This is a genomic window from Enterobacter sp. FW301-JW81 (assembly GCF_058788735.1).
The window spans coordinates 1-115,343 of the sequence record NZ_JBYTBA010000004.1 but is presented as its reverse complement, the minus strand read 5'-3'; the positions used below and the strand labels follow the sequence as shown (position 1 = coordinate 115,343).

The 115,343-nt window shown below is 54.9% G+C and carries 102 protein-coding genes and 1 rRNA gene (1 of these 103 running past the window's edge); 54 read left to right on the top strand and 49 right to left on the bottom strand.

From position 1 onward, the window contains the following. Together secA and mutT are read left to right on the top strand one after the other, a co-directional pair. Positions 1-2,541, top strand: the 3' portion of a protein-coding gene (secA, locus tag AC3WOK_RS13985; protein WP_059310634.1) for a preprotein translocase subunit SecA. It extends 165 nt beyond the left edge of the window; the window shows 2,541 of its 2,706 coding nt (coding positions 166-2,706); the start codon falls outside the window, past its left edge; the stop codon is at positions 2,539-2,541. Between the two features lie 57 nt (positions 2,542-2,598). After that, positions 2,599-2,991, top strand: coding sequence for an 8-oxo-dGTP diphosphatase MutT (mutT, locus tag AC3WOK_RS13980; RefSeq protein ID WP_023310403.1), 393 nt, complete (start codon positions 2,599-2,601; stop codon positions 2,989-2,991). Between the two features lie 34 nt (positions 2,992-3,025). On the opposite strand, the gene yacG is transcribed toward mutT, so the two are convergent. Genes yacG through coaE form a run of 3 tightly spaced genes read right to left on the bottom strand, consistent with a single transcriptional unit; the run spans position 3,026 to position 4,593 of the window. Further along, positions 3,026-3,220 carry a DNA gyrase inhibitor YacG gene (gene yacG / locus AC3WOK_RS13975; RefSeq protein WP_028015516.1) on the bottom strand — a complete coding sequence of 65 codons (195 nt, stop codon included), beginning with the start codon at positions 3,218-3,220 and terminating at the stop codon, positions 3,026-3,028. Positions 3,221-3,229: 9 nt separating this feature from the next. Beyond that, a complete protein-coding gene (gene zapD, locus AC3WOK_RS13970; RefSeq protein WP_063957480.1) occupies positions 3,230-3,973 on the bottom strand; it encodes a cell division protein ZapD in 744 nt (247 codons plus the stop codon). Then, positions 3,973-4,593 carry a dephospho-CoA kinase gene (gene coaE, locus AC3WOK_RS13965; RefSeq protein ID WP_063430915.1) on the bottom strand — a complete coding sequence of 207 codons (621 nt, stop codon included), beginning with the start codon at positions 4,591-4,593 and terminating at the stop codon, positions 3,973-3,975. Before coaE ends, zapD begins: the two co-directional genes overlap by 1 nt. Positions 4,594-4,821: 228 nt before the next feature. On the opposite strand from coaE, the gene AC3WOK_RS13960 reads away from it, so the two are divergent. Continuing rightward, on the top strand, positions 4,822-5,865 hold the full coding sequence (locus AC3WOK_RS13960) for a GMP reductase (protein ID WP_047346358.1): 1,044 nt from the start codon (positions 4,822-4,824) through the stop codon (positions 5,863-5,865). A gap of 52 nt (positions 5,866-5,917) precedes the next feature. Here AC3WOK_RS13960 and hofC read toward each other — a convergent pair whose 3' ends face one another. The 4 genes from hofC to nadC form a co-directional block, all read right to left on the bottom strand. Continuing rightward, entirely contained in the window at positions 5,918-7,102 is a 1,185-nt protein-coding gene (hofC, locus tag AC3WOK_RS13955) for a protein transport protein HofC (RefSeq protein ID WP_492354689.1), read from the bottom strand. Then, positions 7,092-8,474: a type II secretion system protein GspE gene (gene gspE, locus AC3WOK_RS13950; protein WP_492354688.1), complete on the bottom strand. Its 1,383-nt coding sequence runs from the start codon at positions 8,472-8,474 to the stop codon at positions 7,092-7,094. Before gspE ends, hofC begins: the two co-directional genes overlap by 11 nt. Before the next feature lie 10 nt (positions 8,475-8,484). Then, a complete protein-coding gene (gene ppdD, locus AC3WOK_RS13945) occupies positions 8,485-8,922 on the bottom strand; it encodes a prepilin peptidase-dependent pilin (RefSeq protein ID WP_063430920.1) in 438 nt (145 codons plus the stop codon). Positions 8,923-9,096: 174 nt separating this feature from the next. Further along, entirely contained in the window at positions 9,097-9,990 is an 894-nt protein-coding gene (gene nadC, locus AC3WOK_RS13940) for a carboxylating nicotinate-nucleotide diphosphorylase (protein ID WP_063430922.1), read from the bottom strand. An 87-nt stretch (positions 9,991-10,077) separates the two neighbouring features. On the opposite strand from nadC, the gene ampD reads away from it, so the two are divergent. Beyond that, positions 10,078-10,641 carry a 1,6-anhydro-N-acetylmuramyl-L-alanine amidase AmpD gene (gene ampD / locus AC3WOK_RS13935; protein ID WP_059310641.1) on the top strand — a complete coding sequence of 188 codons (564 nt, stop codon included), beginning with the start codon at positions 10,078-10,080 and terminating at the stop codon, positions 10,639-10,641. Continuing rightward, the gene (gene ampE / locus AC3WOK_RS13930) at positions 10,638-11,492 is read left to right on the top strand and encodes a beta-lactamase regulator AmpE (RefSeq protein WP_492354687.1); all 855 of its coding nucleotides are present in this window, start codon (positions 10,638-10,640) and stop codon (positions 11,490-11,492) included. Before ampD ends, ampE begins: the two co-directional genes overlap by 4 nt. 18 nt (positions 11,493-11,510) lie before the next feature. On the opposite strand, the gene AC3WOK_RS13925 is transcribed toward ampE, so the two are convergent. The 3 genes from AC3WOK_RS13925 to aroP form a co-directional block, all read right to left on the bottom strand. Further along, positions 11,511-12,461 carry a glycoside hydrolase family 43 protein gene (locus AC3WOK_RS13925; protein WP_492354686.1) on the bottom strand — a complete coding sequence of 317 codons (951 nt, stop codon included), beginning with the start codon at positions 12,459-12,461 and terminating at the stop codon, positions 11,511-11,513. Positions 12,462-12,471: 10 nt separating this feature from the next. Beyond that, positions 12,472-13,869: a glycoside-pentoside-hexuronide (GPH):cation symporter gene (locus AC3WOK_RS13920; protein WP_492354685.1), complete on the bottom strand. Its 1,398-nt coding sequence runs from the start codon at positions 13,867-13,869 to the stop codon at positions 12,472-12,474. A gap of 164 nt (positions 13,870-14,033) precedes the next feature. Continuing rightward, positions 14,034-15,404 carry an aromatic amino acid transporter AroP gene (gene aroP / locus AC3WOK_RS13915; protein ID WP_047346367.1) on the bottom strand — a complete coding sequence of 457 codons (1,371 nt, stop codon included), beginning with the start codon at positions 15,402-15,404 and terminating at the stop codon, positions 14,034-14,036. 537 nt (positions 15,405-15,941) lie between these two features. Here aroP and pdhR point away from each other — a divergent pair. From pdhR to traT, 5 genes are all read left to right on the top strand, one after another. Next, the gene (gene pdhR / locus AC3WOK_RS13910; RefSeq protein WP_008501960.1) at positions 15,942-16,706 is read left to right on the top strand and encodes a pyruvate dehydrogenase complex transcriptional repressor PdhR; all 765 of its coding nucleotides are present in this window, start codon (positions 15,942-15,944) and stop codon (positions 16,704-16,706) included. A 123-nt stretch (positions 16,707-16,829) separates the two neighbouring features. Then, a complete protein-coding gene (gene aceE, locus AC3WOK_RS13905; RefSeq protein WP_059310644.1) occupies positions 16,830-19,493 on the top strand; it encodes a pyruvate dehydrogenase (acetyl-transferring), homodimeric type in 2,664 nt (887 codons plus the stop codon). Between the two features lie 14 nt (positions 19,494-19,507). Continuing rightward, on the top strand, positions 19,508-21,409 hold the full coding sequence (aceF, locus tag AC3WOK_RS13900) for a pyruvate dehydrogenase complex dihydrolipoyllysine-residue acetyltransferase (protein ID WP_063957487.1): 1,902 nt from the start codon (positions 19,508-19,510) through the stop codon (positions 21,407-21,409). 175 nt (positions 21,410-21,584) lie between these two features. Further along, complete coding sequence (lpdA, locus tag AC3WOK_RS13895) at positions 21,585-23,009, top strand: dihydrolipoyl dehydrogenase (protein ID WP_014068924.1); 1,425 nt, start codon at positions 21,585-21,587, stop codon at positions 23,007-23,009. A 194-nt stretch (positions 23,010-23,203) separates the two neighbouring features. Further along, positions 23,204-23,935, top strand: a complete 732-nt coding sequence (gene traT, locus AC3WOK_RS13890) for a conjugal transfer complement resistance protein TraT (protein ID WP_063430932.1) — start codon at positions 23,204-23,206, stop codon at positions 23,933-23,935. Between the two features lie 63 nt (positions 23,936-23,998). On the opposite strand, the gene AC3WOK_RS13885 is transcribed toward traT, so the two are convergent. Both AC3WOK_RS13885 and AC3WOK_RS13880 read right to left on the bottom strand, forming a co-directional pair. Continuing rightward, positions 23,999-24,790: a DUF2950 family protein gene (locus tag AC3WOK_RS13885; RefSeq protein ID WP_492354684.1), complete on the bottom strand. Its 792-nt coding sequence runs from the start codon at positions 24,788-24,790 to the stop codon at positions 23,999-24,001. A gap of 10 nt (positions 24,791-24,800) precedes the next feature. Beyond that, entirely contained in the window at positions 24,801-26,351 is a 1,551-nt protein-coding gene (locus AC3WOK_RS13880) for a DUF3300 domain-containing protein (protein ID WP_492354683.1), read from the bottom strand. A gap of 399 nt (positions 26,352-26,750) precedes the next feature. Between AC3WOK_RS13880 and acnB the strand changes: the two genes are divergently transcribed. Together acnB and yacL are read left to right on the top strand one after the other, a co-directional pair. After that, the gene (acnB, locus tag AC3WOK_RS13875) at positions 26,751-29,348 is read left to right on the top strand and encodes a bifunctional aconitate hydratase 2/2-methylisocitrate dehydratase (RefSeq protein WP_059310648.1); all 2,598 of its coding nucleotides are present in this window, start codon (positions 26,751-26,753) and stop codon (positions 29,346-29,348) included. Positions 29,349-29,537: 189 nt separating this feature from the next. Continuing rightward, a complete protein-coding gene (yacL, locus tag AC3WOK_RS13870; RefSeq protein WP_047346374.1) occupies positions 29,538-29,900 on the top strand; it encodes a protein YacL in 363 nt (120 codons plus the stop codon). Between the two features lie 31 nt (positions 29,901-29,931). Here yacL and speD read toward each other — a convergent pair whose 3' ends face one another. The 3 genes from speD to AC3WOK_RS13855 form a co-directional block, all read right to left on the bottom strand. Then, positions 29,932-30,726, bottom strand: a complete 795-nt coding sequence (gene speD, locus AC3WOK_RS13865; RefSeq protein ID WP_023334531.1) for an adenosylmethionine decarboxylase — start codon at positions 30,724-30,726, stop codon at positions 29,932-29,934. After that, positions 30,727-31,596, bottom strand: coding sequence for a polyamine aminopropyltransferase (gene speE, locus AC3WOK_RS13860; RefSeq protein WP_047346375.1), 870 nt, complete (start codon positions 31,594-31,596; stop codon positions 30,727-30,729). Positions 31,597-31,711: 115 nt separating this feature from the next. Further along, positions 31,712-32,059 (bottom strand): YacC family pilotin-like protein, encoded by a 348-nt coding sequence (locus AC3WOK_RS13855; RefSeq protein ID WP_014882582.1) that lies wholly within the window; start codon positions 32,057-32,059, stop codon positions 31,712-31,714. 145 nt (positions 32,060-32,204) lie between these two features. On the opposite strand from AC3WOK_RS13855, the gene cueO reads away from it, so the two are divergent. Then, positions 32,205-33,773 (top strand): multicopper oxidase CueO, encoded by a 1,569-nt coding sequence (gene cueO, locus AC3WOK_RS13850; protein ID WP_492354682.1) that lies wholly within the window; start codon positions 32,205-32,207, stop codon positions 33,771-33,773. Between the two features lie 136 nt (positions 33,774-33,909). Here the strand turns inward: cueO and AC3WOK_RS13845 are convergent, their stop codons facing one another. Beyond that, on the bottom strand, positions 33,910-36,300 hold the full coding sequence (locus tag AC3WOK_RS13845; RefSeq protein ID WP_063957491.1) for a glucose/quinate/shikimate family membrane-bound PQQ-dependent dehydrogenase: 2,391 nt from the start codon (positions 36,298-36,300) through the stop codon (positions 33,910-33,912). 208 nt (positions 36,301-36,508) lie between these two features. On the opposite strand from AC3WOK_RS13845, the gene hpt reads away from it, so the two are divergent. Continuing rightward, the gene (hpt, locus tag AC3WOK_RS13840; protein ID WP_008501948.1) at positions 36,509-37,045 is read left to right on the top strand and encodes a hypoxanthine phosphoribosyltransferase; all 537 of its coding nucleotides are present in this window, start codon (positions 36,509-36,511) and stop codon (positions 37,043-37,045) included. A 59-nt stretch (positions 37,046-37,104) separates the two neighbouring features. On the opposite strand, the gene can is transcribed toward hpt, so the two are convergent. Further along, positions 37,105-37,767, bottom strand: a complete 663-nt coding sequence (can, locus tag AC3WOK_RS13835) for a carbonate dehydratase (protein WP_013095615.1) — start codon at positions 37,765-37,767, stop codon at positions 37,105-37,107. A 107-nt stretch (positions 37,768-37,874) separates the two neighbouring features. Between can and AC3WOK_RS13830 the strand changes: the two genes are divergently transcribed. From AC3WOK_RS13830 to AC3WOK_RS13815, 4 genes are all read left to right on the top strand, one after another. Then, on the top strand, positions 37,875-38,801 hold the full coding sequence (locus AC3WOK_RS13830) for an ABC transporter ATP-binding protein (protein ID WP_047346378.1): 927 nt from the start codon (positions 37,875-37,877) through the stop codon (positions 38,799-38,801). Then, entirely contained in the window at positions 38,798-39,568 is a 771-nt protein-coding gene (locus tag AC3WOK_RS13825; protein WP_023334536.1) for an ABC transporter permease, read from the top strand. Before AC3WOK_RS13830 ends, AC3WOK_RS13825 begins: the two co-directional genes overlap by 4 nt. Before the next feature lie 105 nt (positions 39,569-39,673). After that, a complete protein-coding gene (locus AC3WOK_RS13820; RefSeq protein WP_047346379.1) occupies positions 39,674-40,114 on the top strand; it encodes a PTS sugar transporter subunit IIA in 441 nt (146 codons plus the stop codon). A gap of 61 nt (positions 40,115-40,175) precedes the next feature. Continuing rightward, a complete protein-coding gene (locus tag AC3WOK_RS13815; RefSeq protein ID WP_059310651.1) occupies positions 40,176-41,423 on the top strand; it encodes a polysaccharide deacetylase family protein in 1,248 nt (415 codons plus the stop codon). 1 nt (position 41,424) lies between these two features. On the opposite strand, the gene AC3WOK_RS13810 is transcribed toward AC3WOK_RS13815, so the two are convergent. From AC3WOK_RS13810 to thpR, 16 genes are all read right to left on the bottom strand, one after another. Beyond that, positions 41,425-42,498, bottom strand: coding sequence for a fimbrial protein StkG (locus tag AC3WOK_RS13810; protein ID WP_492354681.1), 1,074 nt, complete (start codon positions 42,496-42,498; stop codon positions 41,425-41,427). Positions 42,499-42,522: 24 nt separating this feature from the next. Beyond that, on the bottom strand, positions 42,523-43,128 hold the full coding sequence (locus AC3WOK_RS13805) for a fimbrial-like protein (protein ID WP_492354680.1): 606 nt from the start codon (positions 43,126-43,128) through the stop codon (positions 42,523-42,525). 29 nt (positions 43,129-43,157) lie between these two features. After that, positions 43,158-43,715, bottom strand: a complete 558-nt coding sequence (locus AC3WOK_RS13800; RefSeq protein WP_059310653.1) for a fimbrial protein — start codon at positions 43,713-43,715, stop codon at positions 43,158-43,160. A 24-nt stretch (positions 43,716-43,739) separates the two neighbouring features. Further along, a complete protein-coding gene (locus AC3WOK_RS13795; protein WP_059310654.1) occupies positions 43,740-44,318 on the bottom strand; it encodes a fimbrial protein in 579 nt (192 codons plus the stop codon). A gap of 13 nt (positions 44,319-44,331) precedes the next feature. Then, the gene (locus AC3WOK_RS13790; RefSeq protein WP_492354679.1) at positions 44,332-46,902 is read right to left on the bottom strand and encodes an outer membrane usher protein; all 2,571 of its coding nucleotides are present in this window, start codon (positions 46,900-46,902) and stop codon (positions 44,332-44,334) included. Between the two features lie 65 nt (positions 46,903-46,967). Then, on the bottom strand, positions 46,968-47,705 hold the full coding sequence (locus tag AC3WOK_RS13785; RefSeq protein ID WP_059310656.1) for a fimbrial chaperone: 738 nt from the start codon (positions 47,703-47,705) through the stop codon (positions 46,968-46,970). Between the two features lie 62 nt (positions 47,706-47,767). Further along, the gene (locus AC3WOK_RS13780; protein WP_059310657.1) at positions 47,768-48,355 is read right to left on the bottom strand and encodes a fimbrial protein; all 588 of its coding nucleotides are present in this window, start codon (positions 48,353-48,355) and stop codon (positions 47,768-47,770) included. Between the two features lie 396 nt (positions 48,356-48,751). Further along, the gene (gene panD, locus AC3WOK_RS13775; RefSeq protein WP_006810068.1) at positions 48,752-49,132 is read right to left on the bottom strand and encodes an aspartate 1-decarboxylase; all 381 of its coding nucleotides are present in this window, start codon (positions 49,130-49,132) and stop codon (positions 48,752-48,754) included. A gap of 31 nt (positions 49,133-49,163) precedes the next feature. Then, a complete protein-coding gene (gene panC / locus AC3WOK_RS13770) occupies positions 49,164-50,015 on the bottom strand; it encodes a pantoate--beta-alanine ligase (protein WP_492354678.1) in 852 nt (283 codons plus the stop codon). 11 nt (positions 50,016-50,026) lie between these two features. Then, on the bottom strand, positions 50,027-50,818 hold the full coding sequence (gene panB / locus AC3WOK_RS13765; RefSeq protein WP_492354677.1) for a 3-methyl-2-oxobutanoate hydroxymethyltransferase: 792 nt from the start codon (positions 50,816-50,818) through the stop codon (positions 50,027-50,029). A 123-nt stretch (positions 50,819-50,941) separates the two neighbouring features. Further along, a complete protein-coding gene (gene folK / locus AC3WOK_RS13760) occupies positions 50,942-51,421 on the bottom strand; it encodes a 2-amino-4-hydroxy-6-hydroxymethyldihydropteridine diphosphokinase (RefSeq protein WP_059311949.1) in 480 nt (159 codons plus the stop codon). Beyond that, positions 51,418-52,815 (bottom strand): polynucleotide adenylyltransferase PcnB, encoded by a 1,398-nt coding sequence (gene pcnB / locus AC3WOK_RS13755; protein WP_072250697.1) that lies wholly within the window; start codon positions 52,813-52,815, stop codon positions 51,418-51,420. The genes folK and pcnB overlap by 4 nt, the downstream gene beginning before the upstream one ends. A gap of 42 nt (positions 52,816-52,857) precedes the next feature. Further along, the gene (gluQRS, locus tag AC3WOK_RS13750; RefSeq protein WP_063957493.1) at positions 52,858-53,748 is read right to left on the bottom strand and encodes a tRNA glutamyl-Q(34) synthetase GluQRS; all 891 of its coding nucleotides are present in this window, start codon (positions 53,746-53,748) and stop codon (positions 52,858-52,860) included. Between the two features lie 59 nt (positions 53,749-53,807). After that, positions 53,808-54,263 (bottom strand): RNA polymerase-binding protein DksA, encoded by a 456-nt coding sequence (dksA, locus tag AC3WOK_RS13745; RefSeq protein ID WP_003829221.1) that lies wholly within the window; start codon positions 54,261-54,263, stop codon positions 53,808-53,810. Positions 54,264-54,439: 176 nt separating this feature from the next. Continuing rightward, on the bottom strand, positions 54,440-55,144 hold the full coding sequence (gene sfsA, locus AC3WOK_RS13740; RefSeq protein ID WP_447855118.1) for a DNA/RNA nuclease SfsA: 705 nt from the start codon (positions 55,142-55,144) through the stop codon (positions 54,440-54,442). Further along, a complete protein-coding gene (gene thpR, locus AC3WOK_RS13735) occupies positions 55,134-55,688 on the bottom strand; it encodes an RNA 2',3'-cyclic phosphodiesterase (protein ID WP_059311945.1) in 555 nt (184 codons plus the stop codon). The genes sfsA and thpR overlap by 11 nt, the downstream gene beginning before the upstream one ends. A 73-nt stretch (positions 55,689-55,761) precedes the next feature. Between thpR and hrpB the strand changes: the two genes are divergently transcribed. The 6 genes from hrpB (at position 55,762) to fhuB (ending at position 67,082) form a co-directional block, all read left to right on the top strand. Next, on the top strand, positions 55,762-58,191 hold the full coding sequence (gene hrpB, locus AC3WOK_RS13730; protein WP_447855119.1) for an ATP-dependent helicase HrpB: 2,430 nt from the start codon (positions 55,762-55,764) through the stop codon (positions 58,189-58,191). Positions 58,192-58,393: 202 nt separating this feature from the next. Then, the gene (mrcB, locus tag AC3WOK_RS13725; RefSeq protein WP_059311943.1) at positions 58,394-60,919 is read left to right on the top strand and encodes a bifunctional glycosyl transferase/transpeptidase; all 2,526 of its coding nucleotides are present in this window, start codon (positions 58,394-58,396) and stop codon (positions 60,917-60,919) included. Positions 60,920-61,154: 235 nt separating this feature from the next. Next, entirely contained in the window at positions 61,155-63,365 is a 2,211-nt protein-coding gene (gene fhuA, locus AC3WOK_RS13720; protein ID WP_492354676.1) for a ferrichrome porin FhuA, read from the top strand. 50 nt (positions 63,366-63,415) lie between these two features. Continuing rightward, positions 63,416-64,213: a Fe3+-hydroxamate ABC transporter ATP-binding protein FhuC gene (fhuC, locus tag AC3WOK_RS13715; protein WP_047346397.1), complete on the top strand. Its 798-nt coding sequence runs from the start codon at positions 63,416-63,418 to the stop codon at positions 64,211-64,213. Then, complete coding sequence (fhuD, locus tag AC3WOK_RS13710; RefSeq protein ID WP_492354675.1) at positions 64,213-65,103, top strand: Fe(3+)-hydroxamate ABC transporter substrate-binding protein FhuD; 891 nt, start codon at positions 64,213-64,215, stop codon at positions 65,101-65,103. The genes fhuC and fhuD overlap by 1 nt, the downstream gene beginning before the upstream one ends. Continuing rightward, a complete protein-coding gene (gene fhuB / locus AC3WOK_RS13705) occupies positions 65,100-67,082 on the top strand; it encodes a Fe(3+)-hydroxamate ABC transporter permease FhuB (RefSeq protein ID WP_492354674.1) in 1,983 nt (660 codons plus the stop codon). The genes fhuD and fhuB overlap by 4 nt, the downstream gene beginning before the upstream one ends. Positions 67,083-67,166: 84 nt before the next feature. Here fhuB and hemL read toward each other — a convergent pair whose 3' ends face one another. Next, a complete protein-coding gene (gene hemL / locus AC3WOK_RS13700) occupies positions 67,167-68,447 on the bottom strand; it encodes a glutamate-1-semialdehyde 2,1-aminomutase (protein ID WP_492354673.1) in 1,281 nt (426 codons plus the stop codon). Positions 68,448-68,624: 177 nt separating this feature from the next. Between hemL and clcA the strand changes: the two genes are divergently transcribed. Both clcA and erpA read left to right on the top strand, forming a co-directional pair. After that, positions 68,625-70,025 (top strand): H(+)/Cl(-) exchange transporter ClcA, encoded by a 1,401-nt coding sequence (gene clcA, locus AC3WOK_RS13695; RefSeq protein ID WP_059311938.1) that lies wholly within the window; start codon positions 68,625-68,627, stop codon positions 70,023-70,025. Between the two features lie 85 nt (positions 70,026-70,110). Then, positions 70,111-70,455 (top strand): iron-sulfur cluster insertion protein ErpA, encoded by a 345-nt coding sequence (gene erpA / locus AC3WOK_RS13690; RefSeq protein WP_013095643.1) that lies wholly within the window; start codon positions 70,111-70,113, stop codon positions 70,453-70,455. A gap of 92 nt (positions 70,456-70,547) precedes the next feature. Here the strand turns inward: erpA and AC3WOK_RS13685 are convergent, their stop codons facing one another. The 3 genes from AC3WOK_RS13685 to mtnN are packed head-to-tail and all read right to left on the bottom strand — an operon-like array spanning position 70,548 to position 72,690. Next, positions 70,548-71,171, bottom strand: a complete 624-nt coding sequence (locus AC3WOK_RS13685; protein ID WP_059311937.1) for a TRIC cation channel family protein — start codon at positions 71,169-71,171, stop codon at positions 70,548-70,550. A gap of 27 nt (positions 71,172-71,198) precedes the next feature. Further along, the gene (gene btuF / locus AC3WOK_RS13680; RefSeq protein WP_047346403.1) at positions 71,199-71,999 is read right to left on the bottom strand and encodes a vitamin B12 ABC transporter substrate-binding protein BtuF; all 801 of its coding nucleotides are present in this window, start codon (positions 71,997-71,999) and stop codon (positions 71,199-71,201) included. After that, the gene (gene mtnN / locus AC3WOK_RS13675; protein WP_008501920.1) at positions 71,992-72,690 is read right to left on the bottom strand and encodes a 5'-methylthioadenosine/S-adenosylhomocysteine nucleosidase; all 699 of its coding nucleotides are present in this window, start codon (positions 72,688-72,690) and stop codon (positions 71,992-71,994) included. The genes btuF and mtnN overlap by 8 nt, the downstream gene beginning before the upstream one ends. Before the next feature lie 82 nt (positions 72,691-72,772). Here mtnN and dgt point away from each other — a divergent pair, with 82 nt between their 5' ends. From dgt to AC3WOK_RS13660, 3 genes are all read left to right on the top strand, one after another. Then, entirely contained in the window at positions 72,773-74,287 is a 1,515-nt protein-coding gene (gene dgt, locus AC3WOK_RS13670) for a dGTPase (protein ID WP_492354672.1), read from the top strand. 131 nt (positions 74,288-74,418) lie between these two features. After that, a complete protein-coding gene (gene degP / locus AC3WOK_RS13665) occupies positions 74,419-75,855 on the top strand; it encodes a serine endoprotease DegP (protein WP_059311934.1) in 1,437 nt (478 codons plus the stop codon). Positions 75,856-76,009: 154 nt separating this feature from the next. Further along, positions 76,010-77,167: a CdaR family transcriptional regulator gene (locus AC3WOK_RS13660; RefSeq protein ID WP_492354671.1), complete on the top strand. Its 1,158-nt coding sequence runs from the start codon at positions 76,010-76,012 to the stop codon at positions 77,165-77,167. A gap of 104 nt (positions 77,168-77,271) precedes the next feature. Here AC3WOK_RS13660 and AC3WOK_RS13655 read toward each other — a convergent pair whose 3' ends face one another. The 4 genes from AC3WOK_RS13655 to map all read right to left on the bottom strand — a co-directional run bounded on the left by AC3WOK_RS13655 (position 77,272) and on the right by map (position 82,163). After that, positions 77,272-77,661: a DUF3461 family protein gene (locus AC3WOK_RS13655; RefSeq protein WP_008501916.1), complete on the bottom strand. Its 390-nt coding sequence runs from the start codon at positions 77,659-77,661 to the stop codon at positions 77,272-77,274. 111 nt (positions 77,662-77,772) lie between these two features. Continuing rightward, complete coding sequence (gene dapD / locus AC3WOK_RS13650) at positions 77,773-78,597, bottom strand: 2,3,4,5-tetrahydropyridine-2,6-dicarboxylate N-succinyltransferase (protein ID WP_008501915.1); 825 nt, start codon at positions 78,595-78,597, stop codon at positions 77,773-77,775. 32 nt (positions 78,598-78,629) lie between these two features. Then, entirely contained in the window at positions 78,630-81,305 is a 2,676-nt protein-coding gene (gene glnD, locus AC3WOK_RS13645) for a bifunctional uridylyltransferase/uridylyl-removing protein GlnD (RefSeq protein WP_059311932.1), read from the bottom strand. Positions 81,306-81,368: 63 nt separating this feature from the next. Continuing rightward, positions 81,369-82,163 carry a type I methionyl aminopeptidase gene (map, locus tag AC3WOK_RS13640; protein ID WP_059311931.1) on the bottom strand — a complete coding sequence of 265 codons (795 nt, stop codon included), beginning with the start codon at positions 82,161-82,163 and terminating at the stop codon, positions 81,369-81,371. A gap of 321 nt (positions 82,164-82,484) precedes the next feature. Here map and rpsB point away from each other — a divergent pair, with 321 nt between their 5' ends. The 20 genes from rpsB to tilS all read left to right on the top strand — a co-directional run bounded on the left by rpsB (position 82,485) and on the right by tilS (position 105,965). Continuing rightward, the gene (gene rpsB, locus AC3WOK_RS13635) at positions 82,485-83,210 is read left to right on the top strand and encodes a 30S ribosomal protein S2 (protein ID WP_003856207.1); all 726 of its coding nucleotides are present in this window, start codon (positions 82,485-82,487) and stop codon (positions 83,208-83,210) included. A 117-nt stretch (positions 83,211-83,327) separates the two neighbouring features. Continuing rightward, on the top strand, positions 83,328-84,179 hold the full coding sequence (tsf, locus tag AC3WOK_RS13630; protein ID WP_014882627.1) for a translation elongation factor Ts: 852 nt from the start codon (positions 83,328-83,330) through the stop codon (positions 84,177-84,179). Between the two features lie 150 nt (positions 84,180-84,329). Beyond that, positions 84,330-85,055 (top strand): UMP kinase, encoded by a 726-nt coding sequence (gene pyrH / locus AC3WOK_RS13625; RefSeq protein ID WP_047346409.1) that lies wholly within the window; start codon positions 84,330-84,332, stop codon positions 85,053-85,055. 167 nt (positions 85,056-85,222) lie between these two features. Further along, positions 85,223-85,780 carry a ribosome recycling factor gene (gene frr / locus AC3WOK_RS13620; protein ID WP_047346410.1) on the top strand — a complete coding sequence of 186 codons (558 nt, stop codon included), beginning with the start codon at positions 85,223-85,225 and terminating at the stop codon, positions 85,778-85,780. A gap of 95 nt (positions 85,781-85,875) precedes the next feature. Further along, positions 85,876-87,075: a 1-deoxy-D-xylulose-5-phosphate reductoisomerase gene (gene ispC / locus AC3WOK_RS13615; RefSeq protein WP_492354670.1), complete on the top strand. Its 1,200-nt coding sequence runs from the start codon at positions 85,876-85,878 to the stop codon at positions 87,073-87,075. Positions 87,076-87,261: 186 nt separating this feature from the next. After that, a complete protein-coding gene (ispU, locus tag AC3WOK_RS13610) occupies positions 87,262-88,020 on the top strand; it encodes a (2E,6E)-farnesyl-diphosphate-specific ditrans,polycis-undecaprenyl-diphosphate synthase (RefSeq protein ID WP_059311929.1) in 759 nt (252 codons plus the stop codon). A 12-nt stretch (positions 88,021-88,032) separates the two neighbouring features. After that, positions 88,033-88,890 (top strand): phosphatidate cytidylyltransferase, encoded by an 858-nt coding sequence (gene cdsA, locus AC3WOK_RS13605; protein WP_047346413.1) that lies wholly within the window; start codon positions 88,033-88,035, stop codon positions 88,888-88,890. Between the two features lie 11 nt (positions 88,891-88,901). Further along, entirely contained in the window at positions 88,902-90,254 is a 1,353-nt protein-coding gene (rseP, locus tag AC3WOK_RS13600) for a sigma E protease regulator RseP (RefSeq protein ID WP_492354669.1), read from the top strand. Between the two features lie 29 nt (positions 90,255-90,283). Continuing rightward, positions 90,284-92,701 carry an outer membrane protein assembly factor BamA gene (bamA, locus tag AC3WOK_RS13595; RefSeq protein ID WP_063431810.1) on the top strand — a complete coding sequence of 806 codons (2,418 nt, stop codon included), beginning with the start codon at positions 90,284-90,286 and terminating at the stop codon, positions 92,699-92,701. Positions 92,702-92,823: 122 nt separating this feature from the next. Then, positions 92,824-93,318, top strand: coding sequence for a molecular chaperone Skp (gene skp / locus AC3WOK_RS13590; protein WP_047346416.1), 495 nt, complete (start codon positions 92,824-92,826; stop codon positions 93,316-93,318). Positions 93,319-93,321: 3 nt separating this feature from the next. Next, positions 93,322-94,347: a UDP-3-O-(3-hydroxymyristoyl)glucosamine N-acyltransferase gene (gene lpxD, locus AC3WOK_RS13585; protein ID WP_059311925.1), complete on the top strand. Its 1,026-nt coding sequence runs from the start codon at positions 93,322-93,324 to the stop codon at positions 94,345-94,347. 101 nt (positions 94,348-94,448) lie between these two features. Further along, the gene (gene fabZ, locus AC3WOK_RS13580; protein ID WP_010426706.1) at positions 94,449-94,904 is read left to right on the top strand and encodes a 3-hydroxyacyl-ACP dehydratase FabZ; all 456 of its coding nucleotides are present in this window, start codon (positions 94,449-94,451) and stop codon (positions 94,902-94,904) included. Between the two features lie 3 nt (positions 94,905-94,907). Further along, entirely contained in the window at positions 94,908-95,696 is a 789-nt protein-coding gene (gene lpxA / locus AC3WOK_RS13575; protein WP_492354668.1) for an acyl-ACP--UDP-N-acetylglucosamine O-acyltransferase, read from the top strand. Next, on the top strand, positions 95,696-96,844 hold the full coding sequence (lpxB, locus tag AC3WOK_RS13570; protein ID WP_059311924.1) for a lipid-A-disaccharide synthase: 1,149 nt from the start codon (positions 95,696-95,698) through the stop codon (positions 96,842-96,844). Before lpxA ends, lpxB begins: the two co-directional genes overlap by 1 nt. Further along, positions 96,841-97,437 carry a ribonuclease HII gene (rnhB, locus tag AC3WOK_RS13565; RefSeq protein WP_047346420.1) on the top strand — a complete coding sequence of 199 codons (597 nt, stop codon included), beginning with the start codon at positions 96,841-96,843 and terminating at the stop codon, positions 97,435-97,437. The genes lpxB and rnhB overlap by 4 nt, the downstream gene beginning before the upstream one ends. 38 nt (positions 97,438-97,475) lie before the next feature. Further along, a complete protein-coding gene (dnaE, locus tag AC3WOK_RS13560; RefSeq protein ID WP_047346421.1) occupies positions 97,476-100,958 on the top strand; it encodes a DNA polymerase III subunit alpha in 3,483 nt (1,160 codons plus the stop codon). Between the two features lie 12 nt (positions 100,959-100,970). Next, entirely contained in the window at positions 100,971-101,930 is a 960-nt protein-coding gene (accA, locus tag AC3WOK_RS13555) for an acetyl-CoA carboxylase carboxyl transferase subunit alpha (protein WP_008501895.1), read from the top strand. A gap of 99 nt (positions 101,931-102,029) precedes the next feature. After that, complete coding sequence (locus AC3WOK_RS13550) at positions 102,030-104,162, top strand: lysine decarboxylase LdcC (RefSeq protein ID WP_492354667.1); 2,133 nt, start codon at positions 102,030-102,032, stop codon at positions 104,160-104,162. Between the two features lie 65 nt (positions 104,163-104,227). Continuing rightward, the gene (locus AC3WOK_RS13545; RefSeq protein WP_059311921.1) at positions 104,228-104,617 is read left to right on the top strand and encodes a VOC family protein; all 390 of its coding nucleotides are present in this window, start codon (positions 104,228-104,230) and stop codon (positions 104,615-104,617) included. Between the two features lie 58 nt (positions 104,618-104,675). Continuing rightward, positions 104,676-105,965, top strand: a complete 1,290-nt coding sequence (gene tilS, locus AC3WOK_RS13540) for a tRNA lysidine(34) synthetase TilS (protein ID WP_492354666.1) — start codon at positions 104,676-104,678, stop codon at positions 105,963-105,965. A 28-nt stretch (positions 105,966-105,993) separates the two neighbouring features. Here tilS and rof read toward each other — a convergent pair whose 3' ends face one another. Both rof and AC3WOK_RS13530 read right to left on the bottom strand, forming a co-directional pair. Continuing rightward, a complete protein-coding gene (gene rof, locus AC3WOK_RS13535) occupies positions 105,994-106,254 on the bottom strand; it encodes a Rho-binding antiterminator (protein WP_047346425.1) in 261 nt (86 codons plus the stop codon). After that, positions 106,241-106,441: a YaeP family protein gene (locus tag AC3WOK_RS13530; protein ID WP_008501889.1), complete on the bottom strand. Its 201-nt coding sequence runs from the start codon at positions 106,439-106,441 to the stop codon at positions 106,241-106,243. The genes rof and AC3WOK_RS13530 overlap by 14 nt, the downstream gene beginning before the upstream one ends. Positions 106,442-106,637: 196 nt before the next feature. On the opposite strand from AC3WOK_RS13530, the gene AC3WOK_RS13525 reads away from it, so the two are divergent. The 3 genes from AC3WOK_RS13525 to nlpE are packed head-to-tail and all read left to right on the top strand — an operon-like array spanning position 106,638 to position 108,335. Beyond that, the gene (locus tag AC3WOK_RS13525; RefSeq protein ID WP_059311919.1) at positions 106,638-107,183 is read left to right on the top strand and encodes a YaeQ family protein; all 546 of its coding nucleotides are present in this window, start codon (positions 106,638-106,640) and stop codon (positions 107,181-107,183) included. Further along, entirely contained in the window at positions 107,180-107,602 is a 423-nt protein-coding gene (arfB, locus tag AC3WOK_RS13520) for an alternative ribosome rescue aminoacyl-tRNA hydrolase ArfB (protein ID WP_032649720.1), read from the top strand. The genes AC3WOK_RS13525 and arfB overlap by 4 nt, the downstream gene beginning before the upstream one ends. A gap of 34 nt (positions 107,603-107,636) precedes the next feature. Beyond that, on the top strand, positions 107,637-108,335 hold the full coding sequence (nlpE, locus tag AC3WOK_RS13515) for an envelope stress response activation lipoprotein NlpE (RefSeq protein ID WP_059311918.1): 699 nt from the start codon (positions 107,637-107,639) through the stop codon (positions 108,333-108,335). Positions 108,336-108,382: 47 nt separating this feature from the next. Here the strand turns inward: nlpE and proS are convergent, their stop codons facing one another. The 6 genes from proS to metN form a co-directional block, all read right to left on the bottom strand. Next, on the bottom strand, positions 108,383-110,101 hold the full coding sequence (gene proS, locus AC3WOK_RS13510; RefSeq protein WP_492354665.1) for a proline--tRNA ligase: 1,719 nt from the start codon (positions 110,099-110,101) through the stop codon (positions 108,383-108,385). Between the two features lie 112 nt (positions 110,102-110,213). Continuing rightward, a complete protein-coding gene (tsaA, locus tag AC3WOK_RS13505; protein ID WP_492354664.1) occupies positions 110,214-110,921 on the bottom strand; it encodes a tRNA (N6-threonylcarbamoyladenosine(37)-N6)-methyltransferase TrmO in 708 nt (235 codons plus the stop codon). Then, positions 110,918-111,322, bottom strand: a complete 405-nt coding sequence (gene rcsF, locus AC3WOK_RS13500) for an Rcs stress response system protein RcsF (RefSeq protein ID WP_059311916.1) — start codon at positions 111,320-111,322, stop codon at positions 110,918-110,920. Before rcsF ends, tsaA begins: the two co-directional genes overlap by 4 nt. Positions 111,323-111,428: 106 nt before the next feature. Next, positions 111,429-112,244: a methionine ABC transporter substrate-binding lipoprotein MetQ gene (gene metQ / locus AC3WOK_RS13495; RefSeq protein ID WP_014168729.1), complete on the bottom strand. Its 816-nt coding sequence runs from the start codon at positions 112,242-112,244 to the stop codon at positions 111,429-111,431. Between the two features lie 40 nt (positions 112,245-112,284). Beyond that, on the bottom strand, positions 112,285-112,938 hold the full coding sequence (locus AC3WOK_RS13490; RefSeq protein ID WP_003856130.1) for a methionine ABC transporter permease MetI: 654 nt from the start codon (positions 112,936-112,938) through the stop codon (positions 112,285-112,287). Beyond that, positions 112,931-113,962 (bottom strand): methionine ABC transporter ATP-binding protein MetN, encoded by a 1,032-nt coding sequence (gene metN, locus AC3WOK_RS13485; RefSeq protein ID WP_023334590.1) that lies wholly within the window; start codon positions 113,960-113,962, stop codon positions 112,931-112,933. The genes AC3WOK_RS13490 and metN overlap by 8 nt, the downstream gene beginning before the upstream one ends. A 188-nt stretch (positions 113,963-114,150) precedes the next feature. On the opposite strand from metN, the gene gmhB reads away from it, so the two are divergent. Both gmhB and AC3WOK_RS13475 read left to right on the top strand, forming a co-directional pair. After that, complete coding sequence (gene gmhB, locus AC3WOK_RS13480) at positions 114,151-114,717, top strand: D-glycero-beta-D-manno-heptose 1,7-bisphosphate 7-phosphatase (RefSeq protein ID WP_059311915.1); 567 nt, start codon at positions 114,151-114,153, stop codon at positions 114,715-114,717. 368 nt (positions 114,718-115,085) lie between these two features. Continuing rightward, a 16S ribosomal RNA gene (locus AC3WOK_RS13475) occupies positions 115,086-115,343 on the top strand; the annotation flags it as partial.

Below are 115,343 nucleotides of genomic sequence, written 5' to 3'. Positions count from 1 at the left end.
AAAGGCGAAACCTTAGAAAGCCTGATCCCGGAAGCTTTCGCCGTCGTGCGTGAAGCGAGTAAGCGTGTATTCGGCATGCGTCACTTCGACGTTCAGCTGCTGGGTGGTATGGTGCTCAACGAGCGTTGCATCGCGGAAATGCGTACTGGTGAAGGTAAAACCCTGACCGCAACGCTGCCGGCATACCTGAACGCCCTGACCGGTAAAGGCGTTCACGTGGTTACCGTCAACGACTATCTGGCACAGCGTGACGCCGAAAACAACCGCCCACTGTTCGAATTCTTAGGCTTGACCGTCGGCATCAACATGTCCGGTCTGCCTGCGCCAGCCAAACGTGACGCGTATAACGCGGATATCACCTACGGCACTAACAACGAATACGGTTTCGACTACCTGCGTGACAACATGGCGTTCAGCCCTGAAGAACGTGTACAGCGTAAGCTGCACTATGCGCTGGTGGATGAGGTGGACTCCATCCTGATCGATGAAGCACGTACCCCGCTGATCATCTCCGGCCCGGCTGAAGACAGCTCCGAGATGTACCGCAAAGTCGACAAAATCATTCCGCACCTGCTGCGCCAGGAGAAAGAAGACTCTGACACCTTCCAGGGTGAAGGCCACTTCTCCGTAGATGAAAAAGCGCGCCAGGTGAACCTGACTGAACGCGGTCTGGTTCAGATTGAAGAACTGCTGGTTGCTGAAGGCATCATGGAAGAGGGCGAGTCTCTGTATTCCCCGAGCAACATCATGCTGATGCACCACGTGACCGCTGCGCTGCGCGCTCATGCGCTGTTCACCCGCGATGTTGACTACATTGTGAAAGACGGCGAAGTGATCATCGTTGATGAACACACCGGCCGTACCATGCAGGGACGTCGCTGGTCTGATGGTCTGCACCAGGCGGTTGAAGCCAAAGAAGGTGTTGATATTCAAAACGAAAACCAGACGCTAGCGTCTATCACCTTCCAGAACTACTTCCGTCTGTACGAGAAGCTGGCGGGCATGACCGGTACGGCAGATACCGAAGCGTTTGAATTCAGCTCCATCTACAAGCTGGATACCGTGGTCGTTCCAACCAACCGTCCAATGATCCGTAAGGATATGCCGGACCTGGTGTACATGACCGAAGCGGAAAAAATTCAGGCGATCATCGAAGATATCCGCGAGCGTACCGCGAACGGCCAGCCGGTGCTGGTGGGGACCATCTCGATTGAGAAATCTGAAGTGGTTTCTAACGAGCTGACCAAAGCGGGCATCAAGCACAACGTGCTGAACGCCAAATTCCATGCCAAAGAGGCGGACATTGTTGCGCAGGCAGGTTATCCGGGTGCCGTGACCATCGCAACCAACATGGCGGGTCGTGGTACCGATATTATGCTGGGCGGTAGCTGGCAGGCCGAAGTGGCAGAGCTGGAAAACCCAACCCCAGAACAGATTGCACAGATCAAAGCTGACTGGCAGGTTCGTCACGATGCGGTACTGGCGTCGGGCGGTCTGCACATCATTGGTACCGAGCGCCACGAATCTCGTCGTATCGATAACCAGCTGCGTGGTCGTGCGGGTCGTCAGGGTGATGCCGGTTCCTCCCGCTTCTACCTGTCGATGGAAGATGCGCTGATGCGTATTTTCGCCTCCGACCGTGTGTCCGGCATGATGCGCAAGCTGGGGATGAAACCAGGCGAAGCCATTGAGCACCCGTGGGTCACTAAAGCGATCGCGAACGCACAGCGTAAAGTCGAAAGCCGCAACTTTGATATTCGTAAGCAGCTGCTGGAATATGATGATGTGGCTAACGATCAGCGTCGCGCGATTTACACTCAGCGTAACGAACTGCTGGACGTGTCCGACGTGAGCGAAACCATCAACAGCATCCGCGAAGATGTGTTTAAAGCCACTATCGACGCGCATATTCCACCGCAGTCTCTGGAAGAGATGTGGGATATCGAAGGCCTGCAGGAACGTCTGAAAAACGACTTTGACCTTGAGCTGCCAATCAAAGAGTGGCTGGACAAAGAGCCTGAGCTGCACGAAGAGACGCTGCGCGAGCGTATCTTTGAAACTGCGCTGGACGTTTACAAGCGTAAGGAAGAGGTCGTTGGCGCTGAGATGATGCGTCACTTCGAAAAAGGCGTGATGCTGCAGACGCTGGACTCCCTGTGGAAAGAGCACCTGGCGGCGATGGACTACCTGCGTCAGGGTATCCACCTGCGTGGCTATGCCCAGAAAGATCCGAAGCAGGAGTACAAGCGTGAATCCTTCTCCATGTTTGCCGCTATGCTGGAATCGCTGAAGTATGAAGTGATCAGCACCCTGAGCAAAGTTCAGGTGCGCATGCCGGAAGAAGTGGAGGCGATGGAGCAGCAGCGTCGTGAAGAAGCTGAGCGTCTGGCACAGATGCAACAGCTGAGCCACCAGACTGACGACAGCGAAGCCGCAGCGGCGATTGCGGCACAGACCGGCGATCGTAAAGTGGGTCGTAACGATCCGTGCCCATGCGGTTCCGGTAAAAAATATAAGGCGTGCCACGGCCGTCTGAGCTAAGACGTTAACAAATCGAAAAGGCGCAGAAATCTGCGCCTTTTTTATGGACGTGACAATATGAAAATACTGCAAATTGCCGTCGGGATTATTCGCAACCCGCAAAACCAAATCTTTATTACCCAGCGCGCCGCCGACGCCCATATGGCGAACAAATGGGAGTTTCCTGGCGGAAAGATCGAGTCAGGTGAAACGCCGGAAGAGGCGCTGGTTCGTGAACTTCAGGAAGAGGTGGGAATTACCCCGCTTGGTGCAACGCTGTTTGATAAGCTCGAATACCAGTTTCCGGACAGGCATATCACGCTGTGGTTCTGGCTGGTGGAAAACTGGGAAGGCGAGCCCTGGGGAAAAGAGGGACAACCGGGTAACTGGGTTGAACTTCAGGCAAGCGATGCCGAAAAATTCCCGCCAGCTAATGAGCCTGTAATCCTGAGATTAGTCGCACAACCGTAGGCCTGCTAAGCGAAGCGCCAGCAGGCTTTACAGATTACTGCTGGCTCTCACTCCAGTCATCGCTATCCGAGAGATCGCCTTCGCTTGGAATGCGTTTCTCTTCCGCCGCCCATTCGCCCAGGTCAATGAGCTGACAGCGTTTACAGCAGAATGGGCGGAACGGACTTACTTCGCCCCAGACAACGGTTTTGCCACAGGTTGGGCAGTTTACGGTGGTGACATCAGACATCGGCACTCCTTAACAACAGGCCAGTTCAAAATCGAGACGTTCCGGCACGGTGCCATTTTCACTGTCCAGCGGCATAAAGCGAATCGCAAAACGACTCTTATGCCCGGAAATCTGTGGGTAAAGCTGTTCGCCAAGCGATAAATTGAGTCGCAGAAGATCGGCATCATCACCGTTGTCCTGGTAGAAGCCATTCAGGCTGGTTTGCTTGCGGAACGGGGCTGAGTTACGGATCAAGTCCAGTATCAGCGACAGCGTCTGGTGCATTGGCTCCAGGCTTGCCAGCCAGCTGTTCACCTGCGCATCGCGCTGGGCCTGCGGCATATGTAGCCATACATGCAGCGTCGGCAGGTCGAAGCTACAGCAGCCGCCAGGAATGCTCAGGCGCTGGCGCACCAGGCCAATCAGGCGGTCTTCACGCAAAAACTGCCCTACGCGCGGCGCGGCCATCAGAATGCTGCTGCTGTTTTTAAGCTGCTGGCGAAGGGAGTCGATGCGGCTTACGTCTACCCCCGGAACTTCAGTCCATGCCTGCAGCTTACGCTGCTGGCGCTCCAGTTCTTTGAGCAATTCCGTGCGGACATCGCCGCGTTCAATCACATCCAGCAGATCGCCTACGTTGCGGAAGAAGTGCAGCGCTGTAGCATGATCGTTAACGGGCAGATGTTGTGAAAGCTGTTGAATAAGGAATTCGATGCGCAGCCAGGTACGCATTTTTTCGTTGAGCGGATGCTCAAAAAGGATGTGTGTCGACATTATGGTTTTTCCTGTGCAACGGCCTGCGCGGCGAACGTCAGATACTGCGCGTGCAGACGGGCAACATCCGATGCTATGGCATCTGGTGCGCCGTTATTATCAATGACATCATCCGCAACGGCAAGGCGCTGAGCGCGCGTGGCCTGAGCGGCAAGAATTTGTTCAGCATGCTCACGCGAGACGCGATCGCGCGTCATGGTTCGCTGGATTTGCGTTTCGGGAGAGACATCAATCACTAGCACCCTGTCAGCCTTCTTCTGTAGCTGATTTTCCACCAGCAACGGAACCACCCACAGTACATAGGGTGAACGGGCTGCGGCAATCTGACGCTGAGTTTCCTGGTGGATAATGGGGTGGAGCAGGGCATTAAGCCAGTGTTTTTCCGCAGAATCAGCAAAAATGCGCTCACGAAGCTGGCGGCGATTAAGCGTGCCATCCGCATTGATGATGGACTGACCAAAATGAGCTTCGATGGCTTTTAGCGCGGGTGTATCAGGTTCTACCACCTGACGGGCAATGATATCGGCATCAATAATCGTGATGCCCAGACGAGAGAACGCGTCCGCAACGGTACTTTTACCACTACCGATGCCGCCGGTTAATGCAACGATATACCCCATTAAATCAAATCCTGGGAATTATTCATTATTAAAATCAGTTGATTAAAACTCTTAAGTGCGCCAGCAACTGTTTGACCCTGTTTACCGGCTTTTTACCAGGTAAATTTATAGGATTGTAGCGTAAAAAAAGAGAATTTCGCAGTCTTGCGGAGCAGGTATTAGTGCGTATGATAACGTCACTGGAGTTGTGCTTTTAACATATTTGCCTCTAACCCCAGGAATCCGCACATGCGTATCGAAGAAGATCTGAAGTTAGGTTTCAAAGACGTTCTCATCCGCCCTAAACGCTCTACACTGAAAAGTCGCTCAGACGTTGAACTCGAACGTCAATTCACCTTTAAGCATTCCGGTCAGACCTGGTCTGGCGTGCCGATCATCGCTGCCAACATGGATACTGTGGGAACCTTTGAGATGGCAACCTCCCTGGCACAGTTCGATATTCTCACCGCCGTGCACAAACATTACAGTCCTGAAGAGTGGAATGCGTTTGTTGCGTCCGCCTCTGCTGATGTGGTGAAGCATGTGATGGTCTCCACCGGTACCTCCGATGCAGACTTCGAGAAGACCAAACAGATCCTGAATGCTAACCCGGCACTCAACTTCGTCTGTATTGATGTGGCGAACGGTTACTCCGAACACTTCGTGCAGTTCGTCAGCAAGGCGCGTGAGGCCTGGCCGACGAAAACCATCATCGCGGGTAACGTGGTGACCGGTGAAATGTGTGAAGAGCTGATCCTTTCCGGTGCAGATATCGTGAAGGTCGGCATTGGCCCAGGTTCCGTGTGCACCACGCGCGTCAAAACCGGCGTCGGTTATCCGCAACTCTCCGCGGTCATTGAATGTGCCGATGCGGCGCACGGACTGGGTGGACAGATTATCAGCGACGGCGGTTGCACCATGCCGGGTGATGTCGCCAAGGCCTTCGGCGGCGGCGCGGACTTCGTGATGCTCGGCGGCATGCTGGCAGGTCACGAAGAGAGCGGTGGTACCGTAGTTGAAGAGAACGGCGAGAAATTTATGCTGTTCTACGGAATGAGCTCTGAATCTGCAATGACCCGTCACGTCGGTGGCGTGGCAAAATACCGTGCCGCAGAAGGCAAAACCGTCAAGCTGCCCCTGCGCGGTCCGGTCGAAAACACCGCGCGCGATATCCTCGGTGGCTTGCGCTCCGCCTGCACCTACGTGGGTGCATCCCGCCTGAAAGAGCTCACGAAGCGCACGACGTTTATTCGCGTTCAGGAACAGGAAAACCGCGTATTCAACAGCCTGTAATGGCTTTCGCTGGCGCATGCTCGTGCGCCAGCCCTTCATTACTGTTTCAGCACTATCCCGCGCTCATCGCATCCCCCAGATGGAAAATCGGCAAATACATTGCCACGACCAGCGTGCCGATGATGACCCCTGTCACAATCAGAAGTACTGGCTCCAGAAGTGCCGCCAGGTTATCTGCCCGTTGAAGAGTTTGTTCCGTGTGATGCCGGGCAAGGTTTGCCAGCATAACGTCCAGCGCGCCTGACATTTCGCCGGTGCGTAAAAGCTGGATACACAGCGGAGTAAAGATTGTCGCTTTCTGAAAGGATGACCAGACGGGGACGCCTTTTTCAATCTCCTCCCGAACGCTGCGGAGTATTTCCTGCCAGTAGCGACTTTCAACGGTTTCCTCTGCACTTTCCAGTCCCTGTAAAAAGGCGATACCCGCCTGCTGCGTGAGCGACAGCACGGTAAAAATTTGTCCCAGTTTTTGGCCTTTTGCCAGCGACCCCATCACCGGCGTATGCAGCAGGATGCGCTGCCAGCGGGGATTCTCTCGCAGCGCCCAGGCGGCAGCGCAGGGCACCAATAACACGGCGAACAACGCGAGGCCATATGACTGCATAAACGCCGCCATATCCATGACCTTTTGTGTTAACCAGGGGAGCGGAGCGTTAAACGTTTTGTAGATCGCGGCAAACTCGGGTAAGACCAGGGTGACCATCGCCAGCACGACGAGTACGGCCAGCGTCAGAACGATCGCCGGGTAGCGCAGCGCCTTTTTTACTTTCGCACTGAGCTGCTGCTGCGCTTTTTGTTGCTGAGCGAGATGGCGACAGCACTCCTCCAGCTTTCCCGTAAGCTCACCGGTCTTCACCATCGAGACATGCAGCGGGTTAAAAACCGCTGGCCACTTTTTTAGCGACTCAGAAAAGGAACATCCTTCACTGAGCTCATCGGCAATGCTTTGCAGCAGCGCCTGCCACGGTTTTAACGGATGCTGGTCTGCCAGCATTTGCAGGCTGTGAGATAATGTCAGCCCAGCCTGCAGAAGCGTGGCGAGCTGGCGAAACATCTCATAGCAGTCATGTGGCCGCCAGCGGTGTCGCTGCGCGCATCGGGTCAGCGTCAGAGGATGAAGATCGTTACGCATCAACCTGACGAATGCCGCATTGCGGTCTGTAGCCCAGAGTGTCCCGTTTCTGGGTTCACCTTCCTGGGTGAGCGCTCGCCAGCGCCAGAGCTGATTAGCTGCCATCGGGCATGCCCAGAACGCGAAGCAGCTCTTCAATTGTGGTCAGCCCTTGTTCAACGGCCAGGCAGCCGTGCTCGAAAAGAGAAACCATTCCCCCCTGCCGGGCGCTCGCCTCTATCACTTCTGTTCCCGCCCCGCTGGCAATGGCCTGCCGAAGAGCGTTGTCGATCGCGAGCACTTCAAAAATGGCAACCCGGCCATAAAACCCGTGATAGCAACGTTCGCAGCCGGTGGGCTGCCAGCGTGGAAGCGGCCTGCGCCATACGGAGCGAGGTAACTGAGCGTGCTCGCTGGCTTCCCGGCGACAGTGTGGACACAGACGCCGGACCAGCCGCTGGGCTATCACCATCGAGAGTGCGGAAGATATCATCCAGCGCGCCACGCCCATCTGTTCCAGGCGAGTCAGGGCTTCCGTTGTCGAGTTGGTGTGCAGCGTCGACAACACAAGATGCCCGGTCTGAGCGGCGTTAATGGCAATTCCGGCCGTTTCACCGTCGCGAATTTCGCCGACCATAATGATGTCCGGATCCTGGCGCAGCAGCGCCCTCAGCACGCTCTGGAATGTTAAACCCGCCCGGGGATTAATCTGCGTCTGGTTTAATCCCGCAAGGGGGATCTCAATCGGATCCTCCACGCTGCAAATGTTGACCTCAGGGGTGTTACGCGCCTGCAGCGCGCTGTACAGCGTCACGGTTTTGCCGCTGCCGGTCGGGCCGGTAACCAGAATTAGCCCCTGCGGCTGATGGAGTACCTCATTAAAACAGGCCAGCTGTTCAGCGCTCATCCCGAGCGCTTTCGGTTCAAGCGCCTGCTGAACCTGATGAAGAAGACGCAGCACTATTTTCTCGCCACCGCTGCAGGGAAGCGTGGCAATCCGAAAGGAGACCGGCTCGTTTGCCAGCTCAATCGTAAACTGGCCGTCCTGAGGTAAACGGCGTTCAGCAATATCCAGGTTACCCAGCACCTTTAAGCGCGCGCTGAACTGACTTGCCAGTGAGGCGGAAAGGGGAGGTTGCGGGCAGAGCACGCCGTCGATGCGCAAACGGATCTGGCACGCATGCTCCATCGGTTCGATATGAATGTCGGATGCGCGCTGGTTTATTGCCTGCTGCAGCGTGTGGTTGAGCATATCCACCGTGGAGTGAGTTTGCGAAACAGCGGGCAGATGCGATTGCGACCTGAGCTGCCGGTGTTTTTCCATGCGTTCAGCGCTCCAGCACTCGATATCAATCCGTTTCTGAGTCGCGAAACGCAGGGCCTCCATGAGTTCAGGCGCGGGGTTGCCCACGACGGCGATGCTTATCATGTCACTGTCGCTGGTGAGCAGCAGGGCATGATGGCGCAGACAAAGTGCCATAAGCCGATCGGTATTCATTTGCCGCTCCTCAGTTATTGTCGAAGCGGAAAACGTCTTCGCAGGCCTGTTTGAGCTCGCCGCCGTTACTGATATTGCAGCTGCGTTTCCAGCCCGTCATCCCGTTGCCGCTGCTCCATTGGGGTGTCATAACCACCTCCAGCCCGTTAAGACTCTCCTGGCCCGTTAATGATACGACGCCCTGCGTCACGCTCATTCCCGAGATATAACGCGTTGTCGTTGGGGAGGGGATGCCGTTACTGCCACCGTCACAGCTTGTCACGCCGCCGCGATCCAGCGCGCACAGCTCAATGGCCGTACGATACGGCACGAACGTTTGCAACATATCGGTCAGCGCCGCTTTGCGCAGGTAGTTCTGATAGGCGGGTACGCCGATGGCGCTCAGAATCGCAATAATGCCAATGACCACCATCAGCTCAATGAGAGTGAATCCGTGTTGTCTGTCCATATCTGCTCCTTACGTTAAGTGGCGCTACTCTGTCAGCGCGAAAGGGCAGAAACGAGGGGCAAAAATGGGAACGAGAAGTGGGCTTCAGAAGATTCATTCAGCGTTGCAGGGAAGAACAACGGCGTTGCGAGCGGGGCTGCATTTCCCCTCTCCGGGCGGAGAGGGGAGGAATCACTACTTAAAACGCATCGAGAGGTCGAGAGCGCGAACGTGTTTGGTCAGCGCCCCGACGGAAATGTAATCCACGCCCGTTTCGGCGAATTCACGGATCGTATCGAAGGTGACGTTCCCGGACACTTCGAGCTGTGCCTGGCCGTTGGTCAGTTTAACCGCCTCGCGCATCTGCTCCGTTTCGAAGTTATCGAGCATGATGATATCGGCCCCGGCCTTAATGGCCTGCTCCAGCTCTTCCAGGCTTTCGACTTCCACCTCAACGGGCACATCCGGGTGCAGCCAGAAGGCTTTCTCAACCGCCTGACGCACGGAGCCGGAAGCAATAATGTGGTTCTCTTTAATCAGGAAGGCGTCGGATAATCCCAGGCGATGGTTTGCGCCACCGCCGCAAAGTACCGCGTATTTCAGCGCCGTACGCAGGCCCGGCAGCGTTTTGCGGGTGTCCAGCAGCTGGGTACGAGTGCCGGCCAGCAGGTCAACGTAGCGGCGCACCTCACTTGCCACCCCGGACAAGGTCTGGACGAAGTTGAGCGCGGTTCGTTCACCGGTAAGCAGCACGCGGGACGGGCCGTCTAGTTCAAACAGCGGCTGGTTCGCCGTAATCGCATCGCCGTCTTCAACGTGCCAGACGATCTGCACATCGTCACCCGCCAGCTGGGTAAAGACCTCTTCAACCCAACGCTTGCCGCAAAAAACGCCATCTTCACGGGTGATAATCACCGCGTGAGAGCGTGACTCTTTTGGCAATAATTGTGCGGTAATATCCTTTTCGGCGTTAACGTCACCGCCCAGGTCTTCTTTCAAAGCATGGGCGACGCTTGCCGGGATATCCATGTTAATACGTTCCAGAAGCGCTTCACGTCGGTGGTCGGGGTTGTAGCGGCGAGGCGGCATGATAAAACTCCAAATTGGTAACGAATCATAATATTGAAACATGCTACTCTGAACCGAGTAACAGCACCATACATAAGGAGTTCCAGCATGTTGTTAGAAAACGGATGGCTGGTGGATGCGCGGCACGTGCCCTCGCCGCACCACGATTGCCGCCCGGAGGATGAAAAGCCCACACTGCTGGTTGTTCATAATATTAGTCTCCCGCCGGGTGAGTTTGGCGGTCCGTGGATTGATGCGTTATTCACGGGAACGATTGATCCCGATGCTCATCCTTTCTTCGCTGAGATTGCGCATCTGCGCGTGTCGGCACACTGTCTGATCCGTCGTGATGGCGAGATCGTTCAGTACGTTCCTTTTGATAAGCGCGCCTGGCATGCGGGAGCCTCACTGTATCAAGGACGCGAACGCTGTAATGATTTCTCCGTCGGGATTGAACTGGAAGGCACTGATACCACACCCTATACCGATGCTCAGTACCAACAGCTGGTAGCGGTAACCCAAACGCTGATCGGCCTGTACCCCGCGATGGCAGAAAATATCACGGGACACAGCGATATTGCTCCGGTGAGAAAAACCGATCCCGGTCCGGCATTCGACTGGGGGCGGTTTCGTACTATGCTTGCCGCTGCGTCAAATAAGGAGATCACATGACGTTGTTTACCATGCTGCTGGTTATCATCGCTGAACGCCTGTTCAAACTCGGCGAGCACTGGCATCTGGATCACCGGCTGGAGGTGATTTTCCGCCGAATTAAGCACTTTTCTATGCTGCGTACGCTGCTGATGATGGCTGGAGTGATGGTCATTACATTCCTGCTGCTGCGCGCGCTGTACGGTCTGTTTTTCAACGTGCCGCTGCTGGTGGTGTGGATCCTGCTCGGTGTCCTTTGCATTGGCGCGGGGAAGGTGCGTTTGCACTATCACGCTTATCTTAAAGCCGCTTCCCGTGACGATGCCCACGCGCGCGGTGCCATGGCCAGTGAACTAACGATGATTCACGGCGTGCCGCCGGATTGCGATGAGCGCGAGTTCCTGCGCGAGCTGCAAAACGCGCTGCTGTGGATTAACTTCCGTTACTACCTTGCACCGCTGTTCTGGTTTGTGGTGGGAGGGCCGTGGGGGCCGGTCTTGCTGATGGGGTATGCTTTTCTTCGCGCCTGGCAAACCTGGCTTGCCCGTTATCTGACGCCGCATGAACGCTTGCTGTCCGGGATTGATGCCATCCTGCACGTGCTCGACTGGCTTCCGGTTCGTCTGGTGGGCGTGGTGTATGCGTTAATTGGTCACGGTGAAAAAGCGCTGCCCGCATGGTTCGCTTCTCTTGCTGACCGCCATACCTCGCAGTACCAGGTGCTAACGCGTCTGGCGCAGTTCTCTCTGGCGCGCGAGCCGCATACCGACAAGATTGAAACGCCGAAATCCGCCGTCTCCATGGCGAAGAAGACCTCGTTTGTCGTGGTGGTTGTGGTGGCGCTGCTGACGATTTACGGCACGCTGGTGTAAGCCAGCGCGCCGCAGCGGTTAAAGCGTATCCGCAGGCGGGATGCCGAAATCAGGCATCCCGCTTTCGTTCCAGAGGACAAGCTTCAGGCGGGTATGACGGTTCGGATCGTAAAGCGGGTCGCCCTCGATTTCGGTGTAATTACGCGCGTGATACACCAGCACATCTTCCCCTTCTGGCGTCTTTGTGAAGCTGTTATGGCCCGGCCCATACTGGCGGTTTTCATAGCTGGTAGCGAACACCGGGCGCGGAGATTTTTGCCAGTTCGCCGGGTTTTGCGGATCGGCGTTGATGTCTATCCACAGCAGCCCCATGCAGTAGTTTTCATCGGTGGCGCTGGCAGAATAGCTGATGAACAGCTTATCACCGTGGACCAGCACCGCCGGGCCTTCGTTGACTCGGAAGCCGCGGCACTCCCAGTCATATTCAGGTTGACTGAGCATGACCGGCTCGCCCTTCAGCGTCCACGGGTTCTCCATTTCACACAGATACAGGTTGGAGTTTCCGGCGATATCTGGCGCTTTTTGCGCCCACAGGTACCAGCGTTTCCCCTGATGAACAAAGGTGGTGGCGTCCAGGGCGAAGGTGTCGAAAGGCGTTTTTATTTGCCCTTTTTCGATCCAGGTTCCGCTGAGCGGATCGCGATCGTTACATTCCAGCGCGAACATGCGGTGCTGGAACATCCCAAGCTTATCAAGCGCCTGCGTGTGCGTGGCCGCAAAATAGATATACCACTTGCCGTCGATATGATGCAGCTCCGGCGCCCAGATAAGCTGGCTCATCGGGCCGGTCTCGGGTTTTCGCCAGACCACCACCTCTTCTGCGCTGCGTAGCCCTTCCAGGGAGTCCGCGCGGCGAATTTCGAGCCTGTCGTACTGCGGCACGGAGGCGATAAAATAGTATTGCCCCTCGTGGTGCAAAATATACGGATCGGCGCGTTGTTCAATAAACGGGTTTGGCCAGGTTTGCATTCGGCTTTCCTTATTTTGTCTCAGCGGCGCTGAGTTCCTGATACTCGTTCAGCTCGCGATAGTTAATGCGACGCTTCTCCAGGTCTTCCTGAATCCGCTTCATCGTCTCACGGTCAACCTTCAGCAGACGCACCACGCCCGCGGTAATGAGATACCCAACGCCCGGGATGACGGTAAACAGCAGGACAATGCCGTTGATGGCGTCTGCGCTTTGCGCTTTTGCCCCGGCGTCGTAGCCGTACCAGGAGAGCAGGAAGCCGACCATTGCACCGGCAATCGCCAGCCCCAGCTTCAGGAAGAAAATGTTGCCGGAGAAGCTGATCCCGGTGATGCGTTTCCCGGTTTTCCACTCGCCGTAGTCATCCACGTCGGCCATCAGTGACCAGTGCAGCGGAGACGGAATTTGGTGCAGAATGTTCAGCAGGAAGTAGAGCACCACAATGGTGACGGTGGCCTTCGGGTCGAAGAAGTAAAAGGCGGTTGAGAAGATCGCCAGCACGATGTTGGTCCAGAAGAAAACCTTCAGCTTACACCAGCGGTCGGTCAGCACTTTCGCCAGCATGCTGCCGAGCATCATGCCCACCACGCCCAGGCTGATAAACAGGGTCGCGAAGTGGGTGCTCTGGCCCATCACCCATGTCATGTAATACATGGTGGCCGCCATGCGGATAAAGCCGGGGCAGACGTTGCACAGGGTCAGGAGCAGAATGCGCACCCACTGGTCGTTCTTCCACACGTCTTTCAGGTCGTTTTTCAGCTGGTCATTGGTCTGAACCGCCGGGCGCACGCGCTCGCGCACGGTGGCGAAGCAGAACAGAAACATACAGGTTCCAATCAGCGCCAGCACGGTCATCGCCATCTGGTAGCCTTTGGCTTTGTCATCTCCCCCGAACCAGTCGGCCATCGGCAGCAGCGTCAGCGACAGCAGCAGCGTGGCAATACCGACCAGCACGAAGCGATATGACTGGCAGGCGACGCGCTCTTTGGGATCGTTGGTAATCACCCCGCCCAGCGAGCAGTAGGGAATGTTGATAGCCGTGTAGGTCAGCGACAGCAGGAAATAGGTGACAAACGCATAGATAACTTTGCTGTTATAGCTCCAGTCAGGCGTGGTAAACATCAGGATGCTGAACAGCGCGTAGGGGAAGGCAATCCACAGCAGCCATGGACGAAACCGGCCATATTTGCTGCGGGTACGGTCGGCAATGGCGCCCATGATCGGGTCCGTTACGGCGTCAATCACGCGCACAGAGAGCAGCAGTACGCCCACCAGCGCAGGTGCCAGACCAAAAATATCGGTATAAAAATAGTTAACAAACAGCATGATGGCGCCAAAGATGATGTTGCAACCTGCATCGCCCATCCCATAGCCGATCTTTTCTTTTACTGACAGTTTAGCGTTATCCATAGACTGCTCTCCGGGTTACGGTATGGAGAGAATTATTTGCTGGCAAAGGAATATATGCGTTGCAGTATCAGGGCGGTGATATGGATAAAAGCGCTGTGGACGTGAAAGTGTGAGGGAGGTAACAACGTGCGGTACCCGCAAAAGCAGGTACCGCAGGGGCAGGCTTAGTGGGCCTTCATCGCATTACGGCTTTTCTGGCTGAACATATAGCCGACGCCAAGCACGGCAATCCAGACCGGAATCAGGTACACAGAAATCGCCATACCCGGGGTGATCAGCATGATCACCAGCACGGCCGCCATGAACAGCAGGCAAATCCAGTTACCCAGCGGATAGAGCAGGGCAGGGAAGCGCGTGGTGACGCCCTGCTGCTGTTTCGCGCGACGGAACTTGATGTGCGCCAGGCTGATCATCGCCCAGTTGATGACCAGCGCAGAGACCACCAGCGCCATCAGCAGGCCAAACGCCGATTCCGGCGCCATGTAGTTAATGAGGACGCACAGCGCGGTCACGATCGCCGAAACGATAATGGTGTTTACCGGCACGCCGCGTTTATCGACGTTGAGCAGCGCTTTCGGGGCGTTACCCTGCTGCGCCAGACCGAACAGCATACGGCTGTTGCAGTACACGCAGCTATTGTAAACGGACAGAGCCGCCGTCAGGACGACAACGTTGAGCGCATTCGCCACGACCGTATCACCCAGTTCGTGGAAGATCAGCACAAACGGGCTGGTATCGGCGGTGACGCGCGTCCACGGCAGCAGGGAGAGCAGCACGGCCAGCGAACCCACATAGAAGATCAGGATACGGTAGATAACCTGGTTAGTGGCTTTTGGAATGCTCTGCTCCGGGTTGTCAGCTTCAGCGGCCGTAATGCCCACCAGCTCCAGACCGCCGAAGGAGAACATGATAATTGCCATCATCATCACCAGACCCGTCATGCCGTGAGGCAGGAAGCCACCCTGTTCCCAGAGGTTGCGAACGGTTGCCTGCGGGCCGCCGTTGCCGCTGAACAGCAGCCAGCCGCCAAAGATAATCATCGCCACAACGGCAATGACCTTGATGATGGCGAACCAGAACTCCATTTCACCGAACACTTTTACGTTGGTCAGGTTAATGGCGTTAATAATGACGAAGAAGGCCGCAGCCGAGGCCCAGGTTGGGATCTCGGGATACCAGAACTGAATGTATTTCCCGACGGCGGTAAGCTCGGCCATGGCAACCAGTACGTACAGCACCCAATAGTTCCAGCCTGAGGCGAAACCGGCAAAGCTGCCCCAGTACTTATAGGCAAAGTGGCTAAAGGAGCCTGCCACCGGCTCTTCCACGACCATTTCACCTAACTGACGCATAATCAGAAACGCGATAAAGCCCGCGATTGCGTACCCCAGAATAATGCCCGGACCGGCTGACTGAATAACGGATGCGCTACCCAGAAAGAGGCCGGTTCCGATGGCACCGCCCAGTGCGATGAGCTGAATATGGCGGTTTTTTAGCCCGCGCTTTAGCTGATCGCCGTGCTGTTGAGCTTCCATTTGAAACCTCGTGTGTGGTTGTTATGTTCACGCTGAGCGTGTGTAATTATGAATATCCGTTTTCTGTATTTATTTCTTTACGGTTAATAAGACCGAAAAAATCGGTGATGACTTCCGTAAGCGCAAGAATAGTGGTAAGTGCCTGCGAATGCACCTGCTTTATGACGCACGGATGACGACTTGAATAAAAAGAAAGCATTTGTAAATCGCTCCGCTCACCCTTCTTACCCCAACCTATAGAATAGAAATGCGCCATAAGTGGGCGAAATTTCATTATTTGCTTTGTTGAATCGCTTCAGATTGCAAAAACCCTCGTTTCATTAAGGTTAAATCTCCCTCTTTAGTAGTAATCAACTCATTTGTGCAAAGTTACATTTCTGAAACGTTATTTCTGTAAGGTTGTTAAAATGTGCAGGGTTTACTGATTTCAATCAAAACCAATATGGACAGAAGGTGAATACTTTGTTACTTTAGCGATACGAAATAGAAATTGGTAAGACCAATTGACTCCGGGCAAAAAGGCGCAAGACAGGGAATATGGCCTACAGCAAAATTCGCCAACCAAAACTATCTGATGTGATTGAGCAGCAGCTGGAGTTTTTAATCCTCGAAGGGACTCTGCGCCCGGGTGAGAAACTTCCGCCAGAACGCGAACTGGCAAAACAGTTCGACGTTTCACGTCCCTCTCTGCGTGAGGCAATTCAACGTCTCGAAGCAAAGGGCTTGCTGCTTCGTCGCCAGGGCGGCGGAACTTTTGTGCAAAACAGCCTGTGGCAGAGCTTCAGCGATCCGCTGGTAGAACTTCTCTCTGACCACCCAGAATCCCAGTTTGACCTGCTTGAGACCCGTCACGCGCTTGAAGGAATTGCGGCTTATTACGCCGCCCTTCGCAGCACTGATGAAGATCGCGTGCGTATCCGCGAACTGCATCAGGCCATTGAACGGGCACAGCAGTCCGGCGATTTAGACGCCGAGTCCAGCGCCGTCGTCCAGTATCAAATCGCCGTCACCGAAGCGGCACACAATGTGGTGCTTCTCCATCTGCTACGCTGCATGGAGCCGATGCTGGCCCAGAACGTTCGTCAGAATTTTGAATTGTTGTATGCCCGTCGGGACATGCTCCCACTGGTAAGCAACCATCGCACCCGAGTATTCGAGGCGATAATGGCCGGGGAACCGGAGCAGGCGCGCGAAGCGTCGCACCGACATCTGGCTTTCATTGAGGAAATCTTGCTGGACCGCAGCCGTGAACAATCGCGTCGCGAACGTTCATTACGCCGCATACAGCAACGAAAGGATTAAGCGCCAGGTACTTTTAGAGCGCGGCAACTAAACGCAGAACCTGTCTTATTGTGTTCTTGCCCAAGAGCACAATGGGACAGGTTCCAGACAAATCAACGTATTAGATAGATAAGGAATACCCCCATGTCAGAACGTCTCCAAAATGACGTGGATCCGATCGAAACTCGCGACTGGCTACAGGCGATCGAATCGGTCATCCGTGAAGAAGGTGTTGAGCGCGCTCAGTATCTGATTGATCAGCTGCTTTCTGAAGCCCGCAAAGGCGGCGTGAAGGTTGCTTCAGGTGCAGGGGCTAGCAACTACGTAAACACGATTGCCGTCGAAGACGAACCGGAATACCCGGGCAATCTGGATCTGGAACGTCGTATCCGTTCTGCAATCCGCTGGAACGCCATCATGACCGTTCTGCGCGCATCCAAGAAAGACCTGGAACTGGGTGGCCACATGGCGTCCTTCCAGTCTTCTGCAACCGTTTACGAAGTGTGCTTCAACCACTTCTTCCGTGCAGCTAACGAGAAAGACGGCGGCGATCTGGTGTACTTCCAGGGCCACATCTCTCCGGGCATCTATGCACGTGCATTCCTGGAAGGTCGTCTGACTGAAGAGCAGATGAACAACTTCCGTCAGGAAGTTCACGGTAAAGGTCTGTCTTCTTACCCGCACCCTAAACTGATGCCTGAATTCTGGCAGTTCCCGACCGTATCTATGGGTCTGGGTCCAATCGGTGCGATCTATCAGGCTAAATTCCTGAAGTATCTGGAACACCGTGGTCTGAAAGACACCTCTGAGCAAACCGTTTACGCCTTCCTGGGCGACGGCGAAATGGATGAGCCAGAATCTAAAGGTGCGATCACCATCGCGACCCGTGAGAAGCTGGACAACCTGTGCTTCATCATCAACTGTAACCTGCAGCGTCTGGATGGTCCGGTAACCGGCAACGGCAAGATCATCAACGAACTGGAAGGCATCTTCGCAGGTGCTGGCTGGAACGTGATTAAAGTCATGTGGGGCGGTCGTTGGGATGAGCTGCTGCGTAAAGACACCAGCGGTAAACTGATCCAGCTGATGAACGAAACCGTTGACGGTGACTACCAGACCTTCAAATCCAAAGATGGTGCCTACGTTCGCGAGCACTTCTTCGGCAAATACCCTGAAACCGCAGCGCTGGTTGCAGACTGGACTGACGAGCAGATCTGGGCCCTGAACCGCGGTGGTCACGATCCGAAGAAAGTCTACGCTGCACTGAAAAAAGCGCAGGAAACCAAAGGTAAAGCGACTGTAATCCTGGCCCACACCATCAAAGGTTACGGCATGGGTGATACCGCAGAAGGTAAAAACATCGCTCACCAGGTTAAGAAAATGAACATGGACGGCGTGCGTTACATTCGCGACCGTTTCAACGTTCCAGTGACCGATGAGCAGGTAGAAAACCTGTCTTACATCACCTTCCCGGAAGGTTCTGAAGAGCACAAGTACCTGCACGAACGTCGTCAGGCGCTGAAAGGCTACCTGCCAGCTCGTCAGCCTAACTTCACCGAGAAACTGGAACTGCCAGCGCTGGAAGACTTCTCTCAGCTGCTGGAAGAGCAGAATAAAGAGATCTCTACCACTATCGCTTTCGTTCGTGCCCTGAACGTGATGCTGAAGAACAAGTCGATCAAAGATCGTCTGGTTCCAATCATCGCTGACGAAGCGCGTACTTTCGGTATGGAAGGTCTGTTCCGTCAGATCGGTATCTACAGCCCGAACGGCCAGCAGTACACCCCGCAGGACCGTGAGCAGGTTGCATACTACAAAGAAGACGAGAAAGGTCAGATCCTGCAGGAAGGTATCAACGAGCTGGGCGCAGGCGCATCCTGGCTGGCTGCTGCGACCTCTTACAGCACCAACAACCTGCCGATGATCCCGTTCTACATCTACTACTCCATGTTCGGGTTCCAGCGTATCGGTGACCTGTGCTGGCAGGCTGGCGACCAGCAGGCTCGCGGCTTCCTGGTAGGCGGTACTTCCGGTCGTACGACCCTGAACGGTGAAGGTCTGCAGCACGAAGATGGCCACAGCCACATTCAGTCTCTGACTATCCCTAACTGTATCTCTTACGACCCGTCTTACGCGTACGAAGTGGCAGTCATCATGCATGACGGTCTGCAGCGCATGTACGGTGAAGCGCAAGAGAACATTTACTACTACATCACCACCCTGAACGAAAACTACCACATGCCGGCAATGCCAGCAGGTGCCGAGGAAGGTATCCGTAAAGGTATCTACAAACTCGAAACCCTCGAAGGTAGCAAAGGTAAAGTTCAGCTGCTGGGCTCCGGTTCTATCCTGCGTCACGTCCGTGAAGCGGCACAGATCCTGGCGAAAGATTACGGTGTGGGCTCCGACGTGTACAGCGTGACCTCCTTCACTGAACTGGCGCGTGATGGCCAGGATTGTGAGCGTTGGAACATGCTGCACCCAATGGAAACTCCACGCGTTCCGTACATCGCTCAGGTGATGAACGATGCACCAGCGGTGGCGTCTACTGACTATATGAAACTGTTCGCTGAGCAGGTTCGTACTTACGTTCCTGCTGATGATTATCGCGTTCTGGGTACTGACGGCTTCGGTCGTTCTGACAGCCGCGAAAACCTGCGTCACCACTTCGAAGTTGATGCTTCTTACGTGGTTGTAGCAGCACTGGGCGAACTGGCTAAACGTGGCGAAATCGATAAGAAAGTGGTTGCTGACGCAATCACCAAATTCAACATCGATGCAGAAAAAGTTAACCCGCGTCTGGCGTAAGAGGTAAAAGAATAATGGCTATCGAAATCAATGTACCGGACATCGGGGCTGATGAAGTTGAAATCACCGAGATCCTGGTCAAAGTAGGCGACAAAGTTGAAGCTGAACAGTCGCTGATCACCGTAGAAGGCGACAAAGCCTCTATGGAAGTCCCGTCTCCTCAGGCTGGCATCGTTAAAGAGATCAAAGTCTCTGTTGGCGATAAAACCGAGACCGGCAAACTGATCATGATTTTCGATTCCGCCGACGGTGCAGCAGCAGCTGCACCTGCGCAGGAAGAGAAGAAAGAAGCCGCTCCGGCCGCCGCTGCTCCAGCAGCTGCCGCGGCAGCGAAAGACGTTAACGTGCCTGACATCGGCGGTGACGAAGTTGAAGTCACTGAAATCCTGGTGAAAGTGGGCGACACCGTTGCAGCTGAGCAGTCACTGATCACCGTAGAAGGCGACAAAGCCTCTATGGAAGTGCCGGCTCCGTTCGCGGGTACCGTTAAAGAGATCAAGATCAACACCGGCGACAAAGTGTCTACCGGGTCGCTGATCATGGTCTTCGAAGTGGCGGGTGCTGCACCTGCTGCCGCGCCAGCACAGGCCGCTGCTCCGGCTCCGGCCGCTGCACCAGCAGCTGCTGGCGGCGCGAAAGACGTTAACGTACCGGACATCGGCGGTGACGAAGTTGAAGTAACCGAAGTGATGGTGAAAGTGGGCGACAAAGTTGCCGCTGAACAGTCACTGATCACGGTTGAAGGCGACAAGGCTTCTATGGAAGTCCCTGCGCCGTTCGCGGGTACCGTTAAAGAGATTAAAATCAGCACCGGTGACAAAGTGTCTACCGGCTCTCTGATCATGGTCTTCGAAGTGGAAGGCGCTGCGCCTGCCGCAGCTCCGGCTGCCGCGGCTGCTCCGGCACCTGCTGCTGCTCCGGCTCAGGCGTCTAAACCTGCTGCGGCTCCTGCTGCAAAAGCGGAAGGCAAATCTGAGTTCGCTGAAAACGACGCTTACGTCCACGCCACCCCGCTGATTCGTCGCCTGGCGCGCGAGTTCGGTGTGAACCTGGCGAAAGTGAAAGGGACCGGCCGTAAGGGTCGTATCCTGCGCGAAGACGTTCAGACCTACGTGAAAGACGCGGTGAAACGCGCCGAAGCTGCACCTGCTGCAGCCGCCGGCGGCGGTATCCCGGGCATGCTGCCATGGCCAAAAGTGGACTTCAGCAAGTTCGGCGAAATCGAAGAAGTGGAACTGGGCCGCATCCAGAAAATCTCTGGTGCTAACCTGAGCCGTAACTGGGTGATGATCCCGCACGTTACGCACTTCGATAAGACCGATATCACCGATCTGGAAGCGTTCCGTAAACAGCAGAACGCCGAAGCTGAGAAGCGCAAGCTGGACGTGAAATTCACCCCAGTGGTCTTCATCATGAAAGCCGTTGCCGCTGCCCTTGAGCAGATGCCACGCTTCAACAGCTCCCTGTCCGAAGACGGCCAGAAGCTGACGCTGAAGAAATACATCAACATCGGTGTTGCGGTTGATACGCCAAATGGTCTGGTTGTTCCGGTCTTCAAAGACGTGAACAAGAAGAGCATCACTGAGCTGTCCCGTGAACTGACCACCATCTCCAAGAAAGCGCGTGATGGTAAGCTGACTGCCGGCGAAATGCAGGGCGGCTGCTTCACTATCTCCAGCATCGGCGGCCTGGGTACTACCCACTTCGCGCCGATCGTGAACGCGCCGGAAGTGGCTATCCTCGGTGTGTCCAAGTCTGCGATGGAGCCGGTGTGGAATGGCAAAGAGTTCGTGCCGCGTCTGATGATGCCAATCTCTCTGTCCTTCGACCACCGCGTGATCGACGGTGCTGATGGTGCGCGTTTCATCACCATCATCAACAACACCCTGAGCGACATTCGCCGCCTGGTGATGTAATCGAAAAGCCGGCCAATCGGCCGGCTTTTTTCTGGTAATCTCCTGATGGTCGTGAGGTTATCGGCGAAAGCGACAATTCGTGAGCCGTTTGTTGTTTCAAAATTGTTAACAATTTTGTAAAATACGGACGGATAGAACGACCCGGTGGACGACGGGTATAAATTAAGAGGTCATGATGAGCACAGAAATCAAAACTCAGGTCGTAGTACTTGGGGCAGGCCCGGCAGGTTACTCCGCAGCATTCCGCGCAGCGGATTTAGGTCTGGAAACCGTCATCGTAGAACGTTACAGCACCCTCGGCGGTGTTTGTCTGAACGTCGGCTGTATCCCTTCTAAAGCGCTGCTGCATGTAGCGAAAGTTATCGAAGAAGCCAAAGCGCTGGCTGAACACGGTATCGTCTTCGGCGAGCCGAAAACCGATATCGACAAAATTCGTACCTGGAAAGAGAAAGTTATCACTCAACTGACCGGCGGTCTGGCGGGTATGGCCAAAGGCCGTAAAGTGAAAGTGGTAAACGGTCTGGGTAAATTCACCGGTGCGAACACCCTGGAAGTGGAAGGCGAAAACGGCAAAACCGTGATCAACTTCGACAATGCGATCATCGCAGCAGGTTCTCGCCCAATCGAACTGCCGTTCATTCCACATGAAGATCCACGCGTGTGGGATTCCACCGATGCGCTGGAGCTGAAAACCGTTCCTAAGCGCCTGCTGGTTATGGGTGGCGGTATCATCGGTCTGGAAATGGGTACCGTGTACCATGCGCTGGGTTCAGATATTGACGTGGTTGAAATGTTCGACCAGGTTATCCCGGCTGCAGACAAAGACATCGTTAAAGTCTTCACCAAACGCATCAGCAAGAAATTCAACCTGATGCTGGAAACCAAAGTGACTGCCGTTGAAGCGAAAGAAGACGGTATTTACGTTTCCATGGAAGGCAAAAAGGCCCCTGCAGAACCACAGCGTTACGACGCCGTGCTGGTGGCTATCGGCCGTGTGCCGAACGGTAAAAACCTCGACGCAGGCAAAGCTGGCGTGGAAGTGGACGACCGTGGTTTCATCCGCGTTGACAAACAGCTGCGCACTAACGTGCCGCACATCTTTGCTATCGGCGATATCGTCGGTCAGCCAATGCTGGCGCACAAAGGTGTTCACGAAGGTCACGTTGCCGCTGAAGTTATCGCCGGCATGAAGCACTACTTCGATCCGAAAGTCATCCCATCTATCGCGTATACCGAGCCAGAAGTTGCATGGGTTGGTCTGACTGAGAAAGAAGCGAAAGAGAAAGGCATCAGCTACGAAACCGCCACCTTCCCGTGGGCTGCTTCTGGCCGTGCTATCGCTTCCGACTGTGCAGACGGTATGACCAAACTGATCTTCGACAAAGAGACTCACCGCGTGATCGGTGGTGCAATTGTCGGTACCAACGGCGGCGAGCTGCTGGGTGAAATCGGTCTGGCTATCGAAATGGGTTGCGACGCTGAAGACATCGCGCTGACCATCCACGCTCACCCGACTCTGCACGAGTCTGTGGGCCTGGCGGCAGAAGTGTTTGAAGGCAGCATCACCGACCTGCCAAACGCGAAAGCGAAGAAGAAATAAGTTTATTTCTGCTTTCTAAACGCCTCCTCGGAGGCGTTTTTTTTGCCTGAAAACTACCCGTTATGGTAGGTAACTTATTGTTATTTCCCCTAAAAATTTGCGCTTATCTGCCGATACTTTTTTCACCATTGTGTAGCTACTGGCCACACGGTTAGAGGTTCTGGATTTTTGATTACACGCAAAAAGGAAATAACATGTCTTTGAAGAAAGTGATGGGGATTGGCTTACTGGCGGCAGTCATGACGCTGACCGGATGCGGTGCGATGACGACGGCCGTGAAAAAACGTAACCTGGAAGTGAAAACGCAGATGAGCGAAACCATCTGGCTGGAGCCGTCTAACGAGAAAACGGTCTACATTCAGGTAAAAAACACCTCTGATAAAGATATGAGCAATCTCCAGACGCTGCTGGCAAACGATCTGAGCGCCAAAGGGTATAAGGTAACGTCCTCTCCTGACAGTGCATACTACTGGGTTCAGGCTAACGTCCTGAAAGCGGACAAAATGGATCTGCGTGAAGCCCAGGGCTATTTAAAAACCGGCTATGAAGGTGCCGCCGTTGGCGCTGCGCTGGGTGCCGGTATCACGGCCTATAACAGTAATTCTTCTGGTGCGGCGTTGGGCGTAGGGCTGGCGGCGGGCCTGATCGGCATGGCTGCAGATGCGATGGTAGAAGATGTGAACTACACCATGGTAACCGACCTGCAGATCTCTGAGCGTAGCAAAGCGAAAGTCACCACCGATAACATTGCGGCGCTGCGTCAGGGTACGTCCGGCGTGAAGCTGCAAACCAGCAGCGAGCAGGGCGATCGCGCGAAGTATCAGACCCGCGTGGTATCGAATGCGAACAAAGTGAATCTGAAATTCGAAGACGCGAAACCGGTTCTGGAAGCGCAGCTGGCGAAGTCGGTAGCAAATATTCTGTAAGTTCAAAAGCCGGGTGGCGGCTTCGCCATACCCGGCTTGCAAAACGTGGTCCGTTGACGCTATTCAGGGTGCAACGGGCTGCCAGGTTTTATCAGGGTGATACGCGGTTAACGCCCGGGCTTTTTGCTCCGAATCGCTGCCGAGATCTGACTGATAAACCTTGTCGTCCTGATTTATCACAAAGCTCATCACGCCCGTCTGACCATAGCTAACCGGCCAGGCAACCATCGCGAAACCGTTGTTCTCCGGCAGGATCCGGAAACGATAGCCGTGATAGCCGGTACCCGGCTCTTTCGGGCTAAAAGCCGGTCCGAGCGGACTGGGCGCTTCGCCGGGTGAGGCAGGCCAGTATAAACCGTCTTTTTTCCCTTCCGCGCTGACAATTTTCTGCGCGTACTTTTGGTTCATCGCAAAGTAGCTTTGCTGCGCATCGACATAGGCATGCAAGGCTTCAATGGCGGCGAGTTCGTTACGTCCAATTTCGCGGGTCAGGATCTCTTCAGCACCTTCTTTGATATCGAACTGCCAGCCTGCTACGGTTTTGTTCACCGGAATGGGAAGCTGCCAGCCGCTCTCTCCGACAACAAGGTGCGCCGTATCCCCTTCAACAACGGTGTTATGACGGACTTTCCAGTCGCGCAGGAAGCGATCGACGGCGTCCGGATCAACGCCTTCAGGGGGCAGAAAATCGCGCCAGTTCTCTCCAAGCAGGTTGCTCATAGCGTTCTCATTATGCTCGTTAATGGCGTGGGCCAGCGCATCGGTCGCCTGGTCGGGCGTGCTAAAGGACTGCTGCGCCATCGCCGAGGCCGAAAGCATGAACAACACCATTCCACTGAGTAGTTTACTTTTCATGTCGGTTCCCTTAGCGATGTCGAATTTCACGGCGTTCAGCACGTGCGCCAGACGCCTGGCGCGGCGGCTGCTGGCGAGCCGCGAGCTGTCTGCTTTGCGCACCACGCTGCTGCTGCGCCTGCCAGTTCGCGGAGCGGCTGTCGTTGCCGCTCAGCGCATTAGCCCGGGGCTGACTGTTTCGCTGCTGAAGAGCGCGTTGCTGCGCAGGTTGCGAAACCCGTTTCTCTTGCCTCTGGGCTGTGGCCTGGCGGTTTTCTCGCTGCTGCGCGGTCGTCCGCTTCGGCGCCTGCGGTTTGGTGTCGTAGCCCCGGTAGTTATTGCGCTGAGAAATCTGCTTCAGCTGTTCACTTGAGGCCTGACGCTGCCCCTCTTTGGTTCCGGGGCGCGCCGTTTGCGGGAAGGTTTTGCCCGTTGATTTCTCCATCTGGCTGAGGGCGGCCTGACGCTGGCTATCGCGGTTAGCCGGTTTTTGCTGCGTTGAGCTTAACCCTGTGGCCGCGCTGGTGGAGTGGAAGCGATTGTTGAGCTGGTTAGTGGGGTAGGGGACACCTTCCCGGTAGGCCGGGTTGTGCTGCCAGGTGCGGTTGGCATCCGTCAGCCGCTGTCCGCTGATTTTATTAAAGTTCTCAACGTTAATATTGATGTTGTTATCACCGTTGCGGTTATAGCCGCCGTGATTATCCCAGTCGTCATGGTGATGGTCCCAGTCATCGTCATCATCCCAGTCAATGTTGCTGAAGATGGCATAGGTTGTGGCGACACCCAGGCTGAAGCCTAAACCGTTGACGAAGCTGTTACCAAACTGCTCCCCGGGTGAAGGTGGGAGATAGGTAGGCGGATAGGCGGTGTTTGGCCAGGTACCGTACACCGTATTGGGGTTATAAGTTGGGACGTAAACGACCTGCGGATCGGCAGATTCAATTTTAATAACCGTAGGCGCTGGCGCGGACGTTGTGGCTGTCGTTGACTCGGTGGTGCTGGTTTTAGCCGGCGCCGGTTTGGTCACGGTGGTGACCGTCTGCTGAGGCGTCGATTGTAAGGCGCCGGTCTTCTGTGCCAGCGCGCGCAGGCGCTGAACGGAATCCATCACATCTTTCGGTTGTGCGAGAAACGCATCGCCCAGATTTTGTACCCACGGCGGGTTTTCGCCCATCAGCGACATAAGCTGAGGAAACGCGACCAGCGATTTTACGCTGGGATCCCAGGGCTGGCTGGCAACGGCCTGAATAGCGGCGTCCCCTTCCATTTTGGGGTTGTCTTTGGACCACTGCGCTGCCTGTATCACGTTGGCCGGGTAGGTCGAAGCCATCAAAATTTGTGACAGCAGGGCGTCCGGATAGAGCGCGATGGGGGCAACCCACTGGTCGATTTGCGCGGCAGTATACGCTGGCGCGGCGACAGGGGCAGGTGGTACTGCGGCAGGTGCAGCCGACGGTTGTGCGGCAGGGGCTGGCGCAACGGGTTCCGTTGCACGACTTTTGACAAACATGACGCCTGAGGCGGCAAGCAGCCCGGCACTGCACAGAAGAACGAGCAGATGTGGCTTAAAGGGCAACTTCATAAAATGACTCCAACGAGACAAGCGCTGTGCCGTGAGGCGTTACGGTTGGCGTGAGTATTATTCACCCGTCTTTTACTGTTTTGACTTTTATTGGGAAGCGTCCGGTACGTCCGGATAAAGAGTGTGAGTATTTATTACACAATTATATCTGATGGAGAAAAAACTGAAGCGTCACGGTGCATAAGAAACCGCATAACGATGCCCTAAATCGTCGCTACACCATGCTTAACGATTCAGCAAATTTTTTAATGTTGCTTTTTTGTAAACGGATTAACACTGTGCAGAAATCCTGCTATGCTGCCCGACGCGGTATCGGGCATTTACCCTACAAACTGCTGTCTCACAGGAGCGTGAAGAGAACGCCCGCCGCATATGACAATGAGAGCGAGGAGAACCGTCGTGCTAGAAGAATACCGTAAGCACGTAGCAGAACGTGCCGCCGAGGGAATTGTACCCAAACCTTTAGATGCAACCCAAATGGCCGCGCTCGTCGAGCTGCTGAAGAACCCGCCTAAGGGCGAAGAAGAATTCCTGTTAGATCTGTTGATCAACCGCGTACCGCCTGGCGTAGATGAAGCTGCCTACGTAAAAGCCGGATTCCTTGCTGCTATCGCCAAAGGCGAAGCCACCTCCCCACTGGTTACTCCTGAAAAAGCCATTGAACTGCTCGGCACCATGCAGGGTGGTTATAACATTCATCCGCTGATTGACGCGCTGGATAACGACAAGCTGGCACCGATTGCCGCTAAAGCGCTCTCTTCCACGCTGCTGATGTTCGATAACTTCTACGATGTGGAAGAAAAAGCCAAAGCAGGCAACGCCTATGCGAAGCAGGTGATGCAGTCCTGGGCTGATGCCGAATGGTTCCTGAACCGTCCAGCTCTGGCTGAAAAAATTACCGTCACCGTTTTCAAAGTAACCGGTGAAACCAACACCGACGACCTCTCTCCGGCGCCGGATGCATGGTCTCGCCCGGATATCCCTCTGCACGCCCTGGCAATGCTGAAAAACGCCCGTGAAGGTATTGAGCCGGACCAGCCTGGCAGCGTCGGCCCGATCAAACAGATCGAAGCCCTGCAGAAAAAAGGTTTCCCGCTGGCCTACGTGGGTGACGTTGTGGGTACCGGTTCTTCCCGTAAATCCGCGACCAACTCCGTGCTGTGGTTCATGGGTGACGACATTCCTCATGTGCCGAACAAACGCGGCGGCGGCCTGTGCCTCGGCGGTAAAATTGCGCCTATCTTCTTCAACACCATGGAAGATGCGGGCGCACTGCCAATTGAAGTCGACGTGAATAACCTGAACATGGGCGACGTGATTGACGTTTACCCGTATAAAGGCGAAGTGCGTAATCACGAAACCAACGAGCTGCTGGCAAGCTTTGAGCTGAAAACCGACGTGCTGATCGACGAAGTGCGTGCCGGTGGCCGTATTCCGCTGATCATCGGCCGTGGCCTGACCACCAAAGCGCGTGAAGCGCTGGGTCTGCCGCATTCAGACGTTTTCCGTCAGGCGAAAGACGTGGCCGAGAGCAACCGCGGTTACTCTCTGGCGCAGAAAATGGTGGGCCGCGCGTGCGGCGTAGCCGGTATTCGTCCAGGCGCGTACTGCGAGCCGAAGATGACCTCCGTGGGGTCTCAGGACACCACTGGCCCAATGACCCGCGACGAACTGAAAGACCTGGCGTGCCTGGGCTTCTCTTCCGATCTGGTGATGCAGTCCTTCTGTCATACCGCGGCGTATCCGAAGCCGGTTGACGTGACCACGCACCACACGCTGCCAGACTTCATCATGAACCGCGGCGGCGTTTCCCTGCGTCCGGGTGATGGCGTCATCCACTCGTGGCTGAACCGCATGCTGCTGCCGGATACCGTGGGTACCGGCGGTGACTCCCATACCCGTTTCCCAATCGGTATCTCCTTCCCGGCGGGCTCCGGTCTGGTAGCGTTTGCTGCGGCGACCGGCGTGATGCCGCTGGATATGCCGGAATCGGTGCTGGTGCGCTTCAAAGGCAAAATGCAGCCGGGTATCACCCTGCGCGACCTGGTTCACGCAATCCCGCTGTATGCAATTAAACAGGGCCTGCTGACCGTTGAGAAGAAAGGTAAGAAAAACATCTTCTCCGGCCGTATCCTGGAAATTGAAGGTCTGCCGGATCTGAAAGTAGAGCAGGCGTTCGAGCTGACCGATGCTTCCGCCGAGCGTTCTGCTGCAGGCTGTACCATCAAGCTGAACAAAGAGCCGATTATTGAGTATCTGAACTCGAACATCGTGCTGCTGAAGTGGATGATTGCAGAAGGCTACGGCGACCGTCGTACGCTGGAGCGTCGTATCCAGGGTATGGAAAAATGGCTGGCCGATCCGCAGCTGCTGGAAGCCGATGCTGACGCAGAGTACGCGGCGGTGATCGACATCGATCTGGCGGATATCAAAGAGCCAATCCTGTGTGCACCGAACGATCCGGACGACGCGCGTCCGCTGTCTGAAGTTCAGGGCGAGAAGATCGACGAAGTGTTCATCGGATCCTGTATGACCAACATCGGTCACTTCCGTGCTGCCGGTAAACTGCTGGATACCCACAAAGGCCAGCTGCCAACCCGTCTGTGGGTGGCACCGCCAACCCGTATGGACGCGGCTCAGCTGACCGAAGAGGGCTATTACAGCGTGTTTGGTAAGAGCGGTGCGCGTATTGAAATTCCTGGCTGTTCCCTGTGTATGGGTAACCAGGCGCGCGTAGCCGACGGTGCGACGGTGGTCTCCACCTCTACCCGTAACTTCCCGAACCGTTTAGGTACCGGTGCAAACGTCTTCCTGGCTTCTGCGGAGCTGGCGGCGGTTGCGGCGCTGATTGGCAAACTGCCAACGCCGGAAGAGTACCAGACCTTTGTGGCTCAGGTTGATAAGACGGCGGTGGATACCTATCGCTATCTGAACTTCGACCAGCTCTCTCAGTACACCGAGAAGGCTGACGGGGTTATCTTCCAGACGGCGGTATAAAAGCAAAACCGTCTCCACGAGACGGTTTTTAGTGTTTGCACCCTCTCCCGTGGGAGAGGGACGGGGTGAGGGCATCAGGCCGCAGGGTCTTGCTCTCACCTTTTTATTTTCATTCCTCCCACCTCTCACGCTTTTTTTCTTCCTCTCTGCTGCGATAATTACCCTAATGGCTTTGCAGAGGAAAACACTATGGATTACGAATTTCTGCGCGACATCACCGGAGTGGTGAAAGTGCGTATGTCGATGGGCCACGAAGCCGTTGGACACTGGTTTAACGAAGAGGTGAAAGAAAATCTCGCACTTCTTGATGAAGTTGAACAGGCGGCAGATACGGTGAAAGGGAGTGAACGTTCCTGGCAGCGTGCCGGACATGAATACACGCTGTGGATGGATGGCGAAGAGGTGATGGTGCGCGCCAACCAGCTCGAGTTTTCAGGTGACGAGATGGAAGAGGGAATGAGCTATTACGACGAAGAAAGCCTGTCGATGTGCGGCGTAGAGGACTTCCTTCAGGTGGTGACGGCCTACCGAGACTTTATGAAACAGAAATAACAGACCGGAGCATCCTTGCTCCGGCTTGCTTTTACACGGCCGGAATATTGCGGCCGTAGTAGATCTCGCGCATCTCTTTCCAGAGCAGGTCAGTAATGGCCTTACGCTCTTCTTCGCTCAAATCTTCCGGCTTCGTGTGGAACATATAGTGCTTAAGGTCGAACTCCTTAAGTAACATCTTGGTATGGAAGATGTTTTCCTGATACACGTTCACGTCCATCATGTCGTACAGCGATTTCATGTCGTCGGACATAAAGTTCTGAATAGAATTGATCTCGTGGTCGATGAAGTGCTTCATGCCGTTGATATCACGGGTAAAACCACGGACGCGATAATCAATCGTGACGATATCCGATTCCAACTGGTGAATTAAATAGTTCAGCGCGTTAAGCGGGGAAATCACGCCGCAGGTCGATACTTCGATATCGGCGCGGAACGTACACAGCCCGCCTTCCGGATGGCTTTCCGGGTAGGTGTGAACGCAGATATGGCTTTTATCAAGGTGCGCAACAACCACTTCCGGCAGCGGGCCCGGATGTTCAGTTTTGTCGATGAGCTTCGGATCGACCGGCTCTTCGCTGACCAGTATGGTCACGCTGGCGCCCTGGGGTTCATAATCCTGGCGGGCGATATTAAGGATGTTTGCGCCGATAATTGAGCAGGTCTCTGACAGGATCTCGGTCAGACGGTTGGCGTTGTAGAGTTCATCGATATAGGCGATGTAACCATCGCGTTCTTCCGCTGTTTTGGCATAGCAGATATCGTAAATACAAAAACTCAGGCTTTTGGTCAGGTTGTTAAAGCCATGCAGTTTAAGCTTTTTCAATTAGCTCACCCCCTTTGTGGATAATGCATCTTGCAGGTATTGCGGCAACGCAAACGCAGCGGTATGTACGGCCGGATTGTAGTATCGGCACTGAAGACCGGCCTGGTGGAAGCGGGCCTGGATAATTTCGGTGGAGAGATGGCGCAATACGTCGTTGTCCGTTGCCCACGCGAAGGTCATGATCCCGCCGTAGTACGTCGGAATGGCGGCCTGATAGAAGCTGACATCGCCGAAATAGGTGCTCAGCTTGCGATGGCTGTCGATCGCTTCATCCTGCTGCAGGAAGCAGACGCCATTTTGGGCGACAAAGATCCCGCCAGGGTTCAGGCAGCGCTTGCAGCCTTCGTAGAAGGAGGAGGTAAACAGCGACGCGCCGGGGCCGATCGGGTCGGTACAGTCGGAGATAATGACGTCAAACGTTTGGGTAGTCTGGTTAACGAAGTTAACACCGTCGTCAATCACCAGGTTAAAGCGCGGATCGTCATAGCTGCCGGCATTGTGGTTAGGCAGGTACTGGCGGCAGAAAGAGACCACGCCCGCATCGATTTCCACCATGGTGATGGTTTCAATGGACCGATGGCGGGAAACCTCACGCAGCATTGCGCCGTCGCCACCGCCGATAATCAGGACATGCTTCGCATGACCGTGCGCCAGCAGAGGGACGTGGGTCATCATCTCATGATAGATAAACTCATCCCGCTCGGTCGTTTGCACGACGCCGTCTAGCGCCATGACGCGGCCAAAGGCGGCATTCTCGAAGATGATCAAATCCTGGTGATCGGTTTTCTCATGATAGAGCACGTTATCCACGGCAAAGTACTGACCAAACTGGTCATGCAGTGTTTCATGCCACAACGTGTGGTCGGCCATATGCAGACTCCTCCTGTGTTAACATCCGTTACACTCTCAAAAAATGAGCGAAACATGATAGCTAACTATAACCGTGGTTGCACGGCTATAGGCTCAACAAGGGGCGTCGGGAAGGTTATTTCACGTAGGCGAGAAGGCTGAGTGAATCGCGAGCCAGCGCTTTGCATTTTTTTGCAGTGGGGATACCAATGCCGCTTAGGTCACGGTAGCTGTCTTCACCGAGCGCCTTCATGTCGAAGCTGTCGTAGTTGCTGAGATCCCACTGGTTCTGCTGGGCAAAAAAGACCAGCGCGCGGCGAATTTGCCCGTTGGGTAAATTCTGGTAGCCACAATCATTTTTCAGGAATACAAAAACCGCCGTTAAATCGGCCATATCTTCCGCTTCATTTTCACTTAGCGCATAGCTGTTCGCACACATTGCCATCAGGCTACCGAACAAAATTGTCCTGAAAAACGTCTTCATTGCTTCTACCACTTCTTCACGGAAAATTAACGTTAGCATACTTGATGCCGGTGCGACGATCTTTATTATTGCCGCTTTACTTGACCTTCCGGTAAGGGGAGGGTTTATGCTCAAAAGATCGCCTGCTGGAAATAAGGAAATGAACATGCAACGCCGTGATTTTTTGAAATATTCCGTTGCGCTGGGGGCTGCCAGCGCATTACCACTCTGGAGCCGCGCGGTTTTCGCCGCTGACAGGCCGGCCTTACCTATCCCTGATTTACTCACCGCTGACGCCCGCAGCCGTATCCAGCTTGTTGTTCAGTCCGGCAAAACGGCGTTTGGCGAGCACAACGCCACGACGTGGGGCTATAACGGTAATCTGCTCGGTCCGGCGCTTCAGTTACGTAAAGGGAAAGCGGTGACGGTGGATATCCACAACACGCTCGCTGAAGAGACGACGCTGCACTGGCACGGGCTGGAAGTGCCGGGCGAGGTGGACGGCGGGCCGCAGGGCGTCATCAAAGCGGGCGGCAAGCGCAGCGTCACCTTTACGCCCGAGCAGCGTGCAGCCACCTGTTGGTTTCATCCGCATCAGCATGGCAAAACCGGCCATCAGGTAGCGATGGGGCTGGCGGGGCTGGTGCTGATTGAAGACGACGAAAGCCGCCTGCTGCGCCTGCCTAAACAGTGGGGCATCGACGACGTGCCGGTGATTGTGCAGGACAAGAAATTCAACGCTGACGGGCAAATTGACTACCAGCTGGACGTCATGAGTGCGGCGGTCGGCTGGTTTGGCGACACGCTGCTGACCAACGGTGCTATTTATCCTCAACATGCCGCACCGAAAGGCTGGCTGCGTCTGCGCCTGCTCAACGGCTGTAACGCACGCTCCCTCAATTTCGCCGCCAGTGATAATCGTCCCCTGTACGTGGTTGCCAGCGACGGGGGGCTGCTGCCCGAGCCGGTGAAGGTAAACGAGCTACCGATGCTGATGGGGGAACGTTTTGAGGTGCTGGTGGATATCAGCGACGGCAAAGCGTTCGACCTGGTGACGCTGCCGGTCAGTCAGATGGGGATGGCGGTTGCGCCCTTTGATAAGGCGCATCTGGTGCTGCGCATTCAGCCGTTGCTGGTGACCGCTTCCGGCACGCTGCCGGATAGCTTAACCACCCTGCCGGCACTCCCCTCGCTTGACGGGCTTACGCAACGCAAGCTGCAGCTCTCCATGAACCCGATGCTCGACATGATGGGCATGCAGGCGCTGATGGCGAAATATGGCGATAAGGCGATGGCGGGGATGCACCACGGGCAGATGATGGGCCATATGAATATGGACCACGGCAAAATGGGCGGCATGGGGAACATGAGCCACGGCGAGCATGGCTTTGATTTCCACAACGCCAATATGATCAACGGCAAAGCGTTCGACATGAACACGCCGATGTTTGCTGCCGCGAAAGGTCAGTTTGAGCGCTGGGTGATTTCAGGCGAAGGGGACATGATGCTGCATCCGTTCCATATCCACGGTACCCAGTTCCGCATTCTCTCCGAGAACGGTAAGGCCCCTGATGTGCACCGTGCGGGCTGGAAGGATACGGTGAGGGTAGAAGGCGGTGTCAGCGAGGTGCTGGTGAAATTTGACCACGACGCGCCGAAGGAGTTTGCCTATATGGCGCACTGCCATCTGCTGGAGCATGAGGATACGGGGATGATGCTTGGTTTCACTGTTTAAAACAGTGCGGCCTGATGCCCTCACCCTGGCCCTCTCCCACGGGGAGAGGGATCAAATACAAAAACGGCAACCGAGGTTGCCGTTTTGCATCTTTCCGTAGGCCGGGTAAGGCGTAGCCGCCACCCGGCTTTTTCAGTTACTTGTTTTCGTCAGGCAGTGCATACGCGACGATATAGTCGCCCATCTTCGTACCAAACGAACCGTGACCGCCCGCAGAGATGACAACGTACTGCTTGCCATTCACTTCATAGGTCATCGGCGTAGCTTGTCCACCGGCTGGCAGACGGCCTTGCCACAGTTTTTCACCGTTGGTCATGTTGTACGCGCGCAGGTAGTTATCTGCGGTTGCCGCGATGAACAGCACGTTACCGGCGGTGGAAATCGGGCCACCCAGCATTGGCATACCCATATTGAACGGCACTGGAACCGGCATCGGGAACGGCATGCTGTCCTGCGGGGTACCAATACGTTTTTTCCAGACTACCTGGTTAGTTTTCAGATCCAGACCGGAGATATAACCCCAGGCAGGCTGTTTACACGGCAGACCAAACGGAGAGAGGAACGGGTTCAGCGTCACGCCAAACGGTACGCCGTACTGCGGCTGAATGCCGGCTTCGGTACCGCTGCCTTTCGCGTCTTTCGGCTGCTCCATTGGGTTACCTGGACCACGCGGGATCAGGCGGGATACGAACGGCAGGGCCATTGGGTTGGCAATCGCGACCTGACGGTTAGGGTCAACGGAAATGCCGCCCCATTCGAACATCCCCAGGTTACCCGGGAAGACCAGCGTGCCCTGTTCAGAAGGCGGTGTGAAGATGCCTTCATAGCGCAACTGGTGGAACATCACGCGGCACACCAGCTGGTCAAACATCGTGGCGCCCCACATGTCTGCACCGCTGAGATCTTTCTTCGGACGGAAGCTCAGGTCGGAGAACGGCTGGGTTTTGCTGACGTAATCGCCTTTAGCAGCGCCCTGCGGAACCGGTTTTTCCGGTGCAGGTACGACCAGTTTACCGTTGCTGCGATCCAGGACGAAGATGTTACCCGTCTTCGCCGGCGCGTAAATCACCGGTACGGTTTTGCCGTTAACGGTAATGTCCGCCAGCGTCGGCTGGGACGGCATATCCATATCCCATAGATCGTGGTGAACGGTCTGGTAGCTCCATGCCAGCTTACCGGTGGTCGCATTCAGCGCCACGATAGCGCTCGCATAACGTTCCTGCTCCGGCGTGCGGTTACCGCCCCAGATATCTGGCGTGGTCACACCCATTGGCAGGTAGACCAGGTCCAGCTTCGCGTCATACGCCGCTGGCGCCCAGGAGTTTGGCGAGTTAAAGGTAAAGGTGTGTTCATCCGACGGGATCGCGTTTGGATCTTTCGCGCCCGGGTCGAAGGCCCACAGCAGTTTACCGGTGTTCACGTCGAAACCACGAATAACGCCGGAGGTTTCACGGGTGGAGAAGTTGTCCGTTACCGAACCGGCAATCACGATAGTTTTATCGGTGATGATCGGCGGAGAGGTTGGCTCATACAGACCCGGCGTGGTGTCCGGCATGTTGGTCTGCAGGTTCAGGATACCTTTGTTCGCGAAGGTTTCGCACAGCTTGCCCGTTTCGGCATTGATGGCGAACAGACGGCCATCGTTCACCGGCAGCATGATGCGGCGAGGACAGTCGGCCACTACCTCAGGGCTCGCATTATCGGCGCGCGCTTCGTGGTAGGAGACGCCACGGCAGGTGACATGCTGGAAGGACGGGTTGGAGTTCAGCTGCGGATCGAAGTGCCATTTCTCTTTACCTGTGGCCGCGTCGAGCGCGAACAGACGCTGGTGCGCCGTACACAGATAGAGCATGTTGCCGACTTTAATTGGCGTCACTTCGTTGGTCAGTTCACCCGGATCGTTCGGCATCTTCACATCGCCGGTACGGAATACCCAGGCTTCTTTCAGGTTTTTAACGTTGTCCGCGTTGATCTGCTTCAGCGGGGAGTAACGTTGGCCTTCCTGGTTACGGCCATAGGCCGGCCAGTCGCCGTCAGCAACCTGGGAGATGGCCGCCGCGGGCGTGGATTCCGCGTTCAGCGTACCGTTGATCTCCTGCGGGTCGTTAAAGCCAGCCCAGGTGAGAATACCGCCGCTGATGAGCAGGGCCACCACCAGCGCCGCAACGGCACCGCTGGACGGCACAATCAGGCGACGCCACACGAACGGCAGGATCAGCCAGATACCGAAGAAGACCAGAATGTCGCTGCGTGGCGTCAGTGCCCAGAAGTCGAAACCGACTTCCCAGACGCCCCAGATCATGGTTGCAAGGAGTAATGCAGCATACAGCCACAGTGCGGATTGTTTTCTACGCCAGAGCAGGACGGTTACGCCAAGCATAACCAGGCCCGCAACGGGGTAGTACCAGGAGCCGCCAATTGCGACCAGCCAGACGCCACCGATTAACAGGTATAAGCCGCAGAAGGCGGCGAATAACGCTGTTAGTGTCACCAGTAGACGCGGCTGTTTAGAGTTTGTTTCAGCCATAGAAAGTGTACTCGTCAGTTTTTGTTAATAATTTGCTAGCAACTAATTATAGGTATTAACAACTGTGATCGGAATCACAAAATTTGCTTTTTATAACTCATGCGCCAGGCTTAGCCATTTGCTGATATAATGGCTGGCTTGCGTATCGATGCCGGAGATGAATTCACCAGCATTGAGAGATTTTCATTAAAATCATGTGGTTAGTAATATGAAACATACTGTTGAAGTGATGATCCCGGAAGCCGAGATCAAAGCGCGTATCGCCGAACTGGGTCGTCAAATCACCGAACATTACAAGGACAGCGGCAGCGAAATGGTGCTGGTCGGTCTGTTGCGTGGCTCTTTCATGTTCATGGCAGACCTGTGCCGTGAAGTGCATGTGCCACATGAGGTCGATTTTATGACCGCCTCCAGCTACGGCAGCGGCATGTCCACCACCCGTGATGTGAAAATCCTGAAAGATCTGGATGAAGATATTCGTGGCAAAGATGTGTTGATCGTTGAGGACATTATCGACTCCGGCAACACCCTTTCAAAAGTGCGCGAGATCCTAAGCCTGCGTGAGCCAAAATCTCTGGCTATCTGCACCCTGCTGGATAAACCTGACCGCCGTGAAGTGCAGGTGCCGGTCGAATTTGTAGGCTTCTCTATTCCGGACGAATTCGTCGTCGGTTACGGCATTGACTACGCGCAGCGTTATCGTCATCTGCCGTATGTTGGGAAGGTTGTGCTTCTGGACGAGTAGTGCGGCCTGGTGCCCTCACCCCAGCCCTCTCCCACAGGGAGAGGGAGAAAAACCCTGCTTTATTTATGGTTCACATGCTTAAGCTTGAGGTTGGCAATGCCCGAACGGTAACGCTGCTCCAGCGTTTCGCGGTTGGTGGCGGTCACTTCCAGATTGCGCAGCAGGCCATCGTGAATACCGTACGCCCAGCCGTGGATAGAGACCTTCTGTCCGCGCTTCCACGCCGACTGCATGATCGTTGAATGGCCCAGGTTATAGACCTGCTCCATCACGTTGAGTTCGCAAAGGGTATCCATGCGACGCTCCTGCGGCATTTCGCCCAACAGTGAGCTATGTTTGAACCAGATATCGCGGATGTGCAGCAGCCAGTTATCAATGAGCCCCAGCTCCGGGTTTTCAACCGCCGCCTGCACGCCGCCGCAGCCATAATGGCCGCAAATAATGATGTGCTCGACTTCCAGAACGTCAACGGCATACTGAACAACAGAAAGACAGTTAAGATCGGTGTGAATGACCAGGTTGGCGACATTACGGTGAACAAACAGTTCGCCGGGCTCGAGGCCGGTCAGACGCTCCGCCGGTACGCGGCTGTCGGAACATCCAATCCAGAGAAAGCGTGGGTTCTGAGCCTGCGCGAGTTTTCCAAAAAATCCGGGGTCTTCCTCCACCAGCATTTTTGACCATAGTGCATTGTTGCTGATGAGTGTATCTATGTTGTTCATGGAGGTTAGCGACCTGTAACCGAGTAATTGCGTTGCGCTACTATAGGGTAACCCGACTTTTAATGAAACCACACAACGCGTGTAAGAACTGAAGGTAAGTGAATTTCATGGCAATTGCACTGGAGCTTGAGCAGCTTAAAAAAACCTATTCGGGTGGCGTTCAGGCGCTACGCGGGATAGATCTTAAAGTAGAGGCCGGCGATTTTTATGCGCTTCTGGGGCCGAACGGGGCGGGGAAATCGACCACCATTGGTATTATCAGCTCGCTGGTCAATAAAACGTCCGGCAGGGTAAGCGTCTTTGGTTACGACCTGCAAAAAGATGTGGTGAACGCCAAGCGCCAGCTGGGGCTGGTACCGCAGGAGTTCAACTTCAACCCGTTCGAGACGGTGCAGCAAATCGTCGTTAACCAGGCGGGCTATTACGGCGTTGAGCGTAAAGAGGCCCTGGAGCGTAGCGAAAAGTACCTCAAACAGCTCGATTTGTGGGAAAAGCGCAACGAGCGTGCGCGCATGTTGTCCGGTGGGATGAAGCGCCGCCTGATGATTGCCCGTGCGCTGATGCACGAGCCAAAACTGCTGATCCTCGATGAACCGACGGCAGGTGTCGATATCGAACTGCGTCGTTCCATGTGGGGCTTTCTGAAAGACCTCAACGACAAAGGCACCACCATTATTCTGACCACCCACTATCTTGAAGAGGCTGAAATGCTGTGCCGCAATATCGGCATCATTCAGCACGGCGAGCTGGTGGAAAACACCTCAATGAAGAATCTGCTCTCCAAGCTGAAATCAGAAACCTTCATTCTCGATCTGGCGGCAAAAAGCCCGCTACCGAAGCTCGAAGGGTACCAGTATCGTCTCGTCGATACCTCGACGCTGGAAGTGGAAGTGCTGCGCGAGCAGGGGATTAACAGCGTGTTCTCGCAGCTGAGCGCGCAGGGTATTCAGGTCTTAAGTATGCGTAACAAAGCGAACCGACTGGAAGAGCTGTTTGTCTCTCTGGTGCACGATAAACAAGGAGACAAGGCATGACGCATCTTTACTGGGTCGCGCTGAAAAGTATCTGGGCAAAAGAGATAAACCGTTTTATGCGTATCTGGGTGCAAACCCTGGTGCCGCCGGTTATCACGATGACGCTCTACTTCATCATCTTCGGTAACCTGATTGGTTCCCGGATTGGTGAAATGCACGGCTTTACCTATATGCAGTTTATCGTGCCGGGCCTGATCATGATGGCGGTGATCACCAACGCCTATGCCAACGTGGCGTCGTCATTCTTTAGCGCCAAGTTTCAGCGCAATATTGAAGAGTTGCTGGTCGCGCCTGTACCGACGCACGTCATAATTGCCGGCTATGTCGGCGGTGGCGTGGCGCGCGGGCTGTGCGTGGGGATTCTGGTTACGGCGATTTCACTGTTCTTTGTCCCGTTCCAGGTGCACTCGTGGCTGTTTGTCGCGCTGACGCTGCTCCTGACGGCAATCCTGTTCTCGTTGGCCGGTCTGCTGAACGCCGTATTCGCCAAAACGTTTGACGATATTAGCCTCATCCCGACCTTCGTGCTGACGCCGCTGACCTATCTCGGCGGGGTGTTCTACTCCCTGACGCTGCTGCCGCCGTTCTGGCAGGCGCTGTCGCACCTGAACCCCATTGTCTACATGATCAGCGGTTTCCGCTTTGGCTTCCTCGGGATTACCGACGTGCCGCTGTTTACCACGGTGGCGGTGCTGGTGGTGTTTATCATCGCTTTCTACCTGCTGTGCTGGTATCTGATCCAGCGCGGACGCGGTCTGCGCAGCTAACCTTCTGCCCGGCGACATTCTGTTTGCCGGGCACTTTTCTTTGATAGTTATCACCGAAAGCCAATCTTCACTCCGCTAAACTACTTGCCTGCTAAGGAGAAAGTTATGCTGGGATGGGTTATCACCTGCCACGATGAACACGCGCAGGATATGCTGGACAAGCTTGAAGCCAGATTTGGCCCGCTGGTGCAATGCCGGGCGGTAAATTACTGGCGTGGGTTAAGCACCAACATGCTGAGCCGAATGATGTGCGATGCCCTGCATGAGACTGACACGGGTGATGGCGTGATTTTTCTTACCGATAAATCGGGCGCGGCACCTTACCGCTCAGCCGCCTTGCTTAGCCATAAGCATGCGTGCTGTGAAGTGATCTCGGGCATTAACTTCGCTCTGCTGGCGTTAATGTATCCACAGCGTGAATCATTAAGCAGCGCTGAGTTTCGCAATGCCATTGTGGCGCAGGGCGTTCCGGGCGTCAGCAGCTTGTGGCATCAGCAGCAAAAAAATCCTCCCTTTGTCCTGCTCCATGACTTGTATAAGAATTAAACATTGGTATTGATGTCTCATTTGTTACAATAGCGGCAGTTTCCCGCACCGATAAGACACCATGTTACCGCGTATTCTTTTCTTGCTTTTGATGCTCACTTCCGGCGTCAGCTCAGCCAGTTTACTCAGTCAGCAAACGCTGCCCGCCCAGTATATGCAAACCACCGAAGATGCGGTCATCTGGGCGCAGGTGGGGAACAGTGTGATCAATGTTGGCAACGTGCGCGCCGGGCAGATCCTCGCCGTTGTACCCGCTGCGGCGGACTACTACGAATTTCGCTTCGGTTTTGGTACGGGCTTTATCGACAAGGGGCACCTGGAGCCGGTTCAGGGGAAACAGCGCGTCGAGGACAGCCTTGGGGATCTCAATAAACCCCTGAGCAATCAGAACCTCATTACCTGGAAAGACACGCCGGTGTATAACGCCCCTTCCAGCGGCAGTGCACCGTTCGGCACTTTAAGCGCGAATCTTCGCTATCCGATCCTGAACAAACTTAAAGACCGTCTGAATCAGACCTGGTTCCAGATCCGCATCGGCAACCGCCTGGCGTGGGTGAGTAGCCTGGATGCCCAGGAAGATAACGGCATCCCGGTGCTGACCTACCATCATATTCTGCGTGATGAAGAGAACACCCGTTTTCGACATACCTCCACCACGACCAGCGTGCGCGCGTTCAACAACCAGATGGCCTGGCTGCGCGATCAGGGGTATACCACCCTGACGATGTATCAGCTGGAAGGGTACGTTCGTAACAAACTGAATTTGCCTGCCAAATCGGTGGCGATCACCTTTGATGACGGGCTGAAATCGGTAAGCCGCTATGCGTATCCTATCCTGAAAGAGTACGGCTTTAACGCCACCGCCTTTATCATTTCATCCCGTATTAAGGGGCATCCGCAGAAGTGGGATCCTAAATCACTGCAGTTTATGAGCGTTCAGGAGCTGAAGGGCATCCAGGACGTGTTTGATATTCAGTCCCACACGCATTTCCTGCACCGCGTCGATGGCAACAAACATCCGATTTTACTGAGCCGCAGCTACCACGTGATCCTCTTCGATTTTGAGCGTTCTCGCCGGGGGCTGGCGCAGTTTAATCCGCGCGTGCTGTATCTCTCTTACCCCTTTGGCGGCTACGACAGCAAAGCGATAAAAGCCGCGAACGATGCCGGTTTTCACCTGGCGGTGACAACGGTAAAAGGGAAGGTTAAACCGGGTGATAATCCGTTCTTACTGAAACGTCTGTATATTTTAAGAACGGATTCGCTGGAAACGATGTCGCGGCTGATCAGCAACCAGCCGCAGGGGTAAATTACTCGTAGGTAAACTGCAGGGTGCCGATGGCGCTGAACTGGCCTGAGGTGACTTTTTCTGAGCCAGATTTTACCAGGCGAGCGGTTAACGCTGAACTGAATAAGGCAATGGTTTTACCCTCCTCAACACTGAAGCTGTTGATGGTGTTTGGCACGATCTGGGTGTTGTTCGGCCACTTAATGAGAGCACCCACGCCTTTTGCAGCATTAGATGAGGCAGTATTCGCGAGTAATGAATCGTCGTTTCCGGTGGTTTTGCTAGTGGTTAACTTCATGGTGATTTTACGCGTGTTGGTGCAATTTCCGTTGATTCCGAAGAAAACACTTAACGTATTATTGTTCTCCAGATCGGAAACATTATATGTCCCCAAATCTACGCTTTTAGGAGCCGTGACCGTGCAGGTGGGTTTTTCTATCGGCGTCGTAAAAGCCATATTGGCTATGGTAATGGTTGCCTTGGGGTGATCGGAAGCAGATGCTTTAGGATCGCCAATGGTAAATTGCCCAATCGTTCCTCCTGCGGGGCCAACAGACATTACGTTTGCCGGAATACCGGCAAAACTGGGAAGCTGGTAAAATTCCACTGCGGCCTCCCATGGCTGGAGTGACAGTAACTCATCATGATTATTCATATGCAGCGTAAGAAACCAGCTCGTACTAGGAGCGAAATAAGCCGTGACCCCCGTGCCTGTCGTACGAAATGCCAGAGCATAAGCAATGCCGGTGACGTTGGTTTTGAATAACGCTTTACCGTCAACATTGCCGACCTGCAGGTTGGCCTGGGTCAGGGTAAAAATATTCTCGCCATCATCTCCAGCGCTGCAAAGGCTTCTCAGCAGCGGGCTCAGGTCAAGTGAATATAGCGAACTGATTTTGGTGGGAGCGGTCACGGTATCAACCGTTTTCAGCGTTGGTTTTCCGCCCGTAAAGTCGCCCACCGACCGCGTGTTGCCATTGTTAATCTGGCACTCAATATTCGCACTGGCGTGAAAGGCGCTCAGTGTTAAAAGTACAAATAACGCCATCAAGCGCTTAAAACGTGGGAAAGCTGTTGTCCCAGGACTCTGTGCCATTGTTATTCCTTGTGGCGTTGCCTGTTAGTTATATGTCACGCTGACCAATGCGTGCGCGGTGACTTTTCCTGCACTGACCGGGCCGTAATTTTGATAGCGTGCGTAAAATGAATAGTTTTTCAAATAACTCTGCTGGTCTGAGGGTACGGATATGTCTATTACCACATCAGACTCACCATTGTTATCAAGTACATTTTGGTTATTGGATTCTGAAAAAATAACAATACCCACGTTTTCAGCACCGCCGGCGAGGTCGGGCGTATCGTTATCGAATATCTGTTTTGAGATACCAACTGGTTGGGCTGTTTGCGGTTTAAAGGTAAAGTGCAGCGCCTGTCCGGAGCCGGAATCATCACCGTGACAATCAACGACCTGTACTGCAAAGCGCGTTCCCCCAGCGGACTCCTCCGGCTTAAGGCGATCGTTGCCGTCCGCTGTATAAAACCACGGTTTTCCGACGGTCGGCAGCGCCACGTTTCCATTATCTGCAATACTCACCTGGCACGTATTGTTGATGATGTTTGCCGTCATATCCATTTCCAGGTTTGAAGCAAAGCCTGCTGTGGAAAATCCCAGACAGAGGGCGAGCCATGACATTGCATTTTTTACGAGTAAGCGGGACTGGAACATCCTGAATAAGCTACCTGTCTGAATAAACATTATTGATAGGTTACGGTAAACGTCACTGGCGCACTGACCGAACCCGTGGTCACGTCAGAAATCGTTTTATCTTTCGCGATGACGATGCGCGCATCCATTTCAAAATCACCCGACCCGTTAGACAGGTTGAGGTTAGAAATGGGGGCAGTGCCGCAGCTCATAAGGGAGCCAGACTCGACAGAACCTTTCCAGATCTCAAAACCGACATCATGCCCGGCGGCATACGACGTCCCATTTTTGGCATTGCCGGTACATGACCCGCCTGCACCCGGCGCGGCCTGAATGGCGGCATTTTTTACCCCGGCACAGTTGGTGAAAGCGATTTTGAAGGCTTCTTGTCGGCTCTGGCTAACCAGGTCAGACTTAAACACGTCGCCAAACGGCAAAATGCTAATGGGGGCTCCGCTGGCATTTTGAATTTCCGCGTTACAGGTTCCCGCCTCAATGGTGGAGGTAAAGGTTGCCTGAACGCTCGTCGTACCCGTAATGGCGCTTAACGCAACGGAAGACAGGGGGGCGGTGATAGCAAGCACCAGTAATGTCATTTTCGTTTTCATGTCAATGCTCCGTATTGCTATCAGTTATTCATAGGTGAAGTTAAACGTTGCGATACCACTAAAATTACCGGTAGTGCCTTTCCCGCTTGCGGTTTCAACCAGCGTCGCCAGGAGTGAGACTTCCCCTGAACTTATCTCTCCGCTCGACCAGGTGAGGCGCTGACTATCGGTTGTGGAGTTGATGGTGAATGGGGCATCCGGGGTGGCGGTGCGGGAAATCGCGACGCCAATATGCTCCGCGCTGCCCTCACCAGAGAGTGAGTTCTGAATGGCCGTCACCACAGGACTGGCGTTGCCGCTAATGGTCGTTTTCAGCGCCGCGAGGCTGGAGGGACAAGAGACCATTTTGAGCTTAAAACTGGTCGTCGCTTTCGCATTTTTCAAAATGATGTAATCCAGGCGTACCTTACCGCTAGTGCCGATGGGAATAACATTGCTGGCGCCATCGCCGGTGCCGCCTTCAATTTTCATATCGCAGGTCGTGTCGCGAATATTAGCGGTAAAGGTAATATCGAGGTTATCAGCGTATGTGCCCAGGGACAGCACCATCAGCCCTGAACTCAAAATACGTAATCCTGTTTTTTTCCCAGCTTCAAAAAGCATGTTTTAACTCCCTCTATAATGCTGTGATGCGGCAGGTCTGGCTTGTTAACAGCGTTGTCGGACCAATCTTTTTCGCATCAGGTGTGATCTGGTAGGAGACGGTACAGGATGTGCCTGGCCCACTTCCCCAGATGATGTTTAGCATTCCTTTATCTTCAATTCCGCGGATCCAGGCTTGCCCGGCCTGGCCGACGCTACCCACGGATACGCCTTTCTCGGTTTGAACATCTGCACCCAGCGGAATAAAACCGTTATCGTCACGTGCGAGTTCCATTAACACCGAACGCCCTTGATCGGTCTCAAAGTTGACCAGCACAACGGCACCGCTGCGGGGCACCGTGGTGGAACGGGTATTTTTCACTTCAACATCAGAGCGCATATCACTGATATCCAGACCGACGCTGTTTTCACGGTAGGCTGACAGGTAGGGCATCAAGGCATAGCCTGAGGAGCCGATTTCACCGTTACCGATAGAGACGCGGGCGCCTTCTGCGCCTTCTGCCTTAATCAACGCGAGCGTATCGCTTTCGCTGATGCTGCCAGGCGCGAGTGTTACGCCGCCCGCGTGCAGAATCATCCCGCCGCTGTAGCTGGCAGAATATTGTCGCGTATCGTCATCCGATGTAGAGACGGAAAGGCTCAGCGGTCCGTGCGGGCCGTTGTAACTGCCGTAACCACTTAGCTGGTTTAACGTGTCGTCGTTACGGGTGGTGCTCTCAGTAATGCTGTAACTGAAGCGGTTATCTTCAGTGTTGCCGTTGGCACTGGCGTTGAAACTTCCGCTCCCTTTGAGATCGCTGCCGATGCCCATGTTGAGCGATGAGAACCCGCCTGCACGCTTACCGTTACCCATCAGCGTGTCGAATGGAATCGTGAGGTTCAGATAGACACTGTCATCTTTTTCACCGAATTCGTCGTAGGTGCGCTGCACGGAGAGGCTATAGCTTCCCCAGCTTAAAGAGTGACTATGGCCAATAGAGTACTGTGCTGATGAACTGCTTTCATTCCAGTAGTCCTGCCAGGTTGAGTTGGCATATAGCGATCCCAAATCGAGGTCGGCAATATTCAGCGGTTGGCTGATATTCACCTGGATCTGGTTTTTCATGCGCTGGAAGGTCTGATACACATCGCTGTTATTGCGATTAGGGTTACGCTCCCTGTCGCGGTATTTGATCTCATTGGTCAACGAAGCCGCGTCGCTCAGGCTGAGATAGTCAGACGTTGAAAAACGATAGGCTGCGACGTTGAAAGAGGTATTCGTCTCTTCCATGAGTTTACTGTAGGAGATGCGATAACTTTCCCCGGTGAGATGTCGTAAACCGTCGATCCTGGCATCAGAATGCGTGACATCAAAGGCGAATGCGCCAATTCCGGTGTTCATGGCAATACCCAACAATGCGGCGTAAAAATCGTTATCGGTGTATTCCAGGCCCGCATATCCCGTGAAGGTATTGGTTAAGCCATAATAGCCCGTGGCATATCCCACCTTTGGTGTGTCGCGCAGGCTGTCGTCACGCAGTTCACCCACGCCGACATCCCATCGGGAGTAGCCAGGGCGAAGCATTTGTGCGACGGAAGAATACGCGACCGAGAAGGAACGTTTGCTACCATCCGTTTCTTCTATAGTGACGATGAGATCGCTCCCGTAACCTGTTGTACTGAGATCCGTGATCTCAAAAGGACCCGGCGGTACGGACGTTTCGTAAATCGTATTTCCACTTTGGGCGATCGTGACTTTGGCATTGCTGTTGGCGACACCCCTGATCACCGGTGCATAGGTGGAGATGCCGTTGGGAAGCATGCGGTCATCGTTATATAAACGCGCCCCACGCAGGCTAATGGAATCGAAGGCGTCACCACGGGTGTAGGAATCTCCGGCGATAAACTGTGCTTTCAGCGGCGCGATATCACGCTGAAGATAAATGTCCTGACTGGCGTAGTGGGTACCGTCATCCCGATCCCAGTTCAGGTTACCTCGTGCCCTGAGTCGCCACGGCCCCAGGTTTGCTCCATATCTTAGACCCGCATAGGCTGTATCAGTACTGGCGTCAGGCGTGTCTGCATGCCAGCCGTTAAGATCCCAGGAGAGCATTGCCGCCGGGATCCCGTCTTCCCACAGAGAAGGATCAACATATCCCGCCGGACGCTGAATGACGAAAGCCTGAGGAATAGAGAGATCCAGCTCTTGTGTTGAAGGATCGTAAGTCACACGTGAGCCAGGATAAGCGCTCGACAAAGAGACACACGTGGAGTCGGACTCGTCCTTAAGCTGCTCGGTTGTTACATTTGTCTGGGTGAGTAGTTTACGAGTGATACAGGGGGTGGCGCGCGGTGTGCCATTATCTTTAAAGAGAAGATCCGTCATAACGGAAGTTTTTCCGTTAATAATCACCTTCACCTTATACGTTCCGGGAATTACAGGGTTGCCTTGTGAAAAGCGGCTAACGTCAATTGTTGTCCCCGTGTTATAAAGGAACTGATCGTTAAACTGTACGTCTTCTTCGTTGTTGTTTTCAGCAGCAAATGCACATAACGGCAATACCGCACTTATTGATAAACATAGTAGCGAACGTCTAAAGTGCATGATCAACTCTGTCCCAGAGCAAGTCGAATTATAATTCTTACGAATGATTGTGAGCAGATATGGAATCAGTTCTGTATAAACTCATACTTATCAATTCCACCGAAATCATTGATGGCTTGCCATGTTATTTTGCTGTTTCCAGATGCGTTGTAATTTTTCACATTCATTGTCTGGCTTGAGAACGGTTCAATATAATGCGTTTCAATATCGTAGCTTTTACCGCCTGAAATAAGCGTCGCGCTTGCCAGTGAAACATAATAAGGTGAGTCGTTTTTCGCACTTAAAACGATTTTTTGGTCTTGTCGGGTTTGAGTCCATTTAAGATTTTTGGCCGCGTCGGTCGGTTCTCCTTTCAAGCCGGTTGGCCGGAAAAACAGTTTAATGCGCGTTCGGAAAGCAAGCTGAAGCATGCTTTGATTATCGCTATCTTTAGCCTTAGGCGGTACTTCCAGCACGTTGAACCAGAACAGGGATTCTTTATCTTTTGGCAAAGCCTGACCAAGCCAGGTGATTCTGACGGTTTGCCCTTTTTGCGGTTCAACACGGGAAACGGGCGGCGTAACAATAAAAGGCAGTTTCAGCTCTTGAGGATTGGTAGTATCTCTTCCGTCGTCAAGCCAGGTTTGAACCAGTAACGGACGGTTGCCACGGTTATCCATCGACACCGTTACGTCTTTTGCTGATTCAGGATAAATGACGCGGGTACCAGATATCACAATATCTGCACTGGCGTTAAAAGAAAAAATGCTCACTGAGGCCAGCAGCAGGGTTTTTAATCCGCTCTTTATTTTGAGTAGATGCATGGATAATCTCATATGATACGAAAAATGTGCCCAACAGGGCACATTGACTGGACGGATAAAACTTATTCGTAGCTCATGGTGAAGTAAGCGTTGGCGCTGACTTTACCTGACTGTACAGGGCTGGTGTCTTTCACCCAGTTAGAACCTGGAACATAAGCCACGCGGTAGAACAGCTTACCGGATCCGGCTGTCAGGCTGGCTTTCTGAGTATTGTTGTCAGGCTGGCCTACCATAATGCGGGAGGTAACGGTTGGGGCATTGTTGAACAGAGCAAGCGCGACGTTTGTCGCTGAGCCTGCTACGCCTGCGTCTGGTTCAATGGTACCGTTTGCGATAGCGCCCATATTTTTTGACATAAAGCTTGCTGAAGCCGTGTTCAATGCGGCAGGGCAATTAGTCAGCAGTAATTCAAAATTCTTAGAGCCGACGCCGGTATCAACGGTTGTTGATTCAACTTCAGATTTTTTAACTACCGGTAAGGTGATGGTAATATTATTTTGCGCTTCACCGTTAGAGGTGGAGATATTACATGTTGTGTCAGTGACTGCACCATCAAAGGTGATTAACCCCAGATCGGTATCAGCGACTGCAGAAAAAGAACCCATTGCAAATAATGTTACAGCTGAAGCTAACAACGTTTTTTTTAACATAAATAAAATTCCATTTAAAATACGTTTTACTGATTTGATTTAAGCCAAATGATGATAGGGTTCTGTGTATGGATTGGGTATTTAAAATTGCTAAAACACTTTATTAGAAAAAGTGAATATTAGATAACTTATTGAAAATGATCTTAAAAAGCTGTTAAAGGAGCGGGATGATGAAGTTAATTGTCGTGCTAAAATATGTTTGGTGCGATTAAATTATAAATGGCAAAGATCATTCTCTGAAATGTATCATTCAGGGAAATGACTTTTTCAAAAGAGAAACTCAGTGAGAGAGGAGAAAAGGATAAATAAATACGGGATTATTCTATTTACAATGGTAAGAGAGGAGTATTTATTCTTGAAAGAAGCGGACCCTGCAGGGCCCGCTCCTCGTCGGAATCAAGCAACCTGCACCGGAATCGCCTTCGCGGTACGTTTCATGTCGTTGTCACCTTCAAAGTAGGCGACTTTAGGCTGCCAGCGGCGCGCTTCTTCATCAGACATCATCACGAAGCTGGCGATAATCACGATGTCGCCCACGTCCGCGCAGTGCGCAGCCGCGCCGTTAACGGAGATGATTTTAGACCCGCGCTCGGCAGCAATGGCGTAGGTTGAGAAACGTTTGCCGTTGTTGACGTTCCAGATATCAATCGCTTCGTTTTCAAGGATGCCCGCAGCATCAAGGAAATCCTGATCGATGGCGCAGGAGCCTTCATAGTGCAGGTCGGCCTGAGTGACTTTCACACGGTGAAGCTTACCTTGCAGCATTTTGCGAATCATTACGTTTACCTTTAATTATCAGAGGCGAGAACTACGCCAGCTCAACCACTTTATTATCAATCAGACGAGCCTGGCCAAGCCATGCCGCTACCAGGATCACTGCGCGTTTGCTGGTTTCAGTCAATTCCAGCAGCGTATCAGCATCACGAATTTGTACGTCGTCAGCGCGAAGGCCTTTATCGTTCAGCGCCTGTTCGGCGAGGGCGACGATCTCTTCGGCGGTCAGCTCTTTGGCCAGAAGCTGCTCCGCCATCGTATTCATGACCTTGCTTAAGCCCGGGGCGATTTTACGCTGGTCAGCGGTCAGATAGCCATTACGGGAGCTGAGCGCCAGCCCGTCTTTGGCGCGTACAATCGGTACGCCGACGATCTCAATATCGTAACCCATATCCGCCACCATCTTGCGGATTAGCGCCAGCTGCTGGAAATCTTTCTCACCAAAGCACGCGACGTCCGGCTGTACCAGGTTGAACAGCTTGCTGACGATGGTGGATACGCCACGGAAGTGGCCCGGGCGGCTGGCACCTTCGAGCATGGTAGAAATGCCCGGTACGTCAACGTAGGTTGCCTCTTCCGTCCCCTGAGGATACACGTCCGCCGGTGCCGGAGAGAAGACGATGTCCGCATGGCGTTTTTTCAGCTTCTCGCAATCTTCCTGCAGGGTACGCGGATAGCGCGCCAGGTCATCGGCGCGGTCAAACTGCATAGGGTTAACGAAGATACTGACCACCACGATATCCGCACGGGCTTTCGCTTCGTCGACCAGTTTCATATGGCCGTCATGCAGGTTGCCCATGGTCGGGACGAGTGCAATACGTTTACCTTCCTGACGCGCGCGACGGATATGCTGGCGAAGCAGCGGCAGGGTTTCAATGATAAGCACAACGAGACTCCTTAATGGAAACTGTGTTCTTCACCCGGGTAAACACCGGATTCAACGTCGGCAATATACTGCCTGACCGCGGCGCGCATGTCGCCCGCTTCAGTGAGGAAATTTTTGGCAAACTTCGGGATATGCCCGCCGGTGATGCCAAAGGCGTCGTGCATCACCAGAATCTGGCCGTCGGTCACGTTGCCAGCACCAATGCCAATCACCGGAATCGACAGCGCGTCGGTGATGCGTTTCGCCAGTTCAACCGGAACGCACTCCAGCACCAGCAGCTGTGCGCCTGCGGCTTCCAGCGCCAGGGCATCATCAAACAGCGTCTGGGCTGCGTCACCGCGGCCCTGCACCTTATACCCGCCAAAGATGTTGACGGACTGCGGCGTCAGGCCCAAATGGCCGCACACCGGCACGGCGCGCTCGGTGAGCATTCTCACCGTCTCCACCAGCCAGGCTCCGCCTTCGATTTTGACCATATTGGCCCCGGCGCGCATGACCGCTGCCGCATTGTCGAAGGCCTGCTCTGGCGTGGCGTAGGCCATAAAAGGCAGATCGGAAAGCAGCAGGCAGGCAGGCGCGCCGCGGCGCACGGCGCGGGTATGGTAAGCGATATCCTCAACCGTAACCGGGAGGGTGGAATCATGTCCTTGTACCGTCATCCCTAACGAATCACCGACCAGCATGACGTTGATACCCTCTTCGGCAAAGAGTTTGGCGAAGCTGTAGTCATACGCGGTGATGGTGGCGAAGCGTTTTTTTTCCTGTTTGCATTTCTGCAGTAAGGAGATGGTGGTTGGTTTCATACTGTTTCCTGATAGCCCAAAAGCGAATCTTTGCGCATTCTAACAGTAACATTCGAGGGAACAATGATTTTAGATAGTCTATTAGCCACAATTATTTCATGGCTAATGGGCAGAAGAACTGGCTTACCAGCGAGCGGGTTTTTCCGCGTGGAGTTTGTCCAGAATGTCCCTGAGCGGAATGCCGTCCGGGAAGGTGAGATCGGGGGCGACTTCAAACAGCGGCCACAGCATAAAACCGCGATTTTTCATGTCGTAATGCGGAACGGTGAGCCGTTCAGTGGTAATGGTCTCGTGTCCGAACAGCATAATGTCGAGGTCCAGCGTGCGCGGTCCCCAGCGTTCGGCTTTGCGTACGCGGCCCTGCTGCAGTTCGATGCGCTGGGTATTGTCCAGCAGCGTTTCGGCATCCAGAGCGGTTTCCAGCACTACGGCGGCATTGAGATAATCAGGCTGATCCTGCGGGCCCAGCGGCGGCGTGCGGTAGAAAGAGGAGACCGCGACGACCCGGCTCTGGGGGATCTCACCCAGCGCCTGAACGGCAGCATTCACCTGCTCCAGCGGAGAGGCTAAATTGCTGCCGATGGCGATATACGCGAGGGTCATGCAGTACCTTCACGACGCGGCGCGCGTTTGCGCGGACGACGGTGGCGGCGACGCGGTTCAGGCTCTTCGTCCAGCCCGGTAAGCATATCTTTCTGCTCTGGCGGTGCGGAAACCTGGAATTCGGCCCACCACTGCGTCAGACGCTGCAGCTCCTGGTTCCTTTCGATTTCAGCACGCAGCGACAGCAGGTCGAACGCGGCGCGGAACTTCGGATGCTCCATCAGCTTCCAGGCGCGCTTGCCCTGGCGACGCGACATACGCAGCTGAAGCTGCCAGATGTCGCGCACCAGCGTGGTAATTCGTTTCGGGATCGCCAGCGTACGGCATCCTTCGTCCAGCACGTCGTTTGCGGCCAGCGCGAAGGCATCATAATAGGCGAGCCCGCTCTCCTGGGTAATTCGCTGGGCCGTTTCCAGCAGCGGATACCAGAACATTGCCGCAAACAGGAACGCCGGGTTCACGCGCATGTCGTTGCGAATGCGGGTATCAGTATTTTTCAGCACCTGCGCAATCATCCGCTCCATTGGGCTGTCACCGCTTTCGGTGAAGTAGCGGGTAATGGTCGGGAACAGCGGCTGGAACAGGTTGTATTCACGCAGCAGATTATAAGTTTCAAAGCCGTGGCCGGCCTGCAGCAGCTTCAGCGCCTCTTCAAACAGGCGGGCAGGCGGAACGTCGTTGATAAGCGTCGCCAGACGCGGAATCGGCTCTGCCGTTTCCGGGCTGATGCGCATATTCAGCTTGGCGGCGAAACGCACGGCGCGCAGCATACGCACGGGATCTTCCCGGTAGCGCGTTTCCGGCGTGCCAATCAGGCGAATCAGACCCTCTTTCAGATCCTGCATGCCGCCGACGTAATCGCGCACGGTGAAATCCGCCACGCTGTAATAAAGGCTGTTGATGGTGAAGTCGCGACGCTGGGCGTCTTCTTCAATAGAGCCGAAGATATTATCGCGCAGCAGCATACCGTTCTGGCCGCGCTGTGACGTGGTGCGATCGGATGCGCCAGCTTCGTGGTGGCCGCGGAAGGTCGCCACTTCAATAATTTCCGGTCCAAACATCACGTGAGCCAGGCGGAAACGGCGACCAACAAGACGGCAGTTGCGGAATAATTTGCGCACCTGATCGGGCGTGGCGCTGGTCGTCACGTCGAAATCTTTCGGTTTTTTGCCCAGCAGTAAATCACGCACTCCACCGCCCACGAGATAGGCCTCGTAGCCCGCTTTATTCAGACGATAGAGCACCTTGAGGGCATTTTCACTGATATCTTTGCGGGAAATCGTGTGCTGCTCACGCGGAATAACCGACATGTGTGGCTGTGCAATAGCATCGTTCGCCATGCTCTCTTCGCGGCTTAGCACTTTACGGCAAAAATTAGCGACTCGGGTAAAAATGGTACACCTCGTAGTGTGTTTTGTTATGAAAAAAGCGGCTAATCATAGCTCAGCGCAACGCATTTGAGAATGCTGGATTTTTGGCACCGCTGTGAGCGTCCAGTGAGCCGTTGCCATTTTCAGCAGTTCGTCAATACGCAGATCCTGCCATTCGTTGGTTACATTCTGGTTGAGAAATCGCAGCGCGTCGATCAAAACAGGGCGCGGATCGCCCTCTGGCAGGGCAGGGGCGTGGTTCTGCTTCGACAGCTTACAGCCCTGCTCGTTGACCGCCAGCGGCAGATGAATGTAATCCGGTGCCGTCCAGCCAAACTGGTGATAAAGCGATATTTGTCGCACGGTAGGCTCAACCAGGTCCGCGCCGCGCACGATTTCCGTCACGCCCTGAAAATGATCGTCCACCACCACGGCCAGGTTGTAGGCGAACAGGCCGTCACGGCGGTGAATAATAAAATCCTCGCGTGCAAGACGCTCATCGGCGAGGATTTCACCGGAGAGTAAATCGTTAAAGCGCGTCACCGGGGAGCGCTGCTTGATACGTACGGCGGCATTTTCCGGGGGAAGATTCAGCGTGCGGCAGTGACCGTCATAGACCCCTCCCACGCTCTGAATACGCGCGCGAGTGCAGGTGCAGTTATAGGAAAGCCCCTGAGCGCTAAGCCAGGCCAGGCGTTCCCGATAAGCGTCGTGACGTTTTGACTGCCAGAGAATCTCGTCATCCCAGTGAAGACCGTAATGTTCCAGCTGACGCAGAATGGATTCTGCTGCACCGGGAACTTCACGCGGAGGGTCAATATCTTCAATGCGAACGAGCCATTTGCCCTGGCTGGCGCGAGCCTGCAGGTAGCTGCCGAGCGCGGCAATTAATGAGCCGAAGTGTAATTCACCGGAAGGAGATGGCGCGAAGCGCCCAATATAGTGTGATTCAGACATATCAACAGTAACAAGGCGGGAGAGACTCCCGCCTTTGGAGTGTGTAAACAGCGCTGGTGTTAACCGGCCATCTGTTTTTCGCGGATTTCGGCCAGCGTTTTACAGTCGATGCACAGATCGGCGGTTGGACGCGCTTCCAGGCGACGAATACCAATTTCAACACCGCAGGATTCGCAGTAGCCAAAATCTTCGTCTTCGACTTTTTTCAGCGTTTTCTCGATTTTTTTGATCAGTTTGCGTTCGCGGTCACGGTTACGCAGTTCGAGGCTGAACTCTTCTTCCTGAGCGGCACGGTCTACCGGGTCCGGGAAGTTAGCAGCTTCATCCTGCATATGAGTAACGGTGCGATCGACTTCATCCCTGAGTTGATTACGCCATGCTTCAAGAATACGCCTGAAGTGCGACAGCTGGGCTTCGTTCATATACTCTTCGCCCGGCTTCTCTTGATACGGCTCCACCCCAGCGATGGCGAGAATACTCAGGGACGATGTTTTACGGTTTTGCCCTTCTTGCATGTTGCTTCTCCTTAACACGCACTATCGATCCCCGTGTCGGGGGAAAAATCAGGTCGCTATAAATAGCAGATGCTTTTCCGGATGGCAATTATCTAAACGTAACACTTGACAAGCCTGTGAGGAAAAGCGTATTTGCGCACGCGGCCAGAACACTTAATCATCAATCGTCTAATCCCTTATAAGACAATGGGAAGAGAGGATCTCAGAGTCATATTATCGGCAGAAAGTTCCGCTTTATAAGCTAAAACCTCTACCCCCTGCTTTTGTGCCTCATTCAACAATTGCGCGTATTTAGGATCAATATGGCGGGCAGGGGAGAAACGTTCAATGGCTGAATGCAATACCGCAAACAGCAATACGGCGCGTTTGCCCGCCGCCGCAACACTCATTAGCTCTCGCAGATGCTTCTGGCCACGTAGCGTTACCGCATCCGGGAAGTAGCCATTTTCCTGTTCCGCTAACGTCACTGATTTTACTTCAATATAGCACTCAGGCCTGTCTTCCGCCTGTAACATGAAGTCAATTCTGCTGCCTTCATCGCCATACTTCACTTCGCTTTTATGCGTGCCATAACCCACCAGTTCGGGAAGGGTACCAAATGTCAGGGCTTCCTTAACTAATTGATTCGCGCGCAGGGTGTTAACGCAAATAAATGCCCCGTTTTGCGTTTCTGTCATTTCCCAGGTATGCGCATATTTGCGTTTAGTATTTTCTGAAGTGGAATACCAGACTCTGTCACCCGGCGTCGCACACCCCGTCATGGCACCCGTGTTGGGGCAGTGCAGGGTGAGCGGTACGCCTTCGGGCGTGATCACGTCGGCAAGGAAGCGTTTGTAGCGTTGGACCAGCGTGGCGTGTTGCAGGGGAGGATCAAACTTCATCAGAATTCCTTTCGGTGTTGCCCAGCGTCCAGCGCTGGAGCGGCGTATAGCGGGTGCGTCCCTGTGCAAAGACGGATTCGTAAAGCGCAAATTTATTGACCGGAAAAGCCCAGTGAAAACCCGGTGGCGGGATGGCAACGGCCTGACCGGCATCGCGCAGCAGCGTGATGTGCGGATGAAACGGCTGCGGGCTCTGATAGCAGCCGCTGCGTGCCGCCTGTGCGCGCAGCATATTTGCCAGCTGCAATAGTCCGCGCGGCGGCTGGCGGGTCCCCAGCCAGAGCACGCGCGAACGCAGCCACTGACCCGCGTCGTCGAGGTGCAGCGTAAATTCCGGCTGGGAAATTCGCCCGGCCATGGCGGCTAGTGCCCGCTGTTTTTCGGCGCTGACGTCGCCCAAAAAGGCCAGCGTCAGGTGCAGGTTAGCGGCCGCAACGGGGCGGCCTGCTTCCGGCGGGAAGTGTTCAGCACGCCAGCGAACAATTTGACGCTGTATTGTGGTGGGCAATTCAATGGCAAAAAACAGCCGTTTCGACTCAGGCATACGGGGGACTCGGTAATGATATGCGCCGATGCTACAATGTACGCCGACTAATGTTAACCCTCTGGAGCTGTTAGTGTCCTCATTGCCGGTCGCCGTTGTCCTTCCTGAGCTTCTCGCTGCCTTACGCCATGCCCCGCAGGTTTTGCTAAACGCCCCTACGGGGGCCGGTAAATCCACCTGGCTGCCGCTACAGATTCTGAAAGACGGGAATATCGGCGGAAAAATTATCCTGCTGGAGCCGCGCAGGCTGGCGGCGCGCAACGTGGCACAGCGCCTGGCGGAACTGCTGGACGAAAAAACGGGAGAGACCGTGGGGTACCGCATGCGCGCGGAAACCTGCGTGGGGCCTTCCACGCGGCTTGAGGTCGTGACCGAGGGGATCCTCACCCGCATGCTGCAAAACGATCCGGAGCTGACCGGCGTCGGGCTGGTGATCCTGGATGAATTCCACGAGCGCAGCCTGCAGGCGGATCTGGCCCTGGCGCTCTTGCTGGACGTGCAGCAGGGGCTGCGCGACGATCTTCGGCTGCTCATCATGTCCGCTACGCTGGACAACGAGCGGCTGCAGCAGGCGTTACCGCACGCACCGGTAATTAGCTCGGAGGGGCGGGCGTTCCCGGTCAAGCGGTGTTATCAGCCGCTGCCGGCTCATCAGCGTTTTGATGAGGCCGTGGCCATGGCAACCGCAGAGCTGCTGCGTCAGGAATCCGGTTCGCTGCTGCTGTTTTTACCCGGCGTGGGCGAGATCCAGCGCGTGCAGGAGCAGCTGGCCTCCCGCGTAGGCCGCGACGTGCTGCTTTGCCCGCTCTACGGTGCGCTGTCGCTGGCCGAGCAGCGTAAAGCGATCCTTCCCGCGCCTGCGGGTCAGCGCAAGGTGGTGCTGGCAACCAATATTGCTGAAACCAGTTTGACCATCGAAGGTATTCGCCTGGTGGTGGATAGCGCGCAGGAGAGGGTGGCAAGCTTTGACCCGCGTACCGGGCTGACGAAACTCCTGACGCAACGCATTAGCCAGGCGTCGATGGTGCAGCGCGCGGGCCGTGCGGGACGTCTTGAGCCGGGTATTTGTCTGCATTTGACCAGCGCGGAGCAGGCTGAACGCGCGGCGCAGCAAAGCACACCGGAAATTTTACAAAGCGATTTGTCCGGCCTGGTGATGGAACTGCTGCTGTGGGGCTGCCCGGAACCCGCTCAGCTGACCTGGCTTAATCCTCCTCCGGGCGTGAACCTTGCCGCGGCGCGCGCTTTACTGACCCAGCTCGGAGCGCTTGACGGCGAGCGGTTGTCATCCCGCGGGCAAAAAATGGCCGCGCTGGGAAACGAGCCTCGCCTGGCCGCCATGCTGGTGGCTGCGCAGGGAGACGATGAAATTTCTACGGCCGCGAAACTGGCAGCTATCCTTGAGGAGCCGCCGCGCGGAGGCAGTAGCGATCTGGCTCAGGCCTTTTCGCGCAGTCAGGGGAACTGGCAGCAGCGGGCGCAACAGCTGTGTAAGCGCCTTAACAGCCGCGGCGGCGTGCCAGACAGTGAGAGTATCCCATGGCTGCTGGCGCAGGCGTTTCCGGACCGGATTGCGCGTCGGCGCGGGCTGGACGGACGCTATCAGCTGGCAAACGGCATGGGGGCGATGCTGGACAGCGATGACGCCCTGACGCGTCACGAGTGGCTGATTGCGCCGCTCTTGCTGCAGGGAAGTCATTCCCCGGATGCCCGTATTTTGCAGGCGATTGCCGTGGATATCGACGCCCTGACGCACGCGTGTCCGCAGTTGCTCCAGCAGTCCGATATCGTCGAGTGGGATGATGCACAGGGTACGCTGAAGGCATTTCGTCGTCGCCAGATAGGTAAACTGACCCTCGGGACGAAGCCGCTGGCGAAGCCGTCGGAAGAAGAGCTGCACCAGGCCATGCTGAACGGTATCCGGGAAAAAGGGCTCGGCGTGCTGAACTGGTCGCCAGAGGCGGAACAGTATCGTCTTCGCCTGCACTGTGCCGCGCGCTGGCTGCCGGAGTATGCCTGGCCCGCGGTGGATGATGAAACATTGCTGGGCTCTCTGGAGCGCTGGTTACTGCCGCAAATGCAGGGCGTTCACTCGCTTCGGGCGCTGAAAGCGCTTGATGTTAAGGTCGCGTTACAGAATTTACTCGACTGGTCATTACGTCAACGTCTGGATAGTGAACTGCCAGAGCATTACACTGTGCCGACCGGAAGCCGGATTGCCGTTCGTTATCACGAGGATAATCCGCCGGCGCTGGCGGTACGGATGCAGGAGATGTTTGGGGAGGCCACCACGCCGTCTATTGCCGAAGGGCGCGTTCCGATGGTGCTTGAGCTCCTGTCGCCTGCGCATCGTCCGCTGCAGATCACCCGCGATCTGGGAGCGTTCTGGGCGGGAAGCTACCGTGAGGTGCAAAAAGAGATGAAGGGGCGCTATCCCAAACACGTCTGGCCGGACGATCCGGCGAATACGGCACCGACGCGGCGGACGAAGAAGTATTCGTAATGCAGGGAAGAGGGGAGTGCGGCCTGGACAGTGCGGCCTGATGCCCTCCACCCCGGCCCTCTCCCACGGGGAGAGGGAGAAAACACTAAAGACTTTCCTGACAGGAAAGTCTTGCTGTTTATTTTGAGAGATTTCTTCTTTCACAGATCGGTGGAAGAAAAGAGAATCGGGCCTTTGCGCCTGAAAGTTGCGGAGAAAAAGCATGGCGGGGAATGACCGCGAGCCAATAGGACGTAAGGGAAAACCAACGCGTCCGGCGAAAGAAAAGGTAAGCCGTCGTCGCCTCAGAGATGAGGACTATGACGATGACTATGAAGACGATTATGAGGATGAAGAACCGATGCCGCGTAAAGGGAAAGGCAAAGGGCGTAAGCCTCGGGGCAAGCGCGGCTGGTTCTGGCTGCTGCTGAAGCTGTTTATTATTTTTGTTGTGCTGATGGCGATTTACGGCGTGTATCTGGATCAAAAGATCCGCAGCCGTATTGACGGTAAAGTCTGGCAGCTACCTGCGGCAGTGTATGGCCGTATGGTGAACCTTGAGCCAGATATGTCCATCAGTAAGAACGAGATGGTGAAGCTGCTGGAAGCCACCCAGTATCGTCAGGTGTCTAAAATGACGCGCCCTGGCGAATTTACCGTGCAGGCAAATAGCATTGAGATGATCCGCCGTCCGTTTGATTTCCCGGACAGCAAAGAGGGGCAGGTGCGCGCGCGTCTGACCTTTGATGGCGATCGTCTGGATATTATTGAGAACATGGATAACAACCGTCAGTTCGGTTTCTTCCGTCTCGATCCCCGTCTGATCACCATGCTCTCCTCGGCAAACGGCGAACAGCGTCTGTTCGTTGCGCGTAACGGTTTCCCGGATCTGCTGGTGGACACCCTGCTGGCAACCGAAGACCGTCACTTCTACGAGCACGATGGCATCAGCCTCTACTCGATTGGTCGTGCGGTACTGGCTAACCTCACTGCGGGCCGTACCGTGCAGGGCGCGAGTACCCTTACCCAGCAGCTGGTGAAGAACCTGTTCCTCTCCAGCGAACGCTCTTACTGGCGTAAAGCTAACGAAGCGTACATGGCCGTCCTGATGGATGCGCGTTACAGCAAGGATCGTATCCTTGAGCTGTATATGAACGAGGTGTATCTCGGTCAGAGCGGCGATAACGAAATCCGCGGCTTCCCGCTGGCGAGCCTGTACTACTTTGGCCGTCCGGTGGAAGAGCTGAGCCTCGACCAGCAGGCACTGCTGGTGGGTATGGTGAAAGGGGCGTCTATTTATAACCCGTGGCGTAACCCGAAACTGGCGCTGGAGCGTCGTAACCTGGTGCTGCGCCTGCTGCAACAACAGCAGGTGATTGACCAGGAGCTGTACGACATGCTAAGCGCGCGGCCACTCGGCGTTCAGCCGCGCGGTGGCGTGATTTCGCCTCAGCCGGCGTTTATGCAGCTGGTGCGTCAGGAGCTGCAAAGCAAGCTCGGTGATAAGGTCAAAGATCTCTCCGGCGTGAAGATCTTCACCACCTTTGATTCCGTAGCGCAGGACGCGGCAGAGAAAGCGGCTGTGGAAGGCATTCCGGCGCTGAAGAAACAGCGTAAGCTGAGCGATCTGGAAACCGCGATGGTGGTGGTTGACCGTAACTCCGGCGAAGTTCGCGCGATGGTGGGCGGTGCCGAGCCGCAGTTTGCAGGCTACAACCGTGCCATGCAGGCGCGTCGCTCGATCGGTTCTCTGGCAAAACCTGCGACCTATCTCACTGCCCTGAGCCAGCCGAATCAGTATCGCCTGAATACCTGGATTGCGGATGCGCCGATCTCCCTGCGTCAGCCTAACGGCCAGGTCTGGTCACCGCAGAACGATGATAAACAGTTCAGCGGCCAGGTCATGCTGGTGGATGCTTTAACGCGCTCCATGAACGTGCCAACGGTTAACCTGGGGATGTCGCTGGGCCTGCCGGCCATTGTCGATACCTGGCAGAAACTCGGCGTGTCGAAAGATCAGCTGCATCCGGTGCCCGCGATGATCCTCGGTGCGCTTAACCTGACGCCGATCGAAGTGGCGCAGGCGTTCCAGACCATTGCCAGCGGGGGTAACCGCGCGCCACTGTCTGCCCTGCGTTCGGTGATTGCCGAAGATGGCTCCGTGCTGTATCAGAGCTTCCCGCAGGCAGAACGTGCCGTTCCTGCTCAGGCAGCCTATATGACGCTGTGGACGATGCAGCAGGTTGTGCAGCGCGGTACCGGCCGTCAGCTGGGGGCGAAGTATCCGGGTCTGCATCTGGCGGGTAAAACCGGGACCACCAACAACAACGTCGATACCTGGTTCGCCGGTATCGATGGCCGTGAAGTGGTGATTACCTGGGTAGGCCGCGACAACAACCAGCCGACCAAGCTGTACGGTGCGAGCGGGGCGATGTCGATTTACCAGCGCTATCTGGCGAATCAGTCCCCTGTGCCGCTGAATCTGGTTGCGCCGGAAGACATCGTCGATATGGGTGTGGACAGTTCCGGTAACTTCGTCTGCGGCGGCGGGATGCGTACCCTGCCTGTCTGGACCGCAAATCCGGACTCGCTGTGCCAGCAAAGCCAGCCAGAACAGCCAACGGGTAACCCGTTCGACCAGTCTTCTCAGCCACAGCAGCCGCAGCAGCAACAGCCGCAGCAGCAGAATGAGAAGAAAGACAGCGACGGTGTCGCGGGCTGGATTAAAGACATGTTCGGCGGTAACTAACCTTTTAAAGCCCTCTTCCCTGGAAGGGGGCTTTTTTTACCCGTAAACCGCATTTCGTTAACCCTCGCTTTAACTCTGATTAACCCTTCGTTTTCTCTTGTCTATTTCTTAAACCCTTAATTCTCGTAGGGCCGCATACTGCTTGCTATGCAACCAGCGTTTCGCATATTATTCTGGCGCTCATAATAATAATTCTCGTTTACGTTATCATTCACTTTCACATCAGAGATTCAACATGGCGCTTTCCAATACTGCTCAGCCAATTAACACGTCGCTGCGTAAAATCGCGGTCGTCGTAGCCACAGCGGTTGCCGGCATGTCGACTTATGCACATGCTGCCGAAACCCCGAACAAAGAAGAAACCATTACCGTTACTGCCGCGCCTGCTGCGCAGGAAAGTGCGTGGGGGCCGGCACCAACGATTGCGGCCAAGCGCACCGCCACGGCGACCAAAACCGATACCCCGATTGAGAAAACCCCGCAGTCTATTTCCGTCGTCACACGTGAAGAGATGGACATGAAGCAGCCGGGGACGGTGAAGCAAGCGCTGGCCTATACGCCGAGCGTTTTTGCGACTCGCGGTGCTTCAACAACGTATGATGTTGTTTCTATCCGTGGTTTCACCACCTCCAGTACCGTGAACACTAACCAGTACCTGGACGGGATGAAGCTGCAGGGGGATAACTATTCTGAAGCGTCCATGGATCCGTATTTCCTTGAGCGCGTCGAACTGCTGCGCGGCCCAACGTCCGTTCTGTACGGTAAAAGTCACCCGGGCGGCGTGGTCAGCATGGTCAGCAAGCGTCCAACCACCGAGCCACTGAAGGAAATCCAGTTCAAAATGGGTACCGATAACCTGTGGCAGACCGGGTTTGATTTCAGCGATGCGATTGATGATGACGGCGTGTGGTCATACCGCCTGACCGGTCTGGGGCGCAGCGAAAATGCGCAGCAGGAAATGGTTAAGTCCACCCGTTACGCCATTGCGCCTGCTTTCAGCTGGCGACCTGACGATAAGACGGATTTCACCTTCCTGAGCAATTTCCAGAGCGATCCGGATGCAGGCTATTACGGCTGGCTGCCGCGGGAAGGTACCGTTGTGCCTTACTATGACGCCAACGGCAACGCACACAAGCTGCCGACCGATTTCAACGAAGGTGATGAAGACAACAAGATCTCCCGTCGTCAGAAGATGGTGGGCTACAGCTTCTCGCATCAGTTTGATGACACCTTTACCGTGCGTCAAAACCTGCGCTACGCCAAGATCAACACGCTTTACCGTTCCGTCTACGGTAACGGCTATATTGCACCGGCTCAGATCAGCCGGGCGTACGTGCGCTCTGATGAGGACCTGAACTCGTTCACGGTCGATACTCAGCTACAGTCTAAATTTGCGACCGGTGCAGTGGATCATACCCTGTTAACGGGCGTCGATTACCTGCGCATGCGTAACGATATTGATGCTGATTACGGCAGCGCTGACCCTATCAGCATGACCAATCCGCAGCACAACAATGCCAATATCAACGTGAACTTCCCGTATGCCGTGCTCAATCGTCAGGAGCAAACGGGCCTGTATGCGCAGGATCAGGCTGAGTGGGATAAGTGGGTCCTGACCCTTGGCGGACGCTACGATTTCGCTAAAACGTCCACGCTGACCCGCTCCTCTGACACGACGGCTGAAATCAACGACCGGGCGTTCACCTGGCGCGGCGGGATCAACTACCTGTTTGATAACGGTATTACGCCGTACTTCAGCTACAGCGAATCCTTCGAGCCTATTTCCGGCGCAACACAGGGCGGCAAACCGTTCGATCCGGCTCGCGGCAAGCAGTATGAAGCGGGCGTGAAATACGTACCGAAAGATCTGCCTGTGGTTGTGACTGCAGCGGTATACCAGCTGACCAAAAACAACAACCTGACGGCCGATCCGGCGAACCCGACCAGCGGCTTTAGCGTGCAGGGCGGCGAAATTCGTTCCCGCGGGTTCGAACTGGAAGCAAAAGCCGCAGTCTCTGCCAACGTGAACGTGACGGCTTCCTATAGCTTTACTGATGCGGAATACACGCAAGATACCTGGTATGAAGGCCGTCGTCCGGCGGAAGTGCCGCGTAACATGGCGTCTCTGTGGGCCGATTACACCTTCCACGAGACGGCGCTGAGCGGTCTGACGGTAGGGGCGGGAACCCGTTACATCGGTAACACCGTTTCCTACTACTCTGCCTCGTCGCCAAAAGCCTACCAGTCATTTAACGTTGCGGGCTATGCCCTGGCGGATGCCACCGTGAAATACGACCTGGCTCGCTTTGGACTGCCGGGCTCTTCTGTCGGCGTCAACGTAAACAACATCTTCGACCGTGAATACGTCTCCAGCTGCTATAGCGAATATGCATGCTACTGGGGAGCAGGACGTCAGGTTGTTGCCACCGCGACCTTCCGCTTCTAACCGCTCTTTGGGCACGGTTCGCCGTGCCCTTTTTATTTAAGTTGGCTGATATGCAGGATAATCAAACGCAACCCGACACCACCTTTACGCTCAACCATCTCTCCTTTCGCGTACCCGGGCGCACGCTGCTGCATCCGCTCTCTCTGACGTTCCCGGCAGGTAAAGTGACGGGGCTGATTGGCCACAACGGCTCCGGTAAATCCACGCTGCTCAAAATGCTGGGACGCCACCAGCCGCCTTCAGAAGGCGATATTTTGCTGGATGACCAGCCTCTGGAGAGCTGGAGCAGTAAAGCCTTTGCCCGCAAAGTCGCCTATCTGCCGCAGCAGCTGCCGCAGGCGGAGGGGATGACGGTACGCGAGCTGGTGGCCATTGGGCGTTATCCGTGGCACGGAGCGCTGGGCCGCTTCGGCGTCGCCGACAGAGAAAAAGTGGAAGAGGCAATTGCGCTGGTGGGGCTAAAACCGCTGGCGCACCGGCTGGTGGATAGCCTGTCCGGCGGTGAACGCCAGCGCGCGTGGATTGCGATGCTGGTGGCACAGGACAGCCGCTGCCTGCTGCTCGACGAACCGACCTCTGCGCTGGATATTGCCCACCAGGTCGACGTGCTGGCGCTGGTGCATCGCTTAAGCCAGCAGCGGGGGCTGACGGTGATTGCGGTCCTGCATGATATCAACATGGCGGCGCGGTACTGTGACTATCTCGTCGCGCTGCGCGGGGGCGAGATGATTGCCCAGGGCACGCCGTCTGAGCTGATGCGCAGTGAAACGCTGGAACACATTTACGGTATTCCGATGGGTATTCTGCCTCACCCTGCCGGGGCTGCGCCGGTGAGCTTCGTATACTGATGCTGGACAATATGCTTATCAGCCGTCGTCGCCTGCTGACGGCCATGGCGCTCTCACCGCTGCTGTTGAAAATGAATACGGCGCGGGCTGCCGCCGTGGATCCGCACCGTATTGTGGCCCTTGAGTGGCTGCCGGTTGAACTGATGATGGCGCTCGGCGTTACGCCCTATGGCGTGGCGGACATTCCTAACTATAGCCTCTGGGTGAACGAGCCGAAGCTGCCGGACTCGGTGATCGACGTCGGTCTGCGTACGGAGCCAAACCTCGAACTGCTCACCCAGATGAAGCCGTCGTTCCTGTTCTGGTCCGCGGGCTACGGCCCGTCAGAAGAGGTGATGGCGCGCATTGCGCCAGGACGCGGATTCTCGTTCAGCGACGGTAAAAAACCGCTGACCGTGGCGAAAAACTCGATTAACGAGATGGCGCATTTCCTCAACCGCGAGGCGGAGGCCAAACGGCATCTCGATGAATTTGATGCCCTGATTGACGCGCTAAAGCCGCGTTTTGCTCACCGGGGCGATCGCCCGCTGCTGATGGTGACGCTGCTGGATGCCCGCCATATGCTGGTCTTTGGTAAAAACTGCCTGTTCCAGGAAGTGCTCGACAGTTTTGGCATTCGTAATGCCTGGGAAGGGGAGATGACGTTCTGGGGCAGTACCGCCGTGGGTATCGATCGTCTGGCGGCGTTTCGCGATGCAGATGTGATCTGTTTCGACCACGGAAACGAGCGTGACATGCAGGCGCTGATGGCGACGCCGCTCTGGCAGGCGATGCCGTTTGTGCGCGAGCAACGCTTCCAGCGCGCCCCGGCGGTCTGGTTCTACGGCGCGACGCTGTCGGCCATGCATTTTGCTCGCCTGCTGGATAGCGCGCTGGGAGGAAAAGCATGAGCATGCGTATCGCCCGCTTCCCGGCGCTGCTGTTGTCCTTACTGTTCCTGGCCGCGCTGGTATTAACCTGGTTCAACCTCTCGACGGCGCTACCGCGTGGACAGTGGGGCGCTGCCCTGGCCGCGCCGGATATCGATAATATTCAGCAGATGCTGTTTCACTACAGCCTGCTGCCGCGCCTGGCGATCTCCCTCTTAGTCGGTGCCGGTTTAGGGCTGGTGGGCGTGCTGTTCCAGCAGGTTTTACGCAATCCGCTGGCGGAACCGACCACGCTCGGCGTTGCGACCGGCGCGCAGCTTGGGATCACGGTCATCACGCTGTGGTCGCTGCCGGGGGCGTTGACCTCGCAGTTTGCCGCTCTCGCGGGGGCGTGCGTGGTGGGGGCGCTGGTCTTTGGCGTGGCCTGGGGCAAACGTCTTTCCCCGGTGACGCTTATTCTGGCCGGGCTGGTGGTGAGCCTGTACTGCGGGGCGATTAACCAGCTGCTGGTGCTGTTCCACCACGATCGGCTGCAAAGCATGTTCCTGTGGAGTACCGGCACGCTCACCCAGACCGACTGGAGCGTGGTGGCGCATCTGTGGCCACAGCTGGCCGGCGGCGTCGTGCTGACGCTGCTGCTGCTGCGTCCCCTGACGCTCATGGGGCTGGATGACGGCGTGGCGCGAAACCTGGGGCTGGCGCTGTCGCTGGCTCGCCTGGCGGCGCTGACGCTGGCGATTGTACTGAGCGCTCTGCTGGTGAATGCGGTCGGTATAATCGGGTTTATCGGGCTGTTCGCGCCGCTGCTGGCGAAAATGCTCGGGGCGCGTCGTTTGCTGGCGCGTCTGCTGCTGGGCTCGCTGATTGGGGCGCTGATCCTCTGGCTTTCCGATCAGCTCATTCTGTGGCTGGCGCGGGTCTGGAGGGAGGTGTCCACCGGGTCGGTCACGGCGCTTATCGGTGCGCCGTTGCTGCTGTGGCTGCTGCCGCGCCTGCGCAGCATGAGCGCGCCGGCGATGGATGCAGGCGATAAAGTCTATGCGGAACGCCAGTCGGTGCTGTGGTTTAGCCTTGCTGGCCTGGCGGTGCTGGTTATCGCCTCGTTTACCGCGCTCGCGTTTGGGCGCGATGCGGCGGGCTGGCACTGGGCAACGGGCGATTTACTCAACGAACTGCTGCAGTGGCGCTGGCCGCGTATCTTCGCCGCGCTGATCGCCGGCGTGATGCTGGCGGTGGCGGGGTGCATTATTCAGCGTCTGACCGGCAACCCGATGGCAAGCCCGGAAGTGCTGGGGATCAGCTCCGGCGCCGCCTTTGGCGTGGTACTGATGCTGTTCTTCGTGCCGGGCAATGCGTTTGGCTGGCTGATGCCTGCCGGGAGTATCGGTGCGGCGGCGACGCTGATGATTATCCTGATGGCTGCCGGTCGCGGCGGATTTTCTCCGCACCGGATGCTGCTGGCCGGGATGGCGCTTAGCACTGCATTTACGATGCTCCTGATGATGCTGCAGGCGAGCGGCGATCCGCGCATGGCGAAGATCCTGACCTGGATTTCCGGCTCAACGTACGGTGCCACCGGCAGTCAGGTTGTCTGGTCCGGGATCGTGATGATCGTGCTGCTGGCGATTGTGCCGCTGTGCCGTCGCTGGCTGACCATCCTGCCGCTCGGCGGTGAAACGGCGCGGGCGGTGGGTATGGCGCTGACGCCAGCGCGCGTGGCCCTGCTGCTGCTGGCGGCGTGCCTGACGGCTGTGGCAACCATGACTATCGGACCGCTGAGCTTTGTCGGGTTGATGGCGCCGCACATAGCCCGAATGATGGGGTTCCGCCGGACGATGCCGCATATTGTGATGTCTGCCCTCACGGGCGGGGTCATGCTGGTGTTTGCAGACTGGTGCGGAAGAATGGTGCTGTTCCCGTATCAGATCCCGGCGGGTCTGCTGTCGACCTTTATCGGTGCGCCGTACTTTATTTATCTGTTGAGAAAGCAGAGTCGGTAGTCAGGTGCGGCCTGATGCCCTCTCCCACGGGGAGAGGGAGAACATCGTAGGCCGGGTAAGCGTTAGCGCCACCCGGCAATGCCCTTAAAGCTTCGCAAACACCTTACGCGCCGCGTCGATGGTGTTATTGATATCTGCTTCGCTGTGCGCCACGGACATGAAGCCCGCTTCGAACGCCGACGGTGCCAGATACACGCCTTCTTCCAGCATCAGGTGGAAGAAGCGCTTGAAGCGTTCAACGTCGCACTTCACCACGTCCTGATAGCAGGTCACGGTTTTCGCATCGGTGAAGAAAATCCCGAACATTCCGCCCACGTGGTTAACGACCAGCGGAATACCGGCTTCCTCTGCCGCTTCAAGCAGTCCGTTTGCCAGCTGTGTCGTCAGGTCGGTCAGGGTTTCATGAATGCCCGGCTGAGCCACTTCGTTCAGGCAGGCGAAACCGGCAGCCATTGCGATTGGGTTACCGGAGAGCGTGCCCGCCTGGTAAACCGGGCCGGTTGGCGCCAGGGCTTCCATAACGTCCTTACGACCACCGAATGCACCGACCGGCATGCCGCCGCCGATGATTTTGCCAAGGCAGGTCAGGTCCGGCTCAACGCCGTAGTAAGACTGAGCACCCGCCAGCGCCACGCGGAAGCCGGTCATCACTTCATCGATGATCAGCAGCGCGCCGAACTCGTCGCACAGGGCACGCAGGCCCGGCAGGAAGTCAGGCTGCGGTGGGATGCAGTTCATGTTGCCCGCAACCGGCTCAACGATGATGCAGGCGATCTCCTGCGGATACTGCTCGAACGCCGCGCGAACGGTAGCCAGATCGTTGTAGGTACAGGTCAGGGTATGCTTCGCGAAATCTGCCGGTACGCCCGGCGAGTTTGGCTGGCCGAGCGTCAGCGCGCCGGAGCCCGCTTTCACCAGCAGGCAGTCTGCGTGACCGTGGTAGCAGCCTTCAAACTTGACGATCTTGTCGCGGCCGGTAAAGCCACGCGCCAGGCGGATAGCGCTCATGGTGGCTTCGGTACCGGAGTTCACCATACGCACCATGTCCATGGTAGGCACCAGTTCAGTGACCAGCTCCGCCATTTTCACTTCCATTTCCGTCGGCGCGCCGAAGCTCAGGCCGCGCTGGGCGGCTTCAATTACCGCATTACGGATAGCCGGGTGGTTGTGGCCCAGCACCATCGGGCCCCAGGAGCCGACATAATCGATATAGGCTTTGCCATCGACATCATACAGATACGCGCCGTCAGCACGTTCGATAAACAGCGGCGTGCCGCCCACGCCGGTAAAGGCGCGCACAGGTGAGTTCACGCCACCCGGAATAAGCTCGCGGGCTGCACTGTAGAGGTTTTCAGACTTGCTCATGGCGTCGTTCCTGGTTCGTATAAAATGATTAAGCACACTATTCTAAGTGATTCGCGGAAGGTTATGAAATTTTTGCCCCATTAATGCATAAACAATTGTTAAGGATTTTTCACGGGACGGCGCGACTGTCTCTGGTAAAATCCTCGCGGCTTTTTGTGTGATGAATAAGAACAGGACATGAAATCAGATTCTCCGTCTTTTGAAGAACAACAGTTTTCGCGCGCCCAACACCGAATCAGTATTCGGCGGCTGCTCAATCGCGATAAAACGCCGCTGGCGATCCTGATGGCCGCTGCCGTGGTGGGTACCCTTGCGGGTCTGGCTGGCGTGGCGTTTGAAAAAGCGGTTAATGCCGTACTCAACTGGCGAGTGGGGACCGTAGCCGGTTTCGCCGACAGCAGATGGCTGGTCTGGACAGCGGCATTTGGGCTGTCTGCGCTGCTTGCTATGGTGGGTTATTTTCTGGTCCGTAAATTTGCGCCGGAGGCGGGCGGCTCTGGTATCCCGGAAATTGAGGGCGCGCTGGAGGAGCTGCGTCCGGTGCGCTGGTGGCGAGTGATCCCGGTGAAATTTATCGGCGGCATGGGAACCCTCGGTGCGGGGATGGTACTGGGGCGAGAGGGGCCAACCGTGCAGCTGGGCGGGAACGTCGGGCGCATGGTGGGCGATCTGTTTCGGATGCGCAGCGCTGAAGCGCGCCATACGCTGCTGGCCACCGGCGCGGCGGCGGGGCTGTCGGCGGCGTTTAACGCGCCGCTGGCCGGGATTTTGTTCATCATCGAAGAGATGCGCGCCCAGTTTCGCTACAACCTGATCTCCATAAAAGCGGTGTTTACCGGCGTCATTATGTCGAGCATCGTCTTTCGCATCTTTAATGGCGAAGGGGCGGTCATTGAGGTGGGAAAACTCACCAACGCGCCGGTCAATACCCTGTGGCTTTATCTGATCCTCGGTATGATTTTTGGCGTGGTAGGCCCGCTCTTTAACACCTTCATTCTGCGCGCTCAGGATATGTTCCAGCGTCTTCACGGCGGGAATACAACCAAATGGGTGCTGATGGGTGGCCTGCTGGGCGGGATGTGCGGCGTACTCGGCTTTATTGAACCGAATGCCGCAGGCGGCGGGTTCGGCCTGATTCCCATTGCGGCGGCGGGGAATTTCAGCGTGGGACTGCTGCTGTTTATGTTTATTTCACGCGTCATCACGACGGTGCTGTGCTTCTCCTCCGGCGCGCCGGGCGGAATATTCGCACCCATGCTGGCGCTGGGAACGCTGCTGGGCACCGCGTTTGGTATGGCGGCGCAGGCGGGCTTGCCCGCTTATCACCTTGATGCCGGGACCTTTGCGGTGGCCGGAATGGGGGCGCTGCTGGCCGCGTCCCTACGCGCGCCGTTGACGGGTATCGTGCTGGTGCTGGAGATGACGGATAATTACCAGCTCATTTTGCCAATGATCATTACCTGTCTCGGCGCGACACTATTAGCCCAATTCCTGGGTGGAAAGCCGCTATACTCCACCATCCTTGCGCGTACTCTGGCAAAACAAGAGGCTGAACGGGCCGCAGCGCAGAATACTTGAATGAATTACCAGGGTATTAGATAATGACACAAAGAATTGGGTGAATTTTACCCAATCGCAGTAGCAGTATTCATGGGAGCATATGATGAGTGATGATGTAGCGTTGCCGCTGGAATTTACCGAAGCAGCAGCCAACAAAGTGAAAACCCTGATTGCAGACGAAGACAATCCGGATCTGAAACTGCGCGTCTATATTACCGGCGGCGGCTGCAGCGGCTTCCAGTATGGTTTTACCTTTGACGACCAGGTTAACGATGGTGATATGACTATCGAGAAACAGGGCGTCGCCCTGGTGGTTGACCCGATGAGCCTGCAATACCTGGTGGGCGGCTCGGTGGATTACACCGAAGGTCTGGAAGGATCGCGCTTTGTGGTGACCAACCCGAACGCAACAAGCACCTGCGGGTGTGGTTCTTCGTTCAGCATCTAAGAGGTTCGGGCTGATGCCCTCGCCCCGGCCCTCTCCCACAGGGGGAGGGAGAAAAGACTAAAAACGGTAACCTGGCGGTTACCGTTTTGCGTTTACCTTCCGTTATCGTCCAGCGCAAACGTCGGCAGCTTCAGGTGCCAGCGTATCGCCGCTAAACGAATCACCAGCGTCACGAGCATCCCCAGCATCGCTGCATTTTCCAGCGGGAGCGCGAAGGTGTAGTACGCGGTCGCGTGAACAATCCCGCCAACAATACAGGCCGTTGCGTAAATTTCAGTGCGCAGGATCATCGGCACTTCACGCGCCAGAATGTCGCGTATTATCCCACCGCCCACGCCGGTTAATACGCCCATGCAGATCGCCACCATCGGACCGGTACCCGCATTAAACGCCTTGTTTACGCCAATACCGACGAACACGGCCAGACCCACGGCGTCCAGCACCGGCAATATCCATTTGGGTAATCTGCGCGGCTGGCGAACCAGCACAATGGTTAACAGGCAGGTGACCATCGCGACCACCAGATCGGTCGGGTCTTTCACCCAAAACACCGGGCCATTGGCCAGCGCCATATCGCGGATAGTCCCGCCACCCACGGCGGTCACCACGCCAAGCACCAGCACGCCAAACGGATCCATGCGTAGTTTTCCGGCGAGCAGGACGCCGGAGATAGCAAAAACGGCTGTGCCAAGAATATCCAGCCAATAAACGAGCATCGTTAAATCCTCGAAAAGGGTCTTATGTTAGTGGCTCTCTGCCAGGGCGGCACAGAGCTGTTTTGCGGCGAGGATAATACGCGGGCTGGCGCGTTCAAACCAGTCACCGTTGAGCGGGATCACCGGAATTTTTAGCTGCCTTTGCCAGAATTGTTCAATTTTAGGAATCTCGCTCGCATTTCCGACCACGACGATTGCCTGTGGCTGGCGTGCCAGGACCTGTTCACGGCTAACCTGAGGCCACGGCACCCGGCTGGCAGCAAAGATATTTTCACCACCGCAGACTTCCAGCACCTGGTTCTGAATGGATCCTTTTCCGGTGGTGAACAGCGGCTGGCTGCCAAACTGCAGGAAGATGCGCTTTTTAACCGGCGTATCATAGCGGGATTTCAACGCGGCATAGTCGCTGAGCATCTGTTTCGCTGCGGCCTCGGCTTTTTTGGGGGAAGGGCTATAGGGCGCCAGGGCGCGGAGCGCCTGAGCGACTTGTTCAATGCTCACGGCATCAACCCACATGACTTTGATGCCAAGCGTGGCGAGCTGGTTAACCTGCCGCTCGGCGTTGCCGCCGCGCCAGGCCAGCACGAGATCCGGTTTAAGCGCCACGATGCGCTCAAGGTTCATCCCTTGCCAGGTTGCTACCTGTTCAATGCCCGCGGCCTGCGGCGGGTAATCGGAAAAGCTGCTCACGCCAACGGGCGTGATCCCTGCGGCAAAGGCCAGTTCCGTGTTAGCGGGGGAGAGCGTAATCACACGCGGGACAGCATAGAGCCACAGCGGTGCGAAAAGAAGCAGGGCGGCCAGCGCCCTGACGCTATGTTTAGCCACGTGCCAGATTCTGCACCAGGCGTTCCACCATCACGGTGGACTGTTTTGCCGCAACGGTCAGGAACTCGTCGAAGCTGATGTGGGACTGCTGGTCTGCCACGTCAGAGATGGCGCGGACCACCACGAACGGTACGTTGAAGTTATGGCAAACGTGAGCGATCGCGGTCGCTTCCATCTCAACGGCCACCGCCTGAGGGAAGTTATGGCGGATTTTCGCCAGCCCTACGGAGCCATTGATGAAGGCATCACCGCTGACAATCAGGCCGCGCACCGCGTTGAGATTGAGTTCAGCAATGCAGGTTTCTGCCGCCGCAATCAGTTTGTCGTCAGCCTTAAACCCTGCCGGACAGCCCGGGAGCTGACCGTACTCGTAACCGAACGCGGTCACGTCAGCATCGTGGTAACGCGCTTCGTCGGAGACAACGATATCACCCACTTTCAGCGTCGGCGCCAGGCCGCCCGCAGAGCCGGTATTCACGATCACATCCGGCTTGCAGCGCTCGAGCAGCAGGGTTGCACCCAGCGCAGCAGCCACTTTACCGATGCCTGATTTCAGCAGAGCCACGTCAACACCGTTCAGCTGGCCGGTGTAGATCTCACAGCCTCCGAGAGAGAGGGTCTGACGGTTCTCAATTTTGTCACGCAGCAGCGTAACTTCTTCTTCCATTGCACCAATAATGCCGATTTTCATAGATTTACTCGCGATGTGCCTTGTTAAGATGCATAGTCTATCATGCGGTTAAGGGGAAACGCATTCTCAGGCGGGGGAGCACATGTCACCAATCGATTTTCGCACCAAAATTAACTGGCACCGGCGTTTCCGTTCGCCGCAGGGCGACAAGAGCGAACATGAGATCCTGCGTATCTTCGAAAGCGATCGCGGGCGGATTATTAACTCGCCGGCCATCCGCCGTTTGCAGCAAAAGACGCAGGTGTTTCCACTCGAGCGTAACGCCGCGGTGCGCACGCGCCTAACCCACTCCATGGAAGTGCAGCAGGTCGGGCGCTATATTGCCAAAGAGATTTTGAGCCGTCTCAAAGAACAGCGCTTACTGGAAACTTATGGCCTGGACGAACTGACGGGGCCCTTCGAGAGCATCGTTGAGATGGCCTGCCTGATGCATGACATCGGCAACCCGCCTTTTGGCCACTTTGGTGAGGCGGCAATCAATGACTGGTTTAAACAGCGGCTTCATCCTTCGGATGCGGCCAGCCAGCCCCTCAGCGATGACCGCTGTACCGTACGCGACTTACGCCTGCGTGAAGGGGAAGAGGGGCTGAACGATCTGCGTCGTAAAGTGCGCCAGGATCTGTGTCACTTCGAGGGGAACGCGCAGGGGGTCCGGCTGGTCCATTCTCTGATGCGTATGAACCTGACCTGGGCACAGGTCGGCTGCATTCTGAAATATACCCGCCCCGCGTGGTGGATAGGGGATACGCCCGAATCGCACAGTTATCTCATGAAAAAACCGGGCTATTACCTTTCTGAAGAAGCCTATATTGAACGGCTGCGTAAAGAACTTTCATTGACGCCAAACGGCCGCTTTCCCTTAACCTGGATTATGGAAGCCGCCGACGATATTTCCTATTGTGTGGCCGATCTGGAAGACGCCGTTGAGAAAAGAATCTTCAGCGTCGAGGAGCTTTATCAGCATCTTTATGCCGCCTGGGGCACCCATGAAAAAGGCTCGCTGTTTGCGCAGGTTGTCGAAAATGCCTGGGAAAAATCGCGCTCAAATACATTAAGCCGCAGTACGGAAGACCAGTTCTTTATGTATTTGCGGGTCAATACATTAAATAAACTGGTGCCATATGCGGCATCGCGCTTTATTGATAATTTGCCGCTGATTTACAGCGGAGAATTCAATCACGCGCTGCTGGAAGATGACAGCAGTTTCAGCCAGCTCCTTGAGCTTTATAAACATGTGGCGATGCGGCACGTGTTCAGCCACCCGGATGTTGAACAGTTAGAGCTGCAGGGCTACCGGGTAATCAGTGGGTTACTGGAAATTTACTCCCCGTTGCTCCAGCTGTCGGTCGACGAATTCAGCGAGCTGGTGGAACACGAGCGCGTGCGCCGAATACCGATTGAGTCCCGGCTTTATCAGAAACTCTCTACCCGTCATCGACTGGCGTATGTTGAAGCAATTGGCAAGCTGGACCGTCATTCTCTCCAGTGGCCGGTGCTGGAATATTATTATCGCTGCCGCCTGATCCAGGACTATATCAGCGGCATGACGGATTTATACGCCTGGGATGAATATCGCAAGCTGATGGCCGTGGAATAATCACGGAGTTTTGTAAAGACGGCCAATAAATTTTTACCTTTTCCATAAACTTATCGCCGGAACTAAGCGGTATAAAATGAATCTGAGTTACACAGCAATTTTGCGTTATCTGTAAATCGAGATTGAGAAACATGAAAAAAACCACATTAGCAATGAGTGCACTGGCTCTGAGTTTAGGTTTAGCGCTGTCTCCTCTGACTGCTACTGCAGCCGAGACCGCGTCGTCGGCAGCAACCGCGCAGCAGATGCCAAGCCTGGCACCGATGCTCGAAAAGGTGATGCCATCGGTGGTGAGTATTAACGTTGAGGGTAGCACGACCGTCAATACGCCGCGCATGCCGCGTAACTTCCAGCAGTTCTTTGGCGACAACTCGCCGTTCTGCCAGGACGGTTCGCCATTCCAGAGCTCTCCGTTCTGCCAGGGCGGTGGCGCAGGGGATGACAGCCAGGGCGGCGCCCAGCAGCAGAAATTCATGGCGCTTGGCTCGGGAGTGATCATTGATGCAGCGAAAGGCTACGTCGTCACCAACAACCACGTAGTTGATAACGCTAACAGCATTAAGGTGCAGCTGAGCGATGGCCGCAAGTTTGACGCCAAAGTGGTGGGGAAAGACCCGCGCTCCGACATCGCGCTGATCCAGATTCAGGATCCGAAGAACCTGACCGCGATTAAAATTGCCGACTCCGACGCGCTGCGCGTGGGTGACTATACCGTGGCAATCGGTAACCCGTTCGGTCTGGGTGAAACTGTGACCTCCGGTATCGTCTCTGCGCTGGGCCGTAGCGGCCTCAATGCCGAGAACTATGAAAACTTCATCCAGACGGATGCGGCGATTAACCGCGGTAACTCCGGCGGTGCGCTGGTGAACCTGAACGGTGAGCTGATCGGTATCAACACCGCAATCCTGGCACCGGACGGCGGCAACATCGGTATCGGCTTTGCTATCCCAAGTAACATGGTGAAAAACCTGACCGCACAGATGGTGCAGTATGGCCAGGTGAAACGCGGTGAGCTGGGTATCCTGGGTACGGAGCTGAACTCCGAACTGGCGAAGGCAATGAAAGTTGACGCTCAGCGCGGGGCATTCGTCAGCCAGGTGATGCCGAACTCCTCTGCGGCGAAAGCGGGGATTAAAGCGGGTGATGTCATCACCTCCCTGAACGGTAAACCGATCAGCAGCTTTGCCGCCCTGCGCGCCGAAGTGGGTTCTATGCCGGTTGGCAGTAAAATCACCCTCGGCCTGCTGCGCGACGGTAAGCCGGTTAACGTGAGCCTGGAACTGCAGCAGAGCAGCCAGAATCAGGTGGATTCCAGCACCATCTTCAGCGGTATTGAAGGGGCGGAGATGAGCAACAAAGGGGCAGATAAAGGCGTGGTGGTGAACAACGTGAAGGCGAATTCACCGGCAGCCCGTATCGGCCTGAAAAAAGGGGATGTGATCATGGGGGCTAACCAGCAGCCGGTGAAAAACATCGCTGAACTGCGCAAAATTCTCGACAGCAAGCCTTCCGTGCTGGCGCTGAATATCCAGCGTGGTGACTCCTCTATCTACTTGCTGATGCAGTAAATCCTGTAAGCCCCTGCCTGTAACAGGCAGGGGCTTTTCTCGTTTCTGTGACCCTTTCCACAAGTCCATATTTCTCCCTCTCTCTTTGTGCGTTTGCACAATGCAGCCGCAGCTGAACTTCCCTATGCTTGAGCTCTGCTCACAGGAGGGTTGCATGGCTGGCTGGCATCTTGATACCAAAATGGCGCAGGATATCGTGGCGCGCACCATGCGCATCATTGATACCAATATCAACGTAATGGATGCCCGCGGTCGCATTATTGGCAGCGGCGATCGCGAGCGTATTGGTGAATTGCACGAAGGCGCTCTGCTGGTGCTTTCCCAGGGGCGGGTTGTGGATATCGACGACGCGGTAGCGAAACATCTTCACGGCGTACGTCAGGGCATCAATTTGCCGCTGCGCCTTGAAGGTGAGATTGTGGGAGTTATCGGTCTGACCGGCGAGCCGGAGTCGCTGCGTAAATACGGCGAGCTGGTCTGTATGACGGCGGAGATGATGCTGGAGCAGTCGCGCCTGATGCACCTTCTCGCCCAGGACAGCCGCCTGCGCGAAGAGCTGGTCATGAACCTTATACAGGCGGATGAGCATACGCCTGCACTCAGCGAATGGGCGCAGCGGTTGGGGATCGATCTGAACCAGCCGCGCGTGGTGGCGGTGATTGAGGTCGATAGCGGCCAGCTTGGCGTGGACAGCGCCATGGCAGAGCTGCAGCAGTTGCAAAATGCGCTGGCGACGCCGGAGCGCGACAATCTGGTGGCGATAGTCTCTCTGACGGAAATGGTGGTGCTCAAACCGGTGCTCAATCAGTTTGGTCGCTGGGATGCAGAAGATCACCGTCGTCGCGTGGAGCTGCTGATCTCCCGGATGAAGGAGAATGGCCAGTTGCGCTTTCGCGTTGCATTGGGCAACTACTTTACCGGGCCGGGCAGTATCGCCCGCTCCTGGCGTACCGCGCGCACCACCATGATGGTGGGCAAGCAGCGCATGCCGGAGAGCCGCAGCTATTTCTATCAGGATCTGATGCTGCCGGTGCTGCTCGACAGCCTGCGCGGCGGCTGGCAGGCCAATGAGCTGGCACGACCATTAGCGCGTCTGAAAGCCATGGACAACAACGGCCTGCTACGCCGAACGCTACAGGCGTGGTTCCGCCATAACGTGCAGCCGCTGGCGACGTCGAAAGCGCTGTTTATTCACCGCAATACGCTGGAATATCGGCTCAACCGCATTTCGGAGCTGACGGGGCTGGATCTGGGGAATTTTGACGACAGGCTGCTGCTCTATGTGGCGCTGCAGCTGGATGAACAGCGATGATGTTGTTTGCCGGGTGGCGGCTTCGCCTTACCCGGCCTACATAATGGTTTTCTCCCTCTCCCTGTGGGAGAGGGCCGGGGTGAGGGCATCAGGCCGCACCTAACTTATTTGTTGCGAGTTAACTTCTCAAGATCCGCTTCAATCTCGCTGATCTTGTTGGTCACAACGCTTTCAAGGTGACGCAGATCGTCAAGGATCTTACGCTTGAGATCGACTTCGGTGCGGTCGCGCTGGCAGATCTGATCGAGTTCATCGATCACATAGCGCAGGTTAGGGCTGATTTCCTGTACTTCTTTGTATCCCTGTCCTACGCCGTCAGCAACAACGGTCTTACGCTGGCGTGGATATTTAAACTTCACGCTTTTGGCGAAAAACTCTCCTTTGTCCTTGTGAAAATAGATTTTCAGAATATCGTTATTGGCTTCCTGACGGAGGCTGTAACGATCAATTTCATCAGGATTGGTAATGCCCAGACTTTTCAGATTATCGTACATAGCGGTACCCTTGATCTCAACATAACCTTTGAATAATTAACGAAAAAATCTATTTTCGCCACCCTCAGATATAAAAAAAGCGGGGTTGCCCCCGCTTTTTGTTATACCCGATTAATCGATGGTGCGCAGCAATTCGTTGATGCCAACTTTACCGCGCGTTTTCGCGTCCACTTTCTTCACGATAACCGCACAGTACAGGCTGTATTTGCCATCTTTTGACGGCAGGTTGCCGGAAACCACCACGGAGCCAGCCGGCACGCGACCGTAATGCACTTCACCGGTTTCACGATCGTAAATACGGGTGCTCTGACCGATATAAACGCCCATGGAGATCACGGAGCCTTCTTCAACGATCACGCCTTCGACAACTTCAGAACGCGCGCCGATGAAGCAGTTGTCTTCGATGATGGTCGGGTTAGCCTGCAGAGGCTCCAGAACACCGCCGATGCCCACGCCGCCGGACAGGTGAACGTTTTTACCGATCTGCGCACAAGAACCCACAGTCGCCCAGGTATCGACCATCGTACCTTCGTCAACGTAGGCACCGATGTTCACGTAGGATGGCATCAGCACGGTGTTGCGGGCAATGAATGCACCCTGACGCACTGCCGCTGGCGGTACCACGCGGAAGCCTTCTTTCTGGAAACGCGCTTCGTCGTAATCAGCGAATTTCATTGGCACTTTATCGAAGTAGCGGCTTTCTGCTCCGTCGATAACCTGGTTATCGTTGATACGGAAAGAGAGCAGCACCGCTTTCTTCAGCCATTGATGAGTGACCCACTGACCGTCGATTTTTTCTGCCACGCGCAATGCGCCAGAATCCAGCAGGGAAATCACCTGGTTTACCGCTTCACGGGTCACGGTATCCACATTTGCCGGGGTAATCTCGGCGCGACGCTCAAAGGCGGACTCAATAACGTTCTGTAACTGCTGCATGGTTTACTCTTTCCATTTCACTAAAAAACACGTCACCCTTTATCGTTTGGATTGAGGGCTGCTGTCAACCGTTGTTGTACTTCAAGTTGCAGGTCATTATTAAGGGCACGCCGGTCCGCTGTGGCGATTATAAATAAATCTTCTACTCGCTCGCCAATGGTTGTAATTCTTGCCCCATGAAGCGAAATTCCCAGATCGGCAAACACCTGGCCGACGCGGGCGAGGAGCCCTGGCTGGTCCAGTGCGATCAGCTCCAGGAACGATTTACGGTCAGTGTGGGTCGGCAGGAAATTGACCTCGGTATCGACGGTAAAGTGGCGCAGTTTCGCCGGCTGGCGACGCGGCTGCGGCGGCTGCCAGCTGCGCTGGGTGATCGCCTGCTCAAGCCCGAAGCGTATTCCTTCATGTCTGTCCGACGACAGCGGGCTGCCGTCCGGCTCAAGCACAATAAAGGTATCCATCGCCATGCCGTCGCGGGTGGTGAAAATCTGCGCGTCGTGAACGCTCAGATTACGCCTGTCCAGCTCGGCGCACACCGCAGCAAACAGATAAGGCCGGTCCGGGCTCCAGATGAAAATCTCCGTCCCGCCGCGCGTGGCCTGTGGGCTCAGCAGGATCATCGGCTGCGTCAGATCGTGCTTGAGCAGATGCCGCGCGTGCCAGGCAAGCTGGTTTGGGCTATGGCGGACAAAATAGTTGGCACGGCAGCGGGCCCAAATCTGATGCAGCGCTTCTTCATTGATGTTATCCATCCGCAGCAGCGCCAGCGCCTGCAGCTGGTGATGGCGCACGCGCTCGCGCATGTCCGGCGCGTTTTGCATGCCGCGGCGCAGCTGTTTTTCAGTTGCAAAGTACAGCTCGCGGAGCAGGCTTTGTTTCCAGCTGTTCCACAGCGTTTCGTTGGTGGCGCAGATATCGGCCACCGTCAGGCAGACCAGATAGCGCAGACGGTTTTCCGTCTGAACCTCCTCCGCAAACTGCTTGATCACTTCAGGATCCTGAATGTCACGACGCTGTGCAGTGACCGACATCAGCAGGTGATGACGCACCAGCCAGGCCACAAGCTGCGTTTCACGCGAGTTCAGGCCGTGCAGTTCGGCAAATTTAAGCACGTCCTGCGCGCCCAGCACCGAGTGGTCACCGCCGCGACCTTTCGCGATATCGTGGAACAGGGCGGCAATCAGGATCAATTCCGGATGGGTAAGGCGCGGCCATAATTCCACGCACAGCGGGTGGCGGGATCGCGTCTCCTCTTTGGCAAAGCTTTCCAGCTTGAGCATGACGCGGATCGTGTGTTCATCCACCGTGTAGGCGTGGAACAGATCAAACTGCATCTGCCCGACAATATGCGACCACTGCGGCATATAGGCCCACAGCACGCTGTGGCGGTGCATTGGCAGCAGGCCACGACTGACGGCCCCCGGGTGGCGGAGCATGCTCAGGAATAGCGAACGCGCTTCCGGGATATAGCACAGCGGCTGCGTCAGATGGCGGCGCGCATGGCGCAGATGTCGCAGGGTGGTGGAGTAGATCCCAGTGATGGCGCTGTTGCGCACCATGGTATAGAACATCCGCAGAATCGCTTCCGGCTCGCGGATAAACAGCGTTTCGTCGCGCAGATCGATAAGCGTGCCGCGTAGCTGGAATTCGTCATCAATCGGGCGCGGCTTTTCGTCCGCCGTCAGGGCCAGGATGGCCTCGTCGAAGAGCTGCAACAGCATCTGGTTCAGCTCCGTGACCCGGCGGGTGACGCGGAAGAAATCCTTCATCATGTGCTCAACCGGCTCGTTCCCCTCGCCGCTGTAGTTGAGGCGTTGGGCAACGCTGAGCTGACGGTCAAACAGCAGACGGTTATCGTAGCGCGTCACTTCCAGGTGGAGGGCAAAGCGAATGCGCCAGAGCAGGTGCAGACACTCGTTGAGCTCGTTACGCTCGGCCTCGGTTAAGAAGCCAAAGCCGACCATCTCGTCCATGGAGGTGGCGCCAAAATGGCGACGGGCGACCCACTGTAACGTGTGGATGTCGCGCAGGCCGCCGGGGCTGCTTTTAATATCGGGTTCAAGGTTATAGCTGGTGCCGTGGTAGCGCTGGTGGCGCTGATTTTGCTCCTCAACCTTCGCGGCGAAGAACTTTTCTGACGGCCAGAAGCCGTCGCTGAAGATGTGTTTTTGCAGCTCCAGGAATAGCGCGACGTCACCAATCAGCAGGCGGGTTTCAATGAGGTTGGTGGCGACGGTCAGGTCGGATAGTCCTTCCAGCAGACACTCTTCCAGGGTGCGTACGCTGTGGCCGACCTCCAGCTTCACGTCCCAGAGCAGGGTCAGCAGTTCGCCAATTTTTTGCGCCTGTTCGTCCGGCAGCTTTTTGCGGCTTAAGATCAGGAGATCGATATCGGAAAGCGGGTGCAGCTCTCCGCGGCCATAGCCCCCGACGGCAACCAGCGCCACATCACCGATCTGCCCGAAGCCGTAATCGATCCACAAACGCTGCAGGAGCTGGTCGATAAATTCGGTGCGCGCTTCAATCAGCTGCTCTGCGGAAATACCGGCATCAAATGCGCTTCCAAGCCAGCGGTGAAAGACGTCCATATGCGCCTTGATGCCGGCACAGGTCAGCTCGTGTTGCGGCCAGACGCCTGGGTTGTCGGGCTGGTCGGGGAGGGTGGGAAGTGCTGTGTTAGCATACTGTTCGGGTAAAAGATTACTCATCGTGCGCCACCCATAAGAAAAAGCTATCGCCATTAAAAAAGCCGGCATTCGCCGGCTCTTTTATCACTCAATGTTCGTCAGTATCGCCGGGATGGTGTCATCCTTGCGCAACGTCATAATTTCGCAGCCGTTGTCTGTTACCACAATAGTATGCTCGTACTGCGCAGACAAGCTTCTGTCTTTGGTTTTGACCGTCCAGCCATCTTTCATGGTACGGATGCGGTAGTCACCCGCGTTAACCATCGGCTCGATGGTAAAGGTCATGCCTTTTTGCAGCACCACGCCGCCGTCATCTGCATCATAGTGCAGGACCTGCGGTTCTTCGTGGAAGACGCGACCAATGCCGTGACCGCAGTATTCGCGAACCACGGAGAAACCTTCCGCTTCCACGAATTTTTGAATGGCGGCACCAATGGTACGCAGACGAATGCCCGGTTTAACCATCTTCAGCGCCAGGTAGAGGCTCTCTTGCGTCACTTTGCACAGACGCTCGCCCAGAATGGTTGGCTTGCCAACGATGAACATTTTTGAGGTGTCACCGTGGTACTCATCTTTAATGACGGTGACGTCGATGTTGACGATGTCGCCATCTTTCAGCAGTTTTTCGTTGTCCGGAATACCGTGGCAAACCACTTCATTAATAGAAATGCAGACGGATTTCGGGAAACCGTGGTAGCCGAGGCAGGCGGAAACCGCGTGCTGCTCGTTAACGATGTAATCATTACAGATGCGGTCCAGTTCACCGGTGCTGACGCCCGGCTTCACGAACGGCTCGATCATTTCCAGCACTTCCGCGGCCAGACGACCGGCGACGCGCATCTTTTCAATTTCTTCAGGTGTCTTAATAGAGATAGCCATGTAATCTGTCCATCGGTGTCGATTTTTTCGACAATACTAGTCTAAGTGCTGTCAATGGTATCAGTCAGGCACACCCCGTGCCAAATTGAGAATCATTAACAGCACACTACGCCAACAACAGTTGGTTTATGGTGGCGTTTTGTGGTATAAAGCGCGCCGGACTTCCGATCCATTTCAGATACACAGGCTGGACGGAAGCGACAAATCTCACTTTGTGTAACAACACACACGTATCGGCACATATTCCGGGGTGCCCTTTGGGGTCGGTAATATGGGATACGTGGAGGCATAACCCCAACTTTTAATATAGAGGTTTTAAACATGGCAACTGTTTCCATGCGCGACATGCTCAAGGCTGGTGTTCACTTTGGTCACCAGACCCGTTACTGGAACCCGAAAATGAAGCCTTTCATCTTCGGCGCACGTAACAAAGTTCACATCATCAACCTTGAGAAAACTGTACCAATGTTCAACGAAGCCCTGGCTGAGCTGAACAAGATCTCTTCCCGTAAAGGTAAGATTCTGTTCGTTGGTACTAAGCGCGCTGCAAGCGAAGCTGTGAAAGATGCTGCTAACAGCTGCGACCAGTTCTTCGTGAACCATCGCTGGTTGGGCGGCATGCTGACTAACTGGAAAACTGTTCGTCAGTCCATCAAACGCCTGAAAGATCTGGAAACCCAGTCTCAGGACGGTACTTTCGACAAGCTGACTAAGAAAGAAGCGCTGATGCGCACTCGTGAACTGGACAAGCTGGAAAACAGCCTGGGCGGTATCAAAGATATGGGCGGCCTGCCAGACGCGCTGTTCGTAATCGATGCGGACCACGAGCACATCGCAATCAAAGAAGCTAACAACCTGGGTATCCCGGTATTCGCTATCGTTGATACCAACTCCGATCCGGACGGTGTTGACTTCGTTATCCCGGGTAACGACGACGCAATCCGTGCTGTTAGCCTGTACCTGAGCGCTGTAGCTGCTACCGTTCGTGAAGGCCGTTCCCAGGATCTGGCTTCTCAGGCGGAAGAAAGCTTCGTAGAAGCTGAATAATAAGGTTTTACCCCTTATTAGTACCGTGTATGAATAGGGGCCCATTACCGGCCCCTTTTTTCAATTTACACTGTTTGGCCCCTGGCCGGGCAGTTCACATCTCCCGAGGATTTAAGAATGGCTGAAATTACCGCATCCCTGGTAAAAGAGCTGCGCGAGCGTACTGGCGCAGGCATGATGGATTGCAAAAAAGCGCTGACTGAAGCGAACGGCGACATCGAGCTGGCAATCGAAAACATGCGTAAATCCGGTGCGATCAAAGCAGCTAAAAAAGCAGGCAACGTTGCTGCTGACGGCGTGATCATCACTAAGATCGACGGCAACTACGGTATCATTCTGGAAGTTAACTGCCAGACTGACTTCGTTGCTAAAGATGGTGGTTTCCAGGCATTTGCTAACAAAGTTCTGGACGCAGCTGTTGCTGGCAAAATCACTGACGTTGAAGTTCTGAAAGCACAGTTCGAAGAAGAACGTGTTGCGCTGGTTGCTAAAATCGGTGAGAACATCAACATCCGTCGCGTTTCTTCTCTGGAAGGCGACGTTCTGGGCTCTTACCAGCACGGTGCACGTATCGGTGTTCTGGTTGCGGCTAAAGGCGCTGACGAAGAGCTGGTTAAACAGCTGGCGATGCACATCGCTGCAAGCAAACCAGAATTCGTTAAGCCAGAAGACGTGTCTGCTGAAGTGGTAGAGAAAGAGTACCAGGTTCAGCTGGACATCGCGATGCAGTCTGGTAAGCCAAAAGAAATCGCAGAGAAAATGGTTGAAGGCCGCATGAAGAAATTCACCGGCGAAGTTTCTCTGACTGGCCAGCCTTTCGTAATGGATCCAAGCAAGTCTGTTGCTCAGCTGCTGAAAGAGCACAACGCTGACGTAACTGGCTTCATCCGCTTCGAAGTGGGCGAAGGCATCGAGAAAGTTGAGACTGACTTCGCAGCAGAAGTTGCTGCAATGTCCAAGCAGTCTTAATGATTGAAAAGGAGCCGCCTGAGGGCGGCTTCTTTTTGTCACCCGTCATATGAAATCAGACAGGCTCCAGTATCGCTGTGCTGATTTGCGGCATATCATGTCGCCAGAATTAACCCCCATCTTAATCGTTGACAGTCTCAGGAAAGAAACATGGCTACCAATGCAAAACCCGTGTACAAACGCATTCTGCTTAAGCTGAGTGGCGAAGCGCTGCAGGGATCGGAAGGCTTCGGTATTGACGCAAGCATCCTTGATCGCATGGCACAGGAAATCAAAGAACTGGTCGAACTGGGTATCCAGGTTGGCGTGGTCATTGGCGGTGGCAACCTTTTCCGTGGTGCTGGTCTGGCGAAAGCGGGGATGAACCGCGTTGTGGGTGACCACATGGGTATGCTGGCAACCGTCATGAATGGTCTGGCAATGCGTGATGCACTGCATCGTGCCTATGTGAATGCTCGCCTGATGTCCGCGATTCCACTGAATGGCGTATGCGATAACTACAGCTGGGCAGAAGCCATCAGCCTGCTGCGCAACAACCGCGTGGTGATCCTCTCCGCCGGTACGGGTAACCCGTTCTTTACGACCGATTCCGCTGCCTGCCTGCGCGGTATCGAGATTGAAGCCGATGTGGTACTGAAAGCGACCAAAGTCGATGGCGTGTTTACTGCCGACCCGGCAAAAGATCCTTCTGCGACCATGTACGATCAGCTGTCCTATAATGAAGTGCTGGATAAAGAGCTGAAAGTGATGGATCTTGCCGCCTTCACGCTGGCTCGCGACCATAAACTGCCGATCCGTGTCTTCAACATGAACAAACCGGGCGCACTGCGTCGCGTGGTCATGGGCGAAAAAGAAGGCACTTTGATCACGGAATAATTTCCGTTGACGATAAATACAGGTAAGATTCCGCTTTATTTTGTAGTGGTATCTTACCCAGGCGCGCCTTTGGCGTTGTCATGAATTAAACGCGACTATACTTAGCACACCTTTAGCGCTGTGCTGGCGGATAGTCTGCCTGAGACAAGTTTTCAAGGATTCGTAACGTGATTAACGACATCAGAAAAGATGCTGAAGTACGCATGGACAAATGCGTAGAAGCGTTCAAAACCCAAATCAGCAAAATCCGTACTGGCCGTGCTTCCCCAAGCCTGCTGGATGGCATCATCGTAGAATACTACGGTACGCCAACCCCTCTGCGCCAGCTGGCGAGCGTAACGGTAGAAGATACCCGTACGCTGAAAATCAACGTGTTCGATCGCTCTATGAGCCCGGCCGTTGAGAAAGCGATCATGGCCTCTGACCTCGGCCTGAACCCAAGCTCTGCGGGTGCGGACATCCGCGTTCCGCTGCCTCCGTTGACCGAAGAGCGCCGTAAAGATCTGATCAAAGTGGTCCGTGGCGAAGCTGAGCAGGGTCGTGTTTCCGTGCGCAACGTTCGTCGCGACGCGAACGATAAAGTAAAAGCGCTGCTGAAAGAAAAAGAGATCAGTGAAGATGACGATCGTCGTTCTCAGGACGACATTCAGAAAATGACCGACGCTGCCATCAAGAAAATTGATGCGGCGCTGGCAGATAAAGAAGCGGAACTGATGCAGTTCTGATTTCTGTCGTACACTGATAAACGCCGTTCAGAGAGACTTCGGGTCTTGCTGGCGGCGTTTTGCTTTTATCTGGTCTAACTTTTTTCGGGCATCTCATGAAGCATTTAACACTCCTCGGCTCAACCGGCTCTATCGGTTGCAGTACTCTCGACGTTGTTCGCCATAATCCTGAACTTTACACCGTGACAGCGCTGGTGGCCGGTAAGAATGTGCAGCGAATGGTCGAGCAGTGCCTGGAGTTTACGCCCCGCTATGCGGTGATGGATGACGAAGAGAGCGCACGTCTGCTGAAAGCGCAACTGCGTGAAAAAGGCTGCCGAATCGAGGTTCTGAGTGGCCAACAGGCGGCCTGCGAGATGGCGGCGCTGGATGAGGTGGATCAGGTTATGGCAGCCATCGTCGGGGCTGCAGGATTATTGCCGACGCTTGCCGCGATTGATGCCGGTAAGGATGTTCTGCTGGCCAACAAAGAGTCACTGGTCACTTGCGGACGCCTGTTTATGGATGCGGTGAAGCAGCGTGGCGCGCGTCTTTTACCGGTCGACAGCGAACACAACGCGATTTTTCAGAGTTTACCGCAACCTTTTCAACAGAACCTGGGGTACGCTGACCTGGAGCAGAATGGCGTGGTATCTATTCTGCTTACCGGGTCTGGTGGCCCGTTCCGTGAAACCCTACTGTCTGAACTGAGCGCAATGACGCCGGATCAGGCGTGTCGTCATCCGAACTGGTCGATGGGGCGTAAAATCTCCGTTGACTCTGCCACCATGATGAACAAAGGTCTGGAATACATTGAAGCGCGCTGGCTGTTTAATGCGTCAGCGAAACAGATGGAAGTACTGATCCACCCGCAATCGGTGATTCACTCGATGGTGCGCTATCAGGATGGCAGCGTGTTGGCACAGCTAGGCGAGCCAGATATGCGTACGCCTATTGCCCATTCAATGGCGTGGCCGAATCGAGTGAAATCCGGCGTGAAGCCGCTTGATTTCTGCAAGCTAAGTTCCCTGACGTTCAGTGAACCAGACTACGACCGCTATCCTTGTCTGAAGCTTGCGATGAATGCCTTTGACCAGGGGCAGGCGGCGACGACGGCACTTAATGCAGCTAATGAAATTACCGTTGAAGCATTTCTGAATCAGCAGATTCGCTTTACCGATATCGCGTCGTTAAATTTATCGGTACTGGAAATGATGGATTTGCGCGAACCACAGAGCGTGGAAGAGGTGCTGGCGGTGGATACAGCTGCGCGTGATATTGCGCGCCAACAGGTGACTCGTCTCGCAAGCTGGTGATAAAGCAAGCACTAGTCGTCGTGCTATTTGTTAGCGTTGGGCTTCAGTGATATAGTCTGCGCCACCTGATCGCAGGAATTTGACTTTACGTGGTCAGGTAAGCCGTGGTTTGACACGGCTTTTTTATGTATAGGCTTCAGTATTCCTGAGTACCGTTAAATCCTTTTCAGGGACAAAAAACGCGTTATGTTGTCTGCGAATCAACCAATAAGCGAAAACTTGCCAGCTCATGGCTGCCGTCATGTAGCAATCATTATGGATGGCAATGGCCGCTGGGCGAAAAGACAAGGGAAAATACGAGCCTTTGGGCATAAAGCAGGGGCGAAATCTGTTCGCCGCGCCGTTTCTTTTGCCGCCAATAACGGCATTGATGCGTTAACGCTCTATGCTTTTAGCAGTGAAAACTGGAATCGACCTCCGCAGGAAGTGACTGCGTTGATGGAATTGTTTGTGTGGGCGCTAGACAGCGAAGTAAAAAGCCTGCACCGCCACAACGTCCGCCTGCGTATCATTGGCGATACCAGTCGTTTTAACTCACGTTTGCAGGAACGGATTCGTAAAGCAGAAGCGTTGACTGAAAGTAATACCGGTCTGACGCTTAATATTGCAGCGAATTACGGCGGACGCTGGGACATTATCCAGGGCGTTCGGCATCTGGCCGAACAGGTTCAGGAAGGGCTGCTGAGACCCGACCAAATTGATGAAGAGGCGCTGAGTAAGCAAATCTGCATGAATGAACAGGCGCCAGTGGATTTGGTAATTAGGACAGGGGGGGAACATCGCATAAGTAACTTTTTGATATGGCAAATTGCCTATGCCGAACTTTACTTTACGGATGTTCTTTGGCCCGATTTTGATGAACAAGACTTTGAAGGTGCGCTGCATGCTTTTGCCAATCGAGAGCGTCGTTTCGGCGGCACCGAGCCTGGTGGCGACAAAGCCTGATGGGGGTAGCTTTTGCTGAAGTATCGCCTGATTTCCGCTTTTGTATTAATACCCATTGTCATTGCGGCGCTGTTTTTACTGCCCCCGGTGGGATTCGCTATTGTTACGCTGGTGGTGTGCATGCTCGCCGCGTGGGAATGGGGACAGTTTAGCGGCTTTACCTCGCGCAGCCAGCGAGTATGGCTTGCGGTACTCTGTGGCTTTATCCTGGCCATAATGCTGTTTACGTTGCCTGAATATCATCATGATATTCATCAACCGCTGGTTGCCGGTTCCCTGTGGGTATCGTTGGCCTGGTGGGTTGGTGCGCTGCTGCTGGTGCTTTTTTATCCAGGTTCTGCGGCGTTATGGCGTAATTCTAAAGTGCTGCGACTGATATTTGGCTTGCTCACAATTGTTCCATTTTTCTGGGGTATGGTCGCGCTTAGGGCCTGGCACTACGACGAAAACCATTACAGCGGTGCGATCTGGCTGCTTTATGTGATGATTCTCGTCTGGGGGGCTGACTCCGGGGCCTATATGTTTGGTAAACTGTTCGGCAAACACAAACTGGCGCCGAAGGTATCTCCGGGCAAAACCTGGCAGGGATTCATCGGCGGCCTGTTTACGGCAGCGATCATCTCCTGGGGCTATGGCGTCTGGGCGAATCTGGAAGTGGCACCGTCAATCCTGCTGGTGTGTTCGATTTTTGCTGCGCTTGCCTCAGTGCTCGGTGATTTAACCGAGAGTATGTTTAAGCGTGAAGCAGGGATTAAGGACAGCGGACACCTGATTCCAGGGCATGGCGGTATACTGGATCGCATTGATAGCCTCACAGCGGCTGTCCCAGTGTTTGCTTGTTTGCTTTTACTGGTATTCGGGACGATTTAACGGAAGGTTTTATGCTGAGCATTCTCTGGAATCTGGCGGCGTTCATTGTTGCACTGGGTGTACTGATTACCGTGCATGAATTTGGCCATTTCTGGGTTGCTCGCCGTTGCGGTGTGCGGGTAGAGCGGTTTTCCATCGGTTTTGGCAAATCACTTTGGACGCGCACCGACCGTCATGGCACTGAATTTGTCATCGCCCTTATCCCGCTGGGTGGCTACGTCAAAATGCTCGACGAACGCGTTGAGCCTGTTGCTCCTGAGCTACGACACAGCGCGTTCAACAATAAAACCGTTGGACAACGCGCCGCCATCATTGCTGCCGGACCGGTAGCTAACTTCATCTTTGCTATTTTCGCTTACTGGCTGGTGTTTATCATCGGCGTCCCCGGCGTGCGTCCGGTAGTGGGTGAAATTGCCCCCAACTCCATCGCGGCAAGTGCGCAAATTACATCCGGGATGGAACTTAAAGCGATTGATGGCATCGAAACCCCTGATTGGGATGCCGTGCGACTGCAGCTGGTAGCCAAAATTGGCGATCCGCAGACAACCATCAGCGTATCGCCGTTTGGCACAGACGTGCGCCAGAACAAAGTGCTCGATTTGCGTCACTGGCGTTTCGAACCAGACAAAGAGGATCCCGTCGCTGCGCTGGGCATTCGTCCACGCGGCCCACAGATCGAGCCGATATTAGCCGAAGTACAGGCAAATTCGGCAGCGAGCAAAGCGGGTTTGCAAGCAGGCGACAGGATCGTTAAAGTCGATGGTCAACCATTAACAGAGTGGATGACCTTTGTTACTCTGGTGCGCGATAATCCGGGAACGTCTCTCGCGCTGGAAGTTGAAAGGCAAGGTAGTCCGCTTTCGCTGACGCTGATCCCGGATACAAAGTCGGTCGGCAAAAAGGCAGAAGGGTTTGCAGGCGTTGTGCCAAAAGTGATCCCGCTGCCAGATGAGTACAAGACAATACGCCAGTATGGGCCGTTCAGCGCCATCCTTGAAGCCACGGATAAAACATGGCAACTGATGAAGCTGACGGTCAACATGTTGGGGAAATTGATAACCGGTGATGTGAAACTGAACAACCTCAGTGGGCCAATTTCGATTGCTCAGGGGGCTGGGATGTCAGCGGAATTCGGGGTGATTTACTATTTCATGTTCCTCGCGCTCATTAGCGTGAACCTTGGGATAATCAACCTGTTCCCGCTTCCCGTTTTAGACGGGGGTCATCTGCTGTTTTTAGCGATTGAAAAGCTAAAAGGCGGACCGGTATCCGAGCGAGTTCAAGACTTTAGTTATCGCATTGGCTCGATTTTGCTGGTGCTGTTAATGGGGCTTGCACTTTTCAATGATTTCTCTCGGTTGTAAGAGAGTGTTAGGAAGAACGCATAATAACGATGGCGATGAAAAAGTTGCTCATAGCGTCGCTGCTGTTTAGCAGCGCCACCGTATACGGTGCTGACGGGTTCGTAGTGAAAGACATTCATTTCGAAGGCCTCCAGCGTGTCGCCGTTGGTGCGGCCCTCCTCAGTATGCCTGTACGCCCCGGCGATACGGTTAATGATGAAGATATCAGTAACACCATCCGTGCTCTGTTTGCCACCGGCAACTTTGAGGACGTTCGCGTTCTGCGCGATGGTGATACGCTGCTGGTTCAGGTAAAAGAACGTCCGACGATCGCCAGTATCACTTTCTCCGGTAACAAGTCGGTGAAAGATGACATGCTCAAGCAGAACCTTGAAGCATCCGGTGTTCGTGTGGGGGAATCTCTGGACCGCACAACCCTTTCAGACATTGAAAAAGGTCTGGAAGACTTCTACTACAGCGTCGGTAAATACAGCGCCAGCGTGAAAGCGGTGGTGACCCCACTGCCACGTAACCGTGTTGACCTGAAGCTGGTCTTCCAGGAAGGTGTTTCTGCGAAGATCCAGCAGATCAACATTGTCGGCAACCACGCTTTTAGCACCGACGAACTGATCTCCACTTTCCAGCTGCGCGATGAAGTGCCGTGGTGGAACGTGGTAGGCGATCGCAAATACCAGAAACAAAAACTGGCGGGCGACCTCGAAACCCTGCGCAGCTACTATCTGGATCGTGGCTACGCGCGTTTCAACATCGACTCGACTCAGGTGAGTCTGACTCCGGACAAGAAAGGCATCTACATTACGGTTAACATCACTGAAGGCGATCAGTACAAGCTTTCTGGTGTTGAAGTGAGTGGTAACCTGGCGGGGCATTCAGCTGAAATCGAATCGCTGACCAAAATTCAGCCAGGCGATCTATACAGCGGCTCTAAAGTCACCAAAATGGAAGACAGCATTAAGAAGCTGCTCGGCCGCTATGGTTATGCCTATCCGCGCGTACAAACGCAGCCTGAAATCAACGATGCGGATAAAACCGTTAAGCTGCACGTTAACGTCGACGCGGGCAACCGCTTCTACGTGCGTAAGATTCGCTTCGTCGGCAACGACACCTCCAAAGATTCCGTTCTGCGTCGCGAAATGCGTCAGATGGAAGGCGCATGGTTAGGTAGCGATCTCGTTGATCAGGGTAAAGAGCGTCTGAACCGTCTGGGCTATTTTGAAACGGTTGATACCGATACCCAACGCGTACCGGGCAGCCCGGACCAGGTTGATGTCGTTTATAAAGTGAAAGAGCGTAACACCGGTAGCTTCAACTTCGGTGTGGGCTACGGTACTGAAAGCGGCGTCAGCTTCCAGGTTGGCGTGCAGCAGGATAACTGGCTGGGTACGGGTTACTCTGTCGGTATTAACGGTACCAAAAACGACTACCAGACCTACTCTGAGTTTTCTGTTACTAACCCATACTTCACCGTTGACGGTGTGAGCCTGGGCGGTCGTATTTTCTATAACGACTTTAAAGCTGACGATGCGGATCTGTCCTCGTACACCAACAAGAGTTACGGTGTGGATGGTACGCTTGGCTTCCCGGTTAACGAATACAACACCCTGCGTGCGGGCTTAGGTTACGTGCATAACGACCTGTCCAATATGCAACCGCAGGTGGCGATGTGGCGTTATCTGGACTCTATCGGTCAGTCGGCGAGCAAAAACAGCGATAACAACGGTTTCGCTGCGGATGACTTCACCTTCAACTACGGCTGGACCTATAACCGTCTCGACCGTGGCTACTTCCCAACGGAAGGTTCTCGCGTCAACCTGAACGGTAAAGTCACCGTCCCAGGTTCCGATAACGAGTTCTACAAGTTGACGCTGGATACCGCGTCCTACTTCCCGATCGATGACGATCATAAGTGGGTGGTTCTGGGTCGTACCCGTTGGGGCTATGGCGATGGGTTAGGTGGCAAAGAACTGCCATTCTATGAAAACTTCTATGCCGGTGGTTCCAGTACCGTGCGTGGCTTCCAGTCCAACAACATTGGTCCGAAAGCGGTTTACTACGGCGGAAACGACAAAGACAACTGCGAAAGCCGAGATCCAAAAGATGTATGTAGCTCTGATGATGCTGTAGGCGGTAACGCTATGGCCGTTGCAAGCCTTGAGTTCATCACGCCAACGCCGTTTATCAGTGATAAATACGCAAACTCCGTACGTACATCCTTCTTCTGGGATGCCGGTACGGTGTGGGATACCAACTGGGAGAACACTGCCCAGATGCGTGCCGCTGGCGTTCCAGACTACAGCGATCCGAGCAATATTCGCATGTCTGCCGGTATCGCATTACAATGGATGTCACCGCTGGGGCCGTTGGTCTTCTCTTACGCCCAGCCGTTTAAGAAATATGATGGAGATAAGTCGGAGCAATTCCAGTTTAACATTGGTAAAACCTGGTAATAATCCGCAGCAAAGGAATGCGTTGGCAGTGTAGCGCTGACAACTGGCGATCGGTAAAAAGGTCGCCTTGCCACGCAAAGAACGGTACCTTCTGGTGCCAATGGGATGGTAAGGAGTTAATTGTGAAAAAGTGGTTATTAGCTGCAGGTCTCGGTTTAGCGATGGCAACTTCTGCTCAGGCAGCAGACAAAATTGCAATCGTCAACATGGGTAATTTGTTCCAGCAGGTTGCACAGAAAACTGGCGTTTCTGCGACTCTGGAAAACGAATTCAAAGGCCGTGCAAGCGAACTGCAGGGTATGGAAAACGATCTTCAGTCCAAAATGCAGCGTCTGCAGCGTGATGGTTCTACCATGAAAGCGAGCGATCGCAGCAAACTGGAAAAAGACGTAATGGCTCAGCGCCAGACGTTCTCCCAGAAAGCGCAGGCTTTCGAGCAGGATCGTCAGCGTCGTTCTAACGAAGAACGTGGCAAGCTGGTGACTCGCATTCAGACTGCTGTTAAATCAGTGGCTGCCGATCAGAACATCGATCTGGTTGTTGATGCGAACGCTGTAGCTTTCAACAGCAGCGATGTTAAAGACATCACCGCTGATGTTCTGAAACAGGTTAAATAAGTAATGCCTTCAATTCGACTGGCTGATTTAGCTCAGCAGTTGGATGCAGAATTACACGGTGATGGCGATATCGTCATCACCGCTGTTGCGTCCATGCAATCTGCTAAAGCTGGCACGATTACCTTCATGGTAAGCCCTAAGTACCGTGAGCAACTGGCACAATGCCAGGCGTCAGCTGTTGTTCTGACGCAGGACGATCTTCCGTTTGCCACTGCAAGCGCACTGGTAGTGAAAAATCCCTACCTGACGTATGCACGCATGGCTCAAATTCTCGATACCACGCCGCAGCCGGCCCAGAACATTGCTGCCAGCGCAGCGATTGATCCGACGGCAAAGCTTGGTAACAACGTCGCCGTTGGCGCGAATGCGGTTATCGAATCCGGCGTGGTGCTGGGCGATAACGTCGTCATTGGCCCGGGCTGCTTCGTTGGGAAAAATACCAAAATCGGCGCCGGGACCCGTTTATGGGCCAATGTGTCCGTTTACCATGAAGTCGACATTGGCGAAAACTGCCTCGTCCAGTCCAGCACCGTGATTGGTTCTGATGGTTTTGGTTACGCTAACGATCGCGGTAATTGGGTTAAGATCCCGCAACTTGGTCGCGTGATTATTGGCGATCGCGTGGAGATTGGCGCCTGTACCACCATTGACCGTGGCGCACTTGACGACACGATCATTGGCAATGGTGTTATCATCGATAACCAGTGCCAGATTGCGCATAACGTCGTGATTGGCGACAATACCGCGGTTGCGGGTGGCGTCATCATGGCAGGCAGCCTGAAAATTGGCCGTTATTGCATGATTGGCGGTGCGAGCGTGATTAATGGCCATATGGAAATATGCGACAAGGTGACTGTGACGGGTATGGGCATGGTAATGCGTCCTATCACTGAACCTGGCGTCTATTCCTCAGGCATTCCGCTACAGCCCAACAAGGTATGGCGTAAAACAGCAGCTCTGGTGATGAACATTGATGATATGAGCAAGCGCCTCAAGTCTCTTGAGCGCAAAATCGATCAACAAGACTAAGCGTCATCCGTTTAACGCTATTTTCCCGGCCTGTCGGCTTTCTAATAAACCGGCAGGCCGTGTTATTATTGTTATCAGTACATTTTGACAGGAAGAGTATTTTGACTACTGACACTCATACTCTGCATATTGAAGAGATTTTAGAACTTCTGCCGCACCGCTACCCGTTTCTGCTGGTAGACCGTGTGCTGGATTTTGAAGAAGGTCGTTTTCTGCGCGCAGTGAAAAATGTTTCCGTGAACGAGCCGTTTTTCCAGGGTCACTTCCCGGGTAAACCTATCTTCCCGGGTGTGTTGATCCTGGAAGCTATGGCACAGGCTACCGGTATTCTGGCGTTTAAAAGCGTCGGCAAACTGGAGCCAGGTGAGCTGTATTACTTCGCGGGTATTGATGAAGCGCGCTTCAAGCGCCCTGTCGTGCCTGGTGATCAGATGATCATGGAAGTCACTTTTGAAAAAACGCGTCGTGGCCTGACTCGCTTCAAAGGCGTAGCTCTGGTTGACGGCAAAGTTGTTTGCGAAGCGACGATGATGTGTGCTCGTAGCCGGGAGTCCTGATACGTGATTGATAAATCCGCCTTTATTCATCCTACCGCGATTGTGGAAACCGGCGCCATCATTGGTGCTAACGTTCACATTGGCCCGTTTTGTATTGTTGGACCCCATGTGGAAATTGGTGAGGGTACAGTACTGAAATCTCACGTTGTCGTGAATGGTCATACGACCATTGGCTGCAATAACGAGATCTATCAGTTCGCCTCCATCGGCGAAGTTAACCAGGATCTCAAATATGCTGGTGAGTCGACCCGTCTGGAAATTGGCGATCGTAACCGTATTCGCGAAAGCGTCACCATTCATCGTGGAACAGTGCAGGGTGGTGGGTTGACGAAGGTGGGCAGCGATAACCTGTTTATGGTTAATGCGCATATCGCGCATGACTGTACCGTGGGTGACCGCTGTATTCTTGCCAACAATGCAACGCTGGCAGGACACGTATCGGTTGATGACTTCGCAATTATTGGCGGCATGACCGCAGTCCATCAGTTCTGCATCATTGGTGTACACGTGATGGTCGGCGGATGCTCCGGTGTGGCGCAGGACGTCCCACCGTATGTGATTGCGCAGGGCAACCATGCCACGCCGTTTGGCGTGAACATCGAAGGCCTCAAGCGTCGTGGTTTTAGCCGCGAAGCGATTACTGCCATCCGCAACGCGTACAAACTGCTGTACCGTAGCGGTAAAACGCTGGAAGAGGCGAAGCCGGACATTGCCGAGCTGGCGAAAAAGCACCCGGAAGTGAACGCGTTCATGGAATTCTTTGACCGTTCCACGAGGGGTCTGATTCGTTAATGGTCGATAGTCGTCCGCTTACGATAGCCCTGGTCGCCGGAGAAACCTCCGGCGATATTCTTGGTGCAGGTCTCATTCGCGCGCTGAAGGCGCGTGTACCTAACGCACGCTTTGTGGGCGTTGCTGGCCCGCTGATGCAGGCCGAAGGCTGCGAAGCCTGGTATGAAATGGAAGAGCTGGCCGTGATGGGCATCGTTGAGGTGCTGGGGCGGCTACGCCGTTTGCTGCATATTCGCGCCGATCTTACCCGCCGCTTCACCGAACTCAAACCCGACGTGTTTGTCGGTATCGATGCACCTGATTTCAACATTACCCTCGAAGGGAATCTGAAAAAGCAGGGCATTAAAACCATTCACTACGTCAGCCCGTCCGTCTGGGCGTGGCGACAGAAACGTGTTTTCAAAATTGGGCGGTCCACCAACCTGGTGCTGGCTTTCCTGCCTTTCGAAAAGGCGTTTTACGACAAATTCAATGTTCCGTGCCGTTTTATCGGTCATACCATGGCGGATGCGATGCCGCTGGATCCGGATAAAAACGCGGCGCGTGACGTGCTGGGCATCCCGCATGATGTGCACTGTCTGGCATTGCTGCCGGGCAGCCGTGGCGCAGAAGTTGAGATGCTGAGCGCAGATTTCCTTAAGACCGCGCAAATCCTTCGTCAGACATACCCCGATCTGGAAGTCGTGGTACCGCTGGTCAACGCCAAACGCCGCGAGCAGTTTGAGCGCATCAAGGCCGACGTCGCACCAGACCTCCAGATCCGCCTTCTGGACGGGAAAGGTCGGGAGGCAATGGTCGCGAGCGATGCCGCGCTGTTAGCCTCCGGAACGGCAGCGCTGGAGTGTATGCTGGCAAAATGCCCGATGGTGGTAGGCTATCGCATGAAGCCGTTCACCTTCTGGCTGGCAAAACGTCTGGTAAAAACGGATTATGTCTCCCTGCCAAACCTGCTTGCCGGACGCGAGCTGGTGAAAGAGCTGTTGCAGGATGAGTGTCAGCCGCAGCTGCTTGCCGATGCGTTGCTCCCGCTGCTTGCAAACGGTAAGACCAGCCACCAGATGCATGATACGTTCCGCGAACTGCATCAGCAGATCCGCTGTAATGCCGATGAGCAAGCGGCTGATGCGGTGCTGGAGTTAGCAAAATGATGGAATTTGTTTATCCTCATACCCACCTTGTGGCGGGTGTGGACGAAGTGGGCCGTGGTCCGTTAGTGGGAGCTGTAGTTACCGCTGCGGTGATCCTCGATCCGGCTCGTCCAATTATCGGGCTGAACGACTCTAAAAAATTGTCCGAAAAGCGCCGGCTGGCGCTGTTTAGCGAGATTCAGGAGAAGGCGCTAGCCTGGAGCCTGGGGCGCGCTGAACCGCATGAAATAGACGAGCTGAATATTTTGCATGCCACGATGCTGGCGATGCAGCGTGCGGTTGCGGGTTTGAAAATTTCCCCTGAATATGTCCTGATTGACGGCAACCGCTGTCCGGCATTGCCAATGCCTTCAATGGCGGTCGTCAAAGGCGATAGCCGGGTCGCAGAAATCAGCGCGGCTTCTATTATTGCCAAAGTGACGCGCGACGCCGAGATGGCCGCGCTAGACCTGACTTACCCTCAGTACGGTTTCGCCCAGCATAAGGGATATCCCACCGCTTTCCATCTGGAAAGACTGGCTGAACATGGCGCAACCGAACATCACCGGCGCAGCTTTGGCCCGGTGAAACGCGCGCTGGGACTGGTGTCCTGAATCAATACGCAAGCAATTAAGTAACGCGGAATCTGAAGATGGCTGAACCACGTTTCGTACACCTGCGGGTGCATAGCGACTACTCCATGATCGATGGGCTGGCGAAGACCGGGCCGCTGGTAAAAAAGGCGGCCTCCCTTGGCATGCCCGCGCTGGCGATCACCGATTTTACCAACCTGTGTGGCCTGGTGAAGTTCTACGGAACGGCGCATGGCGCAGGGATGAAGCCAATCGTCGGCGCGGATTTTCACGTGCAGAGCGATCTCATCGGCGATGAAATGACGCAAATCTCCGTGCTGGCGATGAACAACACGGGCTATCAAAACCTCACTCTGCTTATCTCAAAAGCCTACCAGCGCGGGTATGGCGCGCTGGGGCCGTGGATCGACCGCGACTGGCTGGCTGAGCTGAATGAAGGGCTGCTGCTGATCTCCGGCGGCCGTATGGGCGATGTCGGCAAATGTCTGCTGCGTGGCAATAGCGCGCTGGTGGATCAGTGCGTGTCATTCTATGAAGAGCACTTCCCGGATCGTTATTATCTGGAGTTGATCCGCACCGGCCGTCAGGACGAAGAGAGCTATCTTCATGCCGCTGTGGCACTCGCAGAAGAGCGCGGGTTGCCCGTGGTGGCCACCAACGATGTGCGCTTCCTTGAGCCGGGTGATTTTGACGCTCACGAAATCCGCGTGGCGATCCACGATGGCTTCACGCTGGACGATCCTAAACGACCGCGCAACTACTCATCGCAGCAGTACATGCGCAGCGAAGAGGAGATGTGTGAACTCTTCTCCGATATCCCGGAAGCGCTGGAAAACAGCGTAGAGATTGCCAAGCGCTGTAACGTTACCGTCCGCCTCGGCGAGTACTTTCTGCCGCAGTTCCCGACAGGAGACATGACCACGGAAGATTTCCTGGTCGCAAAATCAAAAGAAGGTCTGGAAGAGCGTCTGGAGTTTCTGTTCCCGGATGAGGCCGTTCGCAAAGAGAAGCGTCCGCCGTACGATGAACGCCTGGATATTGAACTCCAGGTGATCAACCAGATGGGCTTCCCGGGCTACTTCCTGATCGTCATGGAGTTCATCCAGTGGTCGAAGGATAACGGCGTGCCGGTTGGGCCGGGACGTGGCTCCGGCGCGGGTTCGCTGGTGGCCTATGCGTTAAAAATTACCGACCTCGATCCGCTGGAATTTGACCTGCTGTTTGAACGTTTCCTCAACCCGGAACGTGTCTCGATGCCCGACTTCGACGTCGACTTCTGCATGGAGAAACGCGACCAGGTTATCGAGCACGTGGCCGATATGTACGGCCGTGATGCGGTATCGCAGATTATTACGTTCGGTACGATGGCGGCGAAAGCGGTTATCCGTGACGTAGGCCGCGTGCTGGGACACCCTTACGGTTTCGTCGATCGCATCTCTAAGCTGGTGCCGCCTGACCCGGGCATGACGCTGGCGAAAGCCTTTGAGGCCGAGCCGCAGCTGCCCGAAATCTACGAAGCGGACGAAGAAGTAAAAGCGCTGATCGACATGGCGCGTAAGCTGGAAGGCGTGACGCGTAACGCCGGTAAGCATGCGGGCGGGGTGGTTATCGCTCCGACCAAAATTACCGATTTTGCACCGCTCTACTGCGATGAAGCGGGTCAGCACCCGGTAACCCAGTTTGATAAGAACGACGTAGAATACGCCGGGCTGGTGAAGTTCGACTTCCTCGGCCTGCGTACGCTGACCATCATCAACTGGGCGCTGGAGATGATCAACGCCCGCCGTGAAAAGAACGGCGAGCCGCCGCTCGATATCGCTGCCATCCCGCTGGATGACAAGAAAAGTTTCGACATGCTGCAGCGCTCGGAGACTACCGCGGTCTTCCAGCTTGAATCCCGCGGCATGAAAGACCTGATTAAGCGCCTGCAGCCCGACTGTTTCGAAGATATGATCGCTCTGGTTGCCCTGTTCCGTCCGGGCCCGCTGCAGTCGGGGATGGTAGATAACTTTATCGACCGTAAGCACGGTCGCGAAGAGATTTCCTATCCGGATGTGCAGTGGCAGCATGAAAGCCTGAAGCCGGTACTAGAGCCTACCTACGGCATCATCCTGTATCAGGAACAGGTTATGCAGATAGCCCAGGTGCTCTCTGGCTATACCCTTGGTGGCGCGGATATGCTGCGTCGAGCAATGGGTAAGAAAAAGCCGGAAGAGATGGCCAAGCAGCGCGGCACCTTCGAAGAGGGCGCGAGAAAAAACGGCATTGATGGCGAACTGGCGATCAAGATCTTTGACCTGGTAGAAAAATTCGCCGGGTACGGGTTTAACAAATCCCACTCTGCCGCCTATGCTTTGGTCTCGTATCAGACGCTGTGGCTGAAAGCGCACTATCCTGCTGAATTTATGGCGGCGGTAATGACCGCCGATATGGACAACACCGAGAAGGTAGTGGGCCTGGTGGACGAGTGCTGGCGCATGGGGCTGAAGATCCTGCCGCCGGATATTAACTCGGGTCTCTACCATTTCCACGTCAACGAGCACGGGGAAATTGTCTACGGGATCGGCGCGATCAAAGGCGTGGGCGAGGGGCCGATCGAGGCGATCCTCGAAGCGCGTAACAACGGCGGGTATTTCCGCGAGCTGTTCGATCTTTGCGCCCGTACTGATACCAAAAAACTGAACCGCCGCGTGCTTGAAAAGCTGATCATGTCCGGCGCGTTTGACAGGCTGGGGCCGCACCGGGCCGCGCTGATGAATTCCCTCGGCGATGCGCTGAAAGCGGCAGATCAACATGCGAAAGCGGAAGCCATTGGTCAGGCGGATATGTTCGGCGTGCTGGCGGAAGAGCCAGAGCAGATCGAGCAATCTTATTCCAACTGCCAGCCGTGGCCAGAACAGGTGGTGCTGGATGGGGAGCGTGAGACGTTAGGCCTGTACCTGACGGGGCACCCGATCAACCAGTACATTAAAGAAATTGAGCGCTATGTCGGCGGCCACAGGCTGAAAGACATGCATCCGACAGAACGTGGTAAAATCACCACGGCTGCGGGGCTCGTGATTGCTGCAAGGGTTATGGTCACCAAGCGCGGCAATCGTATCGGCATCTGTACGTTGGATGACCGTTCCGGGCGTCTGGAGGTGATGTTGTTCACCGACGCGCTGGATAAATACCAGCAATTGCTGGAAAAAGACCGCATACTTATCGTCAGCGGACAGGTCAGCTTTGATGACTTCAGTGGGGGGCTTAAAATGACCGCCCGCGAAGTGATGGACATTGACGAAGCCCGGGAAAAATATGCTCGCGGGCTTGCTATCTCGCTGACGGACAGGCAAATTGATGACCAGCTTTTAAACCGACTCCGTCAGTCTCTGGAACCCCACCGCTCGGGGACAATTCCAGTACATCTCTACTATCAGAGGGCGGATGCACGTGCGCGGTTGCGCTTTGGTGCAACGTGGCGTGTCTCTCCGAGCGATCGTTTACTTAACGATCTCCGTGGCCTCATTGGTTCGGAGCAGGTGGAACTGGAGTTTGACTAATACAGGAATACTATGAGTCTGAATTTCCTTGATTTCGAACAGCCGATTGCTGAGCTGGAAGCGAAAATCGATTCTCTGACAGCGGTAAGCCGTCAGGATGAAAAACTGGATATTAACATCGACGAAGAAGTGCATCGTCTGCGTGAGAAAAGCGTAGAACTGACGCGCAAAATCTTTGCCGATCTCGGCGCATGGCAGGTAGCCCAGCTGGCACGCCATCCACAGCGTCCGTACACCCTGGATTATGTCCGCCTGGCGTTTGACGAATTTGACGAACTGGCAGGCGATCGCGCATACGCTGACGATAAAGCTATCGTTGGTGGTATCGCGCGTCTGGACGGACGCCCGGTGATGATCATTGGTCATCAGAAAGGCCGTGAAACCAAAGAGAAAATCCGTCGTAACTTTGGTATGCCAGCACCAGAAGGCTACCGTAAAGCCCTGCGTCTGATGGAGATGGCTGAGCGTTTCAACATGCCAATCATCACCTTCATCGACACCCCGGGTGCATACCCAGGCGTGGGCGCGGAAGAGCGCGGTCAGTCTGAAGCCATTGCGCGCAACCTGCGCGAGATGTCTCGTCTGAAGGTGCCGGTCATCTGTACCGTTATCGGTGAGGGTGGTTCCGGTGGTGCGCTGGCAATTGGCGTGGGTGATAAAGTGAATATGCTGCAGTACAGCACCTATTCCGTAATTTCCCCGGAAGGCTGTGCGTCTATTCTGTGGAAAAGCGCCGACAAAGCGCCTCTGGCCGCAGAAGCGATGGGCATCATTGCGCCGCGCCTGAAAGAGCTTAAGCTGATCGATTCCATCATCCCGGAACCACTGGGCGGTGCGCATCGTAAGCCGGAAGTGATGGCTGCTTCTCTGAAAGCACAGCTGCTGGCTGACCTGGCGGATCTGGACGTGCTGAGCAAAGAAGATCTGCTCAACCGTCGTTACCAGCGTCTGATGACCTACGGTTACGCGTAAGCTTCACAATTATCTGAAAAGCCGCACATTGTTGCGGCTTTTTTTATACCTGCCGTTTAGCCGGACTATGCTTAGCTAAAGTTTTTAAGGAGGAAGCCCATGAATATCATTGCCATTATGGGGCCGCACGGCGTCTTTTATAAAGATGAGCCGATTAAGGAGCTGGAGCACGCCCTGCAGTCGCGCGGGTATCAGCTAATCTGGCCGCACAACAGCGCCGACCTACTGAAGTTCATTGAGCATAATCCGCGTATCTGCGGCGTGATCTTCGACTGGGATGAATATGACCTCGAACTGTGCAGCGATATCAACAAGCTGAACGAATATCTCCCGCTGTACGCGTTTATTAATACCCACTCGACAATGGACGTCAGCGCCAACGATATGCGTATGGCGCTGTGGTTCTTTGAATACTCGCTCGGCGTGGCGGAAGATATTGCGACCCGCATTCAGCAATATACCGGTGAATATCTCGATAACATTACGCCGCCGTTTACCCGCGCTCTCTTCACCTACGTGAAGGAGGGCAAATATACCTTCTGTACGCCTGGGCATATGGCGGGGACGGCCTACCAAAAAAGCCCGGTGGGCTGCCTGTTCTATGATTTTTTCGGCGGCAACACGCTGAAGGCGGACGTGTCAATTTCGGTCACTGAGCTAGGCTCTCTGCTCGACCACACCGGCCCGCACCTCGAAGCCGAAGAGTATATCGCCCGCACCTTTGGTGCCGAGCAGAGCTATATGGTGACCAACGGCACCTCAACCTCAAACAAAATCGTCGGGATGTATGCTGCACCTGCCGGCAGTACCCTGCTGATTGACCGTAACTGCCATAAATCGCTGGCTCACCTGCTTATGATGAGCGACGTCGTACCGCTCTGGCTGTCACCCACACGTAACGCGCTCGGCATTCTTGGTGGTATTCCGCGCCGGGAGTTCACGCATCAAGCCATTGAAAGTAAGGTCGCGGCAGTGCCCGGTGCAGGCTGGCCTGTCCATGCGGTGATCACCAACTCAACCTATGACGGTCTGCTGTACAACACTAACTGGATTAAAGAAAGGCTGGATGTGCCGTCGATCCACTTTGATTCCGCGTGGGTGCCGTACACCAACTTCCACCCGATTTACGCGGGTAAAAGCGGCATGAGCGGTGAACGCGTGCCGGGTAAAGTGTTCTTCGAAACGCAGTCGACGCACAAAATGCTGGCCGCGTTTTCCCAGGCTTCGCTTATTCACATCAAAGGCGAGTACGACGAAGAGACCTTTAACGAAGCCTTTATGATGCATACCACTACCTCACCGAGCTATCCGCTGGTGGCCTCCATTGAAACGGCCGCGGCGATGCTGCGCGGCAACCCGGGTAAACGCCTCATCAACCGTTCGGTGGAGCGGGCGCTACATTTCCGCAAAGAGGTTCAGCGTCTGAAAGATGAAGCCGACGGCTGGTTCTTTGATATCTGGCAGCCGGAAGAGATTGATGAAGCGGCGTGCTGGCCGGTCTCGCCCGGGGAAGGCTGGCATGGCTTCCGGGATGCCGACAGCGACCATATGTTCCTCGATCCGGTAAAAGTGACAATTCTGACGCCGGGCATGGATGAACAGGGCAAGATGAGTGAAGAAGGTATTCCGGCCGCGCTGGTCGCGAAATTCCTTGATGAACGGGGTGTGGTGGTGGAAAAAACCGGCCCCTATAACCTGCTGTTCCTGTTCAGTATTGGGATCGATAAAACCCGTGCGATGGGGCTGCTACGAGGCCTGATGGAGTTTAAGCGTGCCTACGATCTCAACCTGCGGGTGAAGAACATGCTGCCGGATCTCTACGCGGAAGATCCTGACTTCTATCGCAATATGCGTATTCAGGATCTGGCCCAGGGGATCCACAGGTTGATCCGCCAGCACGATCTGCCGCGTCTGATGCTTCAGGCGTTCGATGTGTTGCCGGAGATGAAGTTTACCCCGCACAAGGCGTGGCAGCGCCAGGTGAAAGGGGAGGTCGAAACCGTCGAACTGGAAAATCTGGTCGGACGCGTATCGGCCAATATGATCCTGCCTTATCCGCCTGGCGTACCGCTCCTGATGCCGGGAGAGATGATTACCGAAGAGAGTCGGGCCGTGCTCGATTTTCTGCTGATGCTCTGTTCGGTTGGGCGGCACTATCCCGGTTTTGAGACGGATATTCACGGTGCGAAGCGCGATGAGAGCGGCGTTTACTGGGTGCGAGTCCTAAAATAAAGGTGACCGCTTGCAAGGTGCGGGTTTTCGGTTGTAACGTTCAGGCATCATAAAAAGGAGAAGCTATGCTGGGTTTAAAAGCTGTTCATCATATTGCGATCATTGCGACCGATTACGCAAAAAGTAAGGCATTCTACTGCGATATCCTTGGCTTTACGCTGTTGAGCGAAGCGTACCGCGAGGAGCGTGACTCCTGGAAGGGGGATCTCGCGCTAAACGGGCAATATGTGATTGAGCTGTTCTCTTTTCCTTTTCCGCCTGCGCGTCCGTCCCGCCCGGAAGCCTGTGGGCTGCGCCATCTTGCCTTCAGCGTTGATGACCTGGATAGCGCGGTAAAACATCTGGCGTCTCACGGCGTAACGTGCGAACCGATCCGTGTCGATCCGTTTACCGACAAGCGTTTTACCTTTTTCAACGACCCGGACGGCCTGCCGCTGGAGCTTTACCAGCAGTAATGTTTGTCCTGTGTGATAATGCCCGCTCAGTTCGGGCATTTTTTATGTGTAATTTCCTATGACCTTACCCGCTATCGCGCAAGCCGTTTCACCGTACCGCCAGCTGCTGGTGGGGTTTAGCGGTGGCCTGGATTCCACCGTTCTGCTCCATCGTCTTAAACTCTGGCGCGATCGGGAACCGGACGTCCAGCTTCGGGCTATGCATATTCATCACGGATTAAGTCCTCATGCAGAGGAGTGGGTGGCGCACTGCGAAGCTCTGTGTGCGGCGTGGGCGATCCCGCTCCTCGTGGAGCGCGTCACGCTTGTGGATGAAGGGTTGGGCATCGAGGCGCAGGCGCGTAAAGCCCGCTATGCCGCTTTTACCGGCGCATTGCAGCCTGGCGAAGTGCTGGTGACGGCCCAGCACCTGGATGACCAGTGCGAAACGTTTTTGCTGGCGCTTAAGCGGGGCAGTGGGCCGGCGGGGCTATCTGCCATGCCTGAGCGCTCTGAGTTTGCCGGCACAACATTACTGCGTCCGCTGCTTGGCGAGACGCGTGCGTCGCTGGAAGCCTGGGCGCGAGAACATCAGCTGAACTGGATTGAAGATGAGAGCAACCGGGATGACGGCTACGACCGTAACTTCCTGCGTCTGCGCGTCCTCCCGCTGCTCAGCGAGCGCTGGCCGCATTTTGCCGAGGCGACAGCACGAAGCGCCACGCTGTGCGCCGAACAGGAATCGTTGCTGGATGAGTTGCTGAGTGATGAGCTGGCTGAACTGATTTCTGACGACGGGGCGCTGGCGATTGCACCGCTGAAAGGGATGAGCCCGGTACGTCGCGCCGCACTCTTACGACGCTGGCTGGCCTCTCATCACGCAGCGATGCCGTCGCGGGCGATGCTGAGTCGCATCTGGGATGAAGTTGCACTGGCGCGGGATGACGCTTCCCCGTGCGTACACCTGAACGGCTTTGACGTAAGACGCTATAAAGGGGAACTCTGGTGGATAAAATCCACGCCCTCACTGACGGATGTAGTGCTCGACTGGCTTTCTCCTGACGCACCGCTGATATTGCCCTGTGAGACGGGACGTGTGTCTCTCACACCGTCTGGTCATGTGCGGCTGCCGAAGCCCGGTGAGCCGGTAAGCGTGCGCTTTAAGGCTGGCGGTATGCTGCATATCGTGGGGCGTAAGGGGGGACGCAAGCTGAAGAAAATATGGCAGGAGAGTAACGTGCCGCCGTGGCTGCGCGACACCACGCCGCTGCTGTTTTACGGTGAAGCGTTGATTGCTGCTGCGGGCGTTTTCATCACGGAAGAGGGATGGTCGGAAGAGGGAGTTAGTTTTGAGTGGCAGAAAGCGTAACGGGCAGCCTGGCTGCCCGTTGGTGTCATCAGGATTCACTCACCACGACGGTGCCGATTTGCGGGTGGCTGAAGCTGGCAATTTTATCCAGACGCAGCTCACGCGTTGCTCCGGCATCTTCCACTATCAGATATTCCACATTCTTACGTGAAACCAGATCGCTGGCTTTCCCCTTCAACACTTCGCCATCTTTTAGCTCCAGCGTCAGTATTAAGTGATGCTGGCAGGCGAGTTCGAGGTTGTCATAGTCATCACAATTGATGGGTTGATAAGTTTCATTCATCGACATAATCGCTCACCAGTAAATTCGCCGCAGCATACGCTGCTTTTTCCCTGACCGACTCTGAAAGGCTCTCATCGGAGGCCACTTCATTAAGCACTTTCAATACACAGCCCAGCGCGTCCGGGACATACCCCAGATCTCCGCTGGCGATTTCCGCATACCGTTTGCGAATTAACTCACAATAATTATTCACATCCCCTCCCGCCAGCGCACTGACTTACTGTGAGATATCATTAAGCCTACGAAGATAAACTCGGTTTAGCAAGGTGACTATACCATACTCATTTAAGCAATATCAGAGCCTTGATAGCGGTGTATTTAACACCCCATAACAGCCTTTTGCCGTTGTTTTCGCTACAATGGGCGCCTGATTCGAATGGAGTTCTCTCATGGCGCTGAAAGCGACAATCTATAAAGCAGTGGTCAATGTGGCCGATCTTGATCGCAACCAGTTCCTGGATGCGTCGCTTACTCTGGCACGCCACCCCTCTGAAACCCAGGAGCGCATGATGCTGCGCCTGCTGGCGTGGATAAAATACGCCGACGAGCGTCTGCAGTTTACCCGTGGGTTAAGCGCAGAAGACGAGCCTGAAGCCTGGCTGCGCAACGATCATCTGGGTATCGATTTGTGGATTGAACTCGGTCTGCCGGACGAGCGCAGGATTAAGAAGGCTTGCACCCAGTCCGCTGAAGTGGCCTTATTCGCGTATAATCAGCGCGCTGCGGAGATCTGGTGGCAGCAAAGCAAGAGCAAGTGCGGACAGTTTAAAAATCTCACGGTCTGGTATCTGGATGATGAGCAGCTGGCCCAGTTGAGCGAGTTTGCCGGCCGGACCATGGTGTTGCAGGCGACGATTCAGGACGGTGCAATCTGGCTCTCTGATTCTCAGAATAATCTGGAAATTCATTTGACGGCGTGGCAACCCGCGTCATGATCGTCTTGTCCCGTAACGTCAGCATTCCTGACAATGAGCTGGAGATCACTGCCATTCGGGCTCAGGGGGCAGGGGGACAGCACGTCAACAAGGCTTCCACGGCTATCCATTTGCGTTTTGACATTCGGGCCTCAAGCCTGCCAGAGTATTATAAAGAAAGCCTGCTCGCCGCCAGTCATCACCTTATTACCAGCGATGGCGTGATTGTGATCAAAGCTCAGGAGTACCGCAGCCAGGAGTTAAACCGGGAAGCGGCGATAGCCAGGCTGGTGGCGGTCATCAAAGAGTTAACGGCAGTACAAAAAAGCCGTCGGGCAACGCGGCCAACCCGCGCATCGAAAGAGCGTCGGCTGTCCTCGAAGGCCCAAAAATCCACAGTGAAAGCACTACGCGGTAAAGTTCGTCGCCCGACAGAGTGACGAAAGGGAACACAATTTTCATAAGGAATTCATTGTGAAAAAAGCATTATTATCAGCGCTGGCAGTGAGTACGCTGTTTGCGCTTTTCGGGTGTAACAACCGTTCTGAGACGCAGGTTATGCAGCCCGCGCAGAATGAAGAGTTAAAGCCAATGCAGCAGAGCTGGCGCGGCGTATTGCCTTGCGCAGACTGTGAAGGCATTGAAACGTCGCTGTTCCTGCAAAAAGACGGGACCTGGGTTATGAATCAGCGCTATCAGGGCGCTAAAGAGCCCTCGTCATTTGCGACTTACGGGACATGGGCGCGTACGGCTGAGAAGTTGGTTCTGACGGATACCGCCGGTGAGAAAACCTTTTTCCGCGCCAAAGGCGAGGGGATGGAGATGCTTGACCGCGAAGGCAATCCGATTGAATCCCAGTTCAACTACACGCTTGCACCGGTAAAAGCGGCTCTGCCGGCCACGCCGATGGCAATGCGGGGAATGTATTTCTATATGGCCGACGCGGCGATCTTTACCGACTGTGCAACCGGCAGGAAAGTCAGCGTAGCAAACAATGCGCAGCTGGAGCGTGATTACGCGGTTGCGCGCGGCAATGACAGCAAGCCGGTATTGCTGACGGTTGACGGTCACTTTACGCTGGAGCCAAACCCGGATAGCGGAGAGATGGTGAAAACGCTGGTGGCAGATAAAGACGCGAAATTCGTTGCGGGCAAAGACTGTAACAGTAAATAAGCTGACAATTACCCATTAAAAAACCCCGCCTGAGCGGGGTTTTTTGTTTAGCCTTTGATGGCTTTCAGCAGGTAATCAAGAATGTCGCCGGTCTTGATCATCTGTTTTTCGCCGCTGCGACGGTATTTGTATTCAATCTCATCGCTGTCGAGGTTGCGGTCGCCGATAACGACGGTGTGCGGGATGCCGATCAGTTCCATATCGGCAAACATCACGCCCGGACGCTCTTTACGATCGTCCATCAGCACTTCGATACCCTGCGCGCGCAGCTCGGCATACAGCTTCTCGGCCAGCTCCTGGACGCGGTAAGACTTGTGCATGTTCATTGGCAGGATCGCAACCTGGAACGGCGCGATATTGTCCGGCCAGACGATGCCGCGTTCGTCGTAGTTTTGCTCAATTGCTGCAGCCACCACGCGCGTCACCCCGATACCGTAGCAACCCATGGTCAGGATTTGGTTACGGCCATCTTCACCCTGAACAGCGGCGTTCAGCGCACGAGAGTATTTATCACCCAGCTGGAAGATGTGACCCACTTCGATACCGCGCTTAATCATCAGGGTACCCTGGCCGTCCGGGCTTGGATCGCCTGCGACCACGTTACGGATGTCTGCCACCTCAGGAGTCGCTACGTCGCGATCCCAGTTAATGCCGAAGTAATGTTTACCGTCGATGTTTGCACCGGCGGAGAAGTCGCTCATTGCGGCAACCGTGCGGTCAATGACAACAGGAACCGGCATATTCACCGGACCCAGCGAGCCTGGGCCTGCATTTACCACGGCACGAATTTCCGCTTCCGTTGCGAACGTCAGCGGGCTGGCGACCTGCGGCAGCTTCTCTGCTTTCACTTCGTTCAGCTCGTGATCGCCACGCACCAGCAGGGCAACCAGCGGGTAAGCGCTCCCTTCGGAGGATTTCACCAGCAGCGTTTTAACGGTTTTTTCGACAGGCAGGTTGAACTGCTCAACCAGCTCGGCGATGGTTTTCGCGTTTGGCGTATCAACCAGCGTCATCTCTTGCGTTGCCGCGCCGCGTGGTTCTTTTGGCGCCAGCGCTTCTGCAAATTCGATGTTCGCCGCGTAGTCAGAGGAGTCAGAGAAGATCACATCGTCTTCGCCGCTCTGTGCCAGCACCTGGAATTCATGGGACGCGCTACCGCCGATGGAGCCGGTATCAGCCTGCACAGCACGGAAATCCAGACCCATGCGGGAGAAGATTTTGCTGTATGCCTCGTACATTTTGTCGTAGGTCTCTTGCAGGGATTCCTGAGAGGTATGGAAAGAGTAAGCATCTTTCATCAGGAATTCGCGAGAGCGCATGACGCCGAAACGCGGGCGCACTTCGTCACGGAACTTGGTCTGGATCTGGAAGAAGTTCAGCGGCAGCTGTTTGTAAGAGCTCAGCTCATTACGAATCAGGTCGGTAATGACTTCTTCATGCGTTGGGCCGAGAACGAACGGACGCTCGCCGCGATCGACGAAGCGTAGCAGTTCAGGACCATATTGCTCCCAGCGGCCACTCTCCTGCCACAGGTCAGCGGGCTGGACCACAGGCATGGACACCTCGATAGCACCGGCGTTGTTCATCTCTTCACGCACGATGTTTTCGACTTTTTTCAGGACGCGCACGCCGGTCGGCAGCCAGGTGTATAACCCGGAGGCCAGCTTGCGGATCATCCCGGCGCGCAGCATCAGCTGATGGCTGATCACTTCGGCGTCGGCAGGCGTCTCCTTCAGAGTGGAGAGCAAATATTGGCTAGTACGCATGTTGTTACGGTTCCATTTCGACGATTGGAACAGGCTGAAACACCAGCCTGACACAAAAAAAGTGGTTTAGTTTACCAGTGTGGCAAAGATGCCAAAAGAGAGGAGAACAAAATTACCTGGGTTCAAGGGCAAACACTTCAAAACCTGCCCCAGTGACGCGCCAGCGAACGTTAAAATCGAGCAGCCAGACGGCGTATGTTTTTCCTGCTTCCTCTTCTTTACGGTAGGCCGGACGGGGGTCCTGCGCCAGAACTTCGGTGATGAAGTTCCGCAAACGAGGGTAGCGTTTCTCGAGCAGGCTGAGCTGCGAGGCAATCTCAGGCGTAAAATAGACAGGCATGTCCGCCTGCGGTGCGTCCTGAGCGTAACTGGCGCGCGCGTCCGGGAGTGCTTCGGCGAAGGGCAAATAGGGTTTGATGTCGATAACCGGCGTGCCGTCGACCAGGTCCAGGCTACCTAACTCCAGTATCACCCGATCTTTCTGGCAACGTATCCCTTTCAGCTCAACCAGCGACATTCCAACCGGGTTTGGACGGAAGGTGGAGCGAGTCGCAAACACGCCCATTCTGGCATTTCCGCCAAGACGAGGAGGACGTACGGTAGGACGCCAGCCGCCTTCCATCGTCTGGTGAAACACGAACACTACCCATAAATGGCTGAAAGCCTCGAGCCCGCGTACTGCATCGGCCTGATTGTAAGGCGCTATCAGGTGAAGCTCGCCGCTGCCGCTGGTGACAAGACCAGGCTGGCGAGGTACGGCGAACTTCTCTTTATAAGGAGAGTGGATAACGCCTATCTGCTCGAACTGAAATGCACTCATTTCGCCGTAATGTTCAACGCCGAACCGATGCAAACCGCCTGACGGTAGCAGCCCGGCGTGCCGCTGGTGACTTCGCAGCTGTGCAGCAGGACCGCGTTGGCTTTCATTTTTGCGGCATTAATCTGCATACGTTTACGCGCTGTCGGGATATTGGGTGGTGAGTCCTGATTGGTCGCCTGACAGGAATCGCCGCTCACTTCGCCCAGTTCACGGAACGGTTTGCCGACGAGTTCGTCCGCTTTCGTGATAATGCGAACCGGCGCAGAGCGCACCACTTTCGGTTTTGCAGGCTCTGTTTTTGGCGGGGTTGCCGTGCTTTGAACAGGTTCAACGGGAGATCTGCTTAGCATAGAACAGCCGCTCAGCATGAGTGCTAAAAGACAGATCGGTAAAGCACGCATAATATTTCCTCAATGGATAATCAAAACGTCAGATATTGAATCAGTTGACTGCACAAATGACAAGACGGGCATAAGCCCGTCTTGATGATATTACACTGAGGTGAGATTACCAGCCTTTAACAGCGCCGCCGTTAAACACTTTGTTGGCTTCCTGGTAAACTTCGTCAGACTGATAGGCCTGCACGAATTTCTTCACGTTTTCCGCGTCTTTGTTGTCTTCGCGAGTCACAATCAGGTTAACGTACGGGGAGTCTTTATCTTCAACGAAGATACCGTCTTTGGCTGGCGTCAGGCCAATTTGGCTCGCGTAAGTGGTGTTGATAACGGCCAGGGCAATCTGTGCATCGTCCAGGGAACGCGGCAGCTGCGGTGCTTCCAGTTCCACAATTTTCAGATTTTTCGGGTTCTCGGTGACGTCCAGAACGGTTGGCAGCAGGCCAACACCGTCTTTCAGTTTGATTAGACCCACTTTCTGCAGCAGCAGCAGGGAACGACCGAGGTTGGTTGGGTCGTTAGGCACGGCAACCTGAGAGCCCGGCTGCAGCTCGTCCAGTGATTTAATTTTCTTAGAGTAACCGGCAATCGGATAAACGAAGGTGTTACCCACGCCAACCAGCTTATAGCCGCGATCTTTGATCTGCTGATCCAGGTAAGGTTTATGCTGGAAAGCGTTAGCGTCGATATCGCCTTTGCTCAGCGCTTCGTTCGGCAGAACGTAATCGTTGAAGGTCACCAGCTCAACGTCCAGGCCATACTTCTCTTTTGCCACTTTCTGAGCGACTTCCGCAACCTGTTGTTCTGCACCCACGATAACGCCCACTTTAATGTGGTTTGGATCTTTTTCGTCCTGACCGCAACCCACCAGTGCCAGAGAGCCGATCAGCGCGCCTACTGCTGCAAAGGTCTTTAATTTAAACGCCATGTTTTATCCTTAACTCGTAGAGTTTGTGTTGTGTGTAACGTTATTTGTGAGTAACAGCCCGGACGATGCGATCGCCAGAGAACTGGATTAAGTAAACCAGAACAACCAGCAATACCAGAACGGTATTCATCACGGTAGCGTTATATCCAATATAGCCGTACTGGTAACCAATCTGACCTAAACCGCCGGCACCAACGGCACCGCCCATCGCGGAATATCCCACCAGGGTGATAAGCGTAATGGTTGCCGCGTTCACAAGGCCCGGCAGTGCTTCAGGCAGCAGAACTTTACGCACGATCTGCATCGGCGTTGCGCCCATTGCGCGGGAGGCTTCAATCAGACCTGTCGGGATTTCCAGCAGGGCATTTTCCACCATACGGGCGATAAACGGCGCGGCGCCTACGGTCAGCGGAACGATAGCCGCCTGCAGTCCAATTGACGTTCCGACGATGACGCGGGTAAAAGGAATCATCCACACCAGCAGAATAATGAACGGGATAGAACGGAAGATATTCACCAGCGCAGAAAGCGTACGGTACAGCTTCGCGTTCTCAATGATTTGACCCGGACGCGTGACGTACAGCAAGACGCCGACCGGCAGGCCAATCACAAAACCAAAGAAACCAGAGACAAAGGTCATTGCCAGCGTTTCCCAAACGCCGCGAACCAGTAGCCACATCATCGGCTCAGACATAACCCAGTACCTCTACTTTTACGTGATGTTCTTGCAGCCAGGCAATGGCTGCCTGGGTTTCTTCTTGTGTGCCGTGCATTTCCGTCAGCATGATGCCGAACTTCACGCCGCCGGCGTAATCCATCTGCGCGCTGATGATGTTGTTGTTTACGTTAAAGCGGCGCGCGGTCTCGGAAAGCAGGGGAGCATCAACGGACTGACCGGTAAACTCCATGCGCAGCATCGGGACGCTGTCTGCCGTTGGTTCGGTTTTCAGACGTTCCAGATAATCTTCCGGAATATCCAGATGCAGCGTGGACTGAATGAACTGCTGCGCCAGCGGGGTTTTCGGATGCGAGAACACTTCACTTACCGTGTCCTGCTCAATCAGTTCACCGTTGCTGATGACCGCCACGCAGTCGCAGATGCGTTTTACCACATCCATCTCGTGCGTAATAAGGAGGATCGTCAGGCCCAGGCGACGATTAATGTCTTTCAGCAGTTCCAGAATAGAACGCGTGGTTGCCGGGTCTAACGCGCTGGTGGCTTCATCGCACAGCAGTACCTTAGGATTGCTTGCCAGCGCGCGAGCAATGGCCACACGCTGTTTTTGCCCTCCGGACAGATTTGCCGGGTAGCTATCATGCTTGTCGCCCAGACCAACCAGGTCGAGCAGTTCGGTAACGCGACGTTTCACTTCTTCTTTCGGCGTGTTATCCAGCTCAAGCGGCAGGGCAACGTTGCCGAACACGGTGCGGGATGCCAGCAGGTTAAAGTGCTGGAAGATCATGCCAATCTGACGACGCGCTTTGGTGAGTTCTTTCTCTGAAAGGGCGGTAAGTTCTTGTCCGCCAACTTCTACGCTGCCCTGGGTTGGGCGCTCAAGCAGGTTAACACAACGGATCAGCGTGCTTTTACCTGCACCCGATGCGCCAATGACGCCATAAATTTGACCAGCAGGAACATGCAGGCTGACGTTGTTCAGCGCCTGAATGGTTCGGTTCCCCTGCTGGAACACTTTGGTGATATTGGAAAGTTTAATCATTAGATTATTTTTATCGTATGTAAGTTAGCCGTGGCATTTTCTTCTGCCAGATACGGGTGATGACCGTAAACAAAACGGATGTTAAGGCATCCAGACGTCTAAATCAATCCAACTCTGTACGATGAGCACTTTATTGCGCTGCGATTCATGAGATACTAGTCGAACATGCCTTTTTCAGGAGCAAACCGGTGGCAAAATCAGTACCCGCAATTTTCCTCGATCGTGACGGCACTATTAATGTGGATCACGGTTATGTCCATGAGATTGATGAGTTCGAGTTTATCGAAGGCGCAATAGATGCCATGCGCCAGCTGAAAGAGATGGGGTATGCGCTGGTGGTTGTGACGAACCAGTCCGGTATTGCACGCGGTAAATTCACCGAAGCGCAGTTCGAAACGCTGACGGAATGGATGGACTGGTCGCTGGCCGACCGCGGTGTGGATCTCGATGGTATCTATTATTGTCCGCACCACCCACAGGGAACAGTAGAAGAGTATCGTCAGACCTGTGATTGCCGTAAGCCGCATCCGGGGATGTTCATCTCAGCGCAGGAGTTCCTGCATATTGATATGGCTGCCTCTTATATGGTGGGCGATAAACTGGAAGATATGCAGGCAGCAGCGGCAGCGGGTGTAGGAACTAAAATATTAGTTCGTACCGGCAAGCCAGTGACGCCGGAAGCAGAAAATGCAGCGGATTGGGTGATTAATAGTCTGGCCGAACTGCCAAAAGAGATTAAAAAGCACCAAAAATAGCCTTTTTGGCGAAAAGGTGAGCGGTTGAAATAAAAATGCATTTTTCCGCTTGTCATTCCTCAGCGGCTCCCTATAATGCGCCTCCATCGACACGGCGGATGTGAATCACTTCACAAACAACCCGGTCGGTTGAAGAGAAAAAATCCTGAAATAACGGGTTGACTCTGAAAGAGGAAGGCGTAATATACGCCACCTCGCAACGGTGAGCGAAAGCCGCGTTGCACTGCTCTTTAACAATTTATCAGACAATCTGTGTGGGCACTCAAAGTGACATGGATTCTTAATGTCTTCGGACAATAAATGAATACCAAGTCTCTGAGTGAACATACGTAATTCATTACGAAGTTTAATTCACGAGCATCAAACTTAAATTGAAGAGTTTGATCATGGCTCAGATTGAACGCTGGCGGCAGGCCTAACACATGCAAGTCGAGCGGTAACACAGGGAGCTTGCTCCTGGGTGACGAGCGGCGGACGGGTGAGTAATGTCTGGGAAACTGCCTGATGGAGGGGGATAACTACTGGAAACGGTAGCTAATACCGCATAATGTCGCAAGACCAAAGAGGGGGACCTTCGGGCCTCTTGCCATCAGATGTGCCCAGATGGGATTAGCTAGTAGGTGGGG

Bases quoted from the DNA above. Each gene is read 5' to 3' on its own strand.
- mutT (WP_023310403.1), top strand. From the start codon at position 2,599: ATGAAAATACTGCAAATTGCCGTCGGGATTATTCGCAACCCGCAAAAC.
- yacG (WP_028015516.1), bottom strand. From the start codon at position 3,220: ATGTCTGATGTCACCACCGTAAACTGCCCAACCTGTGGCAAAACCGTT.
- zapD (WP_063957480.1), bottom strand. From the start codon at position 3,973: ATGTCGACACACATCCTTTTTGAGCATCCGCTCAACGAAAAAATGCGT.
- coaE (WP_063430915.1), bottom strand. From the start codon at position 4,593: ATGGGGTATATCGTTGCATTAACCGGCGGCATCGGTAGTGGTAAAAGT.
- AC3WOK_RS13960 (WP_047346358.1), top strand. From the start codon at position 4,822: ATGCGTATCGAAGAAGATCTGAAGTTAGGTTTCAAAGACGTTCTCATC.
- hofC (WP_492354689.1), bottom strand. From the start codon at position 7,102: ATGGCAGCTAATCAGCTCTGGCGCTGGCGAGCGCTCACCCAGGAAGGT.
- gspE (WP_492354688.1), bottom strand. From the start codon at position 8,474: ATGAATACCGATCGGCTTATGGCACTTTGTCTGCGCCATCATGCCCTG.
- ppdD (WP_063430920.1), bottom strand. From the start codon at position 8,922: ATGGACAGACAACACGGATTCACTCTCATTGAGCTGATGGTGGTCATT.
- nadC (WP_063430922.1), bottom strand. From the start codon at position 9,990: ATGCCGCCTCGCCGCTACAACCCCGACCACCGACGTGAAGCGCTTCTG.
- ampD (WP_059310641.1), top strand. From the start codon at position 10,078: ATGTTGTTAGAAAACGGATGGCTGGTGGATGCGCGGCACGTGCCCTCG.
- ampE (WP_492354687.1), top strand. From the start codon at position 10,638: ATGACGTTGTTTACCATGCTGCTGGTTATCATCGCTGAACGCCTGTTC.
- AC3WOK_RS13925 (WP_492354686.1), bottom strand. From the start codon at position 12,461: ATGCAAACCTGGCCAAACCCGTTTATTGAACAACGCGCCGATCCGTAT.
- AC3WOK_RS13920 (WP_492354685.1), bottom strand. From the start codon at position 13,869: ATGGATAACGCTAAACTGTCAGTAAAAGAAAAGATCGGCTATGGGATG.
- aroP (WP_047346367.1), bottom strand. From the start codon at position 15,404: ATGGAAGCTCAACAGCACGGCGATCAGCTAAAGCGCGGGCTAAAAAAC.
- pdhR (WP_008501960.1), top strand. From the start codon at position 15,942: ATGGCCTACAGCAAAATTCGCCAACCAAAACTATCTGATGTGATTGAG.
- aceE (WP_059310644.1), top strand. From the start codon at position 16,830: ATGTCAGAACGTCTCCAAAATGACGTGGATCCGATCGAAACTCGCGAC.
- aceF (WP_063957487.1), top strand. From the start codon at position 19,508: ATGGCTATCGAAATCAATGTACCGGACATCGGGGCTGATGAAGTTGAA.
- lpdA (WP_014068924.1), top strand. From the start codon at position 21,585: ATGAGCACAGAAATCAAAACTCAGGTCGTAGTACTTGGGGCAGGCCCG.
- traT (WP_063430932.1), top strand. From the start codon at position 23,204: ATGTCTTTGAAGAAAGTGATGGGGATTGGCTTACTGGCGGCAGTCATG.
- AC3WOK_RS13885 (WP_492354684.1), bottom strand. From the start codon at position 24,790: ATGAAAAGTAAACTACTCAGTGGAATGGTGTTGTTCATGCTTTCGGCC.
- AC3WOK_RS13880 (WP_492354683.1), bottom strand. From the start codon at position 26,351: ATGAAGTTGCCCTTTAAGCCACATCTGCTCGTTCTTCTGTGCAGTGCC.
- yacL (WP_047346374.1), top strand. From the start codon at position 29,538: ATGGATTACGAATTTCTGCGCGACATCACCGGAGTGGTGAAAGTGCGT.
- speE (WP_047346375.1), bottom strand. From the start codon at position 31,596: ATGGCCGACCACACGTTGTGGCATGAAACACTGCATGACCAGTTTGGT.
- AC3WOK_RS13855 (WP_014882582.1), bottom strand. From the start codon at position 32,059: ATGAAGACGTTTTTCAGGACAATTTTGTTCGGTAGCCTGATGGCAATG.
- cueO (WP_492354682.1), top strand. From the start codon at position 32,205: ATGCAACGCCGTGATTTTTTGAAATATTCCGTTGCGCTGGGGGCTGCC.
- AC3WOK_RS13845 (WP_063957491.1), bottom strand. From the start codon at position 36,300: ATGGCTGAAACAAACTCTAAACAGCCGCGTCTACTGGTGACACTAACA.
- hpt (WP_008501948.1), top strand. From the start codon at position 36,509: ATGAAACATACTGTTGAAGTGATGATCCCGGAAGCCGAGATCAAAGCG.
- can (WP_013095615.1), bottom strand. From the start codon at position 37,767: ATGAACAACATAGATACACTCATCAGCAACAATGCACTATGGTCAAAA.
- AC3WOK_RS13830 (WP_047346378.1), top strand. From the start codon at position 37,875: ATGGCAATTGCACTGGAGCTTGAGCAGCTTAAAAAAACCTATTCGGGT.
- AC3WOK_RS13825 (WP_023334536.1), top strand. From the start codon at position 38,798: ATGACGCATCTTTACTGGGTCGCGCTGAAAAGTATCTGGGCAAAAGAG.
- AC3WOK_RS13820 (WP_047346379.1), top strand. From the start codon at position 39,674: ATGCTGGGATGGGTTATCACCTGCCACGATGAACACGCGCAGGATATG.
- AC3WOK_RS13815 (WP_059310651.1), top strand. From the start codon at position 40,176: ATGTTACCGCGTATTCTTTTCTTGCTTTTGATGCTCACTTCCGGCGTC.
- AC3WOK_RS13810 (WP_492354681.1), bottom strand. From the start codon at position 42,498: ATGGCACAGAGTCCTGGGACAACAGCTTTCCCACGTTTTAAGCGCTTG.
- AC3WOK_RS13805 (WP_492354680.1), bottom strand. From the start codon at position 43,128: ATGTTCCAGTCCCGCTTACTCGTAAAAAATGCAATGTCATGGCTCGCC.
- AC3WOK_RS13800 (WP_059310653.1), bottom strand. From the start codon at position 43,715: ATGAAAACGAAAATGACATTACTGGTGCTTGCTATCACCGCCCCCCTG.
- AC3WOK_RS13795 (WP_059310654.1), bottom strand. From the start codon at position 44,318: ATGCTTTTTGAAGCTGGGAAAAAAACAGGATTACGTATTTTGAGTTCA.
- AC3WOK_RS13790 (WP_492354679.1), bottom strand. From the start codon at position 46,902: ATGCACTTTAGACGTTCGCTACTATGTTTATCAATAAGTGCGGTATTG.
- AC3WOK_RS13785 (WP_059310656.1), bottom strand. From the start codon at position 47,705: ATGCATCTACTCAAAATAAAGAGCGGATTAAAAACCCTGCTGCTGGCC.
- AC3WOK_RS13780 (WP_059310657.1), bottom strand. From the start codon at position 48,355: ATGTTAAAAAAAACGTTGTTAGCTTCAGCTGTAACATTATTTGCAATG.
- panD (WP_006810068.1), bottom strand. From the start codon at position 49,132: ATGATTCGCAAAATGCTGCAAGGTAAGCTTCACCGTGTGAAAGTCACT.
- panB (WP_492354677.1), bottom strand. From the start codon at position 50,818: ATGAAACCAACCACCATCTCCTTACTGCAGAAATGCAAACAGGAAAAA.
- folK (WP_059311949.1), bottom strand. From the start codon at position 51,421: ATGACCCTCGCGTATATCGCCATCGGCAGCAATTTAGCCTCTCCGCTG.
- gluQRS (WP_063957493.1), bottom strand. From the start codon at position 53,748: ATGTCTGAATCACACTATATTGGGCGCTTCGCGCCATCTCCTTCCGGT.
- dksA (WP_003829221.1), bottom strand. From the start codon at position 54,263: ATGCAAGAAGGGCAAAACCGTAAAACATCGTCCCTGAGTATTCTCGCC.
- sfsA (WP_447855118.1), bottom strand. From the start codon at position 55,144: ATGAAGTTTGATCCTCCCCTGCAACACGCCACGCTGGTCCAACGCTAC.
- thpR (WP_059311945.1), bottom strand. From the start codon at position 55,688: ATGCCTGAGTCGAAACGGCTGTTTTTTGCCATTGAATTGCCCACCACA.
- mrcB (WP_059311943.1), top strand. From the start codon at position 58,394: ATGGCGGGGAATGACCGCGAGCCAATAGGACGTAAGGGAAAACCAACG.
- fhuA (WP_492354676.1), top strand. From the start codon at position 61,155: ATGGCGCTTTCCAATACTGCTCAGCCAATTAACACGTCGCTGCGTAAA.
- fhuC (WP_047346397.1), top strand. From the start codon at position 63,416: ATGCAGGATAATCAAACGCAACCCGACACCACCTTTACGCTCAACCAT.
- fhuD (WP_492354675.1), top strand. From the start codon at position 64,213: ATGCTGGACAATATGCTTATCAGCCGTCGTCGCCTGCTGACGGCCATG.
- fhuB (WP_492354674.1), top strand. From the start codon at position 65,100: ATGAGCATGCGTATCGCCCGCTTCCCGGCGCTGCTGTTGTCCTTACTG.
- hemL (WP_492354673.1), bottom strand. From the start codon at position 68,447: ATGAGCAAGTCTGAAAACCTCTACAGTGCAGCCCGCGAGCTTATTCCG.
- clcA (WP_059311938.1), top strand. From the start codon at position 68,625: ATGAAATCAGATTCTCCGTCTTTTGAAGAACAACAGTTTTCGCGCGCC.
- erpA (WP_013095643.1), top strand. From the start codon at position 70,111: ATGAGTGATGATGTAGCGTTGCCGCTGGAATTTACCGAAGCAGCAGCC.
- AC3WOK_RS13685 (WP_059311937.1), bottom strand. From the start codon at position 71,171: ATGCTCGTTTATTGGCTGGATATTCTTGGCACAGCCGTTTTTGCTATC.
- mtnN (WP_008501920.1), bottom strand. From the start codon at position 72,690: ATGAAAATCGGCATTATTGGTGCAATGGAAGAAGAAGTTACGCTGCTG.
- dgt (WP_492354672.1), top strand. From the start codon at position 72,773: ATGTCACCAATCGATTTTCGCACCAAAATTAACTGGCACCGGCGTTTC.
- degP (WP_059311934.1), top strand. From the start codon at position 74,419: ATGAAAAAAACCACATTAGCAATGAGTGCACTGGCTCTGAGTTTAGGT.
- AC3WOK_RS13660 (WP_492354671.1), top strand. From the start codon at position 76,010: ATGGCTGGCTGGCATCTTGATACCAAAATGGCGCAGGATATCGTGGCG.
- AC3WOK_RS13655 (WP_008501916.1), bottom strand. From the start codon at position 77,661: ATGTACGATAATCTGAAAAGTCTGGGCATTACCAATCCTGATGAAATT.
- dapD (WP_008501915.1), bottom strand. From the start codon at position 78,597: ATGCAGCAGTTACAGAACGTTATTGAGTCCGCCTTTGAGCGTCGCGCC.
- glnD (WP_059311932.1), bottom strand. From the start codon at position 81,305: ATGAGTAATCTTTTACCCGAACAGTATGCTAACACAGCACTTCCCACC.
- map (WP_059311931.1), bottom strand. From the start codon at position 82,163: ATGGCTATCTCTATTAAGACACCTGAAGAAATTGAAAAGATGCGCGTC.
- rpsB (WP_003856207.1), top strand. From the start codon at position 82,485: ATGGCAACTGTTTCCATGCGCGACATGCTCAAGGCTGGTGTTCACTTT.
- tsf (WP_014882627.1), top strand. From the start codon at position 83,328: ATGGCTGAAATTACCGCATCCCTGGTAAAAGAGCTGCGCGAGCGTACT.
- pyrH (WP_047346409.1), top strand. From the start codon at position 84,330: ATGGCTACCAATGCAAAACCCGTGTACAAACGCATTCTGCTTAAGCTG.
- ispC (WP_492354670.1), top strand. From the start codon at position 85,876: ATGAAGCATTTAACACTCCTCGGCTCAACCGGCTCTATCGGTTGCAGT.
- ispU (WP_059311929.1), top strand. From the start codon at position 87,262: ATGTTGTCTGCGAATCAACCAATAAGCGAAAACTTGCCAGCTCATGGC.
- rseP (WP_492354669.1), top strand. From the start codon at position 88,902: ATGCTGAGCATTCTCTGGAATCTGGCGGCGTTCATTGTTGCACTGGGT.
- bamA (WP_063431810.1), top strand. From the start codon at position 90,284: ATGGCGATGAAAAAGTTGCTCATAGCGTCGCTGCTGTTTAGCAGCGCC.
- lpxD (WP_059311925.1), top strand. From the start codon at position 93,322: ATGCCTTCAATTCGACTGGCTGATTTAGCTCAGCAGTTGGATGCAGAA.
- lpxB (WP_059311924.1), top strand. From the start codon at position 95,696: ATGGTCGATAGTCGTCCGCTTACGATAGCCCTGGTCGCCGGAGAAACC.
- rnhB (WP_047346420.1), top strand. From the start codon at position 96,841: ATGATGGAATTTGTTTATCCTCATACCCACCTTGTGGCGGGTGTGGAC.
- dnaE (WP_047346421.1), top strand. From the start codon at position 97,476: ATGGCTGAACCACGTTTCGTACACCTGCGGGTGCATAGCGACTACTCC.
- accA (WP_008501895.1), top strand. From the start codon at position 100,971: ATGAGTCTGAATTTCCTTGATTTCGAACAGCCGATTGCTGAGCTGGAA.
- AC3WOK_RS13550 (WP_492354667.1), top strand. From the start codon at position 102,030: ATGAATATCATTGCCATTATGGGGCCGCACGGCGTCTTTTATAAAGAT.
- AC3WOK_RS13545 (WP_059311921.1), top strand. From the start codon at position 104,228: ATGCTGGGTTTAAAAGCTGTTCATCATATTGCGATCATTGCGACCGAT.
- tilS (WP_492354666.1), top strand. From the start codon at position 104,676: ATGACCTTACCCGCTATCGCGCAAGCCGTTTCACCGTACCGCCAGCTG.
- rof (WP_047346425.1), bottom strand. From the start codon at position 106,254: ATGTCGATGAATGAAACTTATCAACCCATCAATTGTGATGACTATGAC.
- AC3WOK_RS13525 (WP_059311919.1), top strand. From the start codon at position 106,638: ATGGCGCTGAAAGCGACAATCTATAAAGCAGTGGTCAATGTGGCCGAT.
- arfB (WP_032649720.1), top strand. From the start codon at position 107,180: ATGATCGTCTTGTCCCGTAACGTCAGCATTCCTGACAATGAGCTGGAG.
- proS (WP_492354665.1), bottom strand. From the start codon at position 110,101: ATGCGTACTAGCCAATATTTGCTCTCCACTCTGAAGGAGACGCCTGCC.
- tsaA (WP_492354664.1), bottom strand. From the start codon at position 110,921: ATGAGTGCATTTCAGTTCGAGCAGATAGGCGTTATCCACTCTCCTTAT.
- rcsF (WP_059311916.1), bottom strand. From the start codon at position 111,322: ATGCGTGCTTTACCGATCTGTCTTTTAGCACTCATGCTGAGCGGCTGT.
- metQ (WP_014168729.1), bottom strand. From the start codon at position 112,244: ATGGCGTTTAAATTAAAGACCTTTGCAGCAGTAGGCGCGCTGATCGGC.
- AC3WOK_RS13490 (WP_003856130.1), bottom strand. From the start codon at position 112,938: ATGTCTGAGCCGATGATGTGGCTACTGGTTCGCGGCGTTTGGGAAACG.
- metN (WP_023334590.1), bottom strand. From the start codon at position 113,962: ATGATTAAACTTTCCAATATCACCAAAGTGTTCCAGCAGGGGAACCGA.